Here is a 113,537-nt window from a genome sequence, read left to right as displayed (position 1 = left end):
CCATGGTGGCCCGGTCCTGGTCAGCGTCACCGACTTCAGACTCGACAGGATCAGGGACCTGCCCGGCGTCTACCGGGAGGCCCGCCGACTGGCGTCGCGTTGGCCGGAGCTCCCGGGGGCGTACGGGATGTGGCTGTGGGCCATCCCCACTGCCCGCCGGTGCGGCGCCGTGGCCGTCTGGCGCGACACGGCCGCCCTGCGTCGCTTCGTCGCGTGGCCGCCCCACGTCGCCATCATGGGCGCCTACAGGGGGCGCGGCACGCTGGCCTCGACCACCTGGCAGACGGCGGACGGATTCGACCCGCGCGCGACCTGGGCCCGAGCGCACGCCGTGCTGACGCAGGCGCGCTGGAGGGTTGAAACCGGAGGAATCGAGCCGCCGCCCTCTGTCTCCGTTCCCGTTCCCGGCTCCGGCTCCGGCTCCGGCTCCGGCGCAGGACGCTAGAAGACCGACTCCGCCTCGTCCATCCGGTCCTTCGGCACCGTCTTCAGCTCGGTCACGGCCTCCGCCAGCGGCACCATGACGACGTCCGTGCCGCGCAGCGCGGTCATCCGGCCGAAGTCGCCCCGGTGGGCGGCCTCCACCGCGTGCCAGCCGAAGCGGGTGGCGAGCACCCTGTCGTACGCGGTCGGTACGCCGCCGCGCTGGACGTGGCCGAGGATGACCGGCTTGGCCTCCTTGCCGAGCCGGCGTTCCAGTTCGTACGCCAGTGCCGTGCCGATGCCCTGGAAGCGCTCGTGGCCGAACTTGTCGATCGCGCCCTTGCCGTAGTCCATGGAGCCCTCGGCGGGGTGGGCGCCCTCGGCGACGCAGACGACGGCGAACTTCTTGCCGCGGGAGAACCGCTCCTCGACCATCTTGACCAGGTCGGCCGGGTCGAAGGGGCGCTCGGGCAGGCAGATGCCGTGGGCGCCGGCGGCCATGCCGGACTCCAGGGCGATCCAGCCGGCGTGTCGGCCCATGACCTCGACGACCATCACGCGCTGGTGGGACTCGGCGGTGGTCTTCAGCCGGTCCATCGCCTCGGTGGCCACGCCGACCGCCGTGTCGAAGCCGAAGGTGCGGTCGGTGGAGGAGATGTCGTTGTCGATGGTCTTCGGCACGCCGACCACCGGCAGGCCGGCGTCGGACAGCATCCGGGCGGCCGTCAGCGTGCCCTCTCCGCCGATCGGGATCAGCGCGTCGATGCCGAAGCTCTGGATCATGTCGCCGGCGTTCTCGCAGGCCTCGCGGAGCCGGTCCCGCTCCAGCCGGGAGGAGCCGAGGATGGTGCCGCCGCGGGCCAGGATGCCGCTGACCGCGTTCAGGTCGAGGGCGCGGTAACGGCCGTCCAGCAGGCCCGCGTAGCCGTCCTCGAAGCCGATGACCTCGTCGCCGTAGTTGTCGACCGCTCGGTGCACGACCGACCGGATCACTGCGTTCAGGCCGGGGCAGTCGCCGCCTGCGGTGAGAACTCCGATACGCATCGTGCTGTGTCTCCTGCTCGCTGTTGACACCGGTGAGCCGAACCAATTCTTTCATGACCGGCCCCCCGGCGGGCACTCACGGACACTGACGGGCGCCTTAGCCACCCCCGGAGGTATTGTCAAGAGGGCTCTGCTCACCCCGGTGGGTGATCTCTGTGCACGGGACAGCCGCCACCAGACGAAACGGAGACCACGCGTGACGCGCAGCGTGTACGTGACCGGTATCGACCGCGGCGACGGCCGCCAGGTCGTCGAACTGGGGGTCATGGAGCTCCTGACCCGGCAGGTCGACCGGGTCGGCGTCTTCCGTCCCCTGGTCCACGACGGACCCGACCGGCTCTTCGAGCTGCTGCGCGCCCGCTACCGGCTCGCGCAGGACCCCGCCACCGTGTACGGCATGGACTACCAGGAGGCGTCCGCCCTCCAGGCCGAACAGGGCACGGACGAGCTGGTGTCCGCGCTGGTCGACCGGTTCCACCTGGTCGCCCGCGACTACGACGTCGTCCTCGTCCTCGGCACCGACTTCGCCGACACCCAGTTCCCGGACGAGCTGTCGCTGAACGCGCGGCTGGCCAACGAGTTCGGTGCCTCGGTGCTGCCGGTGGTGGGCGGCCGCAAGCAGCCCGCGGAGTCCGTGCTCGCCGAGACCGTCAACGCCTTCCGCGCCTACGACGGGCTGGGCTGCGACGTCCTGGCCATGGTGACCAACCGGGTCGCCCGCGAGGACCGGGACGAGATCGCCGAGCGGCTCACGGACCGGCTGCCGGTGCCGTGCTGGGTGGTGCCGGACGAGCCCGCCCTGTCCGCGCCGACCGTCTCCCAGATCGCGCACGCCCTCGGCGCCGAGGTGGTCCTCGGCGACGACTCGGGGCTCGCCCGCGACGCGCTGGACTTCGTCTTCGGCGGGGCCATGCTGCCCAACCTGCTGGCCGCCCTGACCCCCGGCTGCCTGGTCGTCACCCCCGGCGACCGCGCCGACCTGGTCGTCGGCACGCTCGCCGCGCACAGCGCCGGCACCCCGCCGATAGCCGGCGTCCTGCTCACCCTGGACGAGGTGCCCGGCGCGGGCATCCTCACCCTCGCCGACCGCCTCGCCCCCGGCACGCCGGTGCTCTCGGTGACCGGCAACAGCTTCCCCACCGCCGAGCGGCTCTTCTCCCTGGAGGGCAAGCTCAACGCCGCCACCCCGCGCAAGGCGGAGACCGCCCTCGGCCTCTTCGAGCGGTACGTCGACACCGCCGACCTCAGCAAGCGGGTCTCCGCGCCGAGCAGCGACCGCGTCACGCCGATGATGTTCGAGCACAAGCTGCTGGAGCAGGCCCGTTCCGACCGGCGCCGGGTCGTCCTCCCGGAGGGCACCGAGGAGCGGGTGCTGCACGCGGCCGAGGTGCTGCTGCGCCGGGGCGTGTGCGAGCTGACCCTCCTCGGCCCGGTCGAGCAGATCCGCAAGAAGGCCGCCGACCTGGGCATCGACCTCGGCGACGCGCAGCTGGTCGACCCGGCCGCCAGCGAGCTGCGCGACTCCTTCGCCGAGAAGTACGCCGCCCTGCGCGCCCACAAGGGCGTGACGGTGGAACTCGCGTACGACGTCGTCTCCGACGTCAACTACTTCGGCACGCTGATGGTGCAGGAGGGGCTGGCCGACGGCATGGTGTCGGGGTCGGTGCACTCGACCGCGGCGACGATCCGCCCGGCCTTCGAGATCATCAAGACCAGGCCGCAGGCGTCGATCGTGTCGTCCGTCTTCTTCATGTGCCTGGCCGACAAGGTCCTGGTCTACGGCGACTGCGCGGTCAACCCCGACCCGGACGCGGAACAGCTCGCCGACATCGCGACCCAGTCGGCCTCCACGGCGGCGCGGTTCGGGGTGGATCCGCGGATCGCGATGCTGTCGTACTCGACGGGCACGTCCGGTTCCGGCGCCGACGTCGACAAGGTGCGCGAGGCGACGGAGCTGGTCCGCTCGCGCCGGCCGGACCTCAGGGTCGAGGGGCCGATCCAGTACGACGCCGCCGTCGAGCCGTCGGTGGCCGCGACCAAACTGCCCGGCTCGGAGGTCGCCGGGCAGGCCAGCGTCCTGATCTTCCCGGACCTGAACACCGGCAACAACACGTACAAGGCCGTACAGCGCTCGGCCGGCGCGATCGCGGTGGGCCCGGTGCTCCAGGGTCTGCGCAAGCCGGTCAACGACCTGTCCCGGGGCGCGCTCGTCCAGGACATCGTCAACACCGTCGCCATCACGGCGATCCAGGCCCAGCAGTCCCCCACCGAGTCCCCCACCGAGAAGGCGTCCGACCTGTGAGCGCTGCCCGCGTCCTCGTCCTCAACTCCGGCTCGTCGTCGGTGAAGTACCAGCTGATCGACATGCGCGGCGGCGAACGGCTGGCGGTGGGCCTCGTCGAGCGGATCGGGGAGGAGACCTCACGGCTCAGGCACACGCCGGCGGGCGGCGGGGCCCGTGAGTGGAGCGGAGCCGTCCCCGACCACGACGCGGCGCTGAAGGCCGTCGCGGCGGAGCTGGCCAAGGACGGCCTCGGCCTGGACTCGCCCGAGCTGGCCGCGATAGGGCACCGGGTGGTGCACGGCGGGAAGCGGTTCACCGAGCCGACCGTCGTGGACGACGCGGTGCTCGCCGAGATCGAGCGCCTCATCCCGGTCGCCCCGCTGCACAACCCGGCGGGCCTCGCCGGTATCCGCACCGCGCAGGCACTGCGCCCGGACCTGCCGCAGGTCGCCGTCTTCGACACCGCCTTCCACACGACGATGCCGGAGGCCGCGGCCCGCTACGCGATCGACGTCGAGACCGCCGACGCGCACCGCGTGCGCCGCTACGGCTTCCACGGCACCTCGCACGCGTACGTCTCCCGGGAGACCGCGAAGCTGCTGGGCAAGGCGCCCGAGGACGTGAACGTCATCGTGCTGCACCTGGGCAACGGGGCGTCCGCCTCGGCGGTGCGGGGCGGGCGTTGCGTGGACACCTCCATGGGGCTGACGCCTTTGGAGGGGCTCGTGATGGGTACGCGCTCGGGAGACATGGACCCTGCCGTCATCTTCCATTTGATGCGTGTTGGTGAAATGTCCGCCGACGAGATCGACACTCTCCTCAACAAGGGGAGCGGTCTGATCGGGCTGTGCGGCGACAACGACATGCGGGAGATCCGCCGCCGTGTCGACGCCGGCGACGAGCGGGCGCGGCTGGCCTTCGACATCTACATTCACCGGCTGAAGAAGTACATCGGCGCCTATTACGCCGTTCTCGGACGGGTGGACGCGGTGGCCTTCACCGCCGGGGTCGGGGAGAACTCGGCGCCGGTGCGGGAGGCCGCGGTGGCGGGCCTGGAGGAGCTCGGCCTGGTGGTCGACGGCGAGCTGAACGCAGCGCGCGGCGACGGGGCGCGGCTGATCTCACCGGCCCGCGCGCGGGTGGCGGTGGCCGTGGTGCCGACGGACGAGGAAATGGAGATCGCGTCACAGACCTACGCGCTGGTAAATGGTTCGGGGAATCTCACCTGAGCGGCATCCCGCCCTTTTGTACATTCCGCCAGACGGAATATTCCGCAGCGAAACAAACCGATAGGATCGCCCCATGCGCCGTTCGAAAATCGTCTGTACTCTCGGCCCCGCGGTCGACTCCCACGAGCAGCTCGTAGCGCTGATCGAGGCCGGCATGAACGTGGCCCGCTTCAACTTCAGCCACGGCACCCACGCCGAGCACCAGGGGCGTTACGACCGTGTCCGGGCCGCCGCCAAGGAGACCGGCAGGGCCATCGGTGTCCTCGCCGACCTGCAGGGTCCGAAGATCCGCCTGGAGACCTTCGCGGAGGGTCCCGTCGAGCTGGTGCGCGGTGACGAGTTCACCATCACCACCGAGGACGTGCCGGGCGACAGGACGATCTGCGGCACGACGTACAAGGGCCTGCCCGGCGACGTGACCAAGGGCGACCAGGTCCTCATCAACGACGGCAACGTCGAGCTGAAGGTCACCGAGGTCGAGGGCCCCCGGGTGCGGACGATCGTCATCGAGGGCGGCGTCATCTCCGACCACAAGGGCATCAACCTGCCCGGCGCGGCCGTGAACGTGCCCGCGCTGAGCGAGAAGGACATCGAGGACCTCCGCTTCGCGCTGCGCATGGGCTGCGACCTGGTCGCGCTCTCCTTCGTCCGGGACGCCAAGGACGTCGCCGACGTGCACCGCGTGATGGACGAGGAGGGCCGCCGGGTCCCCGTCATCGCCAAGGTGGAGAAGCCGCAGGCGGTGGAGAACATGGAGGGCGTCGTCGCGGCCTTCGACGCCGTCATGGTCGCCCGCGGCGACCTGGCCGTCGAGTACCCGCTCGAGAAGGTCCCCATGGTGCAGAAGCGCCTCATCGAGCTGTGCCGGCGCAACGCCAAGCCGGTGATCGTGGCGACCCAGATGATGGAGTCGATGATCACCAACTCGCGTCCGACCCGCGCCGAGGCCTCCGACGTGGCCAACGCGATCCTGGACGGCGCGGACGCGGTCATGCTGTCGGCGGAGTCGTCGGTGGGCGCGTACCCGATCGAGACCGTCAAGACGATGTCGAAGATCGTCACCGCCGCCGAGCAGGAACTGCTCTCCAAGGGCCTGCAGCCGCTGGTGCCGGGCAAGAAGCCGCGCACCCAGGGCGGTTCGGTGGCCCGCGCCGCCGCCGAGATCGCCGACTTCCTCGGCGGCAAGGGCCTGGTGGCCTTCACCCAGTCCGGTGACACCGCCCGCCGGCTGTCCCGCTACCGTGCGGCCCAGCCGATCCTCGCCTTCACCACCGACGAGTCCACCCGCAACCAGCTGGCGCTCAGCTGGGGCGTGGAGCCGCACGTGGTGCCGTTCGTGAACAGCACCGACGAGATGGTCGACCTGGTGGACCAGGAGACGATGCGCCTCGGCCGGTTCAGCGACGGCGACATCGTCGTGATCACCGCCGGTTCGCCCCCCGGCGTGCCCGGCACCACCAACATGGTCCGCGTGCACCACCTGGGGGAGACGCGGCGCGGCTGACGTCTCTTGTTCCGGTACGCGGCTGAGGGCGCCCCTGCGGCAGGGGCGCCCTCAGCTCCGTCCGAGCCGGTCTCAGTCAGTCATGTACTGCTGCATCCCGGGGATGTGCAGGGTTCCGCCGAACTGACCGGCCTGCACCACCTTCACGTCGGTGAAGTAGATCAGCGGGATGTCCAGCGGCGGCGGGTGCTCCGGGTCGAAGGTGATCGGGATCAGCCCGAGCAGGTTGCCCGAGATGCTCTCCGTGTACATCACCGTGTCACCGTTGGTGATCGTGGACGTCGACCCCTTGGCCGCCTGCACGTGGTAGGTCTTGCCGATCTGCTCGTCCTTCACGATCTGGTGCAGGTCACCGATGTCGGTGCCCTTCGATATGACGTACTTCAGCACCTTCTTGGTGTTGCCGCTCGCCGTCTTCACCTCGACGATGCCCTCGTACGAAGCTCCTTTGAGGAGCAGGGAGCTGGCCTCGAGATGCCAGGGGTCCTCCGGCAGCGGGATGGAGTTGTCGATCCCGCCCACCTCGTCCGTGGCGACGGGGCAGTCCTCCGGGTCCACGGAGGCGGACCCGGACGGGCTGGGGCTGGGGCTCGCCGAGGCGGTGGCCTCACCAGCCTCCTCCTTGGCGCCCTCCGTCTCCACGTCTGCGGGTTCCCTGGCATCCTCGGCTGCCTCGGCTGCCTCGGCTGCCGCGTCGGGCGCGTCCTTCGCGGTTCCCTCGGCCCTGTCGGCGGCCTTGCCGGTCGCGTCCTTCACGGTGTCGGAGGCACTCCCGGCCGCAGACGCGGAGGGGGTCGGTGTGGGGCTCGGGCTCGCCTCGGTCTTCTCGCCGCCGGTGAAGATGCCCTCGATGGCGTCGCCGAGGCCGTCCAGCAGGCCGCCGCCGCTCTCGGACGCCGAGAAGGAAGCGTCGTCGCTCTGCGGCTCCTTGCCCTGCGAGGCGGAGGGGCTCGGGGCGGGCTCGGCCTTGTCGTCGGAACCTGAATCCGACGAAGAGGCAGCACCCGTCTCCGTGCCCTCGTCGCTGCCGGAGCCCCCTGCCGAGGCCGAGGGGCTCGGCCCGCCCGCGTCGTCCTTGGCGTCGTCGTCCTTGGCGTCGTCGGCCTTGGCGTCGTCGGCCTTGGCGTCGTCGGCCTTGCCGGTCGCCGGCGCCGAGGGGGTGGGGGAGGTGGACGATCCCTTGCCGGCGCCCGTCATGGCCTCCACACAGGCCTTGTACTCCTCGGCCGTCATGCTGTTGGCCGGCGGCGCGCCCTGGTCGTTGCCGTCCGCGAGGGCGAGGGTCGGTGTGAAGCCCAGTCCCATGAGGACCGCCGTGGGCATCGCTGCCAGGGCTATCGCCTTGCCGCCCGGCACGTGGAATCTGGTGAGCAGCGGTTTCCTGGGGGCCGCATGGCGCGGCCCGCGCACCTCGTCAGCCGACACGGTACCCCCCGTTCGGGGCTGCGGCCCCGACACCGTCCGCCTCCCCGCCGTCACCGTGCTCGTGGGAGCCGGCGGCGGGAGACCCCGGCGCGGCGGCGGGGCCTTCGGACGCGTCGTGCTCGGCGCCCTCTCCCCCGGGCCCGTCGTGGGTGGCACCCTCTCCCGTGGGTGCTTCGGGACCGCCGCCCTTCGCAGGCTCCCCGGGCGCCTCCTTGTCGGGTACCCAGGACAGGGCGAGCGCGCCGCCGACCATGGCCAGCAGAAAGCCCACCAGGAAGCCGCCGATGTTGGAGACCACCAGGGAGACCAGGGCGAGCATGATCGCCGCCACTCCGGCGAAGATGCGCGTGGCCTGCTGGAACCAGAGGGTCATCCCGAGCGTTATCAGCAGTACGCCGATGATCAGGGAGGCCGCGCCCCCGGTGGTCGCCATGGCGATCGACATGTTGCCCAGCTTGAGCGTGGCATAGGGGAAGTAGGCGATGGGTATTCCGCCCAACGCGGTGAAGAGGCCTGCCCAGAACGGCCGGCTGCCCCGCCAGGCGCGGAATCGCAGACGCAGCCGGGTGAAGGTACCGGCGCTCTGGACCGGAGTCTCGGCACTCATGAAAAAACAGCTCCCTGGTCCGTCGAACGTACGTATCGGCTCGGCACCAGGCTTGGAGAAGCCGGGGTGGGCCGAGTCCGGGTGTAGGGGGCGGGGAGGAGAACCTCCCCGCCCCTTCTCGGCCGCTCAGCAGACCGAGGTCACCGCGGTGACGGGGACCGTCAGAAACACTCCATCTTCGGGTCCGTACCGAGGCGCATGTTCAGGCCGCTGAGCTTGAAGGTGCCGGCCGATGTCGCCCACGCCGTCTGCTCGACGTCCGTGAGGTCCGCCTTCCTCGCCTGCTGGGCGAAGGCGCCGTCCTTCACGCTCGGGTCCTTTACCTCCGGACCACGAGTCAGGTCCCCGGCCGCCACACCGATGTCGATGTCCTCGAAGGTGGCGTCGGCCTCAAGCTGAGCAACGTCGATGTAGAGGTTCTTGGCCTCCACCTTCCGGTCCTCGTTGGGACCGGCCTCGAGACGGAGGTAGATCGACTTCCCTATGAGGGGAATCTCCGTCTTGACCGACTGGCACATCTTGGTGATCTCTGCGCGCTCGAACGACGAGATCGCGACCGGACGCTGGACCTTCTTGTCACCCTCGGTCGAGGTGTAGGTGGTGTCCATGCCACCGTACTGGGAGAAGCCCCATCCCTCGAGATGCTGGGCACTCACCTTGAATTCCTGGCCGGAGACACTGAACGACGCCGCGAGGGCGCCCTGCGCGAGCCCGATACCCACGGCCGCCGTGGCGGCGACGCTGGGCACCATCACCAAGGCGAACCGCTTCCATCTGGTCCCGCCACGCACCTGGGACTCCATATTTCCTCCTTCTCGGACGTACATCTCCTGGCCTCGGCCGGCCCCGGGATCGGCGGCTCGGCCGGGCAGGGATGGGAGAAGTGCTACGTCCTCGGGAAGGAGAGCGCCCGCGCTCGGCGGCGCGTACGACGCGCCCGAATCACCGGCGATCACCCCCGAGCGACAACCACTGGTCGCGCCTGACACGATCACGCACAACCCTGCTGGACAGGCTTCGCCGGGTGGGCGAAGACCCCCCTGCCCAAGAGCCGGCTCCACTGCCGCCGGCCCTGCTCGGTGGGGACCCAGGAACCCCCGCGACCCGACTGGCTTTCGGGGTACGGGAACGGACCGAGCGTCGCCGATCGTGGTGCATTCTCGCCGTCGACACAAGGGGGTTCGTTACTCGCTGGTAACGGACGGGTCGCCGGGGAACGACACACCGGCCCCGAACGGCGACGCAGGGTGTGTCATACCGACGGAACAAAACCATGGATCGCCGGACAGAGTCCGACAGATCGGCGAGACCGACTTACTCGCAGTAACAGCGGCCGCGATTGCCAAGATTTGGCAAAACGCGGCCGCACTGGCGTTCCGTCGACAGCTCTTTCACACGGGCATCACCCGGACGAACGGTCGCCGACCGCTCGGTTACGGGCGCCCGAACCGCCCCTAGAACAGGGCGCGAGCCAGCGCCCTGCGGGCCGCGGTCACCCGCGGGTCGTCGGCGCCGATCACCTCGAACAGCTTCAGCAGCCGCACCCGTACGGTCTCCCGGTCGTCCCCGGCCGTGACGCGCACCGTGTCGATGAGGCGCCCGAAGGCGTCCTCCACGTGACCGCCCACCAGATCCAGGTCGGCGGCGGCGATCTGCGCCTCGACGTCACCGGGCTTGTCGGCCGCGTCCTGACGGACCCGCTGCGGGTCGGCGTTCTGCACGCGCTGGAGCAACTCGGCCTGGGCCAGGCCGAGTTTGGCCTCCGTGTTGCCCGGGTCCTCGCTCAGCACGTTCTGGTACGCCTGGACCGCTCCGGCCAGATCGCCCGCGTCCAGCGCCCGCACGGCGGCCTCGAGGGCCGCGTCGTGCGGGCCGGCCGGACGCTCGGGGGCGGCGGGCTGGGCGCCCGGCTCCGCCTCGGGGTCGACGGCGAGACCGGTCAGGCCGAAGCGCTCCTCGGCGACCTGCACCAGCTGGTCCAGGGTCTGGCGGATCTGCGCCTCACCGGCGGCACCCTGGAAGAGCGGCAGCGCCTGCCCGGCCACGACCGCGAACACGGCCGGGATCCCCTGGACACCGAACTGCTGCATCAGCATCTGGTTGGCGTCGACGTCGATCTTGGCGAGGAGGAAGCGGCCGTTGTACTCGACGGCGAGCCGTTCGAGCACCGGGCTCAACTGCTTGCAGGGTTCACACCACTCGGCCCAGAAGTCGATGACGACCGGGACCTCGGTGGACCGCTGCAGGACTTCACTCTCGAAGCCGGCCTCGTCGACGTCGATGACGAGATCGGCCGGGGAGACGGCCCCCGCCCCGCCGTGCCGGGCCGCCTCGGCGCGCGCCTGCTCCGCCTTCGCCTTGGCCTCCTGGGCCGCCTTCACCGCGGCGAGGTCGACGACCCCGCTCATGGACATGTTCCGTGGCTGCATGGGCCTATCCTCCCCCGTACTCCGCGCGTGCGTGAAAAGCGGGCCGAAAGCCCGCCCTGAAGTGTTCCGTTGACGCCGGGTCCCCACCCCACGCCGGTGGTCGTCGCTGCGGTACGGGCGGACCCGCACTTTCGCTACGACCCGTAGCGTAATGCCACAAGTGACCCCCGGAACACCCGGCTTCCGTGATCTACATCACGGCGATTCAACGGGTTACCCGCCGGTTAAGGTCGGGGAATGCAGAGCAGTACCCCCGCCGGCCGTACCGGGCGCCCGCGCAGTGCCGCGGCGGACACCGCGATCCTGGCCGCGACGCGGGCGGCCCTGGTCGACCTGGGCTGGTCGAAGCTCACCCTGGGAGACGTCGCCACGCGGGCCGGGGTTGCCAAGACGACGCTCTATCGCCGCTGGACGGGCAAGAACGAACTGGTGGTCGACGCGGTCGCCGAACTCTTCGACGAGCTCCGGCTCCCCGACCGCGGGTCCCTCGCCGCCGACATCGAGGGCGTGGTGCTCCAGTTCGCGGCGATCCTGGACCGCCCGGAGGCCAGGAGCGGCCTGATGGCGGTGGTCGCCGAGTCCACCCGCGACGACGCGCTGCGCGAGCGCATCCGCACGTCGATCGTCGAACGCCAGAAGCGCCTGGTGCTGGAGGGAAGAGCCCGCGCCCAGGCACGCGGCGAACTGCCGCCCGAGCCGGACGCCGCGGAGGCGGCCCGCACCGTGGACCTGATCTTCGACCTGGTCGCGGGCGCGGTGGTGCACCGCACGCTGGTCAGCGCGGAGGCCGCTGACGCGGAGTGGGTGCGCGGCCTGACCCGGGTCCTGCTGGCCGGCCTGGCCGGCTCGGCGGAGGAGCCGGCCGCGCCCCGGCAGGACACGGCCGGCGGGCACCCTCTCAGCGCACGGTGAGGACCAGCTTCCCCGTGGTGCGGCCGGTCTCGCCCTGGGCGTGCGCCCGGGCGCCCTCGGCGAGCGGGAAGGTGCCGGAGACGTGGGCGCGGAGCCTGCCCCGTTCGACGAGGTCGGCGACGGCACACATCCCTGCCCGGTCGTGCTCCACGAGCAGGTTCACGGCGCGGATCCCGGCCTTCTCGGCCGCTGCCCGGGTGTCCGCGGCGCCCGGCAGCAGGGAGACGAGGACACCGCCGGGTCGGAGCACGCCCGCGGACCGGGTGGCGGTCTCCCCGCCGAGGGCGTCGAGGACGACGTCGTAGGGCTCGCCGGTGTCGGTGAAGTCCTCGGTGCGGTGGTCGACACAGGCGTCCGCGCCCAGCTCGCGCAGGAAGTCGTGCTTGGGGGCGCTCGCCGTCCCCGTGACGTGCGCGCCGCGCTCCTTGGCGATCTGTACGGCGAGATGACCGACGCCGCCGGCCGCGGCGTGGATCAGCACCCGCTGCCCGGCCCGGAGGCCGGCGGTGTCGACGAGGGCCTGCCAGGCGGTGAGCGCGGCCAGCGGCAGGGCGGCCGCCTGGACGTGGTCGATCCCGGCGGGCTTCGCGGCGAAGGCGCGGGCGGGTCCGGTCACGTACTCGGCGTGGGAGCCGGCCCCGTGCGGGTAGGGCAGCATGCCGAACACCTCGTCGCCGGGCTGGAAGAGGGTGACGCCGAAGCCGGTCTCCACCACGGTGCCGGAGACGTCCCAGCCGAGGGTCAGCGGCGGCGGGGGCAGGAAGACCGTCAGCGCGCGGTGCTTGAAGTCCGTGGGGTTGAGCCCGGCCGCGTGCACGGCGACGAGGATCTCGCCGGGGCCGGGCGTGGGCCGGGGCAGGGCCGTCAGCCGCAGTACCTCGGTCCGCCGAGGGCCGTCTGGTGCAGGGCGAGCATCACGGGGGCGCCGTCCTGGGCGGCCGCCGGATCCGAGGAGGTGGGGTTCGCAGAGATGTCCGTCGAGGTCATGCCCCGATCGTGCGGGAACGACGCGACCCGGGGCGATGGCAAGAAGGTCATCCTCCGATACATTCCTGCCATGACCGTCGACTCCGCCGCCCGCGCCGCCGAACTGGAGAGCCGGATGCGTCCGGACCCGTTGCCCGGCTCCCACAAGGTCGTCGTCCTCGCGCTGGACGGCGTCTACCCCTTCGAGCTCGGCATCCCGCACCGGGTGCTGGGTTCCGCCGACGGCCGCTACGAGGTGCTGTCCGCGAGCGTGGACGGGCGGCCCGTGCGCACCGACTCCGACCTGACCGTCACCCCCGGGCACGGTCCCGAGGTACTGGCCGGCGCGGACACCGTGGTCATCCCCCCGTACGCCATCACCGCCGCCTCGGCCGCCGTCCCGGACCCGCAGGCCCTCACCGCCCTGGCCCGCGTCCGCCCCGGCACCCGTCTGGTGTCCATCTGCACCGGTGCCTTCCTGCTGGCCGCCGCCGGCCTCCTGGACGGGCGCCGGGCCACCACCCACTGGGCGCTCAGCGACCACTTCCAGGAGCTGTTCCCCCGGGTCGAGCTGGACGCCGGTGTGCTCTTCGTCGACCACGGTGACGTGCTGACCTCCGCGGGCGCGGCGAGCGGCGTCGACGTCTGCCTGCACCTGGTACGCCAGGACCACGGCAGCGAGGTGGCCAACCAGGTCGCCCGCCGCTGCGTCGTGCCGCCGTACCGCGACGGCGGGCAGGCGCAGTACATCGAGCGGCCGCTGCCGCCGGCCGGCGCGACCGGCACCGGGCCCACCCGCGACTGGGCGCTGCGGCGGCTGGAACTGCCCCTGTCGCTGGACGACCTGGCCGGGCACGCGGCGATGAGCACGCGCACCTTCGCCCGGCGCTTCCGGGAGGAGACCGGTCTGAGCCCCGGCCGGTGGCTGACCCAGCAGCGGCTGCGGCGGGCACGGCACCTGCTGGAGTCCAGCGATCTCCCGGTGGAGCGGATCGCCCACGAGGTCGGCTTCGCCACCGCCACCTCGCTGCGGCGGCACCTGGCGGCGGAGGCGGGGGTCGCCCCGTCGGCGTACCGGCGCACGTTCCGTGCCTCCGGCTGACGCCGCTCACCGGGCCGCGGCGGGCCGACGGGGAGTCGCCCGCGACGGACCGGGCCCCGGCCGCGCGGTCAGAACCCCGCCGGCTCCGTGTACACCCCCCACTCCTCCCGCAGCACCCCGCAGATCTCCCCGAGCGTCGCCTCGGCGCGTACGGCGTCCAGCATCGGCTCGATCATGTTGCCGCCGGACCGGGCCGCGGCGAGCATGCCGTCCAGGGCCGTACGCACGGCCGCGTCGTCGCGGGCGGCCCTGCGCTCGCCCAGGGCCCGCACCTGCTCGCGCTCCACCTCGTGGCTGACCCGCAGGATCTCCAGGTCGCCGGTGACGGAACCGGTGTGCACGTTGACGCCGACGACCTTCTTGTCGTCCTTCTCCAGGGCCTGCTGGTAGCGGAAGGCGGACTCGGCGATCTCGCCGGTGAACCAGCCGTCCTCGATGCCGCGCAGGATGCCGGAGGTGACCGGCCCGATGGGGTGCTGTCCGTCGGGGTGGGCCCGGAGTCCCCGCTCCTTGATCTGGTCGAAGATCTTCTCCGCGTCGGCCTCGATCCGGTCCGTCAGCTGCTCGACGAACCAGGACCCGCCCAGCGGGTCGGCGACGTTGGCGACGCCGGTCTCCTCCATCAGCACCTGCTGGGTGCGCAGGGCGATCTCGGCGGCCTGCTCACTGGGCAGCGCGAGGGTCTCGTCGAGCGCGTTGGTGTGCAGGGAGTTGGTGCCGCCGAGCACCGCCGCGAGCGCCTCCACGGCCGTACGGACGACGTTGTTGTACGGCTGCTGCGCGGTGAGCGAGACACCCGCGGTCTGCGTGTGGAAGCGCAGCCACTGCGCCTTGTCGGACCGCGCGCCGTACACGTCCCGCATCCAGCGGGCCCAGATGCGCCGCGCCGCGCGGAACTTGGCGATCTCCTCGAAGAAGTCGAGGTGCGCGTCGAAGAAGAAGGACAGGCCGGGGGCGAAGACGTCCACGTCCAGGCCGCGCGACAGGCCCAGCTCCACGTACCCGAAACCGTCCGCCAGCGTGTACGCGAGCTCCTGCGCGGCCGTCGAGCCGGCCTCGCGGATGTGGTAACCGGAGACGGAGAGCGGCTTGTAGGCGGGGATGCCGGCCGCGCAGTACTCCATCAGGTCGCCGATCAGGCGCAGGTGCGGCTCGGGCTGGAAGAGCCACTCCTTCTGGGCGATGTACTCCTTGAAGATGTCGGTCTGGAGCGTGCCGTTGAGCAGGGACGGGTCGACGCCCTGCCGTTCGGCGGCGACCAGGTACATGCAGAACACGGGCACCGCGGGCCCGCTGATCGTCATGGAGGTCGTCACGTCCCCGAGCGGGATGTCCTGGAACAGCACCTCCATGTCGGCGGCCGAGTCGATGGCCACCCCGCAGTGCCCGACCTCGCCCAGCGAGCGCGGGTCGTCGGAGTCGCGGCCCATCAGCGTCGGCATGTCGAAGGCGACCGAGAGCCCGCCCCCGCCGTTGCGGAGGATCATCTTGTAGCGCTCGTTGGTCTGCTCGGCGTTCCCGAACCCGGCGAACTGCCGGATGGTCCACGTCCGCCCCCGGTAGCCAGTCGAATGCAGGCCGCGGGTGAAGGGGTACTCCCCCGGCCAGCCGATCCGCTCGAAGCCCTCGTACGCGTCCCCGGGGCGGGGCCCGTACACCGGCTCCACGGGGTCGCCGGAGAGCGTGGTGAAGTCCGCGTCGCGCTTGCGCGCCGCGTCGTACCGGGCCTGCCAGCGAAGGCGGCCCTCCTCTATGGCGTCAGCGTCCATACCCTCGAATTTACTAGGACGTCCAAGTAAATGTCGATGGGGTACCGCCGTACGGGTGTCCGTACGGCGGTGAGAGGGCGCGGCGGGGGCCGGCTACGCCTTGGCGGCCGCGGGTGCCTCCGCGGCGGCGAACTTGGCGTCCAGCTCCTGACTGATCCTGCGCTCCACGAAGAACGCGGCGGTCGGGACGGTCCCGGCCAGCAGCACCCACAGCTGCTTGCTGACCTTCCACTTCGCCTTGGAGCCCAGGTCGAAGGCGAAGACGAGGTAGACGACGTACAGCCAGCCGTGCGCGAGGCTGACGACGTGGGTGAAGTCGGCGGCACCGTCCATGTCCAGCAGGTACTTGGCGATCATGCCGAGGCAGAGCAGGATCAGCAGCACACCGGTGACGTACGCCATGACCCGGTAGCGGGTCAGCACGCTCTTTTTCATGGGTCCGAGCGTAACCGTCCGTTTCGCGCGATCTTCGAGCGGGCCCGCGACTCGCTCAGGCCTCTTCGAAGTCCCCCGCGGCGACCCGCAGCGGCCGGAGCATCGCGAAGATCTCCCCGCACTCCTCGGCGTCGTACACGCCCAGGCCGAAGTCCATCGCCATGAGGTCGCGGGTGGCCGCCTCGACCACCTCGCGGCCCTTGTCGGTGATGGTGGCGAGGGTGCCGCGGCCGTCGTTGGGGTTGGGGCGCTTGTCCACCAGGCCGGACTTCACCAGCCGGTCGACGGTGTTGGTGACGGAGGTGGGGTGCACCATGAGGCGCTCGCCGATCTTGGACATCGGCAGCTCGCCCGACTTGGAGAAGGTGAGCAGCACCAGCGCCTCGTAGCGCGCGAAGGTCAGCCCGTACGGCTTGACCACCGCGTCGACCTCGCCCAGCAGGATCTGGTGGGCCCGCATGATCGAGGTGATGGCGGACATGGAGGGCACGGCGCCCCAGCGCTGCTTCCAGAGTTCGTCGGCACGGGCGATGGGATCGAAGGAGAGACTGAGGGGCTTCGGCACGGCATCAGACCCTACCGGCCGGTCATATCCCGTCCAGCCCCGTCTCGCGTTTCGATACCACCGCCCACGGCGCGCCGCTACTGCGCGAGGTGCCGCTCCACCGTCTCCACCTTCGACGTGAGGCCGTCCGTCACGCCGGGGCGGATGTCCGCCTTGAGGACCAGGGAGACGCGCGGCGCGCGTGCCTCGACGGCGGCGACGGCGCGCCGGACGACGTCCATGACCTCGTCCCACTCGCCCTCGAGGGAGGTGAACATCGCGTCGGTGCGGTTCGGCAGGCCCGACTCGCGGACCACCCGTACGGCGTCGGCGACGTACTCCCCCACGTCCTCGCCGACACCGAGCGGCGTCACGGAGAAGGCGACGATCATGCTCCCACCACGCCTTCCTGGCGGGCGCGGGAGGCGATGACCGCGTCCTCGGCCTCACGCTTGAGCCTGCGGTCGGCGAAGAAGCCGCCGGTCGGCAGGACCGACATGACGAAGTAGAAGGCGGCGGTGCCGAACGGCCACTTGGCGCGGTTCCAGGCGTCCGCCCAGAAGATCACGTAGACGACGAAGAGGAAACCGTGGACCGCGCCCATCACGGGCACCGCGTTGAAGTCGGTGGTCCGCTTCAGGACGGAGCAGACCAACAGCAGCAGGAAGGAGATCGCCTCGGGGCCGGAGACCAGGCGGAGGCGGCGGAGGGCGGAGGCGGTCTTGAGGTCCACGGGTCACCTTCGGTGGGAGAGTCGCCGGGCATCGGCGAACTGGGGGTTTGTGAACGTGCGCACAAGCGCGCGTCCATTGTGGCAAACCGCCGACGCGCCCGGGCGAGGGGGGCGGCGGCACCGGCCCTCGGGGACGGCCGGAGGAGCGTCCGTGCCCGTGGGATCTGTCGGCGGGCCCACTCGGCGGGCTACCTTTCCCATTTGTGGCGATGTTCCGACTCCAAGACAGCAAGGTACTCGCCGTCGACATGACCGGGGACGCCGTGAAGGCGAAGAACGGCTCGATGGTCGCGTACGACGGGGAGATGGCCTTCAAGAAGCTGAGCGGCGGCGGTGAGGGGATCCGGGGGATGGTGACCCGGCGGATCACCGGCGAACAGATGACGGTGATGGAGGTGAAGGGGCACGGGACCTGCTGGTTCGCGGACCGGGCCTCGGAGATCAGCCTCGTGGGTCTCCAGGGCGACACGCTGTACGTCGAGTCCAGCAACTTCCTGGCGGCCGACGCCGGGCTGCGGACCGGCACCAGCTTCACGGGAACCCGCGGCGCCTCCCAGGGCAACGGGCTGTTCACCACCACCGTGCAGGGGCACGGGCAGGTGGCGATCATGTCGGACGGGCCGGCGGTGGTGCTGCGGGTCAGCGCGCAGTACCCGCTGACGGTCGACCCGGGCGCGTACGTCGCGCACCAGGGGAACCTGCGGCAGTCCTTCCAGTCGGGTGTGACCTTCCGCACGCTGTTCGGGGAGGGCGGCGGGGAGGCCTTCCAGATCCGCTTCGAGGGCGACGGCCTGGTGTACGTGCAGCCGAGCGAGCGGAACACGATCGCGGGGGATGTGTGAGATGGCCTTCCGGGAGATCAACTCCAAGATGGTGCAGGCGACCGTGGCGCCCGGGCAGCGGCTGTTCAGTCAGCGCGGCGCGATGCTCGCCTACCAGGGCGAGGTGTCCTTCACCCCCAATCTGCGGGGCGGCCAGGGCGGCGTCATGTCGATGATCGGCCGCCGGGTGGCGAACGAGGACACACCGCTGATGACCGTCGAGGGCAGCGGCACCGTGCTCTTCGGGCACGGCGGCCACCACGTCCAGGTGATCGCCCTCGCCGGCGACACCCTGTACGTCGAGGCGGACCGCCTCCTCGCCTTCGAGGGCACCCTGGAGCAGGGCACGGTGTTCCTGGGCTCGCAGGGCGGGGTCATGGGCATGGTGCGCGGCCAGGTCAGCGGGCAGGGGCTGTTCACGACGACGCTGAAGGGCCACGGGGGCGTCGCGGTGATGGCCCACGGGGGCGTCTTCGCCATCCCCATCACCCCGCAGCGCCCGGTGCGCGTCGACCCGCAGGCGTACGTCGCCCACCACGGCGACGTACGCAACAAGCTGTCCACGGCGATGGGCTGGCGGGACATGGTGGGGCGCGGCTCCGGCGAGGCGTTCCAGCTGGAGCTCAGCGGCAGCGGCACGGTGTACGTCCAGGCGTCCGAGGAGAAGCTGTGAGCACCGTTCACCACGACCCGGCGACGCTGCCGGCCGACGACAACGTCAACGCGTACACCTTCTGCGTGGAGCTCAAGGGGAGCCAGTGGTTCCTGCAGAAGGGGAAGATGATCGCCTACTACGGGACGATCGAGTTCAACGGGATCGGGCACGGCCGGCTGGACCGCCTGGTGCGGACGTCCTTCCATTCGCCTCTGCACGCGAGCGACTGGGTGGTGGCCGAGGGCTCGGGCAAGATGCTCCTCGCCGACCGGGCCTTCGATGTGAATTCGTATGACCTGGAAGACGGCAACCTGACCATTCGCTCAGGCAACCTGCTTGCTTTTCAGCCAAGTCTCGCCCTCAAGCAGTCGATCGTGCCGGGCTTCCTGACACTGATCGGAACCGGGAAGTTCGTGGCCGCGTCGAACGGGCCGGTGGTGTTCATGGAACCCCCGATCCGGGTCGACCCGCAGGCCCTGGTCGGCTGGGCCGACTGCCCGTCTCCGTGCCATCACTACGACCACGGGTACATGACCGGCCTACTGGGCGGTCTACGTGCCATGACGGGCCTCGGCGGGGCCTCCGGGGAGGAGCACCAGTTCGAGTTCGTGGGGGCGGGGACGGTGCTGCTGCAGTCGAGCGAGGCGCTGATGGCGGAGCAGTCCACCGGAGCCGCTCCGCAGCAGCCGGGGGTGCCCGGCGGCGGGCCCTCCGCACCTCAGGGCGGCCGGTCCGGGGTACCGGGGCTTCCCGGACAGCTGGGGGACCTCCAGCGCCGCTTCGGGCTGTGAGCGGTAACCTGCGGAGTGTGACGTCGAACGCGTGCGCACCGTTCCCGTCACGGAGAAACCCTTACTAGTTCGCCTTTCAACATTTTAGGTAGACTTCATTCATGGAGACCGAGACGGCCACCCGCTGGCTGACCGATACGGAGCAGTGTGCTTGGCGCACCCACCTGGAGGTCAACAGGCTGTTGACGCACCAGCTCGAGAAGGACCTGCAGCCGTTCGGCCTGACGATGAACGACTACGAGATCCTGGTGAACCTCTCCGAAGCGGAAGGCGACAGGCTGCGGATGAGCGACCTGGCCACCGCCACGATGCAGTCCAAGAGCCGCCTCTCCCACCAGATCACCCGCATGGAGAACGCGAACCTGGTCCGGCGGGAGAACTGCGAGTCCGACCGCCGCGGGCTCTACGCCGTCCTCACCGAGCACGGTCTGGAGACGATGCGGAAGGTCGCGCCGCACCATGTGGCATCCGTCCGCAGGCATTTCATCGACCTGCTGGCCCCCGAGGCCCTGACCGGCCTCGACAAGGCGCTCAAGCCGATCGCGGAGCACCTGCGCGGGCAGCGGGGGCGTCCCTGATCACGCCTGATCTCACGTCCCCGACCTCACGCCCCTGATCACGGCCGCGGGGGCGTGAGGGTCTGGGCGGCCGGCAGGCGGAGCTCGAACAGGGCGCCGCCCGCCGGCGCCTCGTGAACGGTGAGCGTGCCACCGTGCCGCACGGCGACGTCACGGGCGATGGCCAGCCCCAGCCCGGCCCCGCCGTCGTCGCGGCTGCGGGCGGCGTCGAGCCGGACGAACCTCTCGAAGATCCGCTCCCGGTCGGCGGCCGGCACGCCCTCCCCGTCGTCGGCCACCGCGACCACGGCCAGGTCGCCGTCGCGGCGCACGGACACCTCGACCGCCGAGCGGGCGTGCCGCTGCGCGTTGTCGAGGAGATTGGCCAGCACCCGCCCCAGTTGCCCCCGCGACCCGGCCACCGTCACCTCGCCCGCTTCGCCCGCTCCTTCACCCGCTCCATCAGCCGCCCCATCAGCCGCTCCTTCACCCGCTCCGTCGCCCTGGGACCGCACGCTCACCCCCGGCCGGCCCCCGGCCTCCTCCCGCGCGAGCGCCGCGAGGTCGACGCGCGCGTCGGCGGGCCGTTCCCCCGCGTCCAGCCTGGCCAGCAGCAACAGGTCGGCGGCGAGCCGCTGCAGCCGTACGGTGTCCTCCACGGCGCCGTCGAGGTCGAGCAGCTCCGGATGGGCGGCGGCCACCTCCAGCTGGGTGCGCAGCGAGGCGATGGGGCTGCGCAGCTCGTGCGAGGCGTCGGCGACGAAGCGCCGCTGCCGCTCCACCGAGGACTCCAGCGCGGCCAGCGTCTCGTTGGTGGTCGAGGCGAGCCGGGCCACCTCGTCGTGGGTGTCCGGCACCGGGACGCGGCGCGCGAGGTCCTCGCTGGCGGTGATCGCGGCCATCTCCCGGCGGATGCCCGCCACGGGGCGCAGCGCGCGCCCGGTGACCAGCCAGGTCACCCACCCGACGACCGCGAGGAGCAGCGGAAAGCCGATCAGCATGACGGTCAGCGCGGTGTTCACGGCGCCGTGTTCGGCGGACAGCGGGGCACCGGCGTAGACGGTGAGCTGGTCACCGTCCCGGGTTTCCACGGGTACGGCGGCGAAGCGGTAGTCCTCCGTGTCGCCGCCGATCGTCGCCGAACCGTCGCTGACGGTGGTCCGCTCGCCGATCTCACCGGGCTCCAGCGAATCGCCGGCGTCGTCCGAGTCGCCACCGTCGTCGTCGCCGTCATCGTCGTCGCCGCCGTCATCGTCGCCACCGTCGTCGTCGCCGCCGTCGCCGGTGGGGGTCGGCTGCGGCTGCACCGCGTCGACGCCCGTGCCGCTGATCCGCTCCAGGTCTTCGCTGGCGGCGACGAGCGTGCCCTCCTCGTCGACGATCTGCACCGGGCGGTCGTCCACGTCCAGGGACAGCTCGGTGTACCGCGTCCCGACGGACAGCTCGGCGGCGACCTCCCGCGCGGAGCGCTCGGCCTGGGTGCCGGCCTCGCCGAGCAGGTTGGAGCGCAGGGACAGCAGGACGGCGGTGCCGGCCGCGACGAGGGCGACGGCGACCACGAGGGTGGCGCCGAGCGTGGCCCGGGCCCGGACCGACCCGAAGAGCCGGCTCATCGCTCGCCCTCCAGCCGGTAGCCGGCGCCGCGCACGGTGCGGATGAGGCCGGCGCGCAGCTTGCGCCGCAGGGCGCTGACGTACACCTCGACGATGTTGGGGTCGCCGTCGTAGGCGAAGTCCCAGACGTGTTCCAGGATCTCCGCCTTGGACACGACGTGTCCGGCCCGCACGACGAGCTGCTCCAGGACGGCGAACTCCTTGGCGGTGAGGGTGACCTCCCGCTCGGCCAGGAAGACCCGGCGGGCGGCGGTGTCGACCTTCAGGTCCCCGTGGACGTGCACGGGCGACGCCCCGGTGCCCTGCGCCCGCCGCCGCAGCAGGGCCTTCACGCGCGCGACGAGGACGACGTACGAGAAGGGCTTGGTGAGGTAGTCGTCCGCGCCCGTGTCCAGGCCCTCCGCCTCGTCGTACTCGCCGTCCTTGGCGGTGAGCATCAGGATCGGCACGTCGTGCCCCGCGGCGCGCAGGGCGGCGCAGACCCGGTAGCCGTTGAGGCCGGGCAGCATGATGTCGAGGATGACCAGGTCGTACGTGCCCTCGCCGGCCCGGTGCAGGCCCTCCCGGCCGTTGTGGACGACGTCCACGGCGTAACCCTCGGCGGTGAGGCCCTTGGCGAGCGAGAGGGCAAGCCGCTTCTCGTCCTCCACGATCAACAGACGCATGGGTAAAGAGTCGCAAAACCAAGCTGAAGATCCCTTCAGGCGGCTTCAGCTTGGCCTCAGCGTCGGTGGACGACAGTGAAGGCGTCGAAATCGAATTGATTCCGTACGACTCGGGAGGAACTCGCATGAAGCGCAACATCGTGATCGCCGCCGTCACCGCCGCCGCACTGATCGGAGGCGGTACGGCGACGGCTCTGGCGACCACGGACGACGACTCGGGTACGACGACGCGTCAGACGGACGTGCGCGGCGCCTCGGACGACGACGCGGGCGACCGGGCGGACGACGCCGCCGACGACCGGGACGACTCCCGCGACGGTGACCGCGACGACGACGCCTCCCGCGTGTCCTCGGCGAAGGTGACGGCGGCCGACGCCATCGCCGCCGCCCTGAAGAAGGCCCCCGGCACCGCCGTCTCCGCCGAACTGGACGACGCGGACGACGACGGCGACGACGGCGAGCGCGCGGCCTGGGAGGTCGACGTCCTCTCCGGTGACGGCACCTGGCACAGCGTGTGGATCGACCCGGCCGACGGCAAGGTCCTCGGCTCGGAGACGGACGACGAGGACGACACCGACGAGGTGCGGGCCGCCCTGAAGGGCACGTCCGTGGACGCCGCCGAGGCCGCGAAGGCCGCGGCCGGCCACGGGACTGTGACCTCCGTGGAGCTGGACGACGACGGCTACTACGGCGACGGCGAGGCGGCCTGGGAGGTCGAGACCCGCACCTCGGGCGAGGACGAGCAGGACTGGCGGGTCGACCCGGAGACCGGCAAGGTCACGGCCGATCGCTCACACCACTCGGACTCCGACGACTCCGACGACTCGAATGACTCGGATGACTCGGATGACTCCGACGACTCTGACGACTCGGATGACTCCGACGACTCCGGCTCGGACGACGACTGAGCAGCCCCGTCCGCCCGGCGGACCGGCCGTGGCGGCGACCCGGCACCAGCGCCGCCGCCACGGCGACCACGCCGGACACCGCGAAGCACACCGGCAGCGGCAGCCGTTCCACCAGCAGGCCCACCGCGGCGGCACCGGCGGAACCTCCGGCGTTCACCGCGGTGTTGACCCAGGCGCCCGCCCGGGTCCGGAATCCCGGCGCCGCGCTCTCGTCGGCGATCAGGTACGCCGTCGTCAGCGCCGGTGCCACGAACAGGCCCGCGCAGGCGACGGCCGCGACGAGTGACCCTATGCCGGGCGCGAGGCCCGCGGCGATCAGGCAGAGGCCGAGGCCGGCCGCGAGGAACGGCAGCCGGGCGCGGGCGGACGACGTCCAGGTGACGGCGCCGTTCAGCAGCCCGCCGACCGCACTGCCCGCCGACAGCGCCGCGAGCACCCAGGCGACGGTGGAGCCGCCGAGCCCGCGCTGCCCCGCGAAGGCGACGACGAGGAGGTCGACGGCGCTCACCGAGACGCCGACGGCGGCGGCGACGACCACGGGCTGCAGCAGGGCGCGCCCTTGCCCCGCTCCCCCTCGGCCGGCGGGCACCGAGTCCTCCTTCGCACGCTCCGCCGGACGCAGCACGCCCGCCGCCGGTGACGTGACGAAGGCGAGGGTGCCCACCGCCACCAGCAGCGCGCTGAGCAGCACCCCGACATCAGGTGTGGCGACCCCGGCCACCACGCCGACCAGGAGCGGACCCGAGACGAAGAGGAGTTCCTCGGCGACGCCGTCCAGGCTGTAGGCGCGCTGCAGCATGGCCCGGTCGGGCAGCAGCCCGGCCCACACCGCGCGCATCGTGGGGCCGAGGGGCGGCGTGCAGGCGCCCGCGAGCGCGGCGGTCACCGCGAGGACGGCCGCGGGTGTGCCCGGCTGCCGGCAGACCGCCGCCAGCGCGCAGAGCAGCACGGCGTACAGCAGGGCCATGGGGAGCAGGGCCCGGCGCGGGCCGTGCCGGTCGACGAGGGCCGCGCGGTAGGGGGACAGGAAGACGCTGGTGGCGCCGAACAGCGCCATGACCGTGCCGGCCACGGCGTACGACCCGGTGGACCGGGTCAGGGAGAGCATCAGCGCGAGGGAGACCGTGCCGTACGACAGCCGGCCGACGAGGGCGGCGGCGAAGGTACGGCGGGCATGGGGGACACGGAGGACGGCGGCGTACGAGGGCCGTGGAGCATGCGTGGACACGGAAGGTTCCTCAGAGGACGGCAACGAGGGGACGCCGAAGCACGCGACGGCCGGGTGCGGCGGTCGCGTGCGGGGCGGGCCCTAGGCCAAGAGGAGGAACATGCGGGTCAACTTACCGGCGCGGCGCTGGGGCCGCACCGGCTTTCTGTTCCGGCGTCAGCCGCTCGTCAGCCCCGCCACCAGTTCGTCCGCCGCGCGGTACGGGTCCAGGTCGCCCGCGACGATGCGTTCCGCCAGCGCGCCGAGGCGGCGGTCGCCGTGCAGGTCGCCGATGCGTTCACGCAGGGCGGTGACGGCGATGGTCTCGACCTCGCGGGCGGCGCGGGCCCGGCGGCGTTCGGTGAGGACGTCCCGTTCCTCCATCCACGCGCGGTGCTTCTCCAGGGCCTCGACGACCTCGTCGACGCCCTCGCCGCGCGCGGCGACCGTCTTGACGATGGGCGGGCGCCAGTCGCCGGGGCCGCGGGTCTCGCCGAGGCCCAGCATGTGGTTCAGCTCGCGGGCGGTCGCGTCCGCGCCGTCGCGGTCGGCCTTGTTGACGACGTAGACGTCGCCGATCTCCAGGATTCCGGCCTTGGCGGCCTGGATGCCGTCGCCCATGCCCGGGGCGAGGAGGACGACGGAAGTGTCAGCCTGGGAGGCGATCTCCACCTCCGACTGGCCCACGCCGACCGTCTCGACGAGGATCACGTCGCACCCTGCCGCGTCGAGGACGCGGATCGCCTGCGGTGCCGCCCAGGCGAGGCCGCCGAGGTGGCCGCGGGTCGCCATCGAGCGGATGTAGACGCCCGGGTCGGACGCGTGCTCCGACATCCGGACGCGGTCGCCGAGCAGGGCGCCGCCGGAGAAGGGGGAGGACGGGTCGACGGCGAGGACGCCGACCCGCTTGCCCCGCTTGCGGTACGCCGTCACCAGCGCCGAGGTGGAGGTGGACTTGCCGACGCCCGGCGAGCCGGTCAGACCGACCACGTACGCCCCGCCGGTCAGCGGCGCGAGCGTCCGCATGACCTCCCTGAGCTGCGGGGACGCCCCCTCGACCAGGGAGATCAGCCGGGCCACGGCCCGCGGCCGGCCTTCCCTGGCCTGGGCAACCAGCGAGGAGACGTCCTGCATCACAGCTCCGTTCAGTGGGAAGTCGTCACCCGGTCGGTGAAGGTCGTATCGCGGTAACGCGGCGTCAGGACTTGGGTACCCGCACGATCAGCGCGTCACCCTGGCCGCCGCCGCCGCACAGCGCCGCCGCGCCGACCCCGCCGCCGCGCCGCTTCAGCTCCAGCGCCAGGTGCAGCACGAGCCGGGCGCCGGACATGCCGATGGGGTGACCCAGCGCGATGGCGCCGCCGTTGACGTTCACCTTTTCGGTGGATACGCCGAGGTCCTTCATTGACTGCACGGCGACGGCCGCGAACGCCTCGTTGATCTCGATCAGGTCCAGGTCGCCGACCTCCAGGCCCTCCTTCTTCAGGGCGTGCCGGATGGCATTGGACGGCTGCGACTGCAAAGAGTTGTCCGGGCCGGCGACGTTGCCGTGGGCGCCGATCTCCGCGATCCACTCCAGGCCGAGCTCCTCGGCCCTGGCCCTGCTCATGACGACCACGGCCGCCGCGCCGTCGGAGATCTGCGAGGAGGAGCCCGCGGTGATCGTGCCGTCCTTGGAGAAGGCCGGCCGCAGCTTGCCGAGCGACTCGGCGGTGGTGTCGCCGCGGATGCCCTCGTCCTTGCTGAACAGCACCGGTTCGCCCTTGCGCTGCGGGATCTCGACCGGAGTGATCTCGGCCTCGTAGACGCCGTTCTTCTGGGCGGCGGCGGCGCGCTGGTGGGACAGGGCGGCGATCTCGTCCTGGGCCGCGCGCTCGATGCCGAGGCGGGTGTTGTGCTTCTCGGTGGACTCGCCCATGGCGATGCCCTCGAAGGAGTCGGTCAGACCGTCGTGCGCCATGGCGTCGAGCATCTGGACCGCGCCGTACTTGTAGCCCTCGCGGGATTTCGGCAGCAGGTGCGGGGCGTTGGTCATGGACTCCTGGCCGCCGGCGACGACCACGTCGAATTCACCCGCGCGAATGAGCTGGTCGGCGAGCGCGATGGCGTCGAGACCGGAGAGGCACACCTTGTTGACCGTGAGCGCCGGGACGTTCATGGGGATGCCGGCCTTCACGGCGGCCTGGCGGGCGGGGATCTGCCCGGCGCCGGCCTGGAGCACCTGCCCCATGATCACGTACTGGACCTGGTCGCCGCCGATCCCCGCACGGTCGAGGGCGGCCTTGATCGCGAAGCCGCCGAGGTCGGCCCCGGAGAAGGACTTCAGCGAGCCGAGCAGCCGCCCCATCGGGGTGCGGGCGCCCGCGACGATGACGGAGGTCGTGCGGTTCGTTCCAGTGGTTCCAGAGGTTTCAGCGGTTCCAGAAGACATGAGCTGCGATCCCCTTTTCCGGCCCGCACAGGCCGAGGAGTGAACGAGGGTTTACTCGAATGTACTGAGCGGTATCCCGCCCGTCACCGGGCTGTCGGTGTGATCGCGCGCACGTTGCGTAACCACCTCCGGAGCGCTGCAATCAATGCATGCTGACGCGAATCGACCACATCGGAATCGCCTGCCGTGACCTCGACGCGACTGTCGAGTTCTACCGTGCCACCTATGGCTTCGAGGTGTTCCACACCGAGGTCAACGAGGAGCAGGGCGTGCGCGAGGCCATGCTCAAGATCAACGATACGTCGGACGGCGGCGCCTCGTACCTCCAGCTCCTGGAGCCCGTCCGCGAGGACTCCGCGGTCGGGAAGTGGCTCGCCAAGAACGGCGAGGGCGTTCACCACATCGCGTTCGGCACGGCGGACGTGGACGCGGACGCCGCGGACATCCGGGGCAAGGGCGTACGCGTCCTGTACGACGAGCCCCGGCGCGGTTCCATGGGGTCGCGGATCACCTTCCTGCACCCCAAGGACTGCCATGGCGTACTGACAGAACTGGTCACTTCGGCGGCCGTTGAGTCACCTGAGCACTGACTCTCGTACATAGGGGCCGGTAGGGTTGGGTGCGGTCGCCGCTCAGTCCAGGGTGACCCGGTCCTGCCGTCAGTGGTGGCGGGACCGCCGGGGTCGTGTTTCGGGGGGCGGACGCCGGGGCAGAAGCACGTGCTCCGCCGTTGATCTGACACCATTCCCCGGGGGCCCCGTCCGGTGGACGGACGGAGCTCGTTCGGGAAGATTTGCGACCAGGGGACGGATGGGACCGCGCAGTGCGGGGCTACGAGAGCCAGGAGCGAGAGCCGGCGGCTGACGTCGACCACCTCTCTCGGTTCGAGGCCGAGATGAAGCGGCTGAAGACCGAGCGGGAAAAGGCGATCCAGCACGCCGAGGACCTCGGCTACCAGGTCGAGGTGCTGCGCGCCAAGTTGCACGAGGCGCGGCGCACCATCATGTCCCGGCCCGCCTTCGACGGCGGCGACATCGGGTACCAGGCCGAGCAGTTGCTGCGCAACGCGCAGACGCAGGCCGAGCAGCTGCGCGCGGACGCCGAGCGGGAGCTGAGCCAGGCGCGGGCGCAGACCCAGCGCATCCTCCAGGAGCACGCCGAGCAGGCCGCCCGGCTCCAGGCCGAGCTGCACCAGGAGGCGGTGACCCGGCGCCAGCAGCTGGACCAGGAGCTGGCCGAGCGCCGGCAGACCGTCGAGTCGCACGTCAACGAGAACGTGGCCTGGGCGGAACAGCTGCGCGCCCGCACCGAGCAGCAGGCCCGCCGGCTGCTCGACGAGTCCCGGGCCGAGGCCGAGCAGGCCATGGCCGCGGCCCGCGCGGAGGCGGACCGGCTCACCTCCGAGGCCCGGCAGCGGCTGCGCAACGACGCCGAGAGCGCCCGCGCCGAGGCGGAGCAGATCCTGCGCCGGGCCCGCGCCGACGCCGAGCGGCTGCTGAACGCGGCCTCCACGCAGGCGCAGGAGGCCACCGACCACGCCGAGCAGCTGCGCACCTCCACCGCCACCGAGTCGGAGGCCACCCGCCGCCAGGTGCAGGAGCTGAGCCGGGCCGCCGAACAGCGCATGTCCGAGGCCGAGGAGGCGCTGCGCAAGGCGCAGGCCGAGGCCGAGAAGGTGGTCGCCGAGGCCAAGGAGGCCGCGTCCAAGGCCCTCGCGAGCGCCGAGCAGACCAACGAGCAGCGCACCCGCACCGCCAAGGAGCAGGTCGCCCGGTTGGTCGGCGAGGCCACCAAGGACGCCGAGTCCACCAGGACCGAGGCCGAGCAGCTGGTCGCGGACGCCCGCGCCGAGGCCGAGAAGATCGTCACCGAGGCCACCGAGAAGGCCCGCACACTCACCGCCGAGGAGACGGCCACCCAGCTGTCCAAGGCCGCCAAGACCGCCGAGGACGTGCTGAACAAGGCGTCCGAGGACGCCAAGCGGACCACGAAGGCCGCCGCCGAGGAGGCCGAGCGGATCCGTACCGAGGCCGAGGCCGAGGCGGACCGGCTGCGCGCCGAGGCGCACGACATCGCCGCCGAGCTCAAGGGCGCGGCGAAGGACGACACCAAGGAGTACCGCGCCAAGACGGTCGAGCTGCAGGAGGAGGCGCGCCGGCTGCGCGGCGACGCCGAGCAGCTGCGTGCCGACGCCGTCGCCGAGGGCGAGAAGATCCGCGCCGAGGCCCGCAAGGAGGCCGTGGCGCAGATCGAGGAGGCGGCGAAGACCGCCGAGGAGCTGCTCGCCAAGGCCAAGGCGGACGCCGACGAGCTGCGGCAGACCGCGACGGCCGACAGCGAGAAGGTCCGCACCGAGGCCATCGAGCGGGCGACGACCCTGCGCCGGCAGGCCGAGGAGACCCTGGAGCGCACCCGCGCCGAGGCCGAGCGGCACCGGGTGGAGGCCGTCGAGCGCGCCGACGAGCTCCAGGCGGACGCCGAGCGGGCCGCCCGCGAACTGCGCGAGGAGACCGAGCGCGCCGTCGAGGCCCGGCAGGCGGAGGCCGCCGGGGAGCTGACGCGGCTGCAGACCGAGGCCGAGGAGCGCCGCACCGCCGCCGAGCAGGCGCTGACCGAGGCCCGTGAGGAGGGCGAGCGGATTCGCCGCGAGGCCGCCGAGGAGAGCGAGCGGCTGCGCACGGAGGCCGCCGAACGGATCCGTACGCTCCAGCAGCAGGCCGAGACCGAGGCCGAGCGGCTGCGCACCGAGGCCGCCGCGGACGCCTCCGCCTCCCGCGCGGAGGGCGAGGCCGTCGCCGTACGGCTGCGGTCCGAGGCCGCGGGCGAGGCGGAACGGCTGAAGTCGGAGGCGCAGGAGAGCGCCGACCGGGTGCGGGCGGAGGCGCAGACCGCCGCCGAGCGCATCGCCGCCGAGGCCTCCGAGACGCTGGCCGCCGCCCAGGAGGAGGCCGCCCGGCGCCGCCGCGAGGCCGAGGAGCTGCTGGGTGACGCCCGGCAGGAGGCGGACCAGGAGCGTGAGCGGGCCCGCGAGCAGAGCGAGGAGCTGTTGGCCTCGGCGCGCAAGCGCGTCGAGGAGGCGCAGGCCGAGGCGGTCCGGCTGGTCGAGGAGGCCGACCGGCGCGCCACCGAGATGGTGTCGGCCGCCGAACAGCACGCGACGCAGGTACGGGAGTCGGTCGCCGGCCTGCACGAGCAGGCCCAGGAGGAGATCACCGGGCTGCGCAGCGCCGCCGAGCACGCGGCGGAGCGCGTCCGGCGCGAGTCCGAGGAGGAGGCGGACCGGGTCCGCGCCGACGCCTACGCCGAGCGGGAACGCGCGAGCGAGGACGCCGCGCGGCTGCGGCGCGAGGCGCAGGAGGAGACGGAGGCCGCCAAGGCGCTGGCCGAGCGGACGATGTCCGAGGCCATCGCGGAGGCCGACCGGATCCGTTCGGACGTGTCCGAGCACGCCCAGCGGGTGCGCACGGAGGCCTCCGACACCATCGCCGAGGCCGAGCAGTCCGCGGCGCGGACCCGGGCGGACGCCCGCGAGGACGCCAACCGCATCCGGTCCGACGCGGCCACGCAGGCGGACACCCTGATCACCGAGGCGCGCTCCGAGGCGGAGCGGCTCACCACGGAGACGGCGGCCGAGACCGACCGGATCCGCACGGAGACGCTCGCCGAGGCGGAGCGCGTCCGCACCGAGGCGGCGACCGAGGCCGAGCGGGTACGCACGGAGGCGGCCGACGAGGCGGAGCGGCTGCGGACCGAGACGGTCGCGGAGGCCGAGCGGGTCCGCGCCGAGGCCACCGCCCGGGCCGAGCAACTGGTCTCGGACGCCACCGGGGAGGCGGAGCGGCTGCGCGCCGAGGCCGCCCAGACGGTCGGCTCCGCCCAGCAGCACGCCGAGCGCGTCCGCACCGAGGCGGAGCGCGTCCGGGCCGAGGCGGCCGCGGAGGCCGAGCGGGTGACCACGGCCGCCCGCGAGGAGGCCGAACGCACCCTCGACGAGGCCCGCAAGGACGCCAACAAGCGGCGCTCGGAGGCGGCCGAGCAGGTCGACACGCTCATCACGGAGACCACGGCCGAGGCCGACAAGCTGCTCACCGAGGCCCAGCAGCAGGCCCAGAAGGCCACCGCGGACGCCGAGTCGCAGGCCGACACCATGGTCGGCGCGGCCCGCGCGGAGGCGGACCGGATCGTCGCGGAGGCAACGGTCGAGGGCAACAAGCGGGTGGAGAAGTCCCGTACGGACGCGGACGAGCTGCTGGTCGGCGCCCGCCGGGACGCGACCGCCATCAGGGAGCGCGCGGAGGAGCTGCGCGAGCGGCTCACCTCCGAGATCGAGGAGCTGCACGAACGGGCCCGCCGCGAGGCCGCCGAGACGATGAAGTCGGCCGGCGACCGCTGCGACGCGCTCGTCAAGGCCGCCGAGGAGCAGCTCGCCAAGGCGGAGGCGAAGGCCAAGGAGCTGGTGTCGGAGGCCAACTCCGAGGCCGGCAAGGTGCGCATCGCCGCCGTCAAGAAGGCGGAGGGACTGCTCAAGGAGGCCGAGCAGAAGAAGGCGTCCCTGGTCCGGGAGGCCGAGGAGCTCAAGGCCGAAGCGGTCGAGGAGGCCCGGCGCACGGTCGAGGAGGGCAAGCGCGAGCTGGAGGTCCTGGTGCGGCGCCGCGAGGACATCAACGCCGAGATCTCCCGGGTGCAGGACGTGCTGGAGGCGCTGGAGTCCTTCGAGGCGCCGGCGGGCGGCAAGGACAACGGGGTCAAGGCCGGAGCCACGGTCGGTGCCCCACGTTCGGGTGGCAAGTCGTCAGACGGCTAGCGTCCGGGACGGATTCGGTGTCTCCTGGAGATATTTGGCTGCTTTTCCGACCAACCCTTGACCAGAACTTTGGCAAGCCATCCGAGGGTCAGCCACCCGAAAGAGGTGTCATTCTCCGTACCAAACGCGCATCCGCTCGATGACACACCGCGTTGGCGCCTAGGATTCCCTCTATCACCTCACCCGGTCTCTTTCGACAGGAACCCCATGAGCGACACTTCCCCCTACGGCTTCGAGCTTGTGCGGCGTGGGTACGACCGCGCTCAGGTGGACGAACGGATCTCCAAGCTCGTCTCCGACCGTGACAGCGCTCTCGCCCGCATCACCGCTCTGGAAAAGCGCATCGAGGAGCTCCACCTCGAGACCCAGAACGCCCAGGCCCAGGTCAACGACGCCGAGCCGTCGTACGCCGGTCTCGGCGCCCGGGTCGAGAAGATCCTGCGTCTCGCCGAGGAAGAGGCGAAGGACCTGCGTGAGGAGGCCCGGCGCGCCGCCGAGCAGCACCGCGAGCTCGCCGAGTCGGCGGCCCAGCAGGTGCGCAACGACGCGGAGTCGTACGCCGCGGAGCGCAAGGCCAAGGCAGAGGACGAGGGCGTCCGGATCGTCGAGAAGGCCAAGAGCGACGCCTCGCAGCTGCGCTCCGAGGCGCAGAAGGACGCGCAGTCCAAGCGCGAGGAGGCGGACGCCCTCTTCGAGGAGACCCGCGCCAAGGCCGCGCAGGCCGCCGCCGACTTCGAGACGAACCTCGCCAAGCGCCGCGAGCAGTCCGAGCGCGACCTGGCCTCCCGTCAGGCCAAGGCCGAGAAGCGCCTCGCGGAGATCGAGCACCGCGCGGAGCAGCTGCGTCTGGAGGCGGAGAAGCTGCGCACGGACGCCGAGCGCCGCGCCCGCCAGACCGTCGAGACGGCGCAGCGCCAGGCCGAGGACATCGTGGCCGACGCCAACGCGAAGGCGGACCGGATCCGTTCGGAATCGGAGCGCGAGCTCGCGGCCCTCACCAACCGCCGCGACTCCATCAACGCGCAGCTGACCAACGTGCGCGAGATGCTGGCGACCCTCACGGGCGCCGCGGTGGCCGCCGCCGGTACGCCGGCCGAGGACGAGCCGGTCTCCCGCGGGGTGCCGGCCCAGCAGTCCCGCTGACGCGGGGCGAACGCCGGCCGAACACGTACGGAACGAGGACGAAGTCCTCTGTCACTGGGGTGGCAGAGGACTTCGTCCCGTTCTAGCGTGGGCGCCATGATCGAGCTCGAGGGGCTGACCAAGCGGTACGGCGAGAAGGTGGCGGTCAACAACCTCTCCTTCACCGTCAGACCCGGCATCATCACGGGCTTCCTCGGGCCCAACGGCGCGGGCAAGTCGACCACCATGCGGATGGTGCTGGGCCTGGACCGGCCCACCGCGGGGGACGTCCGGATCGACGGCAAGCACTACGACCAGCTCAAGGACCCCCTGACGTACATCGGCGCCCTGCTGGAGGCCAAGGCCTGGCACGGCGGGCGCAGCGCCTACAACCACCTGCTCTGCCTCGCCCAGAGCAACGGCATTCCGGCGTCCCGGGTGCGCGAGGTCCTGGACACGGTCGGGCTCACCGCGGTCGCCCGGAAGAAGACCAAGGGCTTCTCCCTCGGCATGGGCCAGCGGCTCGGCATCGCCGGCGCGCTGCTCGGCGACCCGCGGATCCTGATGTTCGACGAGCCGGTCAACGGCCTCGACCCGGAGGGCATCCACTGGATCCGCAATCTGATGAAGACACTGGCCTCCCAGGGCCGTACGGTCTTCGTCTCCTCCCACCTGATGAGCGAGATGGCGCTGACCGCCGATCATCTGGTGGTCATCGGCCAGGGCAGGCTGCTGGCGGACACCTCGATGGCCGAGTTCATCGCGGAGAACTCGCGCAGTTACGTCCGGATCCGCACCCCGCAGCGCGAGCGGCTGCTCGACGTACTGCACGGCGACGGCATCACGGTCGTCGAGGCCGGCGCCGAGGCCCTGGAGGTGGACGGCGACACGTCCGAGGCGATCGGGGAGCTGGCGGCGCGGCACCAGATCGTGCTGCACGAGCTGAGCCCGCAGCGGGCCTCGCTGGAGGAGGCGTTCATGCGGCTGACCGCGGAGTCCGTGGAGTACCACGCGCACGACGGGCAGCCGCCCGGCGCGGTGCCGCCGCGGCGGCAGGAACGGCAGCAGTGGGGCAGCGACTGGAGGAAGGGATGAGCATGGCGGCGGCACAGGTCGTCCGGTCCGAGTGGACCAAGATCCGGTCGGTCGCGTCCACCGTGTGGACGCTGGGCCTCGCCGTGGTCGTCACCATCGCCCTCGGCATGCTGATCTCGGCGCTGTCGAAGAGCGAGTTCGACAACCTGAGCGAACGGGACCGGCTCTCCTTCGACCCGACCTTCATCAGCTTCGCCGGGACGAGCCTCGGCCAGCTGGCGATGATCGTGTTCGGGGTGCTGGTCGTGGGGAACGAGTACAGCTCCGGCATGATCCGCACCTCGCTGGCCGCCGTGCCGCAGCGCGGAACCTTCCTGTTCAGCAAGCTCGCGGTGGCCACGGGGCTCGCCCTCGTCGTGAGCATGGTCACCAGTTTCGCCACCTTCTTCCTCGGTCAGGCGATGCTCGGCGACCTCAGGGCGTCGATCGGCGATCCGGGCGTGCTGCGCGCGGTCATCGGCGGCGGCCTCTACATGACCTTGATCGCGATGTTCTCGATGGGCGTCGCCGCGATGCTGCGCTCGCCGATGCTGTCCCTGGGCATCCTGATGCCGTTCTTCTTCCTGATCTCCAACATCCTGGGCAACGTCCCGGCGACGGAGAAGATCGGCCGGTTCCTGCCCGACCAGGCCGGCAGCAAGATCATGCAGGTGGTCGCGCCGGTCGACGACGACGTGCCGTACGGCCCGTGGGGCGGACTCGGGATCATGGCGTTGTGGGTGATCGCGGCGCTCGTCGGCGGGTACCTTGTGCTGAAGAGGCGGGACGCGTGAGGACCGGGCAGACGCTGGACGGGTTCCCTCCGCGCCCGGATTTTGCCCGGGCTTGAACGGAACCGTCAGCGCCTCGATATCCTCCTAACCCTTACGGGGGCGTGTGCCCTGCTGTCCCTGAACCTTCCGATGGGTGCGGAGCATGATCGAGGCTGTCGGCCTGACCAAGCACTACGGCGACAAGACCGCTGTGTACAACCTCTCCTTCCAGGTACGGCCCGGCGCCGTCACCGGTTTCCTCGGGCCCAACGGCTCGGGCAAGTCGACGACGATGCGCATGATCCTCGGCCTGGACAACCCGACCTCCGGCCATGTGACGATCGGCGGCCACCCGTACCGCAAGCTGCCCAACGCCGCCCGGCAGGTCGGAGCGCTCCTCGACGCCAAGGCGGTGCACGGCGGCCGGTCCGCCCGCAACCACCTGCTGAGCCTGGCCCAGCTGTCGGGCATCCCGGCCCGGCGCGTGGACGAGGTGCTCGGCGTGGTCGGCCTCCAGGACGTGGCCCGGCGGCGTTCCAAGGGCTTCTCTCTCGGTATGGGCCAGCGGCTCGGCATCGCCGCGGCACTGCTCGGCGACCCCCAGGTGCTGCTGTTCGACGAGCCGGTCAACGGCCTCGACCCCGAAGGCATCCACTGGGTGCGCAACCTGATGAAGGCGCTCGCGGCGGAGGGCCGTACCGTCTTCGTCTCCTCGCACCTGATGAGCGAGATGGCGCTGACCGCCGACCACCTGATCGTCATCGGGCGCGGCCAGTTGCTCTCCGACATGAGCGTGAAGGACTTCATCTCGGCCAACTCCGCCGACTTCGCGCGCGTGCGGACACCGGACAGCGAGCCGCAGCTGCGGGAGAAGCTGACGTCCGCGCTGACCGAGGCCGGCGGGCACGTGATGCCCGAGCAGGACGGCGCGCTGCGGGTGACCGGTCTGGCGCTCCCCCGGATCAGCGACATCGCGCACGACACCGACGTACGGCTGTGGGAGCTGTCTCCGCACCAGGCCTCGCTGGAGGAGGCCTACATGCGGATGACCCAGGGCGCCGTCGACTACCGGTCGACCGCCGACCAGAAGGCCGGACTCCAGCAGCCGCTGCCGCCCGGCGCGCAGCCGCCGATGCCGGTGCCCGGCCAGGGCCAGCCCGGCTGGTACGCCCCGCCCCCGCCCCAGCAGGGCGGTCAGCCCTTCGCGGCGCCCCCGGGCGCGCCGGGCCAGGCCCCCGCGGGAGCGTACGGCGGCGCCCCGGTCGCGCCCGGCGCGGTTCCGGGCGGCCCGCCCGTCAACCCGTACGCGGCACAGCAGGCTCCCCAGGCGCCCGCACCCGCCTCCGCACCGCCCGGCACCGCCCCCTCACCCGCCCACGCGCCCGCGCCCGCGCCCGTCACCGACCCGACCAAGCCCGAGGACGCCCGATGAGCACGCCCCAGCCCCCGACGCAGCAGGCCGCACCCGACTGGCAGGCGGCGCCCGGTTCGCCGTACCCGACCTACACGTCGCCGATCCCGGTGGTGCGCACGCACCTCGGGCACGCGGTCGCCTCCGAGTGGACGAAGATCAAGTCGGTGCGCTCGACGATGTGGACGCTGGGCGTGTTCGTCCTGCTGGTCCTCGGTATCGGGCTGCTGACCGGCCTGGTGGTGGCGAGCTCCTCGCCCGACCTCTCCGGAGCGAACGGGCTGGAGCTGGGCTTCTTCGGACTGCTCCTCGGCAGCATCTGCGTCATCACGCTCGGTGTGCTGACCACCGCCTCGGAGTACGGCACCGGCATGGTACGGACCACGATGACGGCCTGTCCGAGCCGCAGCCGGGTCCTCGCGGCGAAGGCGATCGTGTTCTTCCTGGTGGCGTTCGCCGTGACGCTGGTGTGCACGGCTCTCGTCGCCCTCGTGCACACGGCGCTCCTGGACGGCACCGGGGCCGAGGCCCCCACCGGCGGCGAGTGGCTGAAGGCCACGGTCGGCGTCTCGCTCTACATCGCGCTGCTCGGACTGCTGTCGCTCGCCATCGGCTCGGTCATCCGGCACTCCGCGGGCGCCATCACCATCATGATCGGGACGCTGCTCGCCCCGCTGGTGATCGCGTTGTTCATGTTCACGGAGTCGCTCAAGGACGTGCAGCAGGCACTGTTCGAGTACTCGATCCCCAACCAGATGAGCATCTTCTACGCCAACTCGCTCAGCGACTCCGGCCCGTCCGGCTGGGACCCGCTGTGGATCATGCTCGGCGTGACGGCCGCCGCGTTCGCCGGCGCGTTGGCGCTGCTGGAGAAGCGGGACGTGTAAGAGCGGAACGTGTAGGAACGCTCAGAACCTCGGCGCGTTACGGGACCGCTGCACCCTCGTGGTGCGGCGGTCCTTCGCGTTCCAGCAGGCCTTGTGCCAGTGCCGGCGGTCGTCGACGCCCGAGTGCGCCGGCCATGCCACCACGTGCGGGACGCCGCCCGGGATGAGCTGGTCGCAGCCCGGGCAGCGGTACGACTTGCCCTGGGCGCTCGCGCCCGCCACATGCCGTACGCTCCAGTCGTCGCCCTGCCAGCTCTCCGACGACTGCCGGCCGCCGTAGCGGCCGGAGCCGTCCTCCTCGGCGCTCCGGCCGGACGAACCGGCTCCCTTGGGTCGGTTGCGACGCGGGGACACAGAACACCTCACGGAGCTATACAGGAAGTACGGGCGGCGTCCAGCCTACGCGGCACGGACAGGGGTACACGTACGCCCGCGACCGTCCCGACTCCCCCCGTGCCGGGCTGTCGCGGGGGCCCTGGCGGCCCCTCCACAACGGCCGATTCTGTAGACAATCCGCCAATCCCTCCGCCCGACCGTGTCCTCGGCACGTGTCAGACGGTTATGCCCTGCGGGGGAGCTCCGTGTCGGAGCCGAGGAAGCAGGAAGAGCGATGCGCGTAGGAAGTTTCGTGTTGGGCGCCCAGTTCCCGGGCCAGGGCCAGGGGGAGGCGCTGCACCGCGCGGTCCGCTCGGCCGAGGTCGCCGAGGAGGCGGGGCTCGACACGGTCTGGCTGGCCGAACACCACTTCGTGCCCTACGGCACGTGCCCGTCGGCCGTCACGCTGGCCGCACTGCTGCTGGGCCGCACCCGCCGCATCCGGGTCGGCACCGCGGTCAGCGTCCTGCCCACCGCCCACCCCGTGACGCTCGGCGAGCAGGCCGCGCTGCTGCACGTCACGAGCGGCGGCCGGTTCTCGCTGGGCGTGGGCCGGGGCGGCCCGTGGGTGGACCTGGAGGTGTTCGGCGCGGGCCTGGAGGCGTACGAGGAGGGCTTTCCGGAGTCACTCGATCTGCTGGTCCGCTGGCTGCGCGAACCGTCCGTCGGTGCCTCGGGCGAACGCTTCCGGTTCCGCGAGGTACCCGTCGTACCGCGCCCGTCGGAGTCCCTGACGGAGGGCGCGGGCCCCGAGGTCGTCGTCGCCTGCACGTCCCCGGCCAGCGTGCGCACGGCGGCCGAGCGAGGGCTGCCCATGCTGCTCGGCATGCACATCGGGGACGAGGAGAAGACCGAGATGGTCGCCCTGTGGCGTGAGCACGCCCGCGCGGCCGGACGGCCGGCGGCGGAGATCCACCGCGCGGCCCATGTGTCGGCCGGCGTCTGCCAGATCGCGGACCGCCGCACGGACGCGGCGGAGACCCTGCTCAAGGCGATGCCGGGCTGGCTGCGGCAGGGGCTGGACGCCCACGTCACGGTGGACGGCCGCACCCGGCGGATGCGCGACCCGTACGCGTACACCGAACTGCTCTGCGGACTGCATCCGGTGGGTCCGCCCCGGCTGTGCGCGGACCGGCTCGCGGCGACCGGCGAGCGGACCGGCATCAGCCGCTTCGCCCTGCTCGTCGAGGGGTCCGGAGATCTCGCGGCGACCGAGGAGAACGTCCGGCGGCTCGGGGCCGAGGTACTCCCCCAGCTCCGCTGACCGCGCCGGCGACGGACACCCGGGCGACGCCCGCGAGGGGCCCCGCCCCCTGCCGGACAGCTTGCCGCTCCGGTACGAACTGCACCTCCCTCGTACGGAACGGCAAGCGGACCACCGCCGCGTCAGCAGTCGCGGAACTCGGGCGACTGGTTCAGTACCTGGCTGCGTACCGAGGTGAATCGGGTCAGCTTCTCGTCGACGGAGGAGTCCAACGGGAACACCGCCACCCGGTGGCAGTTCTGGAAGGCCAGCCGCACCCCGAAGTGCCGCTGCAGTGCACCGCGTATGGCGTCACTGGCCAGCGCACGCAGCAGCTGACCGCGTGCCTGCTCGTCCGGCGGGGGCGTCTGGTTGTCGGCGAACGCACCGCCGTCGACCTTCAGCTGTGCCACCAGGGAGCTGACCATCTCCCATGCGTAGGGCAGGGAAGTCCGGACGCAGTCGACGAAGGCTGCTTCGTCGACCTCGCCTCGCTCGGCCTGTTCGAGTAGGGCCGGTGAGACGTCGAGCGACATGAGTTCTCCTCTCGCACCCCCGACTGGCAGGGGTTGCCGGACAGTTGAGGGAGGGCGCGATATTGAACACACTGTGTACACACCTCGCGACCTCCCGTTCAATACCGTAAGCAACCGATCGTGACCGCACCAGGAGAATGGCTATATGGGCACCATCGGGTAGGCGCACAATCGGCCAGTGTGCAAGGTGGGGCCAATGGGAGAAGTGGGACAGCGCGCGGGGTCGCCGCGGCACGGGCGAATCGCGTCGGACCGGGCGCGTCGAGTAGCGTTGCCGACCATGCGTCTCGTCATTGCCCGCTGCTCCGTCGACTACGCCGGACGGCTCACCGCCCACCTGCCCTCGGCTCCCCGGCTGATCCTGGTCAAGGCGGACGGCAGCGTCTCGATCCACGCCGACGACCGGGCCTACAAGCCCCTCAACTGGATGTCGCCGCCCTGCACCCTGAAGGAGGGCACGGGCGAGGAGGAAGGCGTCTGGACCGTCGTCAACAAGGCGGGCGAGAAGCTCATCATCACGATGGAGGAGATCCTCCACGACTCCTCGCACGAGCTGGGCGTCGATCCCGGTCTGATCAAGGACGGCGTGGAAGCGCACCTCCAGGAGCTGCTCGCCGACCGTATCGAGACGCTGGGCGAGGGCTACACCCTCATCCGCCGCGAGTACATGACCGCCATCGGCCCCGTCGACATCCTGTGCCGGGACGCCGAGGGCCGGACCGTCGCGGTGGAGATCAAGCGGCGCGGCGAGATCGACGGCGTGGAGCAGCTCACCCGCTATCTGGAGCTGCTGAACCGCGACCCCCATCTCGCCCCGGTGCGCGGCGTCTTCGCCGCGCAGGAGATCAAGCCGCAGGCCCGCGTGCTCGCCACGGACCGCGGCATCGGCTGCCAGGTACTGGACTACAACGCCATGCGGGGCATCGAGGACGACAAGCTGCGGTTGTTCTGAGCTTCCGCGTCACGTCACATCACCCGCGAGAGGGCCGGGTCCGTGCGACGGACCCGGCCCTCTCGTGCGGTCACCCGCCGTCCCGGCGACGGTCAGATGATCTGGTTCGTCGCCGGTCCCGATCCACTCGGCGTGCCGGGGCCCGTGCCGCTCGTCCCGGTGCTGCTCTGCGAGGCGGTCACGGTGCCGGCCGGGGAGCTGGGCGGCGTGACGGGGCCGCTGGCGCTGTTGGACGTCTCCGGGCTCGACGGCGCGGGCGGCTCCGTGTCGGTGGGGGTGTCCCCGGGGGTGGTGGGCTCCTCCGTCGGCGTGGTGGGGTCGGGGTCCGGCTCGGTGTCGGTGGGCTTCGGCGAGGTCGGGTCCGGCGGCGGCTCGTTGGACGTGGGCGGCTTGGACGACGAGGTCGGGCCGTCCGGCTCCCCGGAGTCGCCCGGGTCTTCCGAGCCCGGGTCGTCGGGCTCGCCCGACGTGCTCGCGTCGTCCGACGGCAGTGCCGAATCCGTCGGCGTCGGGTCGTCCGACGTGCCGAGGGTGCCGTCCGGGCCGGGGTCGGTCGGCCGGGCGGTGGCCCCGCGGGTGTCGTCCGAGCCCTCGCCGTCGTTCCTCGGCCGGTCGGCGCCCAGACTGCCGTCGTCGACGCCCTGGCTGGCCGACGGGTTGACGCCGACCTGGTCGGACGGATCACCGGCGTCGTTCTCGGACGTGGCGCCGAGCGTCACCACCGTGCCGAGCACGGCGACGAGCAGGGCGCCCGCTCCGGCGGCCACCAGATTGCGCCGCGCGAAGCCCTTGATGTTCACGCCCGCCTTGCGGGACGGCCCGGTGGACGGGTCCCGGCTGGTGACCAGGGTCGGTGACTGCACGGGCGCCTGGAGCGGCGGGAAGGGCGCGGGCACGCCCGCGGGCGGCGACGCCGACTCCTCGTTCCGTGCGTCGGGCACCTCCTCCCCCGCGGTCGGGCCGAGGCCGACGACGCCGAGTCCGGCAGCGGCCCCCGCTCCTCCGAACGCGCCCGCGCCGGTGCCGAGGCCGGGCGTGTCCCCGCTCCGGTCGGCGACCAGCGCGAGGGCACGGCGGCCCGCGACGGCGCCGCGCTTGTCGGAGAGCGCGCCGCGCAGCCCGATGGAGGCCTCCAGCTCGGCACGGGCCCGGTCGAGCTGTCCCTCGCACAGCGCGAGGACGCCGAGTTCGTGGTGGAAGTAGGCCTGCTCGGCGACGTCACCGGCGAGCCTGGAGGCCTCGGTGCCGGAGCGCAGCGCCCGTTCCCAGGCGCTCCAGTGCAGCCCGGCGGCGAACGCCGGTGCCGCGGTGCGGGCCAGCAGGACGGCGGGGCTCTCCGTGCCGTCCGCGGGCGGGGTCGTCGCCGGCACCAGCACGGCGAGGGCGGCCAGGACGGCGTCGGCCTCGGCGCAGACCCGCTCCGGGGTGACCGAGGGATGCCCGGCCCACCAGGCATAGTGCTGGGCGGCGGCCAGCGCGTTCTCCCGCACGCCGTCGGCGTATCCGGCGCTCTCCAGCTGGGTGAGCACCCCGGCGGCGAGCCGGTAGCGGGAGCCGACCGGCGAGACCAGCCCGCAGTCGGTCAGCTCACCGAGGGCGGCGTCCGCGTGGGTGTCGCCGACCAGGGCGGGCAGGTGCGCCTGGTGCGGCACCTCGCCGCCGAGCGCGACGGCCAGCTCCAGGGTGGTGCGCGCGGAGGCGCTCAGCCGGGAGGCGAGGAGCGGCGCGGGCGCGGCGGCCTCCCCGAGGGACGGCAGGGGCACCTCGTCGGCCTCGGCGGCGTCGTAGGGCGTGTCGTCGGCGGGGCGGGCGTCGGCGAAGACGCCGAACTCGTCGACGGCGTCGGCGCCGGCCCGCTGCCGGTCGCGCCGGCGCAGCAGGGCGCCGGCCTGGACGAAGCGCAGCGGCAGGCCCTCGGACTCGAACCAGAGGTCGCCGGCCCAGTTGGCCTCCTCCTCGGTGAGGGTCCGGCCGGCGGCGCGCTCCAGCAGTTCCACGCCGTCCGAGCGGTCCAGGCCGGTGAGGAAGACCTCCTCGACGGCCGAGTCGGCGGACGGGGCGGGCACCTCCGGGGTGGCGCCGATGAGCCACGCGCACTCGGGGGTGGCGTCCAGCAGCTCGTCGAGGGCGGTGCCGCCGAACTCGATGTCGTCCAGGACGACGACCGCGCCGACCTCCCGGAGCCGGCCGAGCAGGTCGTCGCGGTCCGGGCGGTGCAGGGGCGCGCGGTGGACGGCGTAGAAGAGGTCGTGGAGCAGGTCGTCGGCCGTGCGGTGGAAGCCGTTGAGCCGGACGACGCCGTCGGGCGCGAGGCCCGAGCAGTCCTCGGCGACGACGTCGAGGAGGCTGGTGCGGCCGGAGCCGGCGGGGCCGGTGAGGCGGACGGAGCGGCCGCGGGCGAGCAGCCGCACCAGTCGCTCGCGTTCGTCCTCGCGGGCCAGCAGGCCCAGCACGGTCCGGACCGGTCCCGGTGGGACGGGCGGCCTCGCGGCGCGCTCGGCCTCGGCGCGTTCGGCCGTGGTGAGCTTCTCGGGCCGGGCGGGCCGCTCCGCGGGCGGGCAGACCTCGATCTCGCTGCCGTCGACGGGGTTGACGGTGAGCAGGAAGTCGCCGGACACCAGTTGCACCGTGCGGGCGAGCGCGGGCGCGGGCTGTCCGAAGTCGGAGGTGAGCGGGTCCCTGGGCGGGCGCGGGCGCGGCGTCCGGTGGTCGCCGTCTTGGCCGTGCTCCTCGGGTCCCCGGTTGTTCGGGTCCATAGGTTCAAGCCCCCAAAAGCGTCGTGTGCGGGCCCCGGTCGGGGCCACCCCTCCCGGCCTTGCCGCACACCGCGCTGTCGCTTCTGGTCCGGGCCCGCCAGTGGGTTCTCGAGACAGCGGGCAGCCAGACCCTAAACCTTCGCTCAGTATCTCCGACAGTCCGGGGTGCCGACCCGTCCAAGACGTCACAGTCTCGTGAGGATTGCGTGTGTCGGGCGTTTGTCGGCCGGTTCGCCGAGTGGTGTCCGGCCTCCCCGGTCCACCGCACCACACCGGCCAGCGGCGTCACACCCGGGGCAGGGTCTCCACGCCGATGCCGCCCTCGATGGCCAGGATCCGGTGCAGCCGGGTGGCCACCAGCAGGCGCTGCATCTGCGGCGGCACACCGCGCAGCACCAGCCGCCGGCCGCAGCGCCCGGCCCGCCGGTGGGCTCCCATGATCACGCCGAGTCCGGTGGCGTCCCAGGAGTCCAGTTCGGTCAGGTCCAGCACCAGGTCGCCGACTCCGTCGTCGACGGCCGAGTGCAGGACCGTACGGGCGTCCGCCGCGCTACGGACGTCGAGGCGGCCCCCGACGACCAGCTCGACGTGGTCGCCCCTGATGTGCATATGCGCTCCCCGGCGTGCGTCTTTGTCGTCTCTTCGATTCTTCGTGACGGTTCTTCGTCTGGTCTCTCTGCGGCATCGGGTGTTGCAACCTCTGACTGGCCGAAACGACCGGAGGTTGCCGCCTGTAAGCGAACCGATACCGAATTCACCCCGGCGTGTGACGTTTCCGGGGCTGATGCGACCTCAGTGCTTGTAGAAGCCCTGCCCGCTCTTGCGGCCGATGTCACCGGCGTCCACCATCCGGCGCATCAGCTCCGGCGGGGCGAACTTCTCGTCCTGGGACTCGGTGTAGATGTTGCCGGTGGCGTGCAGCAGGATGTCGACGCCCGTCAGGTCGGCGGTGGCCAGCGGTCCCATGGCGTGGCCGAAGCCCAACTTACAGGCGAGGTCGATGTCCTCGGCGGTGGCGACGCCCGACTCGTACAGCTTCGCGGCCTCGACGACGAGGGCGGAGATGAGGCGGGTGGTCACGAAGCCCGCCACGTCGCGGTTGACGACGATGCACGTCTTGCCGGTGGACTCGGCGAACTCCCGCGCGGTGGCGAGCGTTTCGTCGCTGGTCTTGTAGCCGCGCACCAGCTCGCACAGCCGCATCATCGGGACCGGTGAGAAGAAGTGGGCGCCGACGACCCGTTCGGGGCGCTCCGTCACGGCCGCGATCTTGGTGATCGGAATGGCGGAGGTGTTGGACGCGAGGATCGCCTCGTCCTTCACCAGCTTGTCGAGCGCGCGGAAGATCTCGTGCTTGACTTCCAGCTTCTCGAAGACCGCCTCGACGACGACGTCCGCGTCGGCGGCGGCGTCCAGGTCGGTGGTCGGGGTGATGCGCGCGAGGGCGGCCTCGGCGTCGTCGGCGGTGAGCTTCCCCTTGGCCACGAACTTGTCGTACGAGGCCCTGATGCCGTCGGTGCCGCGCCGCAGCGCCTCGTCGGTGACGTCGCGCAGGACGACGTCCCAGCCCGCCTGGGCGGAGACCTGGGCGATTCCGGACCCCATGAGACCGGCTCCGATGACGGCGAGCTTCCGTGCCACTGTGCGACTCCCCTGATACAGGCTGTCCTTGAGGGCCTGCCGGGCACATCGTGCCGCGTCCGCGGGGTCCGCCACTTTCCAGCGACCTGGTCCGCCGCACAGGCTCATGTCTTCTCGGCCGGAGATTATCGGGAGCGAAGGGCTGTGTGACCGGTTAGTAACGCGCGTCACGTCTCAAATGACGGACATCACACCGCGGGAGGGCGTCCGGGCGTCAGCCCGCGCCCCGTACGGCGTAGTTGAGCACCTTCCCACTCAGCAGCTCCGCCGTCTCGTCCAGCAGCACGGGCATGCCGCGGGAGTCCTCCGACGGCTGCCCGCCCGCGAGCACGCGCTCCCCGATGGCCGCGACGACCGTCCCGGGGAGCCGGTCGACCTGATCTGTCATCAGGGCGGGCGCCGTGTCGTCGTCTGGACGTGCTCTCGCACCCTGATGCCGTTCCGCCATCCGGTCGACGCGGTGCGGGACGCCTGCGTCGGCGGCTACGCGCCGGCGCACACCCGCTACGGCGCCCTGGTCGCCGCAGCCTTCACCGCACCGGCCGTGACGGTGGGGCACACACGTGTTCCGTACCACCGGGGCGTAACTACGCTGGCCCCATGGTCAACCTGACGCGCATCTACACCCGGACCGGCGACCAGGGCACCACCGCCCTCGGTGACATGAGCCGGGTCCCCAAGACCGACCTGAGGATCTCCGCGTACGCCGACGCCAACGAGGCGAACGCGGTGATCGGCACGGCGATCGCCCTCGGCGGCCTGCACGAGGAGGTCGTCAAGGTCCTCGTCCGCGTCCAGAACGACCTGTTCGACGTGGGCGCGGACCTGTCCACGCCGGTGGTGGAGAACCCGGAGTACCCACCGCTGCGGGTCGAGCAGTTCTACGTCGACAAGCTGGAGGCGGACTGCGACCGCTTCCTCGCCGAGGTGGAGAAGCTCCGCTCCTTCATCCTGCCCGGCGGCACGCCCGGCGCCGCCCTGCTGCACCAGGCGTGCACGGTGGTCCGCCGGGCCGAGCGCTCCACGTGGGCGGCGCTGGAAGTCCACGGCGAGACGATGAACCCGCTCACCGCGACCTACCTCAACCGCCTCTCCGACCTGCTCTTCATCCTGGCCCGCGTGGCCAACAAGGAGGTCGGGGACGTGCTGTGGGTGCCGGGCGGGGAGCGCTAGCCGCTCTGCCGGCGCGCCGACCGGAACAGGCCCCAGGCGGTCTGCGCGCCGCCGACGCACATCATCACGATGCCGACCTTGGCCAGGTCGACGCCGGGGACGTCCACGTCCCCGGCGAACAGCGACAGGACGAGGCCGGCCAGGAAGGTGGCCCCGCCCTCCCACAGGTGCCTCACCGGCCCGCTCCTTCCTTCTCCCACTCGGGCGCGGCCGTCGGACCGGCCGGGGCCTTCTTCGGCCAGATCGCGTACGTCAGTGCGACCAGGCCGTGGATGCCGGCCGCGCGCCAGGCCGTGTACTGCCAGCTCTCCAGGGAGCCGGTGCGGCTCGGGTCGTCGACGTACCACATGGCGGCCTGGAGCAGCGCGGTCGCCACGGCGGCGGCGATCAGCGTGCCGAGCCACACCTTGCCCTCGTGCAGGGCGCGGGCCATGCCGTAGCGCGGCGGGCCGGCCGGTTTCGGCGCGCCGCCCAGCCGGTGGGCGGCGTGGCCGTCGAGCCACTTCACGGTGCGGTGGCCGTGCCCCACGGTGTAGCCGATGTACACGGCCGCCAGACCGTGCTTCCAGCTCGGGTCGGCACCGTTCTTCAGGTCCAGCGCCGTGACGACCAGGAGCACGACCTCCAGCAGCGGCTCGCACAGCAGCAGCGCCATACCCGCGCGTTCCTTTTTCAGCAGGTATCGGACGGACAGTCCGGCCGCCAGAAGTACCCAGAAGCCGATCTCGCAGACGATGATCAGTGTGACGATCACGGTTCGCTCCTTTCGATCGCTCTTCCAGGCTGCCGTCCGGATCGGGCCGGGTCGTCGTCGCCGGTGACGAACCTCCGGTACATCGAAAGATGCAGCGCGGGACCCTACTCCGGGACAAAGCGAGCGGGACGCGGGCCGTGTTGGATGGTGGCATGGCCGTACGACTCCCCCGCCCGCACCGCTTCGACGTGTACGCCGCGTCGGCCGGTCTGCTCGGCGGGCTGCTGCTGTGGGGCATCGGTCTGGGCGTTCGGCCCGGCGACGAGCCGTACGTGCTGTTCGCCGGCGGCTGGCCCCTGCTGGTCCCGCTCGCCGTCATGGCGGGCTGCGAGCTGCTGCGCCGGGCCGCACCGCGCACCGCCCTGCAGGTCGGCACGGCCGCGCTGATCTCGGACCTCTTCACCCAGGGCAGCCTCGTCACGGTGATCATGTACACCGACGTGATGTACGCCGCCGTGCTGTACGGCCCGCCCGCCATGGCCCGCCGCGTCCCGTGGATCACCGGGCTGCTCACGGTGGCCGGAACGGTGGTGCCGTTCACGCTCTGGCGGGTGCCCGAGGCGCTGCTGATCGGTGTCGCCGTCGGGGTGGTGTCGTTCGCACCCGCCTCCACCGGGCTGATCGTGCGCAGTCACCGCGAGGCCGCCGACGCCGCCCTGCTGCGCGCCGAGCAGACCGCGCTGCTGGCCGAGATGGACCGGGTGCAGGCGGTGACCGCGGAACGTTCCCGGATGGCCCGCGAACTGCACGACATGGTCGCCAACCACCTCTCCGCCATCGCCATCCACTCCACCGCCGCCCTCTCCCTGGACGACCCGGCGACCACCCGGCAGGCGCTCGGCGTCATCCGCGAGAACAGTGTCGAAGGGCTCGCCGAGATGCGACGGCTGATCGGCATCCTGCGGGACGACAGCGCGGACAAGGAGCCGGCCGCCGCCCCCACCCTCGACGGCCTCGGAGCACTGGTCGACGGCGCCCGCGCCAACGGGCTCGACGTCACCCTGGAGACGGTGTCCGGCGAGGGCCTGCCCGCGCCGGTCGAGCTGGCCGCGTACCGGATCGTGCAGGAGTCGCTCACCAACGCGCTCAAGCACGCCGCGCAGGGGACGGTACGGGTCGCGCTCACCCGGCGCGACGGCGTCCTGAGCGTCCGGGTGACCAGTCCCTACGGCGACGGGGAAGCCCCCCGTGCGCCCGGCTCCGGTGCCGGTCTGGTCGGCATGCGGGAGCGGGCCGCGCTGCTGCGCGGCACCTTCGAGGCCGGGCCGGTGGCGGACCCCGACTCGGCCGGCGGCAAGATCTGGACCGTCCGCGCCACCCTGCCCCTGACCGAAGGAGACCTGCCATGATCCGCGTCCTCGTCGCCGAGGACCAGTCCGCCGTCCGCGCGGGACTGGTGCTGATCCTCGGCAGCGCACCGGACATCGAGGTGGTCGCGGAGGCGGCGGACGGCGAGCAGGCCGTGGCGCTGGCCCGGGAGCTGCGGCCCGACCTGGTGCTGATGGACGTCCAGATGCCGCGCATGGACGGGGTGTCGGCGACCCGGCTGGTGGTCGCCGAGCGGCTCGCCGACGTCCTGGTGCTGACCACGTTCGACCTGGACGAGTACGTCTTCGGGGCGCTGCGGGCCGGGGCCGCCGGGTTCCTGCTGAAGAACACGGAGGCGCGGGACCTCCTGGCGGCCGTGCGTACGGTGGCGGGCGGCGAGGGGATCGTCGCCCCGGCCGTCACCCGGCGTCTGATCGCCGAGTTCGCCGCGAAGCCGGTCCGGGAGCGGACCGCCGATCCGGCGGTGCTGAAGGACCTGACCCGGCGCGAGCGCGAGGTCCTGGCCTGTCTCGGCGAGGGGCTCTCCAACGCGGCGATCGCCGAGCGGCTGGGCATGGCCGAGGCCACGGTCAAGACGCACGTGAGCCGGCTGCTGGGGAAGCTGGAGCTCCGCAGCCGGGTGCAGGCGGCGGTGCTGGCGCAGGAGTTGGGCGTCTAGGGCGCCGTCCCCGTCGCGCCCCGGTGCCGGGTCCGGAGCGGCCGCCCCGGCTGCGCGCTCGCGCCGAGCCCCGAGCACCGAGCACCGAGCACCGAGCACCGAGCACCGAGCACCCGCCCGATGCTCGGGGCACAAGAAAGTGGCCCCCGAAGAGGAACGGGGGCCGCTGGGAAAGGTTTGCCAACCAGTCGCCTCTGTGCCGGGCCGGGAAAGCTGTCAGTGACGGCTCGCCCGGCCACCGGTCAGGGGTACTAGTCCCTCTGGAGGAGGAAGTTGGCCGTGGCGCTGTTGTCCTCCTCGTCCACGATGGTGAGCTCCCGCTCGTCCTCCTCCTTGACGTTCTCGGAGCAGTCGATGTTGTTGTTGGCCGCCGACAGGATCGGGATGTCGATGACCTCGACGACGTCGCAGCTGAGGACCTGCGAGTCGTTCTCGAACTTCGAGGTGTCGTCGTCGGCGGCAGCGGCCGTGCCGGCGGCGGCGCCGGCCATGACCAGCGCGGTGACGGTGCAGGCGAGCGCCTTCTTGAGAGCCATGCGGGTTTCCTCCTGAATGGGGTGTGTGATCACCGACGGCATGTGCCCACTGATGAGCATCAGGCAATCGGCAGTTGCACCGGGCTTGGACAAGCTCAGCCGGACTTGACTGGGCTTTCCGTGCGGCTACCAATGCAACGAATCCTTACCCCGCGAGTTCTGCTCCAACGGAGTGAATTGCGCATCCCGGGCTTCGGACGCGGTCCTCACCTCCGGCGCCAACGGGCTACCAGGTTTCGCGTTTCTTTGCCTCCGCCTGCACGCTCAGTATTGTTCGGCCGCAGCTAACCGCGGCCGGTGAGAACTTCTTGTCATGCGCAGGTGCCCGGCCCCCGTCCCCGACCAGACAGGACCCAAGGAATGTTGAGCACTCGTCTGGCCTTTCTCTCCTTGTGCGCGGTGCCCTTGGCAGCGCTGCAGGCCGGAACCGCTCAAGCGGGAGAAGAGCCCGTGAAGTACTACGTGAACAAGACCCAGATCCTCTCCTGCGTGAACATCGAAGTTCTCGACCTTCCGATCGCGTCGACTTCGGGAACGACCATCGATTGTTCCGATCATCATGAGGAAACGACGACCACGTACCTGGCACCCGAATAAGGCTTCACTCCGTCGGAGCAACACCCGCCCGACCGCGGCTTCGTTCATTGAGTAGTCGCGTCGGAAACGTGCTGCCGGAGGACGGATTGGCAGCCGCACGGCGCGGTCACCGCAGAGCGCGGGCGATGCCCTCAGGCAATTCACCCGTCTCGAGTTCGACAGACCCCATTCAGGAGGAAAACCCGCATGGCTCTCAAGAAGGCGCTCGCCTGCACCGTCACCGCGCTGGTCATGGCCGGCGGCGCCGCCGGCACGGCCGCTGCCGCCGACGACGACACCTCGAAGTTCGAGAACAACTCGCAGGTCCTGAGCTGCCTGCCGCTCGAGGTGATCGACATCCCGATCCTGTCGTCTGCCAACAACAACATCGACTGCTCCGAGAACACCAAGGAGGAGACGGAGACCGAGGTCACCGTCGTCGACGAGGACGACAACAGCGCCACGGCCAACTTCCTCGTCTCGGACGAGGACTCGGAGGACCGGCACCACGAGTACCGCTGAGTCGACCACCGGGCGAGCCGTCCTCACCGACGGCTTCACCCGACCGCGGCACCGACAGGGGCCGCGGTGGACTCCGCACTCGCTGATCGCAGGCCGAGCGGCTCCCGGGCTCTTACGCCCGGGGGCCGCTCCGCCGTTTCCGGACCTCGGCACGGCCACGGCGGGCCCGCCGGGCCCCCCGCGCGCACGGCTCGCACAGCCACCCGGGGTGCGGGCCGCCGCCCCGCCCGTCAGCCGAGGTCACGTCGCCGAACGGTTCCCAACCCCCTACCTGTCACGGACGAGTTGAGCGTGGCCCCAGTCCCGTCACCACCACGGGCGGCTCGGGGAAGACCGCACCGGAACAGTGGTCCAGACCTATTGACCTATGGTCCAGACCTTTCTATTCTCGCGGCACTGCGGGTATGAGGCTCAGTCATGCCCACAACAACAACTCCCCATAAGGAGGCGCATCATGCGCTTCAGACACAGAGCCGCGGCACTCGCCGCGACCCTGGCGCTCCCCATGGCCGGCCTGGTCGGACTGGCGAGTCCGGCCCAGGCGGCCACGAGCGCGACGGCCACCTTCGCCAAGACCTCGGACTGGGGCACCGGCTTCGGCGGCAAGTGGACCGTGAAGAACACCGGCACCACGACCATCAGCTCCTGGAACGTCGAGTGGGACTTCCCCTCCGGCACCAAGGTCACCTCCGCCTGGGACGCCACGGTCACCAACTCCGGTGACCACTGGACCGCCAAGAACCTCGGCTGGAACGGCACCCTCGCCCCCGGGGCTACGGTCACCTTCGGCTTCAACGGCACCGGCCCCGGCTCCCCGTCCAACTGCAAGCTCAACGGCGGCAGCTGCGACGGCACCTCCGTCCCCGGCGACGAGGCCCCCTCCGCACCCGGCACGCCCACCGCCTCGGGCGTCACCGACACCTCGGTGAAGCTGTCCTGGTCGGCGGCGACCGACGACAAGGGTGTCAAGAACTACGACGTCCTGCGCGACGGAACCAAGGTCGCCACCGTGACCGGCACCACCTACACGGACAACGGCCTCACCAAGGGCACCGACTACTCGTACGCCGTCCAGGCCCGCGACACCGCCGACCAGACCGGCCCGGCCAGCGGCTCGGTGAAGGTCACCACCACCGGCGGCGACGACGGCGGCAACCCGGGCGGCGGCGAAGAGGTCAAGCTGGGGTACTTCACCAACTGGGGCGTCTACGGGCGCAACTACCACGTGAAGAACCTGGTCACCTCCGGCTCCGCCGAGAAGATCACGCACATCAACTACGCCTTCGGCAACGTCCAGGGCGGCAAGTGCACCATCGGTGACGCGTACGCCGACTACGACAAGGCCTACACCGCCGACCAGTCCGTCGACGGCGTCGCCGACACCTGGGACCAGCCCCTGCGCGGCAACTTCAACCAGCTGCGCAAGCTGAAGGCCGAGTACCCGCACATCAAGGTCCTCTGGTCCTTCGGCGGCTGGACCTGGTCCGGTGGCTTCCCCGACGCCGTGAAGAACCCGGCCGCCTTCGCGAAGTCCTGCCACGACCTGGTCGAGGACCCGCGCTGGGCCGACGTCTTCGACGGCATCGACCTGGACTGGGAGTACCCGAACGCCTGCGGTCTCAGCTGTGACGAGACCAGCGCCCCGAACGCCTTCAGCACCATGATGAAGGCCATGCGCGCCGAGTTCGGCGACGACCTGGTCACCGCGGCCACCACCGCCGACGCCACCGACGGCGGCAAGATCGACGCCGCCGACTACGGCGCCGCCGCGCAGTACATCGACTGGTACAACGTGATGACGTACGACTTCTTCGGCGCCTGGGCGAAGAACGGCCCGACCGCTCCGCACTCGCCGCTGACCTCGTACGACGGCATCCCGCAGCAGGGCTTCAACTCCGCCGAGGCGATCGCGAAGTTCAAGGCGAAGGGTGTGCCGGCCGACAAGCTGCTCCTCGGCATCGGCTTCTACGGCCGCGGCTGGACCGGCGTCACCCAGTCCGCGCCCGGCGGCACGGCGACCGGCCCGGCGGCGGGCACGTACGAGGCGGGCATCGAGGACTACAAGGTCCTCAAGAACAGCTGCCCGGCCACCGGCACCGTCGCCGGCACGGCGTACGCGCACTGCGGCACCAACTGGTGGTCCTACGACACCCCCGCGACCATCACCTCGAAGATGAACTGGGCCGAGCAGCAGGGCCTGGGCGGTGCCTTCTTCTGGGAGTTCAGCGGTGACACCGCGAACGGCGAGCTGGTGAGCGCCATCGACAGCGGTCTGAAGTAGTCCCTGCAGGTTCCGAGCCGCGTTCGCCCTCCCCCGGGGCTGCCTGGGGGAGGGCGGACGCGGTTACGCCACGTTCACCCTCCCCCAGCAGCTCCGCTGCCGGGGGCACCCCCACCCAGCGGGGCCCTGAACGTCGCTCTACGCGACGTTCACCCTCCCCCAGCAGCTCCGCTGCCGGGGGCACCCCCACCCAGCGGGGCCCTGAACGTCGCTCTACGCGACGTTCACCCGCTGTCCGGGCGGTGCCGCCTCGAGCCACGCGAGGAAACCGGTCAGCGCGTCGTCGCTCATGGCCAGTTCCAGGCGCGTGCCCCGGTGCAGGCAGGCCAGGACGACGGCGTCGGAGAGCAACGCCAGCTCCTCCTCGCCCTCGGGGACACGACGGCCGGCCACCTCGATCGCGGAGCGCTCCAGGACCCGGCGCGGGCGGGGAGAGTACGAGAAGACCCGGTACCACTCGACCCGGTCGCCGTTGTAACGGGCCACGCCGTAGGACCAGCCCTTGCCGCCGGCGTCGCCCTCCTCGGGGGCTTCCCAGCGCAGGGAGCAGTCGAAGGTGCCGCCCGATCGCTGGATCAGCCGGCGGCGCAGACCGAAGACGAAGAGTCCGATCACCACCAGGGCGACGACAATTCCGCACACAGTCAGAGCGAGGACCATCGACACCGACCTCCTCGTCTCCTAGGTAACGGAACGGAAAAAACACCCGGATCTGCCTCAGCCGCGGCCGGGTCCGGATCGCTCCGGTCCCAGCCGCGGCTGAGTGACGTCATAGCACAGCGCCGTAGGTCAGCGCCCCGCCGCCGCGCGCAGTCGGACGTCCGCGCGACGCTCGGAGTGGGCGTCGCCCTCCGCCTTCGCGTGCTCGAGCTTCCGCTGCGCTCGCTGGACGTCGATCTCGTCCGCCAGCTCGGCGATCTCGGCCAGCAGCGACAGCTTGTTGTCGGCGAACGAGATGAAACCGCCGTGCACAGCGGCGACGACCGTCCCACCGTCACTCGTACGGATGGTCACCGGGCCCGACTCCAGCACACCGAGCAGCGGCTGGTGACCGGGCATGACGCCGATGTCGCCGGACGTGGTACGCGCGACGACCAGGGTGGCCTCGCCGGACCAGACCTGACGGTCGGCGGCGACCAGCTCGACATGCAGCTCAGCAGCCAAGGGTGGCTCCTCGGGTCACCACCCGGCGGGAGAGCCGGGTGTTGGTTACAAGTCTAATGGGCGTGACGGAGGGGACGGGACGCGCCCGCCCCCTCCGGTGTGAGCCCTGGGGCTCACCATGAGCACGCGGCTCAGGAGACGCCGAGCTCCTTCGCGTTCTTCTTCAGGTCCTCGATACCACCGCACATGAAGAACGCCTGCTCCGGGAAGTGGTCGTACTCACCGTCGCAGATCGAGTTGAACGCGGCGATCGACTCGTCCAGCGGCACGTCCGAACCGTCCACGCCGGTGAACTGCTTGGCGACGTGGGTGTTCTGGGACAGGAAGCGCTCCACGCGACGGGCACGGTGGACGACGAGCTTGTCCTCCTCGCCGAGCTCGTCGATACCGAGGATCGCGATGATGTCCTGCAGGTCCTTGTACTTCTGCAGGATGTTCTTCACGCGCATCGCGGCCTGGTAGTGGTCCGCCGCGATGTACCGCGGGTCGAGGATGCGGGACGTCGAGTCCAGCGGGTCCACGGCCGGGTAGATGCCCTTCTCGGAGATCGGACGGGAGAGCACCGTCGTCGCGTCGAGGTGGGCGAAGGTGGTGGCCGGGGCCGGGTCGGTCAGGTCGTCCGCGGGGACGTAGATCGCCTGCATCGAGGTGATCGAGTGACCACGGGTCGAGGTGATGCGCTCCTGGAGGAGACCCATCTCGTCGGCCAGGTTCGGCTGGTAACCCACCGCGGAGGGCATGCGGCCGAGCAGGGTCGACACCTCGGAGCCCGCCTGGGTGAAGCGGAAGATGTTGTCGATGAAGAACAGCACGTCCTGCTTCTGGACGTCACGGAAGTACTCGGCCATGGTCAGGCCGGCCAGCGCGACGCGCAGACGGGTGCCCGGCGGCTCGTCCATCTGACCGAAGACCAGCGCGGTCTTGTCGATGACGCCGGACTCGCTCATCTCGTCGATGAGGTCGTTGCCCTCACGGGTGCGCTCACCGACACCGGCGAACACGGAGACACCGTCGTGGTTGTTGGCGACGCGGTAGATCATCTCCTGGATGAGCACCGTCTTGCCGACACCGGCACCGCCGAACAGACCGATCTTGCCGCCCTTGACGTACGGGGTCAGCAGGTCGATGACCTTGACGCCGGTCTCGAACATCTCGGTCTTCGACTCGAGCTCGTCGAAGTTCGGCGCCTTGCGGTGGATCGGCCAGCGCTCACCGGTGTAGGTCTCGTCGACGTTCAGCACCTCACCGAGGGTGTTGAACACCTTGCCCTTGGTGAAGTCGCCGACGGGGACGGAGATGGCCGTGCCCGTGTCGGTCACCGGAGCCTGGCGGACCAGGCCGTCGGTGGGCTGCATGGAGATGGTGCGGACCAGGCCGTCACCCAGGTGCTGGGCGACCTCCAGGGTCAGCGTCTTGATCTCGCCCGCCTGCGCCGGGTCGGCGACCTCGACGTGGAGGGCGTTGTAGATCTCCGGCATCGCGTCGACGGGGAACTCCACGTCGACGACCGGGCCGATGACCCGCGCGACGCGGCCGGTGGCCACGCCCGACGCAGCGGTCGGCTCAACAGTGGTGGTCATTAGTTGTCACTCCCCGCGGTCGCGTCGGCCAGGGCGCTCGCGCCACCGACGATCTCGCTGATTTCCTGGGTGATTTCGGCCTGGCGGGCCGCGTTGGCAAGACGGGAGAGCGTGTTGATCAGCTCGCCCGCGTTGTCGGTGGCCGACTTCATCGCGCGCCGCGTGGCGGCGTGCTTGGAAGCGGCCGACTGCAGCAGAGCGTTGTAGATGCGGCTCTCGACGTAGCGCGGCAGCAGGGCGTCGAGGACGTCCTCCGCCGACGGCTCGAAGTCGTACAGCGGAAGGACCTCGTCCTTCGTAGCCGACTCCTGAGCCACCTCTTCGAGGCGCAGGGGCAGCAGCCGGGAGTCGACCGCCGTCTGCGTCATCATCGAGACGAACTCGGTGTAGACCACGTGGATCTCGTCCACGCCGCCCTCCGCCGTCTCCTTCTCGATGGCCTCGATCAGCGGTGCCGCGACCTTCTTGGCGTCCGCGTAGGTGGGCTCGTCGGTGAAGCCCGTGAACGACTCCGTGACCTTGCGCTCACGGAAGTTGTAGTGGGCGAGACCACGCCGGCCGACGATGTACGTGTCGACCTGCCGGCCGTCGCGCTCGAGGCGCTCGGTCAGCTGCTCCGCCGCCTTGATGGCGTTGGAGTTGAAGGCGCCGGCCAGGCCACGGTCGCTCGTGAGGAGGAGGACCGCCGCACGGGTCGGCTTGTCCGCCTCCGTGGTCAGCGGGTGCTTGGTGTCCGAACCGGTCCCGACCGCCGTGACCGCGCGGGTCAGTTCCTGCGCGTACGGCGTGGAGGCCGCCACCTTGCGCTGCGCCTTGACGACGCGCGAGGCGGCGATCATCTCCATCGCCTTGGTGATCTTCTTGGTCGCGGTGACGGATCGGATGCGACGCTTGTAGACCCGGAGCTGGGCTCCCATGAGTCAGGTCCCTTCCTTACGTCACTTGGCGGCGGACGGGGCGTCCTCGCCGAGCAGCTTGCCGTCGCTCGTCTCGAACTGCTTCTTGAACGCCGCGATCGCCTCGGCGATGGCCTGCAGGGTGTCGTCGGACATCTTGCCGCCCTCGCGGATGGAGGTCATGAGGCCCTGCTCCTGGCGGTGCAGGTACTCGAGGAGCTCCTTCTCGAAGCGGCGGATGTCGGCGACCGGCACCTCGTCCATCTTGCCGGTGGTGCCGGCCCAGACGGAGACGACCTGGTCCTCGGTGGACATCGGCTGGTACTGGTCCTGCTTCAGCAGCTCGACCATGCGCTGACCGCGCTCCAGCTGCGACTTCGACGCGGCGTCCAGGTCGGAACCGAAGGCGGCGAACGCCTCCAGCTCACGGAACTGGGCGAGGTCCACGCGCAGTCGGCCGGAGACCTGCTTCATCGCCTTGTGCTGGGCGGAGCCACCGACTCGGGAGACGGAGATACCCACGTTCAGCGCGGGGCGCTGACCGGCGTTGAACAGGTCCGACTCCAGGAAGCACTGGCCGTCGGTGATGGAGATGACGTTGGTCGGGATGAACGCCGAGACGTCGTTGGCCTTGGTCTCGACGATCGGCAGACCCGTCATCGAACCGGCGCCCTCGGCGTCGGAGAGCTTCGCGCAGCGCTCCAGCAGACGGGAGTGCAGGTAGAAGACGTCACCCGGGTAGGCCTCGCGGCCCGGCGGGCGGCGCAGCAGCAGCGACACGGCGCGGTAGGCGTCGGCCTGCTTCGACAGGTCGTCGAAGATGATCAGGACGTGCTTGCCCTCGTACATCCACTGCTGGCCGATGGCCGAGCCGGTGTACGGCGCCAGGTACTTGAAGCCGGCCGGGTCGGACGCCGGGGCGGCCACGATGGTCGTGTACTCCAGCGCGCCGTTCTCCTCGAGCGCGCCGCGGACCGACGCGATGGTCGAGCCCTTCTGACCGATGGCGACGTAGATGCAGCGAACCTGCTTGCTCGGGTCGCCGGTGCGCCAGTTGTCACGCTGGTTGATGATCGTGTCGACGGCCAGCGCGGTCTTGCCGGTCTGGCGGTCGCCGATGATCAGCTGACGCTGACCACGGCCGATCGGGGTCATGGCGTCGACGGCCTTGTAGCCCGTCTCCATCGGCTCGTGCACCGACTTGCGCTGCATGACCGTGGGGGCCTGCAGTTCCAGCGCACGACGACCGGACGTCTCGATCTCGCCGAGGCCGTCGATCGGGTTGCCGAGGGGGTCGACCACGCGGCCGAGGTAGCCCTCACCCACGGCGACCGACAGGACCTCGCCGGTGCGGGTGACCGGCTGGCCCTCCTCGATACCGCTGAACTCACCGAGGACGACGCAACCGATCTCGCGCTCCTCGAGGTTGAGGGCGAGACCGAGGGTGCCGTCCTCGAACTTCAGCAGTTCGTTGGCCATGGCCGACGGAAGACCCTCGACCTTCGCGATGCCGTCGCCGGCAAGGCTGACCGTACCGACCTCCTCGCGCGAGGCCGCGTCCGGCTTGTACGACTGGACGAAGTTCTCCAGTGCGTCCCGGATCTCCTCCGGCCGGATCGTGAGCTCCGCCATCTGAGTTCCCTGCTCTCCTTGTTGGGCCCGAAGTTTCACTTTGGGGGGATGGGGACTCCCCCCTGAAAGAGGTGAATCCTCTGCACGGCCCAACCCGGGCCGTAGTCCTACGTATGCGGTTGGTGCTAGCTCGCCATGCGGCGGGCGGCGTCTTCGAGCCGGTCCGCGAGCGAGCCGTTGATGATCTCGTCGCCGACCCGCACCCGGATTCCGCCGAGGACCTCGGGGTCCACGTCGAGGTTGAGGTGCATCGCCCGGCCGTACAGCCGCGCCAGCGCGGCGCCGAGGCGCCGCTTCTGCGTGTCGCTCAGCGGGACCGCCGAGGTGACGACGGCGACCGTGCGCTCGCGACGCTCGGCGGCGAGCTTGGACAGGGATTCGATTCCCGTCTCCAGGCTACGTCCCCGGGGCGCGGTCACAAGCCGCGTCACCAGACGCTCGGTCGTGGCCTTGGCCCGGCCGCCGAGCAGGCTGTGCAGCAGCTCGCTCTTGGCCGAGGCGCTCGCCGCGCGGTCGGTCAGCGCGGAGCGCAGCCCCGTGTCGGACGAGACGATCCGGCCGAACCGGAACAGCTCGTCCTCGACGTCGTCGAGCGTGCCCGCCTTCTGGGCCGCGGTGAAGTCGGCCATGGCGGCCAGCTCCTCCAGCGCGTCCACCAGGTCGCGCGACTGCGACCAGCGGGAGCGCACCGTACCGGCCACCAGGTCGGCGGCCGGACCGCCGACCTGACCGCCGAAGATGCGCCCGGCCAGTTCGGCCTTGGCGTCGGCGGCCTGCGCCGGGTCGGTGAGGACCCGCCGCAGGCTGACCTCGCGGTCGAGCAGCGCGGTGACGGCGGCCAGCTCGTCGGCGAGCTGCGCGGCGTCCACGGACGTGGAGTCCGTCAGCGCGTCGAGCCGCTCGCGTGCGGCTGCCAGGGCCTCGCGGCTCGCTCCGTTCATCGTCCGGCCTCGGCCTTCTCCTCGAGCTGGTCGAGGAAGCGGTCGATCACACGGCTCTGCCGGGCGTGGTCCTCGAGGGACTCGCCGACGAGCTTGCCGGCCAGGTCGGTGGCGAGCTTGCCCACGTCCTGGCGCAGCGCCTGCGAGGCGGCCTTGCGGTCGGCCTCGACCTGCGTGTGTCCGGCGGCGATGATCTCCTCACGCTGCCGCTGGCCTTCCGCGCGCATCTCGGCGATGAGCACGGCGCCCTGCTCCTGCGCCTCCTGGCGCAGACGCGCGGCCTCGTGCCGGGCCTCGGCGAGCTGAGCCTTGTACTGCTCCAGCACGCTCTGGGCCTCGGTCTGAGCGGCCTCGGCCTTCTCGATCCCGCCCTCGATCGCCTCGCGACGCTGCTCCAGAACCTTGTTGATGTTCGGGAGGAGCTTCTTGGCGAGGAAGCCGAAGACGATGACGAAGGCGAGCAGGCCGATGACGAGCTCGGGAATCGGCGGGACGAGGGGGTTCTGCGCCTCCTCGGCCGCGATATGAAGCAGTGGGCTCATATCAGAGTGCCTTTCGTCTAGTGAGCCGGTCGCGGATCAGATGATCACGTGCCGTAGACGAACGGCATGACCAGGCCGATCAGGGCGAGCGCCTCACAGAAGGCGAAGCCGAGGATCTGGTTGGCGCGGATCAGGCCGGCGGCCTCGGGCTGACGGGCGATGGCTTCGGTGCCCTTACCGAAGATGATGCCGACGCCGATGCCGGGGCCGAAGGCGGCGATGCCGTAACCGATGGAAGCGATCGAACCGCTGACGGCAGCAAGCTGGGACATGCCAGTTCTTCCTTTTCTTCACGGGCCGGTGGGGGTGGGCCACCGGACGACTGGGGGCGGGGCGGGGCGCTCAGTGGTGCTCGGCGAGCGCGCCCTGGATGTAGGTAACGGTCAGCAGGACGAAGACGTATGCCTGCAGGGCCTGGATGAAGAGCTCGAAGGCGGTCATCACGATGACCATCACGAACGAGACGCCGGCGTAGGCGATCCCGATCCCGTTCAGCAGGTACCAGCTGGCGATGGTGAACAGCACCAGCAGGATGTGTCCCGCGAACATGTTCGCGAAGAGTCGCACGGCGTGGGTGAAGGGCCTCACGAGCAGGTTCGAGAAGGCCTCGATCAGCATGACGACCGGCAGGGCCCCACCGAGCGACTTGTCGTAGCCGGTGAAGTTCTTCAGGGCGCCGACGAAGCCGTGCTTCTTGAAGGTCAGTGAGACCCAGACGACGTAGACGAGCAGGGCGAGCACCATCGGGTACGCGATGATCGACGTCACCGGGAACTGGGCGAGCGGGATGATCGACCAGAGGTTCATCATCCAGATGAAGAAGAACAGGGCGACGACGAACGGGACGTACTTCTCGCCCTCGCGCTTGCCCATCGTCTCGTAGACGACACCGCGGCGGATGAAGTCGTAGCCGGTTTCGGCGACCATCTGGAGCTTGCCGGGGACGACCTGGGGCCGGCGGAACGCCGCCCAGAAGAAGCCGACGATGATGATCGAGCCGAGCAGCGCCAGCAGCATCGTCTTGTTGAAGTACACGTTGCTGTCGCCGTCGCCCCACATGGGCTCGAACAGGAACGAGTGCAGCCCGGGAGACGGGAAGCCACAGCCGTCGAAGATGTGGCAGTCGGTCTCGAAGGCGAGCACCTGTGTCTGGTCAGCACTCACCGCGGGCTCCTTCAGCGTGGCGCATGGATTCGGCAACCTCGTGGTGTCGGCGCGGCACGGGGCCGCGGATCGGCACGGGACTGGTGTTACGGGTATGGGGGCGGCCGGGGGGCATCTCGCCTCGCGATGTGGCAGGCGTCAGCTGGGATGCCCGCGCCCGCGATGCCGCAGTTGGCACCGGACGATAGCAGGGTCTCTCATGCGCCTTTATCCCGCCCCTACGTCTCACGACGGACGCCCCGGGGTTTCCTTCTTCTCACCCGTCGTCGACTCGGGCTCCACGTAAAGGATTTTGGCCTTCATCTGGGCGCGCGCCTGCGCGGCGACCCAGGTGAGAGTGCCGGCGAGCAACGAGAGAGCGAAGACCTTGGGATGGAACAGCGTCGTGTCCCTGAAGAGCACGATGAAGATGAACATCAGCGCAATTTGCGCCATGTACATCATCAGCGCCATTGCCTGGAACAGCGTCGGCAACGACTTCGCGGTCCACTGGAGGACGTACAGTCCCGCGCCCATGAAAAGGATCACGACGACCGCTCCGACGACCGCCCCGACCGCACCCTTGCCCCCTTCGACGGCACCGCCGATCGCGACTGCGACCGCACCGACGACAGCGGTGGGCACGGCAGCCTGGATCAGGATCCGGACGTCGTTGGAGGGCATGGCGGCAGCTCCGCTTTCAGGGGGCAGGGGGTGTCGTCATGGACGAGCGTAGTCCCCCGGGTCGAGTGCAGAACTCTCACCAATGGGCCGTCGCACTGCGGCCCTTCGGCTCCATCCGGGGTTCTCGTGAACGGTATCACAAACTATTTGATGAGGTCTTTACCTGAGGGTGTGCTGGCCGTCACACATGAGAGTGACGGTGCGCGTTTGTGCAAGTACAGCGCCGCTTTATCTGGTATTGCGGCGATTCGCTTCCCCATGGGTTGGCAATGCTCTAGTCAGATTCTTACCTTGTGCGCGAACGGGGGCCGACGGCGGTGGCCCCGTTGACGCCCGAGACCCCCGCGGGGACCGGAACACGGTCGCCGGTCGCGGCCTCGTCGGCCGTGACCTCGTCGCTCGCGCCCTGATCGGTCCCACCGTCGCCCTCGTCCACGACCGCGGCGGGCTCCGCCACGGCGACGGCCGCCTTGCGGCGGCGGTAGCGGGGCGGCACGAAGCGCTCGGCCCAGCGGGGGGCACGGGGGGTGAAGCGCGGCGTCAGGAGCAGGACCAGGCCGATCGCGCTGAGGAAGACGACGCTCAGCACGATCCACATCGACGCTGCGTTCACGGAGTAGGCGAGCGCGCCGAAGGCGATCAGCGCCGAGAAGAAGTACATGATCAGCACCGCGCGGCTGTGCGAGTGGCCGATCTCCAGCAGCCGGTGGTGCAGGTGCCCCCGGTCCGCGGCGAACGGCGACTGACCGCGCCAGGTGCGCCTCACGATCGCCAGGATCAGGTCGGCGGCCGGGATGGCGATGATGGTCAGCGGCATCACCAACGGGATGTAGACCGGCACCATCTGGTGCACCGAGGCGCGCTCGGAACCGGAGAACAGGTTCATCAGGTCCGGGTCGACCTGGCCGGTGACCGAGATCGCGCCGGCCGCCAGGACGAGCCCGATCAGCATCGAGCCGGAGTCACCCATGAAGATCCGGGCGGGGTGCATGTTGTGCGGCAGGAAGCCCAGGCACATGCCCATGAGGATGGCCGCGAAGAGCGAGGCGGGCGCCGCGGCCTCGATGCCGTACGAGTACCAGATCCGGTAGGCGTACATGAAGAACGCCGTCGCCGCGATGCACACCATGCCGGCCGCGAGACCGTCCAGGCCGTCCACGAAGTTGACCGCGTTGATGGTGATGACGACCAGCGCCACCGTCAGCAGGGTGCCCTGCCACTGGGTGAGCGCCACCGTGCCGACCCAGGGCACCGGAATCCACAGGATGGTCAGACCCTGCACCACCATCACGCCGGCGGCGATCATCTGACCGCCCAGCTTGATCAGGGCGTCGATCTCGAACTTGTCGTCCAGGACGCCGATCAGCCAGATCAGGGCGGCTCCGGACAGCAGGGCCCGGGGTTCGTTGGAGTTCTCGAAGACCTCACTGAGGTTGGTGAGGTGGTCGGCGACCAGCAGGCCCGCGCAGAGTCCGAAGAACATCGCGATCCCGCCGAGCCGCGGAGTGGGTTCCCGGTGCACGTCACGGGCCCGGATCTCCGGCATCGCCCCCGCCACGATCGCGAACTTCCGTACCGGCCCTGTGAGCAGATACGTCACCGCGGCCGTGATGCAGAGCGTCAGCAGGTATTCACGCACAGGCTTCCCCACAGGTCTCGCTGGCCATCCTCGACCCCACACCCTAGCGATGCGCGCATACGGTTGAGGACTTCCGGGTATCGACGATGGTTGCACGTGTGGCTGTGCACACGGGTGCGCCTACCCTGACTCACTCCGGGTAGGGCGGGAATTCCGTGACCAGATCCCGTACGTCGTTCCGCGCCGCGGCGGCGTCCGCCCCGCCCCGCAGCACCTCCGCGAGCAGCGTGGCCACCGCCCGCATCTCCCGCTCCCCCATGCCCTGCGTGGTCACGGCCGCCGCGCCCAGCCGCAGCCCGCGGGCGTCGCCGTGCGGCAGCGCGCAGCAGTCCAGGACGATCCCGGCCGCCGCGAGCCGGCCCCGCGCGGTCTTCCCGTCGACACCGAGCGGGGCGGGGTCGGCGGTGATCAGGTGGGTGTCGGTGCCGCCGGTGGTGACGACGAGGCCCTCGGCGGCCAGGTGCGCCGCCAGCGCCCGGGCGTTGGCGATCACCTGATGGGCGTACGCGGCGTACGCGGGGGTCGCCGCCTCGCCGAACGCGACCGCCTTGGCGGCGATGGTGTGCATCTGCGCACCGCCCTGGGTGAACGGGAAGACGGCCCGGTCCACCCGCTCGGCCAGTTCGCCACCGCACAGGATCATGCCGCCGCGCGGGCCGCGCAGCACCTTGTGCGTGGTGGCGCACACGATGTCGGCGTACGGCACCGGGCTGGGCGCCGCTCCCCCGGCGACCAGCCCGATCGGGTGCGCGGCGTCCGCGACGAGGTAGGCGCCCACCTCGTCGGCGACGTCGCGGAAGAAGGCGTAGTCGAGGTGGCGGGGATAGGCGATGGAACCGCACACGATCGCCTTCGGCCGGTGCGTGCGGGCCAGGGTGCGCACCTGGTCGTAGTCGACGAGCCCGGTCTCCGCGTCCACGCCGTAGCCGACGAAGTCGAACCAGCGGCCGGAGAAGTTCGCGGGCGAGCCGTGCGTGAGGTGTCCGCCGTAGGGCAGGCCGAGGGCGAGGACGGTGTCGCCGGGGCGCAGCAGCGCCGCGTAGGCGGCCAGGACGGCGGAGGAGCCGGAGTGGGACTGCACGTTGGCGTGCTCGGCGCCGAAGAGGTCCTGGGCCCGCTCCACGGCGAGCCGCTCGGCGACGTCGACGATCTCGCAGCCGCCGTGGTGCCGGGCGCCCGGGTAGCCCTCGGCGTACTTGTTGGCCAGCGGGGAGCCGAGGGCGGCGAGCACGGCGGGGGACGTGAAGTTCTCGGCGGCGATCAGCTGGAGCGTCGTCGACTGCCGGCGGCGTTCGGCGAGCAGGATGTCCGCCAGTTCGGGGTCCTGGCGCAGCAGGACCCCGAGCATGCTGTCATCGGCCTCGATGAGGTCGCGGGTGACCGACATGGTGCGCTCCGGGCGTGCGTCGACGGTGACGTACGACCAATGTAGGCCCGGAGGACCGAAGCCGCCCGGCGTCGCGCGGCGTCCCGGCTACGTCCGCGCCGCGACCCCCGTCAGCGCCGTCACCACCGGATCCAGCGCCTGGTGTATCTCGTCCCCGATCGACCGGAAGAACGGCAGCGGCGCCCCGTACGGGTCGTACACCTCGTCCGCCTCCACCGTGGGGGCCAGCAGCCAGCCGCGCAGCGCGGCGGCGGCGCGGACCAGGGCGCGCGCACGGGCGACCACCCCGTCCTCGAGGGGCGGCAGCGTCGCCGGGTCGATGGCGTTCACCAGGCGGGTGAACTCCTTGAGGGTGAAGGTGCGCAGGCCGGCCGAGTGCCCCATGGAGATGACCTGCGCCCGGTGGTCCCGGGTCGCGGTCAGCACGAGGTCCGCGCGGATCACGTGCTCGTCGAGCAGCTCGCGCCCGGTGAAGCCGGCCGCGTCCGCGCCGAAGTCCGCCAGGACCGTCTCCGCGTTCGACTCCATGGGCGCGCCCTCGTGGCCCCAGGTGCCCGCGCTCTCCACGATGAGTCCGCCGCCCAGCACGCCGAGCCGCTCCGTCACGAAATGCCGGGTCAGCCGCTCGGTGATGGGCGAGCGGCAGACGTTGCCGGTGCTGACGTGGAGGATGCGGAAGCTGTCGCGCGGAAAGCCGAACGTCGTCGTGATCTCCGCGGCGCGTTCCCCGTCGCCTATGCCACGCCCCGTCTCAGGGGCCGTCAATTCGCCACCTCGAGGTCGGGTACCACCTTGCGCAGTTCCTCCGCCGACAACGCGCCCGCGCGCAGCAGCACGGGCACCTCGCGGGTGACGTCGACGATGGACGACGGGACGTTGCCGGGGGTGGGGCCGCCGTCGAGGTAGACGGAGACGGAGTCGCCGAGCATCTGCTGGGCGGCGTCGCAGTCCTCGGGCGCCGGGTGGCCGGTGAGGTTGGCGGAGGAGACGGCCATGGGGCCGACCTCGGTGAGCAGCTCGATGGCGACGGGGTGCAGCGGCATGCGGACGGCGACCGTGCCGCGGGTGTCGCCGAGGTCCCACTGGAGGGACGGCTGGTGCTTGGCGACGAGCGTCAGCGCGCCCGGCCAGAAGGCGTCGACCAGCTCCCAGGCCAGCTCGGAGAAGTCGGTGACCAGGCCGTGCAGGGTGTTCGGCGAGCCGATGAGGACGGGGGTGGGCATGTTGCGTCCCCGGCCCTTGGCGTCCAGCAGGTCGGCGACGGCCTCCCCGGTGAAGGCGTCGGCTCCGATGCCGTACACGGTGTCCGTCGGCAGCACCACGAGCTCGCCACGGCGGACGGCGGACGCGGCCTCGCGCAGACCGGTCACACGGTCGGTCGCGTCGTTGGTGTCGTATCGCCGTGCCATTAGCGGGCCTCCTCGTACACGTACTGCGGGGTTGAAGTCAGGGGGACGGTCACGGCAGCGCCTTGCGGGCGGTCGCGAACCGCGGGCGGTTGTTGAGGTCGGGGTGGTCGGCCGCGTCGGCCCAGCCCCGTTCCTCGGTGAAGATCCACGGCACCTGGCCGCCCTGGGTGTCGGCGTGCTCGACGACGACCACTCCGCCGGGGCGCAGCAGGCGGTGCGCGGTGCGTTCCAGGCCGCGGATGAGGTCGAGGCCGTCCTCGCCGGAGAACAGGGCCAGCTCGGGATCGTGGTCGCGGGCCTCGGGGGCGACGTACTCCCACTCGGTGAGCGGGATGTACGGCGGGTTGGAGACCACCAGGTCGACCTGGCCGTCGAGGTCCGGGAAGGCCGTCAGGGCGTCGCCCTGGCGCAGTTCGACCCTGGACCCCTCCATGTTCTTCCGCGTCCACACCAGGGCGTCCTCGGACAGCTCCACGGCGTACACGCGCGAGCGGGGCACCTCCTGGGCGAGCGCGAGCGCGATGGCGCCCGAGCCGGTGCACAGGTCGACGATGCACGGCTCGACGACGTCCATGGCGCGTACGGCGTCTATGGCCCAGCCGACGACGGACTCGGTCTCGGGGCGGGGCACGAAGACGCCGGGGCCGACCTGGAGCTCCAGGTAGCGGAAGTAGGCGCGTCCGGTGATGTGCTGGAGCGGTTCGCGCGCCTCGCGGCGGGCGATCACCTCCCAGTACCGGGCGTCGAAGTCCGCGTCCGGCACGGTGTGCAGCTCGCCCCGCTTGACGCCGTGCAGATGGGCGGCGAGCTCCTCGGCGTCGGTGCGCGGCGAGGGCACGCCGGCGTCGGCCAGCCGCTGGGTGGCCTGGGCCACCTCCGCGAGCAGCAGGTTCACGCTGGTCCTCCGGGGGCTGAGCTGTGGTCCGGTGCGGGTGGTGCGGCGGTGCCTACGCGGCGGCGAGCTTGGCCGCCGAGTCCGCGTCGACGCAGGCCTGGATCACCGGGTCGATGTCGCCGTCCAGGACCTGGTCCAGGTTGTACGCCTTGAAGCCGACGCGGTGGTCCGAGATGCGGTTCTCCGGGAAGTTGTACGTACGGATCTTCTCGGAGCGGTCGACGGTGCGGACCTGGCTGCGGCGGGCGTCCGCGGCCTCCTTCTCCGCCTCCTCCTGCGCCGCCGCGAGCAGCCTCGAGCGCAGGATACGCATCGCCTGCTCCTTGTTCTGCAGCTGGCTCTTCTCGTTCTGGCAGGAGGCGACGACTCCGGTCGGAATGTGCGTGATGCGCACGGCGGAGTCGGTGGTGTTGACGGACTGGCCGCCGGGGCCGGAGGACCGGTAGACGTCGATGCGGAGGTCGTTGGGGTTGATCTCGACGTCGATCTCCTCGGCCTCGGGCGTGACGAGCACACCGGCCGCGGAGGTGTGGATGCGGCCCTGGGACTCGGTCGCGGGCACCCGCTGCACGCGGTGCACCCCGCCCTCGTACTTCAGCCGCGCCCAGACGCCCTGTCCGGGCTCGGTGGCGCCCTGGCCGCCCTTGGTCTTCACGGCGACCTGGACGTCCTTGTAGCCGCCCAGCTCGGACTCGGTGGCGTCGATGATCTCGGTCTTCCAGCCGACCCGCTCGGCGTAGCGCAGGTACATGCGCAGCAGGTCGCCGGCGAAGAGCGCCGACTCGTCGCCGCCCGCGCCCGCCTTGATCTCCAGGATGACGTCCTTGTCGTCGCTGGGGTCGCGCGGGACGAGCAGGAGGCGGAGCTTCTCGGTGAGCTCCTCGCGCTGCTTGTCCAGCTCCTTGACCTCGGCGGCGAAGTCCGGGTCGTCCGCGGCCAGCTCGCGCGCGGTCTCCATGTCGTCGCCGGTCTGCTTCCAGGAGCGGAACGTGGCGACGATCGGGGTGAGCTCGGCGTACCGCTTGTTCAGCTTGCGCGCGTTGGCCTGGTCGGAGTGGACCGACGGGTCGGCGAGCTTCTTCTCCAGGTCGGCGTGCTCGGCGACGAGTTCCTCGACGGCCTCGAACATCTTGGGCTCCTGCTACTGCTTGGGAAGGGGAAGACGGGCGACCAAAAACGCCGGTCCCGGCGCTCCCCCGGCTGGGGGCGCGGCCGTGGACCGGCGGTTGGAGGCTCGCTACTTCTTGGAGCCGGCGGCAGCCTTGCCGAAGCGGGCCTCGAAGCGGGCCACACGGCCACCGGTGTCGAGGATCTTCTGCTTGCCCGTGTAGAACGGGTGGCACTCGGAGCAGACCTCAGCGCGGATGGTGCCGCTCTGGATGGTGCTGCGGGTGGTGAACGACGCGCCACAGGTGCAGCTGACCTGCGTCTCGACGTACTCGGGGTGGGTGTCGCGCTTCAAGGTGTCTCCTAGTGTTCCTGGAGGGCGCCGGGTCGCCGCCGCGGGATGCGGGGGCGTGAACCGGGGCCGACGTACCAGTCTGCCAGGACTGGCGTCTTCTCCCAAAACCGGGGGCCGCGGCCGTCTATTCCCCGGGCCTCCCCACGCCCCTACGGGGCGCTGTTCACCACGCCCTCGGCGCCGCCCGACGCCGTGCCCCGCGTCGCCGCCGCCGGGACCGGCCTGTCGTTCTTGAGGGCGGTCCACACCTGCTCGGCCTTGGTCTTCTCCACCAGGACGCGGTTGGCGTCCGCGGGGTCGTAGACGACCGGCATCGTGACCATGTTCATGTTCGAGGCGTCGATGCCCTTGAGGCCGCTCGCGAAGGACATCAGGGAGTTCACCGAGCCCAGGTCGGAGTCGGTGGTCAGCGTCTTGGTGGCGGTGTCGGCGATGTCGTACAGCTTCTTGGGGTTGCCGAGCAGGCCGATGTCCTTGACCCGGTCGGCCAGGGCCTTGACGAAGGCCTGCTGGAGCTGGATGCGGCCGAGGTCGGAGCCGTCGCCGACGCCGTGCCGGGTGCGGACCAGGCCGAGGGCCTGCTCGCCGGTCAGCGTGTGGGTGCCGGCGGGCAGGTCGAGGTGGCTGTCGGGGTCCTTGATGGCCTCGGTGGTGGTGACCTCGACGCCGCCGAGGTCGTCGACGAGCTGCTGGAAGCCGCTGAAGTCGACCTCCAGGTAGTGGTCCATGCGCAGACCGCTGATCGACTCCACGGTCTTCACGGCACAGGCGGCGCCGCCGGTGGAGTAGGCGGAGTTGAACATCACCTCCTCGGCGGCGGGGTGCTCATTGCCGTCGGCGTCGGTGCACGCGGGGCGGTCGACGAGGGTGTCGCGCGGGATGGAGACCACGCTGGCCTTCTTGTGGCCCTTGTGGACGTGCACGACCATCGCCGTGTCGGAGCGGGCGGTGCCGTCGTCGGTGCCGCCGCCGAGCTCCTTGTTGCCGTCGGCGCGGGTGTCGGAGCCGAGGACGAGGATGTTCTCGGAGCCGTTGCCGGCCTTCTCGGGCCGGTCGGTGCCGAGGACCTGGTCGATGTCGACGCTCTGGAGGTTGCCGTTGAGCTTGAAGAACAGCACCCCGGCGCCGGTGCCGCCCAGGACGACGACGCCCGCGGCGGTCCAGGCCGCGACCAGCAGGGCCTTGCGCCGCCCGCTGCGCGGTCTGCGGCGGCGGCCCTTGCCCCGGTGGCGGGACCCGGAAGCCTTCCCGGGTATGGCGGGATCCGGCGTGCTCTCGGCGGACATGTGCTCCTCGGCTCTCGTACGGTCGGTTACCCCCTGGGCTCGGGGTCGGGCCGGCCGGCGCCGGCGATATGGCCGGTACCTCACCATCGTCCCTCCGTGGAGGGACGGAGAAACCCGGCACAGGGTTGCACAGCGCCCTGTGGGCTCCCGGTGCGCAGCGGGCACGGAGCGGAAATGGAACGGGTACGGAGCGTGTTCGAGTCGCGTCCGGGCGCTGTGCGGGGGCCGCGCGCGCATGGCTTTCACCTGCGCTTTTGCTCCGGGTGTCCACTGACGGCCGTTATCAGCGCAGTGACGTTGCGTGTGGCAAAGGTCTCGTTTCGGCAACGGCCGGTGTGCGGGTGGAGTGGGCGGGCGGACGCGGAAGGGCCGCTCCCGGTGCGGGAGCGGCCCTTTCGTCGATGCGTGCCGGAGGTCCGGCCGTCAGTCGCCGTTGCCCGGCGTCGGGGTCGTCTTCTGGATCTGCATCAGGAACTCGCCGTTCGACTTGGTCTGCTTCATCTTGTCGAGGAGCAGCTCGATCGCCTGCTGCTGGTCGAGGGCGTGCAGCACCCGGCGCAGCTTCCAGGTGACGGCGAGCTCCTCGCTGCCGAGCAGGATCTCTTCCTTGCGGGTGCCGGACGCGTCGACGTCCACCGCCGGGAAGATGCGCTTGTCGGCGAGCTTCCGGTCGAGCTTGAGCTCGGCGTTGCCGGTGCCCTTGAACTCCTCGAAGATGACCTCGTCCATGCGGGACCCGGTGTCCACCAGTGCGGTGGCGAGGATGGTCAGCGAGCCGCCGTCCTCGATGTTGCGGGCCGCACCGAAGAAGCGCTTCGGCGGGTACAGGGCGGTCGAGTCGACACCACCGGACAGGATGCGGCCGGAGGCCGGGGCGGCGAGGTTGTACGCGCGGCCCAGACGGGTGATCGAGTCGAGCAGGACGACCACGTCGTGACCCAGCTCCACGAGGCGCTTGGCGCGCTCGATGGCGAGCTCGGCGACCGTGGTGTGGTCCTCGGCCGGGCGGTCGAAGGTCGAGGAGATGACCTCGCCCTTCACCGACCGCTGCATGTCGGTGACCTCTTCCGGACGCTCGTCGACCAGGACGACCATCAGGTGGCACTCGGGGTTGTTGTGCGTGATCGCGTTGGCGATCGCCTGCATGATCATGGTCTTGCCGGTCTTCGGCGGGGCCACGATCAGACCGCGCTGTCCCTTGCCGATGGGCGCGACGAGGTCGATGATGCGGGTGGTGAGGACGCCGGGGTCCGTCTCCAGACGGAGGCGGTCCTGCGGGTAGAGCGGCGTCAGCTTGTTGAACTCCGGCCGCCCGCGGCCGTGTTCGGGCGCCATGCCGTTGACGGAGTCCAGGCGCACCAGCGCGTTGAACTTCTCGCGGCGCTCGCCCTCCTTGGGCTGGCGCACGGCACCGGTGAGGTGGTCGCCCTTGCGCAGGCCGTTCTTGCGGACCTGGGCGAGGGAGACGTACACGTCGTTGGGGCCGGGCAGGTAGCCGGAGGTCCGGATGAACGCGTAGTTGTCGAGGATGTCGAGGATGCCGGCCACCGGGATGAGGACGTCGTCCTCGTTGACCTGGGGCTCCTGGATCTCGTCGCGTCCGCGGCGGCCCCGGCGGTCCCGGTAGCGGCCACGGCGGCCGCGGCGTCCGCCGTCGAAGTCGTCCCCATCCTCGTCGGCCCGCTGCTGGCGGTCCTGGCCGCCGCCCTGCTGCCGGCGCTGCTGGCCGCCGCCCTGGTTCTGCTGGTCGTCGCCCTTGCCCCGGCGGTCGCGGTCGCGTCCGCGGTCGCCGCGGTCGCGGTCACCACGGTCACGGTCGCGGTCGCCGCGGTCACGGCGGTCGCGACGGCGGCCTTCGCCGCCCTCACCGTCGAGGCGGGCGTCGCCCTGGCCCTGCTGCTGGCCGGAGGGCTCGGTCTTCGGCTCGCTCTTCGTCTCGACGGCCACCGTCTCGGTGACGGCGGACGGGCTGCCCGCGTCGGCGGTGGCCCGGCGGCGACGGCGCTCGGAGGGGGCGTCGTCGGTGGCCTTGTCGGCCGTCGGCGAGACCTTGGGGGTCGGCTGGCCGGGGATGTCGATCTGCTGCTGGGCGGCTGCCTTGTCGGCGGCCGCCTTGTCCGCCTTCTTCTCGGCCCGGCCGGCCTTCTCCGCCTTCTCGGCGGGGGCCTCGTCACCCGTACGGGCCCGGGAGGTGCTGCGGCGCTTCGGCTTGGTCTCGCCGGCGGCGTCCGCCGCGGCGGGCGCGGCCTTGGCGGGGGCGCCGCCCGCGGCCTGCGCCTCCTTGATGACCTCGATCAGCTGGCTCTTGCGCATACGCGCGGTGCCCCTGATGCCGAGGCCGGATGCGACCTGCTGCAGCTCGGCCAGCACCATGCCCTCGAGGCCGGTACCACGGCGCCGCCGGGAGCCGGCACCGGTGGCAGGCGCGGAGGCGTCCGTGGAGGGCGCGGCAGCGGTCTCCTCGACACGTGCGCCCATCAGATCGGTGGTGTCGCTCACGAAGGGTCCTTCCCTGGAGCGGACGTCGGCCTGTCTGGCTCGGCGACCGGTTGTGCTGTCCGGCTTCGGTCCTTGCTGTGCGAACCGTGCCGGGGCGGTGGTCCGCCTGAACGGCGGAAGAGATATCTGGTGATGGCGCTTCCCCTAGCCGTGGCACCCAGTGTCTGTGCCATGCGGCGTGGTCGCACCGGTTCCGAAGCGTGCCCGGCGGGCCGCTCAGTGTCCGTGTCGGCCGTACTGATCACGTACGACGTCCACGGCACAAGGCGGCTTGGGGGGCTCCCGGAAGAATGTCTGTCCCGGACGGGGACACGAGGCACCTCGCCATGGTGGGGTCGGGTGCAGACTTGAGATTAACACTACCGGATCCAACAAATATTCCCCCTCTCGAAATCCGGCAACCGTATGCCTCTAAATGTCGCTGGAGGGCGCCAGCGGCAGGACGCTCGCGCCCTGCTGGTCCAGGCTGAGCCGGTTGGCCGCCCAGTCCGTACCTGCCAGCGCCTCGACCTTGTCGGCCGTGTCGGCGTCGGCCAGGGCCATCACGGTGGGTCCGGCACCCGAGATCACCGCGGGGATGCCGTCGCCGCGCAGCCGCTCCACCAGCGCCGCGCTCTCCGGCATGGCCGGCGCGCGGTACTCCTGGTGCAGGCGGTCCTCGGTGGCCGGCAGCAGCAGCTCGGGGCGCCTGGTGAGCGCCTCGACGAGCAGCGCGGCGCGGCCGGCGTTGGTGGCGGCGTCGACGTGCGGGACGCTGCGCGGGAGGAGACCTCGTGCGGTCTCCGTCAGTACCGGCTTTCCGGGCACGAAAACCACCGGAACGATGGAATCGGCGGGCTCCATCCTGATGGCCCGGGCGGCGCCGGAATCCATCCAGGACAGGGTGAAGCCGCCCAGCAGACAGGCCGCCACGTTGTCGGGATGGCCTTCGATCTCGGTGGCGAGGTCGAGCAGCGCGGCGTCGTCGAGGCGGGATTCGCCGCCTATGGTCACCGCGCGCGCCGCGACGATGCCGGCGCAGATGGCGGCGGAGGAGGAGCCGAGGCCGCGGCCGTGCGGGATGCGGTTGGCGCAGACGATCTCCAGGCCGCGCGGCTGTCCGCCCAGGAGGTCGAAGGCGGTGCGCAGGGCGCGGACGAGGAGGTGCTTCTCGTCGCGCGGCAGCGTCTCGCTGCCCTCGCCCGCGATGTCGATGTGCAGCCCTGAGTCGGCCACCCGGACGACGACGTCGTCGTACAAGCCCAGCGCGAGGCCGAGGGCGTCGAAGCCCGGGCCGAGGTTGGCGCTGGTGGCGGGGACGCGCACCCGGACGGCGGCGGCGCGGAACGCTGGACCGGCCATCGCTTGATGACTCTCCTTGAGCTGCGTGACTGTCGAATGAGATTCGATGACTTACGGAACCCGGGCTCGCCGCTGCCTGCCCAACGGCCGACCACCGCCTGCCCGACGACTCCCGGCCGCTTCCCGACCGCGGAGACGGCGCGGCACCACGGCATATGCGGCGGGCGGGTTCGGTACAGCCTATCGAAGGAAGGTTCTGTGGCGACATAGGGCGCACAGGAGGCGCACGATGCGTGTCGTAAGCCCCCTGTGCACCCCCCGTCAGTGACATGCCCGGCTGGACGTCGCTTACGCCCCCGTACGCTGGGCGCGTTTCACGGGGACCACCGGATCACGGGACCACGGGACCACGGGACCACGGGACCACGGGACCACGGGACCACGGGACCACGGGACCACGGGACCACGGGACCACGGGACCACAGGATCAGGGGACCACAGGATCAGGGGACCCCGGGACCACAGGATCACGGGACCCCGGGACCCCGGGACCCCGGGACCACAGGACCCCGGGACCACAGGATCACGGGACCCCGGGACCCCTGGGACGGATGACGGGGATGTCGGGGACGGGGTCCCTCAGATCAGACCGAGCCGCTCGGCCGCCGTCGCCGCGTCGACCGGGACGGTGACCGGCTGCGGGGCGCCGGCGACGGCCCAGTCCGGGTCCTTCAGCCCGTTGCCGGTGACGGTGCACACGATCCGCTGTCCCGGGTCGACCTTGCCCTGCTCGGCGGCCTTCAGCAGACCGGCCACCGACGCGGCGGACGCGGGCTCCACGAAGACGCCCTCCTGCGAGGCCAACAGCCGGTAGGCGCGCAGGATCTCACGGTCCGTCACCTCGTCGATGGCGCCGCCCGACTCGTCCCGCGCGGCGAGCGCGAAGTCCCACGAGGCAGGGTTGCCGATGCGGATGGCGGTGGCGATGGTCGACGGGTCCTTGACGACCTCGCCGCGCACGATCGGGGCGCTGCCGGAGGCCTGGAACCCCCACATGCGCGGCGCCTTCGTGCTGACCTTGTCGGCGGCGTACTCCTTGTACCCCTTCCAGTACGCGGTGATGTTGCCCGCGTTGCCCACCGGCAGGACGTGGATGTCGGGCGCGTCGCCGAGCATGTCCACGATCTCGAAGGCGGCCGTCTTCTGCCCCTCTATACGCACCGGGTTGACCGAATTGACCAGCGCCACGGGATAGTTGTCGCTGAGCGCGCGGGCGAGCGTGAGGCAGTCGTCGAAGTTGCCGTCGACCTGGAGGATCTTCGCGCCGTGCACGAGGGCCTGGCCCATCTTGCCGAGCGCGATCTTGCCCTGCGGCACGAGGACGGCGGACACCATCCCGGCCCGCACGCCGTACGCGGCGGCGGAGGCGGAGGTGTTGCCGGTGGACGCGCAGATGACGGCCTGCGCACCCTCCTCCTTGGCCTTGCTGATGGCCATGGTCATGCCGCGGTCCTTGAAGGACCCGGTCGGGTTCGCCCCCTCGACCTTGAGGTGGACCTCGCAGCCCGTGCGCTCGGAGAGCACCTGCGCGGGCACGAGCGGCGTGCCGCCCTCGCGGAGCGTCACGACGGGCGTGCTGTCGGAGACGGGCAGCCTGTCCCGGTACTCCTCGATGATTCCGCGCCACTGGTGGGTCATTGCTGGTTACTCTCCTTCAACCCGCATGATGCTGGCGACACCCCGCACGGTGTCGAGCTTGCGCAGCGCCTCGACCGTACCGCCGAGGGCGGCGTCGGACGCACGGTGGGTGACGACGACGAGGGATGCCTCGCCGTCCTTGCCGGACTGCCGCACGGTGTCGATGGAGACACCGTGCTCCGCGAACACGGTCGCGACCTGGGCGAGCACGCCCGGTTTGTCGGCCACGTCGAGGCTGATGTGGTAGCGCGTGACGACGTCGCCCATCGGCGAGACGGGAAGCGCCGCGTACGCGGACTCGCCGGGTCCGGTGGCGCCGCCCAGCCGGTTGCGGCAGACGGCGACGAGGTCGCCGAGCACGGCGGACGCGGTCGGCGAACCGCCGGCGCCGGGCCCGTAGAACATGAGCTGACCGGCCGCGTCGGACTCGACGAAGACGGCGTTGTAGGCGCCGCGCACGTTCGCCAGCGGATGGCTGAGCGGGATCATCGCGGGGTGCACGCGCGCGGTGACCGACCCCCCGTCCGCGGCCCGCTCGCAGATGGCGAGGAGCTTGATGGTGCAGCCCATCTCCTTGGCGGAGGCGAAGTCGGCGGCGGTGACCTCGGTCATGCCCTCGCGGTAGACGTCGTCGAGGCGCACGCGCGTGTGGAAGGCGATCCCGGCGAGGATGGCGGCCTTGGCGGCGGCGTCGAAGCCCTCGACGTCGGCGGTCGGGTCGGCCTCCGCGTACCCGAGGGCGGTGGCCTCGTCGAGCGCCTCCTGGTACCCGGCGCCGGTGCTGTCCATGGCGTCGAGGATGAAGTTGGTCGTCCCGTTGACGATGCCGAGCACCCGGTTGACCTTGTCGCCGGCGAGGGACTCGCGCAGCGGCCGGATCAGCGGGATGGCACCGGCGACGGCGGCCTCGTAGTACAGGTCCTTGCCGTTCGCGTCCGCCGCGGCGTGCAGCGTGGCGCCGTCCTGCGCGAGGAGCGCCTTGTTGGCGGACACGACCGACGCGCCGTGCTCGAAGGCGGTGGTGATGAGGGTCCGGGCGGGTTCGATCCCGCCGATGACCTCGACGACGACGTCGATGTCCCCGCGTTTGACCAGGGCGGTGGCGTCGGTGGTGACGAGGGCGGGGTCGATGCCCTCGCGCACCCGGTCGGGCCGCCGTACGGCCACGCCCGCGAGCTCCACCGGGGCCCCGATCCGGGCGGCGAGGTCGTCGGCGTGCGTCGTCATGATGCGCGCCACCTCTGAGCCGACCACTCCACAGCCCAGCAGCGCCACCTTCAGCGGACGCGTACGCATCATCCGACCTCGTTTCCTCATACCGTCTACGGTTGGACCAGTCTCACGCACCGGACGGGACTTTCTGCCTTTCGTCCGAATCGTGAGACGTTTATTTCATTTTCGCCGGGCGGATGACGGAAGATCTTCCGCCCGGTTCGTCGTCTGTCCGCCTGCGCGCCCGTCCGCCCGCCGCACGTCCGCCCATTCGCCCGTCCGTCTGCCGGTTCTCACCCGGCTGCTCACCCGACGTCGAGACGCAGCAGGTCCTCCTCGGTCTCCCGCCGCACGATGACCCGCGCCTCGCCGTCCCGTACGGCGACCACGGGCGGACGCAGCACGTGGTTGTAGTTGCTGGCCATGGAACGGCAGTACGCCCCGGTCGCCGGTACGGCGATGAGGTCACCGGGTGCCAGGTCACCCGGCAGGAAGGCGTCCTTGACCACGATGTCCCCGCTCTCGCAGTGCTTGCCGACGACCCGCACGAGCATGGCCTCGGCGTCGGAGGTGCGGGAGACGAGGGCGACGCTGTACTCGGCGTCGTACAGCGCGGTGCGGATGTTGTCCGACATGCCGCCGTCGACGGAGACGTACGTACGCAACCCGTCGAGCGGCTTGACGGTGCCGACCTCGTAGAGCGTGAAGGCGGTGGGCCCGACGATGGCACGTCCCGGCTCGACGGAGATACGGGGCGTGCGCAGCCTGGCGCTCTCGCACTCCCGCGTGACGATCTCGGTCAGCGCCTTGGCGATCTCGTGCGGCTCACGGGGGTCGTCGTCGCTGGTGTACGCGATCCCGAGCCCGCCGCCGAGGTCGATCTCGGGCAGCTCGACACCGTGCTCGTCGCGGATGTCCTTGAGCAGCCCGACCACCCGGTGGGCGGCGACCTCGAATCCCGACATGTCGAAGATCTGCGACCCGATGTGCGAGTGGATCCCGATGACCTCGAGCCCGTCGAGCTGGAGCGCCCGCCGCACGGCTTCCGCCGCCTGCCCGCCGGCCAGCGGAATCCCGAACTTCTGGTCCTCGTGGGCGGTGGCGATGAACTCGTGCGTGTGCGCCTCGACTCCCACGGTGATACGGATCTGCACCCGCTGCCGCTTGCCCAGCGACTGGGCGATGTGGGCGACGCGCACGATCTCCTGGAAGGAGTCGAGCACGATCCGCCCGACGCCGGCGCGGACGGCCCGCTCGATCTCCTCGGGCGACTTGTTGTTGCCGTGGAAGGCGATGCGGTCGGCGGGCATCCCGGCGGACAGCGCGGTGGCCAGCTCGCCCCCCGAGCACACGTCGAGGTTCAGCCCCTCCTCGTCCAGCCACCGCACGACGGCGCGCGACAGGAAGGCCTTGCCCGCGTAGAAGACGTCGGCATCCGCGCCGAAGGCGGTACGCCAGGCCCGCGCCCGGGCCCGGAAGTCGGCCTCGTCGAGGACGTAGGCGGGGGTGCCGTACTCCTCGGCGAGCCGCGTGACGGGGATCCCGCCGACGGTGACGACACCGTCCGCGTCCCGGCCGACGGTCTGGGACCAGACCTTGGCGTCGAGGACGTTGAGGTCGGCGGGCGGGGCTGCGCTCGACGCGGAGCGCCCCTCGGGAAGGACGTCGGCGTGACGGGGCCCGGCGGGGTGTGCGGAACGGCTCATGTCGTCTACTGCGCTCTCTCAGAGGTGGTCGGGTGCGTCGATACCGAGGAGGGACAGGCCGCCGGCCAGCACCGCCCCGACGGCTTCGGCGAGGGCCAGCCGGGCGCGGTGGGCGGCCGAGGGTTTCTCCCCACCGCGGGGCAGCACGGCGGGCAGGAGGGGCAGCGCGGCGTCGGCGACGGTGACGAGGTGCCGGGCGACCCGGTCGGGGGCGCGGTGCGCCGCGGCGACGGCGAGGACCCGGGGGTGGTCGGCGAGGGCGGCGAGGACGTCCCGCCCCGTGCCGGTCACCGGGCCGGGCTCGGCGGCGAAGCGGAGATCCGCGGCGTTGCGGGTCAGGGCACGGGTGCGGGCATGGGCGTACCGCACACGGAAGAGGGGGTTGCCCTCGCGCTGCACGAGGTGCTCGTCGCCGATCCGGGGCCGGTCGTGGGCGGCGGGGTGGAGCAGGGCCCAGCGGCCGGCGTCACGGCCGAGGGGCAGCGGGTCGGCGGGGGCCGGCACGGGCCGCACGTCCACCGGCAGAGCCGCGACCGCCGGACCGGCCGCGTCGACGCGTACGCCGAGGGTGGCGGTCCACTCTGGCTGGAGCGGGGCGACACAGCTGGTGCGGACCAGGGCGCCCTGGGAGCGCAGGATGCGCGCGGCGGCGTCGGCGACGACGACGGCACGGAGGTCGCGGGGGCAGTGCAGGGGCACGATGCGGCTGTCGGCCGTGCCGGCCCTGCCGGCCCTGCTGGCCCTGTCAGTCCCGTCGGCGTGCCCGTACCGGGCCCCGCACCGCAGGATCTCCTCGACGAGGTCGGCGGGCGCGGTGCCGTGGAGGCTGATGTTGAGGAACCCGGGCCCGGTCAGGACGACGTCGGTGATCCCGTCGACGTCGACGAGGTACGGCCGCAGCACCTCGGCGACCCGGCGGGGCGGCTGCCCGGCCGGCCGGGCGAGCTGGAGGGCGATGCTGGTGGCGTAGTCCCCGCACCCGCCGGGCCCCGGCGGCGCGACCACGGCTCGCTCCGGGACGCTCACGTTCAGCTCACCCGCGTCGACAGCGCGACGCACCGCGTGCAGCACGGTACGGGAGAGCTCTACGGGGGTCACGGGTCAAGCGTATGGGAGGAGGGGGGTGGGTGGGCGAACCGGTTTGCGGCAGTCCCGGGATGTGGACGGGGACCGTGCGGGAACGGGCGTGGCGAGACGGCCCAGCACACGGCAGCCGTCGCCGCGAGCCACCCGCCCGTCCGGGACCGACTAGGCCTGAGCAGGCGATTCGCTCTCCCCGGCGAGGCCGAGGACGCTGGTGAAGGAAGACGAGGCCTTCCGCTCGACCAGTTGCCGCACCAACCCGACGAGCTCGGCGGGCTCGAAGGGCTTGGAGAGGAAGGCATCGGCCCCGGCGTCGAAGCCGGCGTCGACCTCGTACTGGGTACAGGCACTGACGATGGCGATCGGAAGAGCCCGGGTCCGCGGATCGGCACGCAGCCGGGCGGCGGTCCTGAGCCCGTCGAGCCGGGGCATGACCACGTCCAGCGTGACGGCGTCGGGCTGCACCTGATGGACGACTTCAAGACACTCGGCACCATCGGCCGCGGTCACGACCTCGAAGCCCTCCAGCTCGAGATTGACCCTGATCAGCTGCCGGATGACCTTGTTGTCGTCCACAACAAGAACTCGGCCAGACGCCCTAGGCACAACTCGAGAGTAGGTCCGGACCGGCCACCGCGTCCGGGTTTTCCCCACTTCCACCCCGTGCGAGGGACAACGCCCGCGTGGCTGACGCCCCAGGAGACCCACGGGAGGCCCACGGGACACCCCACGACCCGCGAAAACCCGTTCATGACCACCCCGGGGGAGCTGGTAGTGTTCTACCCGTCGCCGCGAGCAACACCGAACGCGGCGGACACGCCCCCGTAGCTCAGGGGATAGAGCAACGGCCTCCGGAGCCGTGTGCGCAGGTTCGAATCCTGCCGGGGGCACTTCGCAGGAAGTGCCTAAAGACCCCGCCACCAGCGAGTTCGCTGGAGTCGGGGTCTTCGCGTATGTGCAGGCGGATGCCGCCGGAAGCAGCCGTTTGCCAGTGATCACGTAATGACGACGTAATGATCTTGGGCGTCGTTCGCGCAGGTGGGGGGTCGTTTTCGGGCTGCCCGCGCGGACACGGCGAAGGCCCCGGAGCGCGACACCGCCCCAGGGCCTCCGAGTGAGGCGTGTACGCCTCTCACGGCGTGCCGTCGTCCTCCCCCAGCCCTTGCATGATCCGGTCGTTCATCTCCGCTTCCTGGCCGTCGATGCACTTGGCGTAGATCTTGAGGAGCACATCCACCGAGTGCCCGGCCCGCGCTGCCACCTCCGGTGCGGGGACGCCGGAGTTGAGCCACTGGGAGACGCCGGCGTGCCGGAGGTCGTAGGGGCGGGCCGCCATCACGGAGTCGACCTGATGCGGCAGGAGAGCCAGTTCCCGCGCTTGCTTCCACACGCGGGAGTACGAGGACGCGGCGATGACGTTGCCCCGCTCGCTGAAGAACAGCCGGCCGTCTTCCGCCGTGCCGAACTCCTTGACGTGGTCGAGGAGCAAGCGGACGAGCGGGGGCGGGATGGGGACCGTCCGCACTTCGCCCGCTTCCCGTTGCTTGAGGCCCCGGCGGTCGTGCGCCTCCCCGGAGTCCGTCCACGCCTTACCGGCTGTGGGCCGTGTCTCCGCCAGTTCGATACGGCCCCATCCCTTCTCTGGGAGCGTGCAGTCCGACCGGCGCAGGCCGAGCGCTTCACCAGGCCGCATGGCCGCGTAGTACAGGCATCCGAAGAACGCCCGCAGTCGTCGACCGCTCGCCCGGTCGTAGCCGCCGACGTAGGTGAGCGCGGTCAGCAGCTCCCGTGCCTGCCGGGGGTTGACCACCACCCGCCGGTCGACTTCCTGCACAGCCCGCTTGCCCCGCTTCCTGCGCACCTGGGAGAGCGGGTTGGCGTTCAGGGCGCCCAGTTCGACCGCGTACTGCAACACGTTGAAGACCACCGCCCGACGACGCCGGTAGGTCTGTGTCGCGGCCGGCTTGCCGTCGAGGCGACGGGTCAGGGCGTCCACCAGGTCCTGGGCGCGGCTCCCCTCCGACAGTTCGGCCACGGGGAGGGACGCCTTGAACAGCCACGTCAGTGCGGCGGTGATCTCCTTGGGACGCTCCCTCTCCCGGCGAGGAGGAGGCAGCAGGTACGACCGTGCCGCGCGGCGCAGGACCGTGGGCGCCGGCCGTCCGCGCACAGCCTTGACGGGGACCGCCAGGACGGTGGAGAGCGCATCGGTCATGCTGTCACGCTGCTTCGCCGACGCCTCCGCCCACCGGGCATCCAGGTACTTCACCGCCAGCTCTACGAAGCTGAGCGCGACCTTGCCGCCCCGAAGGGAGTCGGGCAGTCCGGTCACGGTGTCGAAGGCTTCGCCCTTGTCCGCGGCGCGCAGGAGCTTGGCGCGGAAGCGGTCGGCGAGAGCCTTGGTCCTGTGCGACTCGTGGAAGGGCTGGCCGTCGACCGACCAGCGCACGAGGTGAGTCGGCTTCTTGGCGGACCGGTTGACGCTCAGCTTCCAGATGACGACCTTGTACGACTTCACCGGACACCACCGCCCATGTCCTCCGCGCGCTCCTCCACCCACGCGTCGAGCGCGTCACGCCGGACCCGGAGTTCACCGTTCGGGAGCCGGATGCAGGCGGGGGCTAGGTGGAGTTCACGCCAGCGGTAGAAGGTGCGGCGGGAGACGCCGCCCAGTTCCTCCAGCACTTGGCGCACGGTGAGCAGCTCGATGCCGGTCCGGTCACGCGCCATGGGGAACACCGTCCTCCCGTACCGAGGCCGTGAGGAGGGCGGCTTCCGGGGAGTAGCCGCGTCCGGCGTACCGCCACTGACCGACGTAGGCCACGGGATGGCCCTCCAGGCCCAAGGCGGCGCGCTGCTCCTGGGCGCGGTGCTCGGCGCGTGCCCGGCGGAGTTCGCCGAGGGTGGTCGAGTAGCGGCGGGACTTGGTGGAGAAGTGGCCGCCGTAGCCGAGCATGTGCGCCCAGCGGCGCAGGCCGAGGCCCGCGAAGGCGGGGAGGCCGCCGAGCCACCAGCACGTACCGATCATGCGCAGCACGTGCGCCCGCACCGGCAGAAGGACCATTTCCCGGGCAGACCGGATGCGTCCGTCGACCGCGCCGGCCGTCTCGGCGCCCTTGGTGGCGTACTTGGCAATGTACCCGGCCACCGCGCCCGACGCAGGCCGCTCCCCCGCAGGTGAGGCGGCAACCGGGCGTACGTCGACCTGAGCGCCGAAGCGCAGCACACGCGTCCCGACGACCGCCGAGCCAGGCGCTTGGAAGTGGACCCGTGCGACGGCCGCAGGGACGGCATCGGCGAGCAGAGTGGCGCTTGCCCAGGAGGGCGGTGGCGAGTCCGGCCCGTCCGGGCCGTCGAGGCGTACCACGGCATGGAAGTGGACGAGGCCGCGCCGCTGGTACTCGGCGACCTTCGCGTACGAGAGCCGGGCAACGTCCGCCAGCTCGGTACGGGACAGCCCAACCCTGCGGGCGATCTCCCGCCGTAGCTCGATGCCGAAGCGGTGCCAAAGCAGACCGGCGCAGGACTGCCAGAGCACGGCCCCGGCGTAGTCGTAGCAGCGGGGGCAGAGGGGTTCGCCGAGGCGGGGGTCATCCGGCGCGTGCCGCTCGGAGCAGCCGAGGGGCACGCCGTGTGGGCAGTTCTTCGCATCCCGGCGGGGACGGCACGGGCGTACGCGGCCCGACTGCTCCCGGCGGGTGTGGACCGGCCCGAAGCCGGGAGCGGTGAGGGTGGCGAACACTCGGGGGTGCTCGCTCACCGAGTCCGGTACCGCCTTGCCGCCGACGAGGCCGGCGCGTACGAGTTGGTAGGTGTCCGCCTGGTAGACGCGGGAGCAGGCGGGGCAGACCGAGGCACGGCGGTTGCCGCAGGCGGTCAGCAGACGCCTGCCGATCGGGTCGGAGCCGTCGACATCGGTCAGGGCTTCCCCCGTCGCCGTATCGACGAGGACGGCGGAGCCGACGAGGTGGACCGGGTTGGTGCAGCCGCCGAGGCGGATGACGGTACGGCGCCAGTCGAGGAAGTCGGGCCGGGCCGCACGGTCCAGCAGCGCGGCCACGGCGGGCGGGAGCGGCGGCGCGTTCATCGGCGCCCTCCGTTCCCGGGGCCGAAGGCGTACCCCATGACGGCGGCTATGGTCTCCGGTCGGGTCTTGGCGCTGAACCGGTGCGTCGGGTCCGTCAGCCAGACCGCTGCGGCGTGGCCGGGGCAGAGGCGGCGTTCGGTGTTGTCGAGGGCGACCAGGACGACCTGTTCGTGGCCGGCGCAGGTGGCCGGGTAGTCGTCGGGCGCCCGGAGGTCGCAGTCCGGCGCGTGGGATTTGCGCGGACGGTGGACGGTGGACACAGTGTGAGTGCTCCTTTCACTGCTCATGTGGCGGAGGGAGTGGGCTCCTGGCGGGGTCGGGTTTGGCGACTTCGCGCCCCGTCGGGAGCCCGCGGAACGGGTGGTCACTGCCGGTCCTGGGGCGGAACGCCGATGACCAGGTACGAGATGGGGCCGAACTCACGGCGGGCGTCGAAGTAGCCCATGCCGAGGTCGGCGACCGGAACGCCGAGCGCGGAGGCGGCGGACTCCACCCCGGCCCGGCGGGCGTCGGAGTCGTCCGCGTCGACCAGGACGGCGAAGGACGGGCGGCGCGGCACGAGGACGGTCGGGTTGGCGGTCAGGAAGTCGGTCAGCTCCCGCAGGCCGGCCAGGAAGGCGGCACGGTCACCGGAGCGGATGGTGTAGTCGGGCACGGACGGATGCCTTTCGTTCGGGCCGTTCGTCGGGGCACGTCGCGGCGCGGTGTGGGGGGCTCAGAAGCGCATCTGTCCGAGCAGGCCGTTCACCCCGGAGAGCAGGAGCGAGACCAGCGGCGCGGCGACGGTGCGGGAGAGCAGGAAGCCGAAGGCGCCGCAGAGCAGCACGTCCAGCCAGCGCAGGTAGCGGATGCGCAGGAGGAACCAGATCGCGAGGCCGAGCAGCAGCACGGCCGAGGTGGTGACCAGCACGGTGACGCTCCTTGTCAGGCCAGGGCGGCGGACAGTTTGGGCAGTGCGGAGGTCAGGTGCGCGTGGGCGTGGGCGGTGGCGACGGCTTCGGCGTCCGCCTCGGTGACCAGGTGGGACCGGCCGCGCTCCCAGCCGTCGCCGGAGGCGAGCACGGCGGTGCCGGCCTGTTCGGGGGTGATGGCTTGAGCGGCCTTGAGGGCGTCCGGATTGAGGTCACCGAGGGTCATTTCCGCAGTGCCGGGGTCGGCGACGCGGTGGCAGACCCGGCCGCCGAGCTGGGCTCGGAGCGCGGTGACGCCTGGCCCCAGGTCGGAGCCGACGCGCTGCCCGGCGACGACGAGGAAGACGCCGAGGGCCGCGCCGAGCTGGGCGAGCCGGATCAGGGCGGTGCCAGCCGCATGGGCTTCGTCCTTCTCGTGGCGTCCGGCGACGAGGAAGAGTTCCGCGATCTCGTCCACGATGACGACGACCGGGACCGGTCGTTCCTTCTCGGCGAGGCCCCATATGTTGCGGACCCCGGCGGTGCGGCAGACCGTCATGCGGTCGAGGGTGAGGTCCACCAGCGCGGACAGCAGCCGTACCGCCTGTGCCCGGTCGGTCGCGAGGGCGGAGAGGCGGGGGCCGTAGAGGGACAGTTCCATGCCGCCCTTGCAGTCGATGCCGACGAGGGCGACCGGTTGCGGGGCGAGTCCGGCGACGAGGGCGTGGATCAGCGTGGACTTGCCGGAGCGCGTAGCGCCGACGATCAGCCAGTGCGGGATGCGGCGCAGGTCGATGACCCAGGACGCCCCGGTTTCCAGCGTCCCGACGACGACCCGCAGCAGTCGCCCCGGCCCCCGGGTGCGGGGCGCCCGAGGTGCGGCGAGCGGATCGGCGTACAGGGCGGCGATCCGTACGACGCCGGGCCGTAAGGAGGTGACGCGGACCGCGTGAACCTGCCAGTCCTCCGCCATAGCGGGGGCCGCCTTCACGAAGTCGTCGGACAGCTGCCCCGGCAGCAGCCGCGCCACGAGTTCGAAGCCGGCCGCCGTGGGCCGGATGAAACCGTGCCGGGGGACGCGCGGTTGGGGCGGTGGAGCGCCCTTCCCGACGAGCCCGGACACCACGGTCAGCACGGGGCGACGGCTCACGGCCAGTCCACACCCGGCCATCAGCGCCCGCCAGGTGCGGGTGACGCGGAAGGCGGACGCCGGGTAACCGAGTAACAGCCACCAGGCCGCCGGGGACCTCCGGCGCAGCGCCGGGCCCACGATCAGCAGGCCCGACGCGACGACGGCGGCGACCACGAGGACCCGCCCTGGCCAGGTGGCCCCGGCCGACGGGGCGGAGGACGCGAGGGTCATCACTGTCCGGCCCCCTTGGCGGCAGGAGCCGCGTGGAGGGGACGGATCTCGGCGGCGCGGTAGGCGATGCCGTGCCGTCCCTCGTTCTCCCAGGGAACGGCGACCAGGTCCCGCACGGTGACGGGGGTGCCGACCTGCACGCCGGACGGCTCACCGGGGACGCTCACGTTCACCACGTCCGCCGAGGTGCCGGCCATCAGGCACAGGCCCACCTGGTACAGCGTCTTGCCGGTGTCGCGGTCGACCCGCACCTGCCCGGACTCACGGTTGACGAGCCGCGGAGCCGGGGGCACGGCGCAGATGATCCCCGTGTACTTCGCGGTGTCGATCGGAAGGGTTGCCACAGTTCTGGACTCCTCATATCGGAATGACGAGCAGCCGTAGGACGGAACTACGGACTGCTATACCACCCGTAGTACGGGTGACGTGAGTCCAGATTGGTGCCCCGTAGTACGGGTTGTCAACCGGGTTGGGCATGCGAGAAGCTGTCCACGGTCGTGGACAAGGCGTTCACGAGGACGCACAAGCCGTAGAGGCCGACGCCACGGAGGACAGGGCATGCCGCCGAAGAACACGCAGCCGAAGTACCGGCAAATTGCCGACTACCTGCGCGAAGGCATCCTTGACGGCACCTTCCCCGCCGGGCAGCCGCTCCCGTCGGAGGAGGCGTTGGCCAAGCAGTTCGGCGTGACACGCCCCACAGTCCGTCAGGGACTCACCGAGCTACGGGCGTCCGGCCTGGTCGAGGCCATCATGGGCCGGGGCACGTTCGCCCGCTCCCCCCACAACCGCCCCAGCTTCACCTACCCCCGGGGCGTCCGCCGCTCGCCCGACGGTCAGTACACCGAGGCCGACGGCATCCGCTGGACCGACGCCGAGGAGCCCACGGCAACCCGCACTGACGCCCCACTCGCGCTCGCCGACCTGCTGCGCATCCCGCCGGGGGAGCCACTGTTCACGTACGACGCGTTGCAGACCGCGGACCAGGGCCACCTACGCCAACTACACCGCACTTACGTGCCGTTCTCGGTAGTCCTCGGCACCAAGTACGAGAAGACGCCCCCGCCGCCGGCTCCGCAGCTCTACAACGCCCTGGCCGAGCTGGGCCACGAGCTGCACTTCACGGAGTACGTCCGCACACGCATGCCCCTGCCGGACCAGGCCCAGGCGCTCCGGCTTGCCGACGGGGTACCCCTGCTGCATGTCCTGCGGGTGACGCTCACGGCCGCTGACAAGCCGCTTGCCCTGGAGGAGTTCCACCTTCCGGGGCATGACTTGGAGCTTGCGTTCCGGCTGTAACGGCAGCCCCAGGAACAGCGTTGCGGTTCAGACTTTCTCTACTTCATCAAGCCCGGCTCCGCTCCGCTCCGCCGGGCGCGCTACCGGCTCCGCCGCCCTCCGCGCTCATGCCTCCGGCCCGCGCTGCGGGCGCTGCGCCGACGCGCGCCCACGAGTGGGATAAGGCCGGGCCATGAGGGGCGAGCACCGCACGAACGCCGCCGCGGTCAAGACAGTGCCTCCGGCGGGGGCGCTCCTGCATCCGGGATGGGGGGCGCCGTTTGCGAGTGCCGGCCGAGTGTGGCGTGCGCGAGGTGCTCCCATCCCGTCTGCCGTCGACCCAGGCAGAGCCGAGCAGACGCGGCCCAGGGCGTCAAGGTCGTTCGTACAGTGGCGCGCTCCACCTTGACGCCCTGAACCACGCCCGCCCCACGGTGTGTGGGTCGACAGCAGACGGGATGGGAGCCGGGGCGAGTGGTGAGTGATGCTGCGTGGGCGGACTGCCCGTGGTGGGCCAACTGAAGGCCCTATCGAAAGTTCCTGATCGAAATTAGATCATGGACTTGAGCAGTAGAGTTGTGGGGCTTTTCGGTGGGAACAATCCGGCGTCCGGCAGGTGCGCCGTGGACGGTGATGGGGTGCGGAGCGACTTGACTGAGACCACGACGACGGTGCACGACGTTCTCAAGGCGATCCGTGAGGGATCCACCGTGAACCGGGACCGGGGGACCCGCTTCGAGGAGCTCATGGTCCAGTACCTCAGCACCGATCCGGAGTGGACCGAGCAGTTCACCCGGGTGTGGATGTGGACCGACTGGCCGGGGGCAGAGCACGACAAGCGCGACACGGGCATCGACCTGGTCGCCCAGGACCGCGAGACCGGCGGCTTCTGCGCCATCCAGTGCAAGTTCTACGAGCCGCATCACACGGTCCGCAAGGAAGACATCGACTCCTTCTTCACGGCCTCCGGCAAGGGCGCCTTCACTCGCCGGATGATCATCTCCACGACGGACAAGTGGAGCGACAACGCCGAAGCCGCGCTCGACGACCAGCAGATCCCCGTCACCCGGATAGGACTGGCCAGCATCGCGAACAGCGCTGTCGAGTGGCACCTGCCCGCGACCGGCATCGACCACGAAGTCCAGATGACGCTGCGGGACAAGAAGACCCCGCGCCCCCACCAGAAGGCGGCGATCGACGACGTCTTCGCCGGCTTCGCCAAGGATGACCGCGGCAAGCTCATCATGGCCTGCGGCACCGGCAAGACCTTCACCAGCCTGAAGATCGCTGAACGGCTTCAGCAGGAGCGGGCCGAGGCCGGGCAGAGCGAGCACACCACCGTCCTGTTCCTGGTGCCCTCCATCGCCCTGCTCTCGCAGTCGCTGCGTGAGTGGTCATACGAGGCGAAGGTCCCGCTGCGTGCGTTCGCGGTCTGCTCCGACGCTCAGGTCGGCAAGCAGAAGGCCCAGGGTGACGACAAGGACATGTCGACCCATGACCTCGCCCTGCCGGCGACCACCAGCCCCGAGCGGCTGATGGCGCAGATGGCCAGCGTCGAGGCCGCCCCCGGCCTGACGGTCGTGTTCTCGACCTACCAGTCGATCGCCACGATTTCCGCCGCCCAGAAGCAGGGCATGCCGCGGTTCGACCTGGTCCTGTGCGACGAGGCCCACCGCACCACCGGCGTCACCCTGTCCGGCCACGACGAGTCCGCGTTCGTCCGTGTCCACGACGACAGCTTCATCGGCGCCGACCGCCGGCTGTACATGACCGCCACCCCGCGCGTGTACAGCGACGACACCAAGCAGGAAGCCAAGGGCGCCTCCGCGGCCGTCGCCTCGATGGACAACGAGGCCCAGTACGGTCCCGAGTTCCACCGCCTCGGCTTCGGCAAGGCCGTCGAGCAAGGTCTGCTTACCGACTACAAAGTCCTCATCCTCACCATCGACGAAGGCGTGGTCGCCAAAACCCTCCAGGAAGGTCTCGCCGGCGGCGACTCCGAACTACGGATCGACGACGCAGCGAAGATCATCGGTTGCTGGAACGCCCTGGCGAAACGCACCGGCACCTTCGCCGATGGGTCCGGGTTCGGTAAGGATGACGCCCCGATGAAGCGGGCCGTCGCGTTCTCCCGGTCCATCGCCGATTCCAAGGCCATCATGGAGCGGTTTAACGAGGTGGTCGACGCGTACGACGACGCTGACGACGACGTGCTGCACTGCGAGGTTGAACACGTCGACGGCACGTTCAACACCCTGCGACGCAACCGGCTCCTGGACTGGCTCAAGCAGGACCCGGGCCAGAACAACGCCCGCATCCTGACCAACGCCCGCTGCCTGTCCGAAGGCGTGGACGTCCCCAGCCTCGACGCGGTGCTGTTCCTCAACCCGCGCAACTCCGTCGTCGATGTCGTGCAGTCCGTTGGACGCGTCATGCGCGTCGCGCCGGGCAAGAACTACGGCTACATCATCCTGCCCGTCGCCGTCCCCGCCGGGATAACCCCGGAGAAGGCGCTCGCGGACAATCAGCGCTTCAAGACCGTCTGGCAGGTCCTTCAGGCGCTGCGCGCCCACGATGACCGTTTCAACGCGACCGTCAACCAGATCGAGCTGAACAAGAAGAAGCCCGAGATCATCGGCATCGGGCACATCGGTGCGGGTGACGAGGCGGTCGGCGACAGGGACGGCTCCAGCACCGCGGACACCGCGGAGGACGCCAAGGAGAAGGAAGCCCAGAGCGCCCAGCACATCCAGGACGCCCTGTTCTCCATAAGCGACTGGCGGGACGCGATCTACGCCCGCATCGTCGACAAGGTCGGCGAGCGCCAGTACTGGGAGGACTGGGCCAAGGACATCGCCCAGATCGCTGAGCGCCACGTCACCCGCATCAAGGCCGCACTAGTTCTTCCCGTCAAGCGGGCTGCGTTCGAGGAGTTCGTCGCCGAGCTGCGGGCGACCATCAACCCAAACGTGAGTGATGACGCGGCGGTCGACATGCTCGCCCAGCACATCGTCACCAAGCCTGTCTTCGACGCCTTGTTCAAGGACTACGCCTTCGCCGAGCACAACCCGGTCTCCAAAGCCATGCAGGGGATGCTCGACATCCTCGACGACCAGGGGCTCGATGCCGAGGCCAAGACCCTGGAGAGCTTCTACCACTCGGTCAAGGTCCGCGCCCAGGACATCGACAACCACGAGGGGCGCCAGCGCGTCATCGTCGAGCTGTACGACAAGTTCTTCAAGACGGCGACGAAGAAGGCAGCCGAAGCCCTGGGGATCGTCTACACCCCGATCGAGGTCGTCGACTTCATCCTCCGCGCCACCGACCAGGCACTGACCAGGCACCTTGGCAAGTCTCTGTCCGACCAGGGCGTCCAGATCATTGACCCCTTCGTCGGCACCGGTACCTTCCCCGTGCGGCTCCTTCAGTCCGGGCTCATCAAGCCCGACGATCTCCTGCGCAAGTACACCAGCGAACTGCACGCCAACGAGATCGTGCTGCTCGCGTACTACATCGCGGCCGTCAACATCGAGGCAGCCTTCCACGACCTCGCCGGCGGGGAGTACAAGCCCTTCGAAGGCATCGTCCTGGCGGATACCTTCCAGCTCGCGGAAGGCACGGCGCAGCTCGACGGCATGGACGTGCTAGAGGGGAACAGCGAGCGAGCGAAGCGGCAGAAGAGTCAGCCGGTCACAGTCGTCATCGGCAACCCGCCCTACTCGGTGGGGCAGGACAGTCAGAACGACGACAACCAGAATCTCAAATACGAAACCCTGGATGAGCGAATCAGGGAGACGTACGCGGCGCTCTCAACTGCGAGCTCTGTGCGTACTCTGTATGACTCTTACATCCGGGCTATTCGGTGGGCTTCTGATCGAGTTCAAGGTGAAGGGGTCGTTGCTTATGTTTCCAACGGCGGCTACATCGACGGCAAAACATACGATGGCCTTCGCCGTTCTCTGGGAGAAGAGTTCGACGCGATCTACTGCTATAACCTGCGGGGCAACCAGCGCACTGCTGGTGAGAAGGCCCGGAAGGAAGGCGGAAAAATCTTCGGATCGGGCAGCCGTAATACCGTTGCCATCTTGATCCTCGTCAAGGGCAACAAGAATAGAGGCCTTGCCTCCGACTGTGAATTGTACTACCACGAGGTCGACGACTATCTCACCCGCGAGGATAAACTGAACAAGCTCCGCACCCAGAGTCTCGACACCGTGGAGTGGAAGAAGATCACCCCGAACACGGACGGGGACTGGATCGACCAGCGAGACGAGCGGTTTGCCGAACTCCAAGCCCTCGTAGAAAGCGGCAAACCAGCGGGAGCGGATGCTATTTTCACCATCCATTCCCTTGGGCTCGGCACCAACCGAGACGCCTGGGTCTACAGTTATTCTCAGCAGCGCCTTAAAGAAAACGTCGAAGCCACCATTGATTTTTACAACCAGCAGGTTGAAGATTTCGAAGATCTTTGCGCCGTCAAGGGCGTAACTCGTCCAACGGTGCTAGATGCCGAGAAATTCATCGATCGAAACCCTCGAAAGATCAGCTGGTCTTCAAGCCTCATCCCTAAGGTCGCCCGCAGAAAAAAGATCACATTCGAGTCGAGCAAGGCGACAACCGGAATCTATAGGCCCTTCAGCCGCCAGGCTCTTTATTTCGATCGAGACCTTAACCATAGGCAAGGGAAGCTGCCGCAGATGTTCCCGACGCCGGATCACTCGAACGTTGGCTTTTACGTCAACGGATTTCACGCGACTGCTGACTTCGCAGTTTTGGCCACCGATCTGATTCCATGCCTCGACATCTTCGGTAAGGGTGGATACTTTTTCTCCCGCTACACCTACCGTGAACTGGCGGTTGACGGTGGCTTCGAATTCGAGGAAGGCGAAGGTTATGAGCGCGTCGACAACATCACCGACGCCGCCCTTGCGGGGTACCGCGACGCCTACGAGGACGCCACGATCGCGAAGGACGACGTCTTCTACTACAGCTACGGTTTGCTCCATTCCCCGGATTACCGCGAGCGTTTCGCCGCGGACCTGAAGAAGTCCCTGCCGCGCATCCCCAAGGTGCGTGACTTCCACGGCTTCGCCGAGGCCGGCCGCAAGCTCGCCGATCTGCACATCAACTACGAGCAGGCCGAGCCGTATAAGGGCATCGTGGAGACGGTGACCGGCGACGCGTCTGCCACGCCCCCCAGCGAGCTGTACCGGGTCGCCAAGATGAAGATCCCGAAGATCAAGGGGCAGGCTGACCGGTCGACGATTGTTTACAACACCCGGGTCAAGCTGACCAACATCCCCGAAGAAGCGTACCGCTACCAGCTCGGTGCCCGATCCGCGATCGAGTGGATCATCGATCGCTACCAGGTCAAGGTGGACAAGGCGTCGGAGATCATCAACGATCCCAACGACTGGTCTGATGACCCGCGCTACATCGTCGACCTACTCAAGCGAATCGTCACGGTCAGCCTGGAGACGATGAGGATCGTGGACAGCCTCCCCTCGCTCGACATCTTGGAGTAGCAGAACATTCAGGCACGGACTATTCGTGGACGGGATCTTCTGTCCATGAATAGTCCGGTCCCCTGACCTGCTGGTTCGCCATTCCCGTACGCGGCCTCCGGAGCCGTGGGCACTGCAGTAAAAGCAGAGCATTGGCTCGCTGCGCCTCGCCCTGCGCTGCATCCACGTCCTCCGAAATGTCTGCAACGCCTTTCAATACAAATCCTGCCACCCGAGCGGCAGGGCACCCTTCACTCTGCGGAGGGATTATGGTCGCCCTGGCCCCGCCAGGTGGGGTGCCAGTCCTCCATCCAGCGCTTGAGCTGCAACTCCCGCACACTGCGCGCGCCGGCGTCGTCGGTTAGTAGTTGCAGCAGAAGTTCCGTTTTTTCCGGCCCAGGCTCGCCAGCTTCCGAGTCCACTCCCTCCGCCCAGAGGGAGGGGAGGCCGACAACATCGTCAGGGCGCAGAAGCCTCGACCCCATATGCCGAAGGAACGTGAGCTTAGGCTCAGCATCCGTGGGAGAGAGAAGCACCCGCGTTTCCCACGCTACGCCGATTACGGCGGATCTGGGTGAGCGGTAGAGCGCCCCGAAGCCCTGGAGCAGCCACCGAACCGTAGCCATGCACCACACGTGACTACCAATGCGGTGGGCGCTGACGTCCCGCACGGAGTCGAGTGCGGCTGACGGAGGCCCAATCCACTGGTCCGCAAATGAGTGGGATTCTATGCCGACACCACGGTGAGGATTCGTGTTGCACATGAAGGGGTGCGTAAACGCCGTCGCGGACGCCGCGTACTCCGTAAGTGCCGCCAAGCTGCTGGGGGTACGAAGTGCTTCCTCCACCTGCTCGGCGTCGGCCTCGGCTGGCTTCGTGAATCTTGAGATTACCTCGTCCAAAGACGTCAGGACCTCGAACCGGTCCGCGATGTGGACGATGTCGGCGAACATCGCGTCCGGTAACTTCGTTCCATCTCCGAAGTCGGTCGTATTCCCGCTAACGAAGTAGACCAGTTCGTCGTCGTGGTCCTCGGCGTAGTCGATGGCGGTCAGCCAGATCGCTGCGTCGCGTGCGCCAATCTTGTAGCCCTTGCCGTTGCTGCGGACGGTTCTGCAGGGGGCGATCTGATTCGCCTCGCGGTAGGCACCCTCGCGGTAGGCGCCCTCCTTCATCGGAAGGATGTCCACGAGGTGGCCATACTCTTGCCGCCAGTGCGCACGCGCTCGCTCAAGGTCACGACTTCCGGGCCCCTGCACGTTGCCCCACGGCGTGGCCCGCTTAAGGTCTCGCAGGGCTTTATTTGCCGCCTCATACTTCTCCTGGTAAGCCAGCGCCTGCTTCGCTGCAAGCTCCTCCATTACAAGCCACGGTATGGCTACACGCTCCACGTTGGACGCGCTGATCGCGCGCAGCAACTCGGCGCTGCTACCTCGCAGCGACATGCCCCAAAGGATGTTGGTATCCAAGATAATCACGCGGCTTCCCTCCCCGGTGCCGGTGTTGGTTCCGATCAAGGGTCCCAGAGGGGCGAGTGCGGCGTGCAAGAATTTGCTATCCCCGCAGCCCTCATCTCTGCGGGCCTGCTCGATGACAGCGCGGGTCCAGAAAGGGCGTTGGCACCGTGGTTGAGGCCGACTGGGAGCAGCGAGGCATACGCGCGCCTGGCCCGTCGGCGCACCCGCCGTCGTGGCTGACTGTCGTCGGCTGAGGTTCGTGCCACAACCGTGCCACATGCAGGGGTCAGCCACGGTCAACGCCGGTACTCCGCGGTCGAGTAGCCGCCCACTGCCTCGGCCGGCGAAGCCGCAGATCAGGCGCGAGGTCCCCCAGCCTCTCTCCTAACGCGGGTGTCTCGGGGTACAAGGCAGCATCCATCGTCGCGGTGCCCTCGGCGCGCTTCACTGTTTGTATCGTGATCAAGGTGGACGTCGAGGGCGACCAGGGGCCAGGTACACGTACGAGAGCACCGCCTGAAGCTCTGAGCTAGCCGCACGAGTCGCAGACGCCCGTTGCAGGAAGCTGCACAAAGCACTTGCCGCAGACTTGTGGGGGCTTCTCGGTACGTTGACGGCGACGCTCGATGGCAGCCTGATACCTGGGCGCAAGGGCAGGCACACCACCTCCATCTGGCAAGGTCGCCCCAAAGTGGCGATAGCAGTTTAGGCGGGCGCCGGCAGCGTGCTGTTCACGCTCCAGCACATCTTCTACGGGCGGTTCTCCAGCAACCTCCAAGACCTCCTTGTAACCGTCGCCCACCATGCCGTCGTCACTGCGAACGACTAGAGCGGTCAGCGGAGGATCTCCACGGCGATGAGCTTCCCGGACCACCCTGCCAAGGACGGAGCCGATCCAGTTGTGCAGGAGAGCCTTGGTGCGAATCCCGGCCCTCTGCTGGATCTCCTCCGCAAGCTCCTTGTAGGTGATGACAGCGTGATAGCTGCGCGCCACGTCCGCGAGAACCGCGTACGCCTCTCTTGCCCAGGCTTCACGAGCCTCCTGCGCCGTGGGCAAGGTGTTGTCGGGTCCCGCGCTCAAACTCATGGTGTCTCATCTCCCCCGGCCCGCGATGCGGTCTCCGCGGTGCCCCTAGCCCATCCTTCCCCAACCTCCCATCGAAGCACCAGCAATCGCCGCCACGCCTCAGCAATCCCCGGCAGTTGGATTAGGGCGTACGTGCCACTTCCGTGCCAGATGGTGCGAGCAAACCACAGGGAACAGCGGGGACTGGCCACAGGTTCGACCAGGGCTCCAACACCATCTCGCCGCAAGTCAGCGCAGCAACTACCGCTAGAAGAGACGAGCTTTCCAAGCTCATGGCCTTGCAGTGGCCAGGCCGCTCTTGGCGGCGCCACGATTCTTGCTCCGCAGTCCTGGGTATCGCTGAGGGGTGCACCGGCGAGGCACAGCTCGGCTTTCGAGGGTGACGGGAGACAGGTGGGGGACTCGTGGCGCGCCGTAAGTCAGTGATGCAAGTGCTCGCTGAGGCATACAAAGAGAAGCAGCAGGCTAAGGCTGCTGAGTTGAAGCGTGCTCAGCAGAAGGAGCAAGCGGCCGCGAAGGCCGCTGAGGAGCGTCGGCGCCGTCAGAAACGGGAAGCCGCCAACGCCGAAGCCGAGCGCGCTCGTCTGGTGGCCGCAGGACAGAAACATCTGGAGCAGGAGCAGGCTGCACAGGCGCGTGAGGTCGCCCGTATCGAGCGTGAGTTGGCCAAGCGCCAGGCCGAACGGCAGCGCGCTGCTGAGCAGCGCGAGCGGGAGCAGGCTCGTGTGGAGAAGGAGCGGCAGAAGCAGGCGCGGGAAACGCGCTTGCTGGAGCTGACGGCTGATGCCGAGAAGCGCACCCGCCAGGACCAAGAGCGCCTGGCGGAGCTGCAGGCGGTGCTGATGGACCGGCCCAGGAACCTGAAGAGCTGGCACCCCTATGTTGAGCAGGCATTCGCCAAGCAGGGCCGGCAGGGCGTTGCAGACGCTGTGGAAGAAGTGCTGCGTGGCTCTTCCGTGCCCAAAGGGTGCCGCGTCGATGCGGGAGCGGCGTACATACCTGAGGCTCAGCAGCTCCTCATCGAGGTGGAGCTACCTCAGCTTGAGGTAGTGCCGGCCGTGGTGGCGTACCGGGTTGTGGCCCAGCGGACTGAGATCGTCGCTCAGCCACGGAAGGAAGCCGATACGAAGAAGATTTACCGCACTCTGGTCGCCCGCCTTGCCCTGCGGGCACTGGACGAGGCCTTCTCCACCACCCCACCTGATCTCGTCACAACGGTGGTGTTCAACGGGCATGTGAGTGCGAAGGATCGCGCAACCGGGCGGCCGGTGCGACCTTGTCTAGTGAGCGTGGTCGCTCAACGTGAGCAGTTCGACGAACTCGTATTAGACGAGGCCGAGCTCGATGCTCAGGAGAGCCTGAAGTACCTCGGCGCTGTCGTCTCCCGCCATCCGCACGATCTGGAGGCAGTGCCCCCAGTCGTTGAGATCGATCTGTCGCGATACCGCATTACGGCGGATGTCGGCGCCGTGGCAGGACTCGACAGCCGACTCGACCTCCTGCAGATGGACCCCTACGCCTTTGAGCGGCTTGTACGCGAACTGTTCGAAGCCATGGGCTTCGAGACGTGGCGAACTCAGGGCTCGCGAGATGACGGTGTGGACGCCGTCGCGGTCCAGCGGGACCCGGTCGGGACCACTGTCTTCGCCATCCAGGCGAAGAGGTCGAAGAACGCAGTGCCCGTTGAGACGGTTCGGGCATTGGCGGGGGTGATGCACGACAAGGCTGCTAGTCGCGGAGTCCTGGTAACGACCTCCTGGTTTGGCAAGGCAAGCGCTGACTTCGCTCACCGAAACGGCAGGATGCAACTTATCAACGGGCGCAGCCTCAAGGCGCTGCTCAAGGAACACCTGAACATGGACGTCCTGATCGGCCTTCCCAAGACACCTCCGGGTTGGCAACCCTCTGACATCCAATGAGCCGCCGTCCGGGAGCAGCGAAGGCCAAGCCGCAGCACTGCACCACAACCGCACCAGATCGAGCGGGGAACAGCGGGGAATCACGGTGGAAGCATGTGGGCCCGACGACGCTACGCCTAAGCCGTTCGCCCAGGTCGCCGCCTAGATCGGCCGCAATTGATCGCAGCTTCCCAAGCTGATGGCGCACCGCCGGCCTTGACCTCATCAGCCCGCCCTGATCGGCTGAGTCCATGGCTACGGACCCCAGCGAGTGCGAGGAAGGCAATGCCGATCGTGGTAGCCCACATGGCAGAGATCGAGCGGGCGGTCAACCGGACCTGAGCTTCACACACCGGACAGCCCTATGCAGCAGTCCACCAAGCGCTTGTCGAAGCAAGGTCAAGGGGGCATGCTGCACCGGCTGGTTCTGGATGAGCTTGGCCGACGCAGTGAGCCGGACTGGTCGCGTTATAGCGTTCGCCGCTGAGATTCATATATGAGATTCGTATATGCGGGCGGATTATCTCATGACAGTCCAGTTCCGTCGTCATCTAGCGCTACGCGGGCAGATTCAGAGAAGGCGTCAAGTAACTCGCTGAGGTTATCCTTCCCGCTCCGCACTGTTGTCAGTGATCGTCTAACGTCTTCGGGTTCCGGGTACGTCACTCCCGAAGCGCTGTTGATGGAACCGAGTTCAAATACCGCCCACATGGTGATTTCGGCAGTTCGGAAAATGCGAACGGCAAGGTCACGCGGCTCTCGCGGGCCGAATAGTGCCACATTTTCCACTGCGTCTCTCAGCTTCTTCACGCAGGTCTCTACGGCATCGCAGTATTCCTCAGTAAAGCGATGCAGCTCGTTCCCAGGGAAATAGCTGCCACCGTTTAAGGCGCCTTGCAGATCAGATACGGCCGATAGAAGGGTCTTGTAGTGAGCCGCACGATTGTCGTGCCGTTGCCGCAAATGCTCAGCCCGGGCCGTTAAGCGCGCACTCTTCCATTGCGCCCGAGACGTTGCCCAAGCGGCACCGACCGCCCCAAGCGCTCCAGCTAAAGCACCGCAAACTGCAGCCAACCCAGCGTCCATGAGCACAGATTTTATGATGAGTGCGGTAGAGCGCAGAAGCTCTAGGCACGACCGAGTGCTCAACGATGACGGCATGCACCACGAGCGCATCAGATCAAGCGGAGAACCACGGTGAAACCAGCCGAGCCCGAAGAAGTCCCCGGTCCGGGCATTCACCCAGGTCATCGTGCCAACGGTGTGCGAATGGACCTAGCTTCCCAAGCCGATGGCTGCAATGGCGTTGTGGTCTGCTGCCCGTCCGGGCTGCGGCGCTGGGGCGCCGGTCCCGGCCGGGCAGCAGACCACAGGCCGCTCAGCCACAGAGAAGAAGGCTTCGAGTCGATCAGTTCCGAACACTGAGATGCGGGCGCGTCTCACGCTCCTGTACCGCCGTGCCGGCCTCAATGAGCCGTGCCAGCAGTAGCGCCGCATCAGGGCGAACCGCGCCCAGTCGTACCAGGCCGTCGCCCCACACGTTCACGTCTGCGGCGAGGCCCGGAAAATCGGTTTCCAGGCCGAACGCTGCAAGTTGCTCGGCAAGGCTTTCGGCGCCGCGTCGGGCCTCTGCCCAGCCCCGGACATAGTTCACGCCGACTGTCAGGTTCTCGGCGCGAGGGGCGATGACTCCATGCCGGTCCGTCATCAGGTCACTCCCCCGGTTCGTGGTCGGCTTCAGTGGACGGGTGCGGCACGGCCGCGCTTGCCAGGGCCAGTCTCAGCAACTCGGCCAGGTGCTCCGCCGTGGCCGGCGAGATGCGGCCCAGCTCGACCAGGCCGTGGCCGAAGGCGTTCAGGTCGGCACGCAAGTAAGGGAAGTCGCGTTCCATGCCTGCCCGAACGAGAGCGTCTCGTAGAGCCGTGGTCGCGTTCCGTGCCGCGTACCAGTCGTCCGTGTCCAGCGGCGACCAGTGCGCGGCGTCGAGGTGGTGTGAAGGGTCAGACACCGGGGACCGGCTCCTCCGGGTAGGCGGCCACCGCGTCGGCTGGGGAACCGAACTTCTCCCCGTAGCGGTCGACACGGGCCAGCAGCTCGGCCGAGGCCCCCAGGACGGTCGCGAGAGCGATCGGGCGGCATGGGTTCGCTTCCGGGCGCCTGATCGGGGCGCGGAGCCACTCGTACCGGTCGCCGCTCAGGGGCATCGGGCCAGGCACCACGACCACCGAGTCTTTGCTCAGGTACCTGTAGTCGAGCGGCCTTTTGGCTTCGCGCTTGATGAAGTACGAGAACCAGTCCCAACTGTTGGAGGTCAGGAAGAAGCCCACCCTCCGCGCCTTGTGGTCGATCATGACCGGGCCGTGGGGCAGGTCATGACGGGACAGTTGGTCGAAGGTTTCCAACCCGAGGCGTTGTTCGACTGACACCACGTCGAAGAGGCGCCCCGTGGGAAGCATGACCGGGCGACGCGGGTCATCCACCCACCGCGCTCGGCACATCACCGGGTCACTGGCTGCTGCCGACAGCCATTCGGTGCCTCTCCTGGTCATCGTCTGCACGTCATCTCACCTCGGATCAGCTAGCCCACGGCCCCTCTGCCGCAGTGCCAACAGACTCCCGGGCACGGCGCTCACCTGGGCAGATGACGAGAGGTGACGGGGGATGACGGTCATGCTCGTGTCGCGTCATCCCCTGTCAGCCCCAATGGCTCTGGTGATTTGTGCTCACCACTGCCAACGGGAGCAACAAAACGCGTAAGTTCGTATGAGACAGGACTTCGCACCACTCCCCTTGCACGATACGAGGAGGGAAGGGCCACGTTTCCCATCGAGCCCGTCCACGAGCGGTTACGACAGTTCCGAGCGGAACGCGGCTGGAGTCAGCCGCGTCTCGTGCGTGAGCTACGTCGAGCAGCGACGAAGCGCGGGCATCAGTTGCCGTCGGACGAGAGCGTCAAACGGCGTATCGCTAGCTGGGAGAACGGGCACAGCACGCCGGACGGGTTCTACGGGGCGCTGATCGGCGACGTGTACGGCGTCTCCGCCCAGGAGATCGGGATGGCCAGTGGCGGCACCGAAGACGCTGCGCTCCTGGACGCTGGTTACCCGGACAGCCCGGACACGGCTATCAGCACGGTGGAGCGGCTGTGGAGCGCGGACCTCAACCGTTATGAGCCCCTGATCCAGTCGGAGGCCGCCGAACCAGCGTGGAACGAAGCTTCCCTGCGGTGGCTGGTGGCCCCGGAGCCGGCTCCCCGGTCCGGGCGGCCGGGGGCGTTGCGCGTGGGGCTGGGGGACGTGGCCGCGGTGAAAACCACCGCCGACATGTTCGCTCAGCTCGATGACCGGTTCGGCGGGGACCATGCTCGGCGGTCCGTGATCCAGTACCTCAGCAACGATGTCGTTCCGCTCCTGCGCGGCAGCTACAGCGACGCCGTCGGACGGGCCCTGTACTCGACCGTCGCTGAGGCCACTCTTCTAGCCGGTTGGATGTCGTACGACGCCTGCCATCACGGTCTAGCGCAGCGCTACTTCCTCCAGGCCCTCCGGCTCGCCCAGGACGCCAACGACCGACGGCTTGCCGGAAGCATCCTCTCTGCCATGAGCCACCAGGCGACGTTCCTCGGTCGGTACACCGAAGCGGCCACGCTCGCCCGCGCTGCCCTGATGGGCATTGCCCAGGTCGCGACCCCGACCCTCCGCGCTCAGTTCCACGCGATGGAGGCCCGCGCGCTCGCTCGTACCGGAGACGTACGCGCCTGTGAAGCTGCGTTGACGGCCGCCATGCGTGCATTGGCGAGCCGGAACGACAAGGAGGAGCCGGAGTGGATCACCTACTTCGATGAGGCGGAGTTGGCGGCCGAGGCCGCGCACTGCTTCCGTGACGTCAACAGCGCCCGACGGGCCGTTGCCCACGCAGAGAACGCGATGAGTGGCAGCCACGTACGGAGTGACTTCTTCGCCACGATGGTGCTGGCCGACGCGCATCTCCGTGCCGGCGACGTCGAGGAGGCGTGCAGGGTTGCCCTGGACGCGTTGGATCTCGGCGAGCACCTGAAATCCGCGCGGTGCGTGAGCTACCTGGCTGAGTTCCGCTCGAACCTCTTCGCCGTCGGGGACAACGCGGCCTCTCGGGTCTTCGCGGAGCAGGCTCGCGAGCATCGGCTATGGGTGGCTACGGAGGCCAGTCGGTCGGTCGCTCGCTGAGTTGTTCATCGGGCGCGCAGCCCGCGCGCTCAGAAGGCGCCCCATGTGTCGCGTTCTTCGCCCGTTCTCAGGGACCGCATGCGCTTCTCGAACTCAGCGGCGAAGCGCTCGCTCGTCGCAGCCTGGTGGCCGACCCACGCCACCATCATGAGTTCCCGGAAGTCGGCGAGGGTTTCGTAGCCGGGCCAGTTCATGAGGTCGAAGCCGTAGCGATGGACGAAGGTCCGGTACTCCTCCTGCGCGTGCCAGCCGTAGCGGTCGTAGTACATCGCGGTGAGGATGAGGTCCCACTCTCGCGGGGCCAGGGCGAAGCCGTCGAGGTCGATCAGTACGGCGTGTCCGTCGCGGTGGCGGAGGACGTTCCCGATGTTCGCGTCACCGTGGATCAGGCCGAAGGGGAGAACGAAGTCCAGGCGGTCGTACGCCTTGCCCACCTCGGTCGCGCGCTCCTCCAGGAACTCCCTGTCTCGGTCAGCGATGCCGTCCAGGGCCGTCAGGGACGCGGCCAGCTTGGCGTGTGGGTCGAAGTACGGCAGACCAAGGTGTTCGGGCTCCTCCAGCCAGTGCAGCCGTCTCAGCAAGTCGGCGACTTCGCCCAGCGTGGCGTACTCCTCCCGGTCCTGGACGCTTTCCCAGAAGGTGACGACGCGGCCACCGACGACAGTGGGTTGGGAGACGTTCCGCGGCACTCGGTTTACCGGGAAGTTCGACGCCTCCAACCAGCGGGCGACGCCGACCGCGCGTTCCATCTCGGGGAGGGCGGTACGGTCCTGGGCGATGCGGACGATGATCGGGTCCGAGGACAGTCGGTACACGGCGTTCGAGCCGAGGCGGAGAAGGTCGGCACCCGTCGGGTCGAGGCCGGCGGCGTAGCAAGCGTCTTGGAGGATGGGGGTCGTGGCCTCCGCCGTGAAGGCCGTCTCGTCGCCGTCTTCCGGTACGCCGTCGCTGCCCGAGATCATGGGTCCGACCTTACGGGGCGCGTCCCGCGGCCGACAGGGCACCTGCGTAATGGGGACGTAATGATCTTAGTGCCGACGGCAGGGGACGAGGCTCCGGTGCAGCTCAGAGGCTGAGGGTGCCGTCAGCCCACCTGGCCTCCGGAGCCGTGTGCGCAGGTTCGAATCCTGCCGGGGGCACTTCGCGAGAAGTGCTAAAGAAGCCTCTGACCTGCAGAAGTGCAAGTCAGGGGCTTTCTTCATGCCAAAGGGCCTGGTCATGCCGCAGATGTCGAAGGTCGAGCTGTACGCGGCGATCCGGCGGGATCACCGGGCCGGCCTGGCGATGCGGGAGTTGGAGCGCAAGTACAACGTCTCCTGGCGGACGGTGCGCAAGGCCCTGGACTCGGCTTGGCCGGAGCCGCGCAAGCCGCTGCCACCGCGGCCGTCGGCGCTTGATCCGTACAAGGCAGTGATCGACGGGATCCTTCGGGTGGACCTGGACGCACCGCGCAAGCAGCGGCACACGGTGACCCGGATCTTCCACCGGCTGGTCGAGGAACACGGCGCGAACGTGTCGTACCCGATGGTCAGACGGTATGTCGCCGACCGGAAGCCGCAGATCGCGGTGGAGGCGGGCAAGGCGCCCATCGAGGCGTTCGTCCCCCAGACCCACCCGCCCGGCATGGAGGCCGAGTTTGACTTCGGCGACGTGGCAGTGCGGCTCCTACCGCCTGGCTACCACCCGCGCACGAGCCGAACAGGATCAGGCCGGCTGACGAGACACGGCCGCAGAGGCCCTCGCCTGCTGCCGATTGAGCTCTTCCAAGACGCGGTCGCGGAGAAGCTCGTACTCCTCACGGAGCCTGCGCCATTCAGTCACCGGCGGGCGGGGAATCACGATGCCTCCAGTGACGACCTCCTCCGGCCTGAACTGCTCGCGGGTGAGGTCAATCTCGATGCCCATGCCCAGGCGGTTCCACCAGTGGTAGTCCACACGCTCTCCGTTGACGTGGACCTCTCCCCGGATCAACTCGCCTCCCAGCAGGTCATTGAGCACCATGGCGGTCACACCGCACTGGTCCCGGGCCGGGTTGTTCTTGGTCCAGCGCGATCGGAACTCAGGCGTGCACGTCTCGGCACTCCAGCTGCTGCGAACGGCTCGTTCGACGTCGGTGAGAAGCAACGGTGTCATGCTGGCGATCCTGCCAGCAGCCACTGACAACGGCCGGACTCCAGCAGACACGGCAACCGGCTGCTGCCTTCAAAACTGACGAACATCTCCCGGCCCTGGAGTGGACGCTCTCCCGCCTGGCCGTCGAACCGATCGCCCGCCACGCCGCCACCCTCCTCGCTGCCGCCGGTCTGCACGGCCACAAGTACGCCAGCGACGCCATGCTCGCCGCCACCGCCCTGACCGCACCGGGGCCGGTCACAATCCTCGCCTCCGACCCCGAGGACCTCATCGCCCTGTGCGGTGGACGTGTCACCGTCGTCAAAATCTGACCGATCCGCCCCGCCAAGGCCGAGATCGGAGTCTCCACGCTCCGTCCATCCATGCGGAACGGTCGTTGAGCGGGCGGGCGGGGGCCGACTGCGGCAACCTGTCGTTCCGGCCTCCCAGGTGCCAGGTGTGAGGAGTTCGTCGCACCCGGTTGTGCGTGACGGTCGCTCGGCCCCGCTCCGTGGTCGTCCGGGCTCATGGACGGCTGCCTCGTCAAGGCGGGCCTGTCCGTCAGAGTCACCTGGACGGGAGCGACGCGACATCACGAGTTCGGCCTCAGTGGCCGTTCGCTGGACTCAACTCCCTTGCGGACGTGTGCACCCCACCTCGCAGTGGCCATCGCGCGACCTCGACGGGCTGCGGGTCACATCGTCCTGATCACCTTTACGATCAACCGACAAGTATGAACGTTGCGCAACAGGAGAGTGAAGTACGTTGCCCACCATAAGAATCCGCACCCGGCAGGCTCGCGGCGCCATGACCGCCGGCATCGTCCTGGCGGCCACTGCCGGCCTGCTCACCACGGCGCCGACCGCGCAGGCGGTGTCCGGCAAGCCCGCGGCCGCGGGTGAACATGCCTTCACCGCCCGGCTCGTCATCGGCGAGGGCGATGCCATGCGCGGCTGCTCCGCCGCGCTGGTGCACCAGCAGTGGCTGCTGACCGCCACGAGCTGTTTCGCCGCCACTCCGGGTGGCGAGGTCAAGTCGGGCAAGCCCGCGCTGAAGTCCACGGCGACCCTGGGCACGCGGACCCTCGGCATCGTCGAGGTGGTCCCGCGCGACGACCGGGACGTGGCCATGGTCCGGCTCGCCGAGCCCGTCACCACGGTCGCGCCGGTGGGGCTGGCCGCCGACGCCCCCGAGGCGGGTGAGACCCTGATCGGTGCCGGATTCGGGCGGACCCGCACCGAGTGGGTCCCGACCCAGTTGCACACCGGTGAGTTCCGGGTGGACTCCGCCACCGACACCACCGTGGCGCTGACCGGTCAGGACGGCGTGTCCGTCTGCGCCGGTGACACCGGGGGCCCGGCTCTGCGCCGCACGGACAGTGGGGTGGAGCTGACCGCCATCCACAGCCGTTCCTGGCAGGGCGGGTGCTTCGGCGGGACGGAGACCCGGACCGGTGCCGTGGACGCCAGGGTCGACGGCTTGGCGGGCTGGGTGAAGGACGTCCGCAACCGCGACCGGAGCCACTCGGCCGACGTCGACGGCGACGGCAAGGCCGACCTGGTCGTCCTCCGCTCGAACGGCGACGTCGCGGTCCACCGCAACCAGGGGGACACCTTCGCCCCGGGCCGGGTCATGTCCGGCGGCTGGGGCCTCTTCGTGACCTGGAAGGACCTGGGCCGGCTGTACTTCGCCGACGTCAACGGCGACCGCAAGGCCGACATGATCGTCCACACCAACGACGGCAACATCGAGGTGCGCACCAACCACGGCACCTACTGGGACCAGGGCACGCACTGGTCCGGCGGCTGGGGACGCTTCATCGACGGCAGTGACCTGGGCCGGCTGTACTTCGCCGACGTCAACGGCGACGGCAAGGCCGACATGATCGTCCACACCAACGACGGCAACATCGAGGTGCGCACCAACCACGGCACCTACTGGGACCAGGGCACCCACTGGTCCGGCGGCTGGGGACGCTTCGTGACCTGGAAGGACCTGGGCCGGCTGTACTTCGCCGACGTCAACGGCGACCGCAAGGCCGACATGCTCGTCCACACCAACGACGGCAAGATCGCCGTCCGTACCAACCACGGCACCTACTGGGACCAGGGGACGCACTGGTCCGGCGGCTGGGGACTCTTCATCGACGGCACCCAGCTGGGTACCCTCAAGTTCGGTGACGCCACCGGCGACGGCAAGGCCGACATGTTCGTCCACACCAAGGACGGCAGGGTCGCGGTCCGCACCAACCACGGCACCTACTGGGACCAGGGCAAGTTCATGATCACGCTCTGACGTCATGACTCGGCAGAGGTGTCGGACGACCGGCTCCTTCGCCCGGTAGTCCGTACGGCTCAGCTCTGACGGCCCGTCATACGACGGTCGTCTCACGGCACCGACCGTCACAACGGAGACCACTCCCCGGTTCGCCTCGGAACGAGAGGCCGCAGATTGACCGGGGAGTGGTCCACGTTCGTGTCCGGGCGGGGCAGCCAGTCACGTCACGGCCGTGCCAGTACCGTCCCCACCACCTGCCGCAGCATCGACTCCGGGTCCGGGACCGGGCCCGGGGAGCGCCACGCCACGAAGCCGTCGGGGCGGATGAGGACCGCGCCGCCGTGGGTCACTCCGTGGGCCCTCGCCCAGTCGGTGTCCTCGTCGTCCGGGGTCAGGTCCGCCTCCGGTGTCCCGCCCACGCGGTACGACTTCAGCGGAACCCGCATGTCGGACGCCAGGCGCGTCGCCGCCTCGTGCCAGCCGGTGGGCTGTGCCGCGTCGCTGAGCAGGACCAGGGAGTCCTCGTAGAGGTCCAGGGAGGAGATGCGGGCGGCGTCGTCGCCGTGGCGGAGCCAGAGGTGGGGAGCCCTGCTGCCGGGGGCGCCGGTGAGGTCCAGGCCGTCCGGCACCACCGGTGCTCCCGGGTCGGCGCCGACCACCGCGCCCTGGGTGTAGCGGTAGCCGAGGGCGACGTTGAGGATGCCGGCCTGCGGGCCGCCACCGGGGCCTCCGCCCGGGCCGCCAGGGCCGCCACCAGGGCCACCGGGGCCACCGGGGCCACCGGGGCCACCGGGGCCACCGGGGCCCCCAAAACCTCCGAGAGCTCCGGGGCCGCCGGGACCGCCGGGACCGCCACCAGGACGTCCGCCCGGAGCAGCACCGGGACCGCCGGGACCGCCGGGACCCCCGGGACCGCCGCCAGGACCTCCGCCCGGACCGCCGGCCGGTGCTCCGCCCGGGCCGCCTCCGGGGCCACCGGCCGGCCCCGCACCCGGCCCCCCGCCTCCCATGCCCGGCGGAGGCGCGAATCCCGGGTGGCTGTGTTCCGCCGAGCGGCCCGCGGCTCGGGCGCTGGTGGCCTCCGCGACCGGGCGGCGTTCCGCGTCGTAGGTGTCCAGGAGGCCGTCGCCCGCCCAGCCCTCCAGGACCGCGGCCAGTTTCCAGGCGAGGTTGTGGGCGTCCTGGATGCCGGTGTTGGAGCCGAAGGCGCCGGTGGGGGACATCTCGTGGGCCGAGTCGCCGGCCAGGAAGACGCGGCCGGAGCGGTAGCTGCGGGCGACGCGCTGGGCCGCGTGCCAGGAAGCCTTGCCGGTGATCTCGACGTCGAGGTCCGGGGCGCCGATCGCGCGGCGGATGTGGTCGGCGCAGCGGTCGTCGGTGAAGTCCTCGACGGTCTCGCCCTGTTCGGGGTGCCAGGGGGCGTGGAAGACCCAGTTCTCCCGGTTGTCCACCGGGAGGAGGGCTCCGTCGGCGTCCTCGTTGGTCAGGTAGCAGACGATGAAGCGGCGGTCGCCCACGATGTCGGCGAGGCGGCGGGAGCGGAAGGTGATGCTGACGTTGTGGAAGAGGTCGCCGGGGCCGCTCTGGCCGATGCCGAGTTGCTCGCGGACGGGGCTGCGGGGGCCGTCGGCGGCGACCAGGTAGTCCGCGCGGATGGTGGTGTGCTCGCCGGTCTCCCGGCTCTTCACGATCGCGGTGACGCCCTCGGCGTCGGCCTCGAACGACAGCAGTTCCGTGCCGAAGCGCAGGTCGCCGCCGAGGTTCGTGGCGTGGGTGAGGAGTTCCGGCTCCAGGTCGTTCTGGGAGCACAGGCACCAGGAGCTGGGGCTGAAGCGGGCCAGTCCGCCCCCCGCGTCCATCTCCTTGAACAGCCACTCCCCCGCGTCGCCGACCAGGGTGGGTGTCTGGAAGATGCCGTGGTTCCCGGCCAGGGTGGCGGCGGCCTTCCTGATGTCCGGCTCGGTGCCGGACACGCGGAAGATCTCCATCGTGCGGACGTTGTTGCCGCGCCCGCGGGGGTGGATGGAGGTGCCGGTGTGGCGCTCCACCAGGGTGTGCCGGATGCCCAGCCGCCCCAGGAAGACCGAGGTCGACAGGCCCACCAGGGATCCGCCGACGATGAGGACCGGGACTCGGTGGACCCCGGGGGCGGATCCGCCGGACCGGTCGGCTCTTGTGTTCATTGTTCGTCCTCCGTTGTGACGCACGTTCGTCCTGTGTCGTGACGGACGTCGTCTTCCGTTGCGACGGACGCGGTCCTTCGTCGTGGCGGTCGCCGTCCTCCGTTGTGACGGACGTGGTCCTCCGTCGTGACGGACGTTCGCCCTCCGTGTGCCGGACCGTCGTCGCGTGACTCGCCCCGCGGCAGATCTGCGCCGGGGGTCTTCATGCATGCCCCGTGCGGCCCGATGAGGCCCGCGGCGGCTCAGGCTTCACCCGCTTAACCCTCCCGGTTCGCGGACCTCGCGGGCACGGCTCACGATCGTGCTTACTGCGACCGCCGCGCCGCCGAAGTCATGGCCCGCGCCGCGACGATCGCGCCCAGTCGACGAGAAAGTTCCCCGAGAAGAGGTGGGCCGCATGACGGTCTCTCCCGTCGTAGCGACGGGTACCGGGTCGGCGGATGCCCGGACCACGGACGCCACGGACGCCACGGACGCCACGGCGGCAGCGGCGGCATCGGCCGCCGCGGACGCGGTCGGCGTGTCGATATCCGCGTTCGACGGATCCCGCGTGCGGGTCGTCCTGATGCTGGACATCCACGACGGAATGCAGCAGGAGTTCCTGAACGCCTACGACGGCATCCGTGACCGGGTCGCCGCCGTTCCGGGACACGTCAGCGACCAGCTGTGCCAGTCTGTGGACAATCCCACCCAGTGGCTCCTCACCAGCGAATGGGAGAGCGCGGTACCTTTCCTGGCCTGGGTCAACAGCGAAGAGCACCTCGACACCGTCGAGCCCCTGCAGGACTTCGTGCGCGACACGCACTCCCTGCGCTACAGCGTCCTGCGGGAGACCCCCGGCGAACAGCCCCCGTCCGCGACGGCCGGTGAGCCGCCGCAGGCCGCTCCCCGGATCGGCAGCGACGTCGTACGGCACGCCCTGACCTTCACCGTACGGCCCGGCAGCGAAGGAGAGGTCGCCCGGCTGCTGGCCGACTACGCGCCGCCCGACGCCCGTGTCGACGACTCCGGCCGGCTGCTGCGCACCTCGGTCTTCCTGCACGGCAACCGGGTCGTGCGCGCCGTGGAGGTGCAGGGCGACCTGCAGACCGCGCTGCGCCACGTCGCCCGGCAGCCCGGGGTGCGGGCCGTCGAGGAGGCCCTCAACCCGTATCTGGAACAGGTCCGGGACCTCCACGATCCCCGGTCCGCCCGGCGGTTCTTCACCCGGGCCGCCATGCCGGCCGTCCACCACATGACGTCCTGCGTCCGCGCCGACGCGCGCGACATGCGGCTCGCGCTGTTCTACCCGGCCCGGGCCGGCGCCGGTCCGGAACTGGCCCGGCTGCTGGCCGGCCGGGACGCGGCGGCCGCGCACGACCCGGACAGCCCGGTCCGCGCCGCCACCGTCTTCCACCGCGACGACTTCGTCATACGGCTCGTCGACGTGGTCGGCGATCCGGCCGACGCACCCGCGTTCGTCCTGGGCCTGCACGCGTCCGCCGGCACGTCCGGGGCCACCCCCGCCGCAGAAGTCGCCGAGGCCGAGCAGTTGCTGGACACCGCCGCCGCCGGCGTCGACGGGCCCCTGACGGACGAACGCACGCTGTCGCTGCTGCTGGCGCGGGCCCGTATGACCCTCCTGACCGACCGGCGCTCGGACGACCCCTGAGCCAGGCGCGCATCACGCGGGCGGACCGGATCGAACCGGGGCGAAGCGGTGTGGACCGAGGGTGACCGGGGCGGACCGGGCCGGGCCCGACGGCGCGCCCGCTGGTCCGCGCGGACCTCTCCGCCTCCCCGGCCTCCCCGAACTCCCCGCCCCTCATCCGCTCCGACATCTCAGACCTCTCCTCCCCTCATCCGCTCCGACCTCTCCGCACCTCTTCCTCCCCTCACCCTCCCCGCCTCTCCGCCCCTCACCCTCCCCGCCTCTCCGACCCCTCCGACGTCCCATCGCCTCCCGTCATCCCGGAGTGAACGACATGACAGACCAGCAGGTACGCATCGTCTCCCTCGGCGACATCGCGCCGAACCGCCGCCGCGGCGGAGACCTCCGCGCCCTTCTCACGCCCACCACCGCCGGGTCGACCAGCGGCTTCATGGGCGTGGCCATCGTGCAGCCCGGCGACCGCATCGCGGAGCACTACCACCCGTACTCCGAGGAGTTCGTGTACGTCACCGACGGCACGCTCGAGGTGGACCTGGACGGCGTCCCCCACACCCTCTCCACGGGGCAGGGGCTGCTGATCCCGCAGGACATGCGCCACCGCTTCCGCAACGTGGGTGACGTCGAGGCACGCATCGTCTTCCACCTGGGGCCGCTGGCCCCGCGGCCGGAGCTGGGACATGTCGACACCGAGGACGCGGCGGGCAACGCCCTCCCCCACGATCCGGACCGGGCGGGGTGCGCCGGGCACGGCGGGCACGCCGGTCAGGAGCGTCCCGCCGCCGCGGCCGAGGCGGTGTCATGAGCCGGCGTCGGGTCGCCGTCACGGGCATAGGCGTCGTCGCCCCTGGCGGGATCGGCGTACCCCAGTTCTGGAACCTGCTGTCCGACGGCCGTACGGCGACGCGCCGCATCTCCCTGTTCGACCCGGCCGGGCTGCGTTCGCAGATCGCCGCCGAGTGCGACTTCGAACCGTCCGAGCACGGGCTCGACCTCGCCACGGTCCAGCGGTGCGACCGGTACGTGCAGTTCGCGCTCGTCGCCGCCGCCGAGGCGGTCCGGGACGCCGACCTCGACATGGCACGTGAGAACCCCTGGCGGGCCGGCGCCACGCTGGGCACCGCGGTCGGCGGCACCACCCGGCTGGAGCACGACTACGTTCTCGTCAGCGAGCGCGGCTCCCGCTGGGACGTCGACGACCGGCGGGCCGAGCCGCACCTGGAGCGGGCCTTCACCCCGGCGACGCTGTCGTCGGCCGTCGCCGAGGAGTTCGGCGTCCACGGTCCGGTGCAGACGGTGTCCACCGGGTGCACGTCCGGCCTGGACGCGGTGGGGTACGCCTATCACGCCGTCGCCGAGGGACGCGTCGACGTGTGTCTGGCGGGCGCGGCGGACTCGCCGATATCCCCGATCACCATGGCCTGCTTCGACGCCATCAAGGCGACCTCCCCGAACAACGACGACCCCGCGCACGCCTCCCGCCCCTTCGACGCCGACCGCAACGGCTTCGTCATGGGAGAGGGCGCCGCCGTGCTGGTCCTGGAGGACCTGGAGCACGCCCGGGCCCGTGGTGCCGCCGTGTACTGCGAGATCTCGGGCTACGCCACCTTCGGCAACGCCTACCACATGACCGGGCTCACCAAGGAGGGCCTGGAGATGGCGCGGGCCATCGACACGGCGCTCGACATGGCCGGGCTGGACGGCACCGCCATCGACTACGTCAACGCACACGGCTCCGGTACCCAGCAGAACGACCGGCACGAGACCGCGGCCGTCAAGCGGTCGCTGGGCGAGCACGCCTACGCGACACCGATGAGCTCGATCAAGTCGATGGTGGGCCACTCGCTGGGTGCGATCGGCTCGATAGAGCTGGCCGCGTGCGTGCTGGCGATGGCCCACCAGGTGGTGCCGCCCACGGCCAACTACACGACCCCCGACCCGGAGTGCGACCTGGACTACGTGCCGCGCGAGGCACGCGAGCGGACGCTGCGGCATGTGCTGTCGGTGGGCAGCGGCTTCGGCGGCTTCCAGTCCGCCGTCGTACTGAGCGGCTGTGAAGGAGGGCTGCGATGAGCGGACCACAACGGACCACGCGCCGTCGGCAGGACGGACGCAGGCGGGCCGTCGTCACCGGACTCGGTGTGGTGTCCCCGCACGGCATCGGGGTCGAGGCGTTCTGGAAGGCGGTCGAGGACGGCGCCAGCAGCCTCGGTCCCGTCACCCGCGAGGGCTGCGACCACCTGCCGCTGCGGGTCGCGGGCGAGGTACGCGGCTTCGACGCGGCCGACACGGTCGAGGACCGCTACCTCGTCCAGACCGACCGGTTCACCCACTTCGCGCTGGCCGCCACCGACCTCGCCCTGGCCGACGCCCGGTTCGGCCGCGCCGACGTCGAGTCGCCGTACTCGGTGGGCGTGGTCACCGCCGCGGGGTCCGGCGGCGGCGAGTTCGGGCAGCGGGAGCTGCAGAACCTGTGGGGTCAGGGGTCGCGGTACGTCGGTCCGTACCAGTCGATCGCCTGGTTCTACGCGGCCAGCACCGGCCAGGTCTCCATCCGCAACGACTTCAAGGGCCCCTGCGGGGTCGTCGCCGCCGACGAGGCGGGAGGCCTGGACGCCCTGGCGCACGCGGCGCTCGCCGTACGCAACGGCACGGACACGGTGGTCTGCGGCGCGACCGAGGCGCCGCTGGCCCCGTACTCGATCGTCTGCCAGCTGGGCTATCCCGAGCTGAGCCGCGCCACCGAACCCGACCGGGCCTACCGCCCGTTCACCGGTGCGGCCTGCGGGTTCGCCCCGGCCGAGGGCGGTGCCGTGCTCCTGGTGGAGGAGGAGGCGGCGGCCCGGGACCGCGGGGCCGACGTGCGGGCGACGGTGGCCGGGCACGCGGCGACCTTCACGGGTCCCTCCCGGTGGGCGGAGTCCCGGGCCGGGCTGGCCCACGCGATCCAGGGCGCGCTGGCCGAGGCCGGCTGCCGGCCCGAGGAGGTGGACGTGGTGTTCGCGGACGCCCTCGGTGTCCCGGAGGCCGACCGGGCCGAGGCCCTCGCCCTCGCCGACGCGCTCGGCCCGCACGCCCGGCGCGTGCCGGTCACCGCGCCCAAGACCGGAACCGGGCGGGCGTACTGCGCGGCACCGGTGCTGGACGTGGCGACCGCGGTGCTCGCCATGGAGCACGGGCTGATCCCGCCCACCCCGCACGTGTTCGACGTGTGCCACGACCTGGACGTGGTGGCCGGCCGCGCCCGCCCCGCCGAGACCCGCACGGCCCTGGTCCTCGGCCGCGGGCTCATGGGGTCCAACTCGGCGCTCGTCCTGCGACGGGGCGGCACCGCGCCGTCCACGGACGGATGACGGACGACCGTGCCGGACGACCGTGCCGGACGACCGGTGACGCGCAGCGGACGACCGGCCACCGGCGACGGACATCCGGTACCGGGCGACCGGCGACCGGTGACGGGCGACCGATGGCCCACCCGACCCGACCAACGCCAACCCCGAGTGAGCGCCGCTTCCGGGCGAGCGCCGAACCGAGTGAAGGAGCACCTCGCATGACCGACCAAGTGGACTACCAGGTGACCGTCGAGGAACTGGCGACGCTGATGAAGCGCACCGCCGGCGTGCACGTCGACCCGGTCACCCTCCAGCAGCAGGCCGACGCCGGTTTCGACACCTTCGGCCTGGACTCCCTCGGCCTGCTGGGCATCGTGGCCGAGCTGGAGAAGCGGTACGGGCTGGGTCTGCCGGAGCAGGCCGAGCGCTGCAAGACGCCCTCGGATTTCCTCGCGCTGATCAACGGCGCCCTGAAGACGGGAGTGTGACGTGGCAGGTCACACCGACAACGAGATCACCATCGCCGCGCCGATGGAGCTGGTCTGGGACATGACCAACGACATCGACAACTGGCCCCGGCTGTTCAGCGAGTACGCCTCCGTGGACGTGCTCGACCGCGACGGGGACCGCGTCACCTTCCGGCTCACCATGCACCCGGACGCGGACGGCAAGGTGTGGAGCTGGGTCTCCGAGCGGGTCGCCGACCCGACGACCCGCACCGTCCGCGCCCACCGGGTGGAGACGGGCCCCTTCCAGTACATGAACATCGTCTGGGAGTACGCGGAGACCGCCGAGGGTGTCCGGATGCGCTGGATCCAGGACTTCGCGATGAAGCCGGACGCACCCGTGGACGACGCCTGGATGACGGACAACATCAACCGCAACTCGCGTACGCAGATGGCCCTGATCCGGGACCGGATCGAGCAGGCGGCGGGCGAGCGACGCCCCGCCTCCGTGCTCGCCGACTGACACCGGGCCGACCGACATCCGGCCGGCTGACCCGCGAGCCGGCTGACACCCGGGCCGGCCGACCCCGAGCCGGAGAACACCCGAGCCGAGCAACGCCCAAGCCGGACGACACCCAAGCCGAACCACACCCCACCTGAGCCGACCGACATCGACGGAGGGCACCTCCCCATGCACCACACCCTGATCGTCGCCCGGATGACACCCGGCGCGGCACCGGACATCGCGAAGGTGTTCGCCGAGTCCGACAGCGGCGAGCTGCCCCACCTGGTGGGCGTCAACCGGCGCAGTCTCTTCGAGTTCGGTGACGGCGTGTACATGCACCTCATCGAGAGCGACGAGGACCCGGCCCCGGTCATCGGCCGGCTGACCGGGCATCCGGAGTTCCGCCGGGTCAGCGAGCGGCTCGAACCGTACGTGTCGGCGTACGACCCGGCGACCTGGCGCGGTCCGAAGGACGCGATGGCGCGCTGCTTCTACCGCTGGGAGCGGACCGCCGCCGGCTGACGGTCCGCCGCCTCCCCCACCGCGGGGGGGGGGGGGGGGGGGGGGGGGGGGGGGGGGGGGGGGGAGGGGGGGGGGGGGGGGGGGGGGGGGGGGGGGGGGGGAGGGTGCGAGGGGGACGGGGGGGGGGTGGGGGGGGGGGAAGCGAG

At 70.4% G+C, this 113,537-nt stretch carries 102 protein-coding genes, 1 tRNA gene and 4 pseudogenes (1 of these 107 only partly in view); 40 read left to right on the top strand and 67 right to left on the bottom strand.

What is annotated here, in order from left to right; genetic code table 11:
- On the top strand, positions 1-445 hold the 3' portion of the coding sequence (locus ACZ7G3_RS04655) for a hypothetical protein (RefSeq protein ID WP_470923159.1). The gene continues 44 nt to the left of window position 1, outside the view; 445 of the gene's 489 nt are visible here — the last part of the coding sequence; its start codon lies beyond the left edge, outside the window; it ends in the stop codon at positions 443-445.
- Here the strand turns inward: ACZ7G3_RS04655 and ACZ7G3_RS04650 are convergent.
- Positions 442-1,467, bottom strand: coding sequence for an ATP-dependent 6-phosphofructokinase (locus ACZ7G3_RS04650; RefSeq protein WP_426523519.1), 1,026 nt, complete (start codon positions 1,465-1,467; stop codon positions 442-444). The two genes, ACZ7G3_RS04655 and ACZ7G3_RS04650, sit on opposite strands and share 4 nt — an antisense overlap.
- Before the next feature lie 196 nt (positions 1,468-1,663).
- Between ACZ7G3_RS04650 and pta the strand changes: the two genes are divergently transcribed.
- The 3 genes from pta (at position 1,664) to pyk (ending at position 6,484) form a co-directional block, all read left to right on the top strand.
- Positions 1,664-3,769 (top strand): phosphate acetyltransferase, encoded by a 2,106-nt coding sequence (gene pta / locus ACZ7G3_RS04645; RefSeq protein WP_470923158.1) that lies wholly within the window; start codon positions 1,664-1,666, stop codon positions 3,767-3,769.
- Positions 3,766-4,980 (top strand): acetate kinase, encoded by a 1,215-nt coding sequence (locus tag ACZ7G3_RS04640; RefSeq protein ID WP_470923157.1) that lies wholly within the window; start codon positions 3,766-3,768, stop codon positions 4,978-4,980. The genes pta and ACZ7G3_RS04640 overlap by 4 nt, the downstream gene beginning before the upstream one ends.
- 73 nt (positions 4,981-5,053) lie before the next feature.
- Positions 5,054-6,484: a pyruvate kinase gene (gene pyk, locus ACZ7G3_RS04635; RefSeq protein WP_426523522.1), complete on the top strand. Its 1,431-nt coding sequence runs from the start codon at positions 5,054-5,056 to the stop codon at positions 6,482-6,484.
- 72 nt (positions 6,485-6,556) lie between these two features.
- Here pyk and ACZ7G3_RS04630 read toward each other — a convergent pair whose 3' ends face one another.
- The 4 genes from ACZ7G3_RS04630 to ACZ7G3_RS04615 form a co-directional block, all read right to left on the bottom strand.
- Complete coding sequence (locus ACZ7G3_RS04630) at positions 6,557-7,909, bottom strand: hypothetical protein (protein WP_470923156.1); 1,353 nt, start codon at positions 7,907-7,909, stop codon at positions 6,557-6,559.
- Positions 7,899-8,516, bottom strand: coding sequence for a DUF6114 domain-containing protein (locus ACZ7G3_RS04625; protein ID WP_426523524.1), 618 nt, complete (start codon positions 8,514-8,516; stop codon positions 7,899-7,901). The genes ACZ7G3_RS04630 and ACZ7G3_RS04625 overlap by 11 nt, the downstream gene beginning before the upstream one ends.
- A gap of 161 nt (positions 8,517-8,677) precedes the next feature.
- Positions 8,678-9,319: a DUF6230 family protein gene (locus ACZ7G3_RS04620; RefSeq protein ID WP_426523525.1), complete on the bottom strand. Its 642-nt coding sequence runs from the start codon at positions 9,317-9,319 to the stop codon at positions 8,678-8,680.
- Positions 9,320-9,970: 651 nt separating this feature from the next.
- Positions 9,971-10,945, bottom strand: coding sequence for a tetratricopeptide repeat protein (locus ACZ7G3_RS04615; RefSeq protein ID WP_426599719.1), 975 nt, complete (start codon positions 10,943-10,945; stop codon positions 9,971-9,973).
- A 237-nt stretch (positions 10,946-11,182) separates the two neighbouring features.
- On the opposite strand from ACZ7G3_RS04615, the gene ACZ7G3_RS04610 reads away from it, so the two are divergent.
- On the top strand, positions 11,183-11,857 hold the full coding sequence (locus ACZ7G3_RS04610; protein WP_470923155.1) for a TetR/AcrR family transcriptional regulator: 675 nt from the start codon (positions 11,183-11,185) through the stop codon (positions 11,855-11,857).
- Here the strand turns inward: ACZ7G3_RS04610 and ACZ7G3_RS04605 are convergent.
- Positions 11,844-12,844 (bottom strand): annotated as a pseudogene (locus ACZ7G3_RS04605) (NADP-dependent oxidoreductase). The gene ACZ7G3_RS04610 and the pseudogene ACZ7G3_RS04605 sit on opposite strands and share 14 nt — an antisense overlap.
- Positions 12,845-12,914: 70 nt before the next feature.
- On the opposite strand from ACZ7G3_RS04605, the gene ACZ7G3_RS04600 reads away from it, so the two are divergent.
- Positions 12,915-13,925 (top strand): GlxA family transcriptional regulator, encoded by a 1,011-nt coding sequence (locus ACZ7G3_RS04600; protein WP_426599722.1) that lies wholly within the window; start codon positions 12,915-12,917, stop codon positions 13,923-13,925.
- Positions 13,926-13,993: 68 nt separating this feature from the next.
- On the opposite strand, the gene ACZ7G3_RS04595 is transcribed toward ACZ7G3_RS04600, so the two are convergent.
- The 5 genes from ACZ7G3_RS04595 to ACZ7G3_RS04575 form a co-directional block, all read right to left on the bottom strand.
- Entirely contained in the window at positions 13,994-15,694 is a 1,701-nt protein-coding gene (locus ACZ7G3_RS04595; protein ID WP_470923154.1) for an acyl-CoA mutase large subunit family protein, read from the bottom strand.
- A 93-nt stretch (positions 15,695-15,787) separates the two neighbouring features.
- Positions 15,788-16,129, bottom strand: coding sequence for a DUF3817 domain-containing protein (locus tag ACZ7G3_RS04590; RefSeq protein ID WP_426599724.1), 342 nt, complete (start codon positions 16,127-16,129; stop codon positions 15,788-15,790).
- A gap of 55 nt (positions 16,130-16,184) precedes the next feature.
- Positions 16,185-16,694: a MarR family winged helix-turn-helix transcriptional regulator gene (locus ACZ7G3_RS04585; protein ID WP_426523532.1), complete on the bottom strand. Its 510-nt coding sequence runs from the start codon at positions 16,692-16,694 to the stop codon at positions 16,185-16,187.
- 77 nt (positions 16,695-16,771) lie between these two features.
- Positions 16,772-17,065: an MTH1187 family thiamine-binding protein gene (locus ACZ7G3_RS04580; protein WP_470923153.1), complete on the bottom strand. Its 294-nt coding sequence runs from the start codon at positions 17,063-17,065 to the stop codon at positions 16,772-16,774.
- Positions 17,062-17,406, bottom strand: coding sequence for a DUF3817 domain-containing protein (locus ACZ7G3_RS04575; protein ID WP_470923152.1), 345 nt, complete (start codon positions 17,404-17,406; stop codon positions 17,062-17,064). The genes ACZ7G3_RS04580 and ACZ7G3_RS04575 overlap by 4 nt, the downstream gene beginning before the upstream one ends.
- 209 nt (positions 17,407-17,615) lie before the next feature.
- On the opposite strand from ACZ7G3_RS04575, the gene ACZ7G3_RS04570 reads away from it, so the two are divergent.
- From ACZ7G3_RS04570 to ACZ7G3_RS04555, 4 genes are all read left to right on the top strand, one after another.
- Positions 17,616-18,248: an AIM24 family protein gene (locus ACZ7G3_RS04570; RefSeq protein ID WP_426599728.1), complete on the top strand. Its 633-nt coding sequence runs from the start codon at positions 17,616-17,618 to the stop codon at positions 18,246-18,248.
- A 1-nt stretch (position 18,249) separates the two neighbouring features.
- A complete protein-coding gene (locus tag ACZ7G3_RS04565) occupies positions 18,250-18,900 on the top strand; it encodes an AIM24 family protein (RefSeq protein WP_470923200.1) in 651 nt (216 codons plus the stop codon).
- Entirely contained in the window at positions 18,897-19,673 is a 777-nt protein-coding gene (locus ACZ7G3_RS04560; RefSeq protein WP_426599729.1) for an AIM24 family protein, read from the top strand. The genes ACZ7G3_RS04565 and ACZ7G3_RS04560 overlap by 4 nt, the downstream gene beginning before the upstream one ends.
- Before the next feature lie 101 nt (positions 19,674-19,774).
- Complete coding sequence (locus ACZ7G3_RS04555; protein WP_426599730.1) at positions 19,775-20,251, top strand: MarR family winged helix-turn-helix transcriptional regulator; 477 nt, start codon at positions 19,775-19,777, stop codon at positions 20,249-20,251.
- Positions 20,252-20,289: 38 nt separating this feature from the next.
- On the opposite strand, the gene ACZ7G3_RS04550 is transcribed toward ACZ7G3_RS04555, so the two are convergent.
- Complete coding sequence (locus ACZ7G3_RS04550) at positions 20,290-21,843, bottom strand: sensor histidine kinase (protein WP_470923151.1); 1,554 nt, start codon at positions 21,841-21,843, stop codon at positions 20,290-20,292.
- Positions 21,840-22,508 carry a response regulator transcription factor gene (locus tag ACZ7G3_RS04545; RefSeq protein WP_470923150.1) on the bottom strand — a complete coding sequence of 223 codons (669 nt, stop codon included), beginning with the start codon at positions 22,506-22,508 and terminating at the stop codon, positions 21,840-21,842. The genes ACZ7G3_RS04550 and ACZ7G3_RS04545 overlap by 4 nt, the downstream gene beginning before the upstream one ends.
- 125 nt (positions 22,509-22,633) lie before the next feature.
- On the opposite strand from ACZ7G3_RS04545, the gene ACZ7G3_RS04540 reads away from it, so the two are divergent.
- Positions 22,634-23,416, top strand: a complete 783-nt coding sequence (locus ACZ7G3_RS04540) for a PepSY domain-containing protein (protein ID WP_470923149.1) — start codon at positions 22,634-22,636, stop codon at positions 23,414-23,416.
- A gap of 13 nt (positions 23,417-23,429) precedes the next feature.
- Here the strand turns inward: ACZ7G3_RS04540 and ACZ7G3_RS04535 are convergent.
- The 3 genes and pseudogenes from ACZ7G3_RS04535 to ACZ7G3_RS04525 all read right to left on the bottom strand — a co-directional run.
- Positions 23,430-24,644: pseudogene (locus ACZ7G3_RS04535) on the bottom strand (MFS transporter); the annotation flags it as partial.
- A gap of 156 nt (positions 24,645-24,800) precedes the next feature.
- Positions 24,801-25,757, bottom strand: coding sequence for a methylmalonyl Co-A mutase-associated GTPase MeaB (meaB, locus tag ACZ7G3_RS04530; protein ID WP_470923148.1), 957 nt, complete (start codon positions 25,755-25,757; stop codon positions 24,801-24,803).
- A gap of 64 nt (positions 25,758-25,821) precedes the next feature.
- Positions 25,822-27,054, bottom strand: a complete 1,233-nt coding sequence (locus ACZ7G3_RS04525) for an acetyl-CoA C-acetyltransferase (RefSeq protein WP_470923147.1) — start codon at positions 27,052-27,054, stop codon at positions 25,822-25,824.
- 149 nt (positions 27,055-27,203) lie between these two features.
- Here ACZ7G3_RS04525 and mce point away from each other — a divergent pair, with 149 nt between their 5' ends.
- The 7 genes from mce to ACZ7G3_RS04490 all read left to right on the top strand — a co-directional run bounded on the left by mce (position 27,204) and on the right by ACZ7G3_RS04490 (position 37,125).
- On the top strand, positions 27,204-27,644 hold the full coding sequence (gene mce / locus ACZ7G3_RS04520; RefSeq protein ID WP_426523544.1) for a methylmalonyl-CoA epimerase: 441 nt from the start codon (positions 27,204-27,206) through the stop codon (positions 27,642-27,644).
- Positions 27,645-27,877: 233 nt separating this feature from the next.
- Entirely contained in the window at positions 27,878-31,858 is a 3,981-nt protein-coding gene (gene scy / locus ACZ7G3_RS04515) for a polarized growth protein Scy (RefSeq protein WP_470923146.1), read from the top strand.
- Positions 31,859-32,065: 207 nt separating this feature from the next.
- A complete protein-coding gene (locus ACZ7G3_RS04510) occupies positions 32,066-33,001 on the top strand; it encodes a coiled-coil domain-containing protein (RefSeq protein ID WP_426599738.1) in 936 nt (311 codons plus the stop codon).
- Between the two features lie 96 nt (positions 33,002-33,097).
- Positions 33,098-34,075 (top strand): ABC transporter ATP-binding protein, encoded by a 978-nt coding sequence (locus ACZ7G3_RS04505; RefSeq protein ID WP_470923145.1) that lies wholly within the window; start codon positions 33,098-33,100, stop codon positions 34,073-34,075.
- A complete protein-coding gene (locus tag ACZ7G3_RS04500; protein WP_470923144.1) occupies positions 34,072-34,848 on the top strand; it encodes an ABC transporter permease in 777 nt (258 codons plus the stop codon). Before ACZ7G3_RS04505 ends, ACZ7G3_RS04500 begins: the two co-directional genes overlap by 4 nt.
- A gap of 142 nt (positions 34,849-34,990) precedes the next feature.
- A complete protein-coding gene (locus ACZ7G3_RS04495) occupies positions 34,991-36,259 on the top strand; it encodes an ABC transporter ATP-binding protein (RefSeq protein ID WP_470923143.1) in 1,269 nt (422 codons plus the stop codon).
- On the top strand, positions 36,256-37,125 hold the full coding sequence (locus ACZ7G3_RS04490; RefSeq protein ID WP_470923142.1) for an ABC-2 transporter permease: 870 nt from the start codon (positions 36,256-36,258) through the stop codon (positions 37,123-37,125). Before ACZ7G3_RS04495 ends, ACZ7G3_RS04490 begins: the two co-directional genes overlap by 4 nt.
- 21 nt (positions 37,126-37,146) lie before the next feature.
- On the opposite strand, the gene ACZ7G3_RS04485 is transcribed toward ACZ7G3_RS04490, so the two are convergent.
- The gene (locus ACZ7G3_RS04485) at positions 37,147-37,479 is read right to left on the bottom strand and encodes an ATP/GTP-binding protein (RefSeq protein ID WP_470923141.1); all 333 of its coding nucleotides are present in this window, start codon (positions 37,477-37,479) and stop codon (positions 37,147-37,149) included.
- A gap of 256 nt (positions 37,480-37,735) precedes the next feature.
- Between ACZ7G3_RS04485 and ACZ7G3_RS04480 the strand changes: the two genes are divergently transcribed.
- Positions 37,736-38,764, top strand: coding sequence for an LLM class flavin-dependent oxidoreductase (locus ACZ7G3_RS04480; protein WP_470923140.1), 1,029 nt, complete (start codon positions 37,736-37,738; stop codon positions 38,762-38,764).
- Between the two features lie 122 nt (positions 38,765-38,886).
- Here the strand turns inward: ACZ7G3_RS04480 and ACZ7G3_RS04475 are convergent, their stop codons facing one another.
- A complete protein-coding gene (locus tag ACZ7G3_RS04475) occupies positions 38,887-39,279 on the bottom strand; it encodes an SCO5389 family protein (RefSeq protein WP_055421911.1) in 393 nt (130 codons plus the stop codon).
- A 280-nt stretch (positions 39,280-39,559) separates the two neighbouring features.
- Here ACZ7G3_RS04475 and nucS point away from each other — a divergent pair, with 280 nt between their 5' ends.
- Positions 39,560-40,231, top strand: coding sequence for an endonuclease NucS (nucS, locus tag ACZ7G3_RS04470; RefSeq protein ID WP_053137172.1), 672 nt, complete (start codon positions 39,560-39,562; stop codon positions 40,229-40,231).
- Positions 40,232-40,323: 92 nt separating this feature from the next.
- Here nucS and ACZ7G3_RS04465 read toward each other — a convergent pair whose 3' ends face one another.
- The 4 genes from ACZ7G3_RS04465 to ACZ7G3_RS04450 form a co-directional block, all read right to left on the bottom strand.
- Complete coding sequence (locus ACZ7G3_RS04465; protein WP_470923139.1) at positions 40,324-42,987, bottom strand: ATP-binding protein; 2,664 nt, start codon at positions 42,985-42,987, stop codon at positions 40,324-40,326.
- 285 nt (positions 42,988-43,272) lie between these two features.
- Positions 43,273-43,596 carry an STAS domain-containing protein gene (locus ACZ7G3_RS04460; RefSeq protein WP_279561763.1) on the bottom strand — a complete coding sequence of 108 codons (324 nt, stop codon included), beginning with the start codon at positions 43,594-43,596 and terminating at the stop codon, positions 43,273-43,275.
- A 183-nt stretch (positions 43,597-43,779) separates the two neighbouring features.
- The gene (locus ACZ7G3_RS04455) at positions 43,780-44,628 is read right to left on the bottom strand and encodes a 3-hydroxyacyl-CoA dehydrogenase family protein (protein ID WP_470923138.1); all 849 of its coding nucleotides are present in this window, start codon (positions 44,626-44,628) and stop codon (positions 43,780-43,782) included.
- Between the two features lie 214 nt (positions 44,629-44,842).
- Complete coding sequence (locus tag ACZ7G3_RS04450; RefSeq protein ID WP_470923137.1) at positions 44,843-45,016, bottom strand: hypothetical protein; 174 nt, start codon at positions 45,014-45,016, stop codon at positions 44,843-44,845.
- Positions 45,017-45,228: 212 nt separating this feature from the next.
- On the opposite strand from ACZ7G3_RS04450, the gene ACZ7G3_RS04445 reads away from it, so the two are divergent.
- Entirely contained in the window at positions 45,229-45,801 is a 573-nt protein-coding gene (locus tag ACZ7G3_RS04445) for a cob(I)yrinic acid a,c-diamide adenosyltransferase (RefSeq protein WP_362496964.1), read from the top strand.
- On the opposite strand, the gene ACZ7G3_RS04440 is transcribed toward ACZ7G3_RS04445, so the two are convergent.
- Both ACZ7G3_RS04440 and ACZ7G3_RS04435 read right to left on the bottom strand, forming a co-directional pair.
- Positions 45,798-45,977, bottom strand: coding sequence for a DUF5708 family protein (locus tag ACZ7G3_RS04440; RefSeq protein ID WP_470923136.1), 180 nt, complete (start codon positions 45,975-45,977; stop codon positions 45,798-45,800). The two genes, ACZ7G3_RS04445 and ACZ7G3_RS04440, sit on opposite strands and share 4 nt — an antisense overlap.
- Positions 45,974-46,555, bottom strand: a complete 582-nt coding sequence (locus ACZ7G3_RS04435; RefSeq protein ID WP_426599749.1) for a hypothetical protein — start codon at positions 46,553-46,555, stop codon at positions 45,974-45,976. Before ACZ7G3_RS04435 ends, ACZ7G3_RS04440 begins: the two co-directional genes overlap by 4 nt.
- Positions 46,556-46,707: 152 nt before the next feature.
- Between ACZ7G3_RS04435 and ACZ7G3_RS04430 the strand changes: the two genes are divergently transcribed.
- A complete protein-coding gene (locus ACZ7G3_RS04430) occupies positions 46,708-47,904 on the top strand; it encodes a sensor histidine kinase (protein ID WP_470923135.1) in 1,197 nt (398 codons plus the stop codon).
- A complete protein-coding gene (locus tag ACZ7G3_RS04425) occupies positions 47,901-48,542 on the top strand; it encodes a response regulator (protein WP_470923134.1) in 642 nt (213 codons plus the stop codon). The genes ACZ7G3_RS04430 and ACZ7G3_RS04425 overlap by 4 nt, the downstream gene beginning before the upstream one ends.
- 251 nt (positions 48,543-48,793) lie before the next feature.
- Here the strand turns inward: ACZ7G3_RS04425 and ACZ7G3_RS04420 are convergent, their stop codons facing one another.
- The gene (locus tag ACZ7G3_RS04420) at positions 48,794-49,078 is read right to left on the bottom strand and encodes a hypothetical protein (RefSeq protein ID WP_426599752.1); all 285 of its coding nucleotides are present in this window, start codon (positions 49,076-49,078) and stop codon (positions 48,794-48,796) included.
- Between the two features lie 360 nt (positions 49,079-49,438).
- Between ACZ7G3_RS04420 and ACZ7G3_RS04415 the strand changes: the two genes are divergently transcribed.
- The 3 genes from ACZ7G3_RS04415 (at position 49,439) to ACZ7G3_RS04405 (ending at position 52,457) form a co-directional block, all read left to right on the top strand.
- The gene (locus ACZ7G3_RS04415; RefSeq protein WP_426557200.1) at positions 49,439-49,675 is read left to right on the top strand and encodes a hypothetical protein; all 237 of its coding nucleotides are present in this window, start codon (positions 49,439-49,441) and stop codon (positions 49,673-49,675) included.
- Positions 49,676-49,861: 186 nt separating this feature from the next.
- Positions 49,862-50,176 (top strand): hypothetical protein, encoded by a 315-nt coding sequence (locus ACZ7G3_RS04410; RefSeq protein ID WP_426599754.1) that lies wholly within the window; start codon positions 49,862-49,864, stop codon positions 50,174-50,176.
- A 454-nt stretch (positions 50,177-50,630) separates the two neighbouring features.
- A complete protein-coding gene (locus tag ACZ7G3_RS04405) occupies positions 50,631-52,457 on the top strand; it encodes a glycosyl hydrolase family 18 protein (protein ID WP_470923133.1) in 1,827 nt (608 codons plus the stop codon).
- A 213-nt stretch (positions 52,458-52,670) separates the two neighbouring features.
- On the opposite strand, the gene ACZ7G3_RS04400 is transcribed toward ACZ7G3_RS04405, so the two are convergent.
- The 25 genes from ACZ7G3_RS04400 to ACZ7G3_RS04280 form a co-directional block, all read right to left on the bottom strand.
- Positions 52,671-53,117 (bottom strand): DUF2550 domain-containing protein, encoded by a 447-nt coding sequence (locus ACZ7G3_RS04400; protein ID WP_426599756.1) that lies wholly within the window; start codon positions 53,115-53,117, stop codon positions 52,671-52,673.
- Positions 53,118-53,246: 129 nt separating this feature from the next.
- A complete protein-coding gene (locus ACZ7G3_RS04395; RefSeq protein ID WP_043379861.1) occupies positions 53,247-53,621 on the bottom strand; it encodes a F0F1 ATP synthase subunit epsilon in 375 nt (124 codons plus the stop codon).
- Positions 53,622-53,752: 131 nt separating this feature from the next.
- On the bottom strand, positions 53,753-55,201 hold the full coding sequence (gene atpD / locus ACZ7G3_RS04390) for a F0F1 ATP synthase subunit beta (protein ID WP_470923132.1): 1,449 nt from the start codon (positions 55,199-55,201) through the stop codon (positions 53,753-53,755).
- Complete coding sequence (locus ACZ7G3_RS04385; RefSeq protein ID WP_426599758.1) at positions 55,201-56,118, bottom strand: F0F1 ATP synthase subunit gamma; 918 nt, start codon at positions 56,116-56,118, stop codon at positions 55,201-55,203. Before ACZ7G3_RS04385 ends, atpD begins: the two co-directional genes overlap by 1 nt.
- Before the next feature lie 21 nt (positions 56,119-56,139).
- On the bottom strand, positions 56,140-57,729 hold the full coding sequence (atpA, locus tag ACZ7G3_RS04380; RefSeq protein ID WP_426599759.1) for a F0F1 ATP synthase subunit alpha: 1,590 nt from the start codon (positions 57,727-57,729) through the stop codon (positions 56,140-56,142).
- 125 nt (positions 57,730-57,854) lie between these two features.
- Positions 57,855-58,670: a F0F1 ATP synthase subunit delta gene (locus ACZ7G3_RS04375; RefSeq protein ID WP_426599760.1), complete on the bottom strand. Its 816-nt coding sequence runs from the start codon at positions 58,668-58,670 to the stop codon at positions 57,855-57,857.
- On the bottom strand, positions 58,667-59,212 hold the full coding sequence (locus ACZ7G3_RS04370) for a F0F1 ATP synthase subunit B (RefSeq protein ID WP_043379868.1): 546 nt from the start codon (positions 59,210-59,212) through the stop codon (positions 58,667-58,669). Before ACZ7G3_RS04370 ends, ACZ7G3_RS04375 begins: the two co-directional genes overlap by 4 nt.
- A 44-nt stretch (positions 59,213-59,256) precedes the next feature.
- Positions 59,257-59,484 carry an ATP synthase F0 subunit C gene (gene atpE / locus ACZ7G3_RS04365; RefSeq protein ID WP_426523570.1) on the bottom strand — a complete coding sequence of 76 codons (228 nt, stop codon included), beginning with the start codon at positions 59,482-59,484 and terminating at the stop codon, positions 59,257-59,259.
- A 70-nt stretch (positions 59,485-59,554) separates the two neighbouring features.
- Positions 59,555-60,376, bottom strand: coding sequence for a F0F1 ATP synthase subunit A (atpB, locus tag ACZ7G3_RS04360; protein WP_470923131.1), 822 nt, complete (start codon positions 60,374-60,376; stop codon positions 59,555-59,557).
- 225 nt (positions 60,377-60,601) lie between these two features.
- Positions 60,602-61,039 carry a hypothetical protein gene (locus ACZ7G3_RS04355; RefSeq protein ID WP_470923130.1) on the bottom strand — a complete coding sequence of 146 codons (438 nt, stop codon included), beginning with the start codon at positions 61,037-61,039 and terminating at the stop codon, positions 60,602-60,604.
- Positions 61,040-61,325: 286 nt separating this feature from the next.
- Complete coding sequence (locus ACZ7G3_RS04350; protein ID WP_470923129.1) at positions 61,326-62,678, bottom strand: MraY family glycosyltransferase; 1,353 nt, start codon at positions 62,676-62,678, stop codon at positions 61,326-61,328.
- Positions 62,679-62,808: 130 nt separating this feature from the next.
- Complete coding sequence (locus ACZ7G3_RS04345; protein WP_470923128.1) at positions 62,809-64,065, bottom strand: serine hydroxymethyltransferase; 1,257 nt, start codon at positions 64,063-64,065, stop codon at positions 62,809-62,811.
- Between the two features lie 87 nt (positions 64,066-64,152).
- Positions 64,153-64,830, bottom strand: coding sequence for an arsenate reductase/protein-tyrosine-phosphatase family protein (locus ACZ7G3_RS04340; RefSeq protein ID WP_426523575.1), 678 nt, complete (start codon positions 64,828-64,830; stop codon positions 64,153-64,155).
- Entirely contained in the window at positions 64,827-65,474 is a 648-nt protein-coding gene (locus tag ACZ7G3_RS04335) for an L-threonylcarbamoyladenylate synthase (protein WP_053137111.1), read from the bottom strand. Before ACZ7G3_RS04335 ends, ACZ7G3_RS04340 begins: the two co-directional genes overlap by 4 nt.
- 49 nt (positions 65,475-65,523) lie before the next feature.
- On the bottom strand, positions 65,524-66,369 hold the full coding sequence (gene prmC, locus ACZ7G3_RS04330) for a peptide chain release factor N(5)-glutamine methyltransferase (protein WP_426599765.1): 846 nt from the start codon (positions 66,367-66,369) through the stop codon (positions 65,524-65,526).
- Between the two features lie 52 nt (positions 66,370-66,421).
- Complete coding sequence (prfA, locus tag ACZ7G3_RS04325) at positions 66,422-67,498, bottom strand: peptide chain release factor 1 (protein ID WP_426523577.1); 1,077 nt, start codon at positions 67,496-67,498, stop codon at positions 66,422-66,424.
- A 108-nt stretch (positions 67,499-67,606) separates the two neighbouring features.
- Positions 67,607-67,831 (bottom strand): 50S ribosomal protein L31, encoded by a 225-nt coding sequence (gene rpmE, locus ACZ7G3_RS04320; protein ID WP_398136479.1) that lies wholly within the window; start codon positions 67,829-67,831, stop codon positions 67,607-67,609.
- A gap of 149 nt (positions 67,832-67,980) precedes the next feature.
- Complete coding sequence (locus ACZ7G3_RS04315) at positions 67,981-69,117, bottom strand: LCP family protein (protein ID WP_470923127.1); 1,137 nt, start codon at positions 69,115-69,117, stop codon at positions 67,981-67,983.
- 423 nt (positions 69,118-69,540) lie between these two features.
- A complete protein-coding gene (gene rho / locus ACZ7G3_RS04310; protein WP_470923126.1) occupies positions 69,541-71,616 on the bottom strand; it encodes a transcription termination factor Rho in 2,076 nt (691 codons plus the stop codon).
- Between the two features lie 411 nt (positions 71,617-72,027).
- Positions 72,028-72,957: a homoserine kinase gene (gene thrB, locus ACZ7G3_RS04305; protein ID WP_426599768.1), complete on the bottom strand. Its 930-nt coding sequence runs from the start codon at positions 72,955-72,957 to the stop codon at positions 72,028-72,030.
- 579 nt (positions 72,958-73,536) lie between these two features.
- Positions 73,537-74,595, bottom strand: coding sequence for a threonine synthase (gene thrC / locus ACZ7G3_RS04300; RefSeq protein ID WP_361739173.1), 1,059 nt, complete (start codon positions 74,593-74,595; stop codon positions 73,537-73,539).
- 6 nt (positions 74,596-74,601) lie between these two features.
- Positions 74,602-75,891: a homoserine dehydrogenase gene (locus tag ACZ7G3_RS04295; RefSeq protein WP_426523588.1), complete on the bottom strand. Its 1,290-nt coding sequence runs from the start codon at positions 75,889-75,891 to the stop codon at positions 74,602-74,604.
- Positions 75,892-76,112: 221 nt separating this feature from the next.
- The gene (gene lysA, locus ACZ7G3_RS04290; protein WP_470923125.1) at positions 76,113-77,513 is read right to left on the bottom strand and encodes a diaminopimelate decarboxylase; all 1,401 of its coding nucleotides are present in this window, start codon (positions 77,511-77,513) and stop codon (positions 76,113-76,115) included.
- 18 nt (positions 77,514-77,531) lie between these two features.
- Entirely contained in the window at positions 77,532-78,611 is a 1,080-nt protein-coding gene (nrtL, locus tag ACZ7G3_RS04285; protein ID WP_470923124.1) for an ArgS-related anticodon-binding protein NrtL, read from the bottom strand.
- Positions 78,612-78,761: 150 nt separating this feature from the next.
- Entirely contained in the window at positions 78,762-79,202 is a 441-nt protein-coding gene (locus tag ACZ7G3_RS04280; protein WP_470923123.1) for a response regulator, read from the bottom strand.
- Positions 79,203-79,414: 212 nt separating this feature from the next.
- Here ACZ7G3_RS04280 and ACZ7G3_RS04275 point away from each other — a divergent pair.
- Positions 79,415-79,486: transfer RNA gene (locus ACZ7G3_RS04275), tRNA-Arg, on the top strand.
- 242 nt (positions 79,487-79,728) lie between these two features.
- Here ACZ7G3_RS04275 and ACZ7G3_RS04270 read toward each other — a convergent pair.
- From ACZ7G3_RS04270 to ACZ7G3_RS04235, 8 genes are all read right to left on the bottom strand, one after another.
- Positions 79,729-81,114 carry a tyrosine-type recombinase/integrase gene (locus ACZ7G3_RS04270; RefSeq protein WP_470923122.1) on the bottom strand — a complete coding sequence of 462 codons (1,386 nt, stop codon included), beginning with the start codon at positions 81,112-81,114 and terminating at the stop codon, positions 79,729-79,731.
- Positions 81,111-81,326, bottom strand: a complete 216-nt coding sequence (locus ACZ7G3_RS04265) for a helix-turn-helix transcriptional regulator (RefSeq protein ID WP_470923121.1) — start codon at positions 81,324-81,326, stop codon at positions 81,111-81,113. Before ACZ7G3_RS04265 ends, ACZ7G3_RS04270 begins: the two co-directional genes overlap by 4 nt.
- Positions 81,316-82,683, bottom strand: a complete 1,368-nt coding sequence (locus ACZ7G3_RS04260; RefSeq protein ID WP_470923120.1) for a replication initiator — start codon at positions 82,681-82,683, stop codon at positions 81,316-81,318. The genes ACZ7G3_RS04265 and ACZ7G3_RS04260 overlap by 11 nt, the downstream gene beginning before the upstream one ends.
- Positions 82,680-82,943 carry a hypothetical protein gene (locus ACZ7G3_RS04255; protein WP_269957701.1) on the bottom strand — a complete coding sequence of 88 codons (264 nt, stop codon included), beginning with the start codon at positions 82,941-82,943 and terminating at the stop codon, positions 82,680-82,682. The genes ACZ7G3_RS04260 and ACZ7G3_RS04255 overlap by 4 nt, the downstream gene beginning before the upstream one ends.
- Before the next feature lie 104 nt (positions 82,944-83,047).
- Complete coding sequence (locus ACZ7G3_RS04250) at positions 83,048-83,338, bottom strand: hypothetical protein (protein ID WP_470923119.1); 291 nt, start codon at positions 83,336-83,338, stop codon at positions 83,048-83,050.
- Between the two features lie 60 nt (positions 83,339-83,398).
- A complete protein-coding gene (locus ACZ7G3_RS04245; protein WP_215165653.1) occupies positions 83,399-83,593 on the bottom strand; it encodes a hypothetical protein in 195 nt (64 codons plus the stop codon).
- 14 nt (positions 83,594-83,607) lie between these two features.
- Positions 83,608-84,936: an FtsK/SpoIIIE domain-containing protein gene (locus ACZ7G3_RS04240; protein ID WP_470923118.1), complete on the bottom strand. Its 1,329-nt coding sequence runs from the start codon at positions 84,934-84,936 to the stop codon at positions 83,608-83,610.
- Positions 84,936-85,280, bottom strand: coding sequence for an SCO3933 family regulatory protein (locus ACZ7G3_RS04235; RefSeq protein WP_269957698.1), 345 nt, complete (start codon positions 85,278-85,280; stop codon positions 84,936-84,938). Before ACZ7G3_RS04235 ends, ACZ7G3_RS04240 begins: the two co-directional genes overlap by 1 nt.
- Before the next feature lie 214 nt (positions 85,281-85,494).
- Here ACZ7G3_RS04235 and ACZ7G3_RS04230 point away from each other — a divergent pair, with 214 nt between their 5' ends.
- Entirely contained in the window at positions 85,495-86,235 is a 741-nt protein-coding gene (locus tag ACZ7G3_RS04230; protein WP_470923117.1) for a GntR family transcriptional regulator, read from the top strand.
- A gap of 629 nt (positions 86,236-86,864) precedes the next feature.
- The gene (locus ACZ7G3_RS04225; RefSeq protein WP_470923116.1) at positions 86,865-91,739 is read left to right on the top strand and encodes a DEAD/DEAH box helicase; all 4,875 of its coding nucleotides are present in this window, start codon (positions 86,865-86,867) and stop codon (positions 91,737-91,739) included.
- Between the two features lie 230 nt (positions 91,740-91,969).
- On the opposite strand, the gene ACZ7G3_RS04220 is transcribed toward ACZ7G3_RS04225, so the two are convergent.
- Together ACZ7G3_RS04220 and ACZ7G3_RS04215 are read right to left on the bottom strand one after the other, a co-directional pair.
- Entirely contained in the window at positions 91,970-93,454 is a 1,485-nt protein-coding gene (locus tag ACZ7G3_RS04220; RefSeq protein ID WP_470923199.1) for a PIN domain-containing protein, read from the bottom strand.
- Positions 93,455-93,704: 250 nt separating this feature from the next.
- Complete coding sequence (locus ACZ7G3_RS04215) at positions 93,705-94,262, bottom strand: hypothetical protein (RefSeq protein WP_470923115.1); 558 nt, start codon at positions 94,260-94,262, stop codon at positions 93,705-93,707.
- A 404-nt stretch (positions 94,263-94,666) separates the two neighbouring features.
- Here ACZ7G3_RS04215 and ACZ7G3_RS04210 point away from each other — a divergent pair, with 404 nt between their 5' ends.
- On the top strand, positions 94,667-96,181 hold the full coding sequence (locus tag ACZ7G3_RS04210; protein ID WP_470923114.1) for a restriction endonuclease: 1,515 nt from the start codon (positions 94,667-94,669) through the stop codon (positions 96,179-96,181).
- 1,387 nt (positions 96,182-97,568) lie between these two features.
- Here the strand turns inward: ACZ7G3_RS04210 and ACZ7G3_RS04205 are convergent.
- From ACZ7G3_RS04205 to ACZ7G3_RS04195, 3 genes are read right to left on the bottom strand one after another with little or no spacing between them, the layout of a single operon-like run.
- A complete protein-coding gene (locus tag ACZ7G3_RS04205) occupies positions 97,569-97,868 on the bottom strand; it encodes a hypothetical protein (RefSeq protein WP_215165637.1) in 300 nt (99 codons plus the stop codon).
- A 4-nt stretch (positions 97,869-97,872) separates the two neighbouring features.
- Complete coding sequence (locus ACZ7G3_RS04200) at positions 97,873-98,169, bottom strand: hypothetical protein (RefSeq protein WP_470923113.1); 297 nt, start codon at positions 98,167-98,169, stop codon at positions 97,873-97,875.
- A complete protein-coding gene (locus ACZ7G3_RS04195) occupies positions 98,162-98,710 on the bottom strand; it encodes a bifunctional DNA primase/polymerase (RefSeq protein ID WP_470923198.1) in 549 nt (182 codons plus the stop codon). The genes ACZ7G3_RS04200 and ACZ7G3_RS04195 overlap by 8 nt, the downstream gene beginning before the upstream one ends.
- A gap of 342 nt (positions 98,711-99,052) precedes the next feature.
- Between ACZ7G3_RS04195 and ACZ7G3_RS04190 the strand changes: the two genes are divergently transcribed.
- Positions 99,053-100,366 carry a hypothetical protein gene (locus ACZ7G3_RS04190; protein WP_470923112.1) on the top strand — a complete coding sequence of 438 codons (1,314 nt, stop codon included), beginning with the start codon at positions 99,053-99,055 and terminating at the stop codon, positions 100,364-100,366.
- A gap of 29 nt (positions 100,367-100,395) precedes the next feature.
- Here the strand turns inward: ACZ7G3_RS04190 and ACZ7G3_RS04185 are convergent, their stop codons facing one another.
- Both ACZ7G3_RS04185 and ACZ7G3_RS04180 read right to left on the bottom strand, forming a co-directional pair.
- On the bottom strand, positions 100,396-101,328 hold the full coding sequence (locus tag ACZ7G3_RS04185) for a phosphotransferase (RefSeq protein WP_470923111.1): 933 nt from the start codon (positions 101,326-101,328) through the stop codon (positions 100,396-100,398).
- 742 nt (positions 101,329-102,070) lie between these two features.
- Positions 102,071-102,499: a YunG family protein gene (locus ACZ7G3_RS04180; RefSeq protein ID WP_470923110.1), complete on the bottom strand. Its 429-nt coding sequence runs from the start codon at positions 102,497-102,499 to the stop codon at positions 102,071-102,073.
- On the opposite strand from ACZ7G3_RS04180, the gene ACZ7G3_RS04175 reads away from it, so the two are divergent.
- On the top strand, positions 102,493-102,810 hold the full coding sequence (locus ACZ7G3_RS04175) for a hypothetical protein (protein WP_470923109.1): 318 nt from the start codon (positions 102,493-102,495) through the stop codon (positions 102,808-102,810). The genes ACZ7G3_RS04180 and ACZ7G3_RS04175 overlap by 7 nt on opposite strands.
- Before the next feature lie 433 nt (positions 102,811-103,243).
- Positions 103,244-104,773 (top strand): FG-GAP-like repeat-containing protein, encoded by a 1,530-nt coding sequence (locus tag ACZ7G3_RS04170; RefSeq protein ID WP_470923108.1) that lies wholly within the window; start codon positions 103,244-103,246, stop codon positions 104,771-104,773.
- A gap of 206 nt (positions 104,774-104,979) precedes the next feature.
- Here ACZ7G3_RS04170 and ACZ7G3_RS04165 read toward each other — a convergent pair.
- Positions 104,980-105,345 (bottom strand): annotated as a pseudogene (locus ACZ7G3_RS04165) (aromatic-ring hydroxylase C-terminal domain-containing protein); the annotation flags it as partial.
- A pseudogene (locus tag ACZ7G3_RS04160) lies at positions 105,325-106,938 on the bottom strand (FAD-dependent oxidoreductase); the annotation flags it as partial. The pseudogenes ACZ7G3_RS04165 and ACZ7G3_RS04160, both read right to left, overlap by 21 nt.
- 397 nt (positions 106,939-107,335) lie before the next feature.
- Between ACZ7G3_RS04160 and ACZ7G3_RS04155 the strand changes: the two are divergent.
- The 7 genes from ACZ7G3_RS04155 to ACZ7G3_RS04125 all read left to right on the top strand — a co-directional run bounded on the left by ACZ7G3_RS04155 (position 107,336) and on the right by ACZ7G3_RS04125 (position 113,391).
- On the top strand, positions 107,336-108,589 hold the full coding sequence (locus ACZ7G3_RS04155) for a SchA/CurD-like domain-containing protein (RefSeq protein ID WP_470923107.1): 1,254 nt from the start codon (positions 107,336-107,338) through the stop codon (positions 108,587-108,589).
- Positions 108,590-108,902: 313 nt separating this feature from the next.
- The gene (locus ACZ7G3_RS04150) at positions 108,903-109,391 is read left to right on the top strand and encodes a cupin domain-containing protein (protein ID WP_470923106.1); all 489 of its coding nucleotides are present in this window, start codon (positions 108,903-108,905) and stop codon (positions 109,389-109,391) included.
- Positions 109,388-110,659, top strand: coding sequence for a beta-ketoacyl-[acyl-carrier-protein] synthase family protein (locus ACZ7G3_RS04145; protein WP_470923105.1), 1,272 nt, complete (start codon positions 109,388-109,390; stop codon positions 110,657-110,659). Before ACZ7G3_RS04150 ends, ACZ7G3_RS04145 begins: the two co-directional genes overlap by 4 nt.
- Positions 110,656-111,939, top strand: coding sequence for a beta-ketoacyl synthase N-terminal-like domain-containing protein (locus ACZ7G3_RS04140; RefSeq protein WP_470923104.1), 1,284 nt, complete (start codon positions 110,656-110,658; stop codon positions 111,937-111,939). Before ACZ7G3_RS04145 ends, ACZ7G3_RS04140 begins: the two co-directional genes overlap by 4 nt.
- A gap of 197 nt (positions 111,940-112,136) precedes the next feature.
- Positions 112,137-112,406 carry an acyl carrier protein gene (locus ACZ7G3_RS04135; protein WP_470923103.1) on the top strand — a complete coding sequence of 90 codons (270 nt, stop codon included), beginning with the start codon at positions 112,137-112,139 and terminating at the stop codon, positions 112,404-112,406.
- A 1-nt stretch (position 112,407) separates the two neighbouring features.
- Entirely contained in the window at positions 112,408-112,887 is a 480-nt protein-coding gene (locus ACZ7G3_RS04130) for an SRPBCC family protein (RefSeq protein WP_426599780.1), read from the top strand.
- A 168-nt stretch (positions 112,888-113,055) separates the two neighbouring features.
- Positions 113,056-113,391, top strand: a complete 336-nt coding sequence (locus ACZ7G3_RS04125; RefSeq protein ID WP_470923102.1) for a TcmI family type II polyketide cyclase — start codon at positions 113,056-113,058, stop codon at positions 113,389-113,391.
- The last annotated feature ends 146 nt before the right edge of the window (positions 113,392-113,537 follow it).

The sequence above is a fragment of the Streptomyces sp. NPDC037271 genome, assembly GCF_055603605.1.
The sequence above is the reverse complement of the archived record's forward strand: the minus strand, read 5'-3'. Positions and strand labels throughout refer to the sequence as shown.

Coding starts and splice junctions, on each gene's coding strand:
- pyk (WP_426523522.1), top strand. CDS start 5,054: ATGCGCCGTTCGAAAATCGTCTGTACTCTCGGCCCCGCGGTCGACTCC.
- thrC (WP_361739173.1), bottom strand. CDS start 74,595: ATGACCCACCAGTGGCGCGGAATCATCGAGGAGTACCGGGACAGGCTG.
- ACZ7G3_RS04375 (WP_426599760.1), bottom strand. CDS start 58,670: ATGAACGGAGCGAGCCGCGAGGCCCTGGCAGCCGCACGCGAGCGGCTC.
- ACZ7G3_RS04480 (WP_470923140.1), top strand. CDS start 37,736: ATGCGCGTAGGAAGTTTCGTGTTGGGCGCCCAGTTCCCGGGCCAGGGC.
- ACZ7G3_RS04450 (WP_470923137.1), bottom strand. CDS start 45,016: ATGACAGATCAGGTCGACCGGCTCCCCGGGACGGTCGTCGCGGCCATC.
- ACZ7G3_RS04135 (WP_470923103.1), top strand. CDS start 112,137: ATGACCGACCAAGTGGACTACCAGGTGACCGTCGAGGAACTGGCGACG.
- ACZ7G3_RS04430 (WP_470923135.1), top strand. CDS start 46,708: ATGGCCGTACGACTCCCCCGCCCGCACCGCTTCGACGTGTACGCCGCG.
- ACZ7G3_RS04240 (WP_470923118.1), bottom strand. CDS start 84,936: ATGACCCTCGCGTCCTCCGCCCCGTCGGCCGGGGCCACCTGGCCAGGG.
- ACZ7G3_RS04415 (WP_426557200.1), top strand. CDS start 49,439: ATGTTGAGCACTCGTCTGGCCTTTCTCTCCTTGTGCGCGGTGCCCTTG.
- nucS (WP_053137172.1), top strand. CDS start 39,560: ATGCGTCTCGTCATTGCCCGCTGCTCCGTCGACTACGCCGGACGGCTC.
- ACZ7G3_RS04620 (WP_426523525.1), bottom strand. CDS start 9,319: ATGGAGTCCCAGGTGCGTGGCGGGACCAGATGGAAGCGGTTCGCCTTG.
- mce (WP_426523544.1), top strand. CDS start 27,204: ATGCTGACGCGAATCGACCACATCGGAATCGCCTGCCGTGACCTCGAC.
- atpD (WP_470923132.1), bottom strand. CDS start 55,201: ATGACCACCACTGTTGAGCCGACCGCTGCGTCGGGCGTGGCCACCGGC.
- ACZ7G3_RS04295 (WP_426523588.1), bottom strand. CDS start 75,891: ATGCGTACGCGTCCGCTGAAGGTGGCGCTGCTGGGCTGTGGAGTGGTC.
- ACZ7G3_RS04125 (WP_470923102.1), top strand. CDS start 113,056: ATGCACCACACCCTGATCGTCGCCCGGATGACACCCGGCGCGGCACCG.
- ACZ7G3_RS04595 (WP_470923154.1), bottom strand. CDS start 15,694: ATGGACGCTGACGCCATAGAGGAGGGCCGCCTTCGCTGGCAGGCCCGG.
- ACZ7G3_RS04180 (WP_470923110.1), bottom strand. CDS start 102,499: ATGACACCGTTGCTTCTCACCGACGTCGAACGAGCCGTTCGCAGCAGC.
- ACZ7G3_RS04580 (WP_470923153.1), bottom strand. CDS start 17,065: ATGATCGTCGCCTTCTCCGTGACGCCGCTCGGTGTCGGCGAGGACGTG.
- meaB (WP_470923148.1), bottom strand. CDS start 25,757: ATGCAGGACGTCTCCTCGCTGGTTGCCCAGGCCAGGGAAGGCCGGCCG.
- ACZ7G3_RS04545 (WP_470923150.1), bottom strand. CDS start 22,508: ATGCGTCTGTTGATCGTGGAGGACGAGAAGCGGCTTGCCCTCTCGCTC.
- ACZ7G3_RS04495 (WP_470923143.1), top strand. CDS start 34,991: ATGATCGAGGCTGTCGGCCTGACCAAGCACTACGGCGACAAGACCGCT.
- ACZ7G3_RS04650 (WP_426523519.1), bottom strand. CDS start 1,467: ATGCGTATCGGAGTTCTCACCGCAGGCGGCGACTGCCCCGGCCTGAAC.
- ACZ7G3_RS04505 (WP_470923145.1), top strand. CDS start 33,098: ATGATCGAGCTCGAGGGGCTGACCAAGCGGTACGGCGAGAAGGTGGCG.
- ACZ7G3_RS04490 (WP_470923142.1), top strand. CDS start 36,256: ATGAGCACGCCCCAGCCCCCGACGCAGCAGGCCGCACCCGACTGGCAG.
- ACZ7G3_RS04540 (WP_470923149.1), top strand. CDS start 22,634: ATGAAGCGCAACATCGTGATCGCCGCCGTCACCGCCGCCGCACTGATC.
- ACZ7G3_RS04345 (WP_470923128.1), bottom strand. CDS start 64,065: ATGTCGGTCACCCGCGACCTCATCGAGGCCGATGACAGCATGCTCGGG.
- ACZ7G3_RS04315 (WP_470923127.1), bottom strand. CDS start 69,117: ATGTCCGCCGAGAGCACGCCGGATCCCGCCATACCCGGGAAGGCTTCC.
- ACZ7G3_RS04155 (WP_470923107.1), top strand. CDS start 107,336: ATGACGGTCTCTCCCGTCGTAGCGACGGGTACCGGGTCGGCGGATGCC.
- ACZ7G3_RS04570 (WP_426599728.1), top strand. CDS start 17,616: ATGTTCCGACTCCAAGACAGCAAGGTACTCGCCGTCGACATGACCGGG.
- ACZ7G3_RS04370 (WP_043379868.1), bottom strand. CDS start 59,212: ATGAGCCCACTGCTTCATATCGCGGCCGAGGAGGCGCAGAACCCCCTC.
- ACZ7G3_RS04185 (WP_470923111.1), bottom strand. CDS start 101,328: ATGATCTCGGGCAGCGACGGCGTACCGGAAGACGGCGACGAGACGGCC.
- prfA (WP_426523577.1), bottom strand. CDS start 67,498: ATGTTCGAGGCCGTCGAGGAACTCGTCGCCGAGCACGCCGACCTGGAG.
- ACZ7G3_RS04610 (WP_470923155.1), top strand. CDS start 11,183: ATGCAGAGCAGTACCCCCGCCGGCCGTACCGGGCGCCCGCGCAGTGCC.
- ACZ7G3_RS04425 (WP_470923134.1), top strand. CDS start 47,901: ATGATCCGCGTCCTCGTCGCCGAGGACCAGTCCGCCGTCCGCGCGGGA.
- ACZ7G3_RS04445 (WP_362496964.1), top strand. CDS start 45,229: ATGGTCAACCTGACGCGCATCTACACCCGGACCGGCGACCAGGGCACC.
- ACZ7G3_RS04565 (WP_470923200.1), top strand. CDS start 18,250: ATGGCCTTCCGGGAGATCAACTCCAAGATGGTGCAGGCGACCGTGGCG.
- ACZ7G3_RS04510 (WP_426599738.1), top strand. CDS start 32,066: ATGAGCGACACTTCCCCCTACGGCTTCGAGCTTGTGCGGCGTGGGTAC.
- ACZ7G3_RS04525 (WP_470923147.1), bottom strand. CDS start 27,054: ATGTCTTCTGGAACCGCTGAAACCTCTGGAACCACTGGAACGAACCGC.
- ACZ7G3_RS04615 (WP_426599719.1), bottom strand. CDS start 10,945: ATGCAGCCACGGAACATGTCCATGAGCGGGGTCGTCGACCTCGCCGCG.
- ACZ7G3_RS04555 (WP_426599730.1), top strand. CDS start 19,775: ATGGAGACCGAGACGGCCACCCGCTGGCTGACCGATACGGAGCAGTGT.
- ACZ7G3_RS04600 (WP_426599722.1), top strand. CDS start 12,915: ATGACCGTCGACTCCGCCGCCCGCGCCGCCGAACTGGAGAGCCGGATG.
- ACZ7G3_RS04500 (WP_470923144.1), top strand. CDS start 34,072: ATGAGCATGGCGGCGGCACAGGTCGTCCGGTCCGAGTGGACCAAGATC.
- ACZ7G3_RS04625 (WP_426523524.1), bottom strand. CDS start 8,516: ATGAGTGCCGAGACTCCGGTCCAGAGCGCCGGTACCTTCACCCGGCTG.
- ACZ7G3_RS04335 (WP_053137111.1), bottom strand. CDS start 65,474: ATGGCACGGCGATACGACACCAACGACGCGACCGACCGTGTGACCGGT.
- ACZ7G3_RS04150 (WP_470923106.1), top strand. CDS start 108,903: ATGACAGACCAGCAGGTACGCATCGTCTCCCTCGGCGACATCGCGCCG.
- ACZ7G3_RS04220 (WP_470923199.1), bottom strand. CDS start 93,454: ATGTGGCACGGTTGTGGCACGAACCTCAGCCGACGACAGTCAGCCACG.
- ACZ7G3_RS04405 (WP_470923133.1), top strand. CDS start 50,631: ATGCGCTTCAGACACAGAGCCGCGGCACTCGCCGCGACCCTGGCGCTC.
- ACZ7G3_RS04420 (WP_426599752.1), bottom strand. CDS start 49,078: ATGGCTCTCAAGAAGGCGCTCGCCTGCACCGTCACCGCGCTGGTCATG.
- lysA (WP_470923125.1), bottom strand. CDS start 77,513: ATGAGCCGTTCCGCACACCCCGCCGGGCCCCGTCACGCCGACGTCCTT.
- ACZ7G3_RS04385 (WP_426599758.1), bottom strand. CDS start 56,118: ATGGGAGCCCAGCTCCGGGTCTACAAGCGTCGCATCCGATCCGTCACC.
- ACZ7G3_RS04230 (WP_470923117.1), top strand. CDS start 85,495: ATGCCGCCGAAGAACACGCAGCCGAAGTACCGGCAAATTGCCGACTAC.
- ACZ7G3_RS04590 (WP_426599724.1), bottom strand. CDS start 16,129: ATGAAAAAGAGCGTGCTGACCCGCTACCGGGTCATGGCGTACGTCACC.
- thrB (WP_426599768.1), bottom strand. CDS start 72,957: ATGGCCGGTCCAGCGTTCCGCGCCGCCGCCGTCCGGGTGCGCGTCCCC.
- ACZ7G3_RS04355 (WP_470923130.1), bottom strand. CDS start 61,039: ATGCCCTCCAACGACGTCCGGATCCTGATCCAGGCTGCCGTGCCCACC.
- ACZ7G3_RS04410 (WP_426599754.1), top strand. CDS start 49,862: ATGGCTCTCAAGAAGGCGCTCGCCTGCACCGTCACCGCGCTGGTCATG.
- ACZ7G3_RS04205 (WP_215165637.1), bottom strand. CDS start 97,868: ATGACGGACCGGCATGGAGTCATCGCCCCTCGCGCCGAGAACCTGACA.
- atpE (WP_426523570.1), bottom strand. CDS start 59,484: ATGTCCCAGCTTGCTGCCGTCAGCGGTTCGATCGCTTCCATCGGTTAC.
- ACZ7G3_RS04215 (WP_470923115.1), bottom strand. CDS start 94,262: ATGAGTTTGAGCGCGGGACCCGACAACACCTTGCCCACGGCGCAGGAG.
- ACZ7G3_RS04265 (WP_470923121.1), bottom strand. CDS start 81,326: ATGGCGCGTGACCGGACCGGCATCGAGCTGCTCACCGTGCGCCAAGTG.
- ACZ7G3_RS04140 (WP_470923104.1), top strand. CDS start 110,656: ATGAGCGGACCACAACGGACCACGCGCCGTCGGCAGGACGGACGCAGG.
- ACZ7G3_RS04550 (WP_470923151.1), bottom strand. CDS start 21,843: ATGAGCCGGCTCTTCGGGTCGGTCCGGGCCCGGGCCACGCTCGGCGCC.
- ACZ7G3_RS04475 (WP_055421911.1), bottom strand. CDS start 39,279: ATGTCGCTCGACGTCTCACCGGCCCTACTCGAACAGGCCGAGCGAGGC.
- ACZ7G3_RS04195 (WP_470923198.1), bottom strand. CDS start 98,710: ATGACCAGGAGAGGCACCGAATGGCTGTCGGCAGCAGCCAGTGACCCG.
- ACZ7G3_RS04400 (WP_426599756.1), bottom strand. CDS start 53,117: ATGGTCCTCGCTCTGACTGTGTGCGGAATTGTCGTCGCCCTGGTGGTG.
- ACZ7G3_RS04260 (WP_470923120.1), bottom strand. CDS start 82,683: ATGAACGCGCCGCCGCTCCCGCCCGCCGTGGCCGCGCTGCTGGACCGT.
- ACZ7G3_RS04145 (WP_470923105.1), top strand. CDS start 109,388: ATGAGCCGGCGTCGGGTCGCCGTCACGGGCATAGGCGTCGTCGCCCCT.
- ACZ7G3_RS04460 (WP_279561763.1), bottom strand. CDS start 43,596: ATGCACATCAGGGGCGACCACGTCGAGCTGGTCGTCGGGGGCCGCCTC.
- atpA (WP_426599759.1), bottom strand. CDS start 57,729: ATGGCGGAGCTCACGATCCGGCCGGAGGAGATCCGGGACGCACTGGAG.
- ACZ7G3_RS04465 (WP_470923139.1), bottom strand. CDS start 42,987: ATGGACCCGAACAACCGGGGACCCGAGGAGCACGGCCAAGACGGCGAC.